At 40.7% G+C, this 115,343-nt stretch carries 97 protein-coding genes and 2 pseudogenes (2 of these 99 only partly in view); 91 read left to right on the top strand and 8 right to left on the bottom strand.

Annotated features, from left to right (window positions below; translation table 11 throughout):
- Positions 1-1,154: the 5' portion of a UDP-N-acetylmuramoyl-L-alanyl-D-glutamate--L-lysine ligase gene (locus BWR56_RS06675; RefSeq protein ID WP_076984696.1), read on the bottom strand. Its footprint begins 292 nt before the window's first position; the window shows 1,154 of its 1,446 coding nt (coding positions 1-1,154); the start codon lies at positions 1,152-1,154; its stop codon lies off the left edge, out of view.
- Positions 1,155-1,259: 105 nt separating this feature from the next.
- Between BWR56_RS06675 and BWR56_RS06670 the strand changes: the two genes are divergently transcribed.
- The 28 genes from BWR56_RS06670 (at position 1,260) to BWR56_RS06535 (ending at position 38,023) form a co-directional block, all read left to right on the top strand.
- A complete protein-coding gene (locus tag BWR56_RS06670; protein ID WP_076984898.1) occupies positions 1,260-2,882 on the top strand; it encodes a putative polysaccharide biosynthesis protein in 1,623 nt (540 codons plus the stop codon).
- A 202-nt stretch (positions 2,883-3,084) separates the two neighbouring features.
- Positions 3,085-5,043 carry a peptide ABC transporter substrate-binding protein gene (locus BWR56_RS06665; RefSeq protein WP_076984695.1) on the top strand — a complete coding sequence of 653 codons (1,959 nt, stop codon included), beginning with the start codon at positions 3,085-3,087 and terminating at the stop codon, positions 5,041-5,043.
- Between the two features lie 145 nt (positions 5,044-5,188).
- Positions 5,189-6,283 carry a cystathionine gamma-synthase gene (locus BWR56_RS06660; protein ID WP_076984694.1) on the top strand — a complete coding sequence of 365 codons (1,095 nt, stop codon included), beginning with the start codon at positions 5,189-5,191 and terminating at the stop codon, positions 6,281-6,283.
- Positions 6,284-6,290: 7 nt separating this feature from the next.
- Complete coding sequence (locus BWR56_RS06655) at positions 6,291-7,457, top strand: MalY/PatB family protein (protein ID WP_076984693.1); 1,167 nt, start codon at positions 6,291-6,293, stop codon at positions 7,455-7,457.
- A gap of 92 nt (positions 7,458-7,549) precedes the next feature.
- Entirely contained in the window at positions 7,550-10,645 is a 3,096-nt protein-coding gene (locus BWR56_RS06650; RefSeq protein WP_076984692.1) for a DEAD/DEAH box helicase, read from the top strand.
- A gap of 47 nt (positions 10,646-10,692) precedes the next feature.
- Positions 10,693-11,304 (top strand): hypothetical protein, encoded by a 612-nt coding sequence (locus BWR56_RS06645; protein WP_007521341.1) that lies wholly within the window; start codon positions 10,693-10,695, stop codon positions 11,302-11,304.
- Between the two features lie 11 nt (positions 11,305-11,315).
- A complete protein-coding gene (gene murC, locus BWR56_RS06640; RefSeq protein WP_007521343.1) occupies positions 11,316-12,650 on the top strand; it encodes a UDP-N-acetylmuramate--L-alanine ligase in 1,335 nt (444 codons plus the stop codon).
- A 9-nt stretch (positions 12,651-12,659) separates the two neighbouring features.
- Complete coding sequence (locus BWR56_RS06635) at positions 12,660-13,127, top strand: GNAT family N-acetyltransferase (RefSeq protein WP_076984691.1); 468 nt, start codon at positions 12,660-12,662, stop codon at positions 13,125-13,127.
- On the top strand, positions 13,124-13,621 hold the full coding sequence (locus BWR56_RS06630; RefSeq protein WP_076984690.1) for a GNAT family N-acetyltransferase: 498 nt from the start codon (positions 13,124-13,126) through the stop codon (positions 13,619-13,621). The genes BWR56_RS06635 and BWR56_RS06630 overlap by 4 nt, the downstream gene beginning before the upstream one ends.
- An 80-nt stretch (positions 13,622-13,701) precedes the next feature.
- Positions 13,702-15,447, top strand: coding sequence for an endolytic transglycosylase MltG (gene mltG, locus BWR56_RS06625; RefSeq protein WP_076984689.1), 1,746 nt, complete (start codon positions 13,702-13,704; stop codon positions 15,445-15,447).
- Between the two features lie 62 nt (positions 15,448-15,509).
- Positions 15,510-15,992, top strand: a complete 483-nt coding sequence (greA, locus tag BWR56_RS06620; protein WP_000818765.1) for a transcription elongation factor GreA — start codon at positions 15,510-15,512, stop codon at positions 15,990-15,992.
- Positions 15,993-16,068: 76 nt separating this feature from the next.
- Entirely contained in the window at positions 16,069-17,433 is a 1,365-nt protein-coding gene (locus tag BWR56_RS06615; protein WP_049489886.1) for an amino acid permease, read from the top strand.
- A gap of 98 nt (positions 17,434-17,531) precedes the next feature.
- Positions 17,532-17,942, top strand: a complete 411-nt coding sequence (locus BWR56_RS06610; RefSeq protein ID WP_076984688.1) for a GNAT family N-acetyltransferase — start codon at positions 17,532-17,534, stop codon at positions 17,940-17,942.
- A 198-nt stretch (positions 17,943-18,140) separates the two neighbouring features.
- Positions 18,141-18,350 carry a helix-turn-helix transcriptional regulator gene (locus tag BWR56_RS06605; RefSeq protein WP_001107495.1) on the top strand — a complete coding sequence of 70 codons (210 nt, stop codon included), beginning with the start codon at positions 18,141-18,143 and terminating at the stop codon, positions 18,348-18,350.
- On the top strand, positions 18,340-18,813 hold the full coding sequence (locus BWR56_RS06600; protein ID WP_076984687.1) for a DUF6773 family protein: 474 nt from the start codon (positions 18,340-18,342) through the stop codon (positions 18,811-18,813). Before BWR56_RS06605 ends, BWR56_RS06600 begins: the two co-directional genes overlap by 11 nt.
- Positions 18,803-19,291, top strand: coding sequence for a DUF6773 family protein (locus tag BWR56_RS06595; RefSeq protein WP_076984686.1), 489 nt, complete (start codon positions 18,803-18,805; stop codon positions 19,289-19,291). Before BWR56_RS06600 ends, BWR56_RS06595 begins: the two co-directional genes overlap by 11 nt.
- A 116-nt stretch (positions 19,292-19,407) precedes the next feature.
- Positions 19,408-20,868 (top strand): nicotinate phosphoribosyltransferase, encoded by a 1,461-nt coding sequence (locus BWR56_RS06590; RefSeq protein ID WP_076984685.1) that lies wholly within the window; start codon positions 19,408-19,410, stop codon positions 20,866-20,868.
- A complete protein-coding gene (gene nadE / locus BWR56_RS06585; RefSeq protein WP_049505336.1) occupies positions 20,865-21,689 on the top strand; it encodes an ammonia-dependent NAD(+) synthetase in 825 nt (274 codons plus the stop codon). Before BWR56_RS06590 ends, nadE begins: the two co-directional genes overlap by 4 nt.
- Before the next feature lie 348 nt (positions 21,690-22,037).
- Positions 22,038-22,589, top strand: coding sequence for a GNAT family N-acetyltransferase (locus BWR56_RS06580; RefSeq protein ID WP_049505337.1), 552 nt, complete (start codon positions 22,038-22,040; stop codon positions 22,587-22,589).
- Between the two features lie 163 nt (positions 22,590-22,752).
- Entirely contained in the window at positions 22,753-23,463 is a 711-nt protein-coding gene (ccdA2, locus tag BWR56_RS06575; protein ID WP_076984684.1) for a thiol-disulfide oxidoreductase-associated membrane protein CcdA2, read from the top strand.
- A gap of 13 nt (positions 23,464-23,476) precedes the next feature.
- Positions 23,477-24,040 (top strand): redoxin family protein, encoded by a 564-nt coding sequence (locus BWR56_RS06570; protein ID WP_049505339.1) that lies wholly within the window; start codon positions 23,477-23,479, stop codon positions 24,038-24,040.
- A 9-nt stretch (positions 24,041-24,049) separates the two neighbouring features.
- Complete coding sequence (msrB, locus tag BWR56_RS06565) at positions 24,050-25,162, top strand: peptide-methionine (R)-S-oxide reductase MsrB (protein ID WP_049505340.1); 1,113 nt, start codon at positions 24,050-24,052, stop codon at positions 25,160-25,162.
- Positions 25,163-25,232: 70 nt separating this feature from the next.
- Positions 25,233-25,970 carry a response regulator transcription factor gene (locus BWR56_RS06560; RefSeq protein WP_049505341.1) on the top strand — a complete coding sequence of 246 codons (738 nt, stop codon included), beginning with the start codon at positions 25,233-25,235 and terminating at the stop codon, positions 25,968-25,970.
- Positions 25,967-27,658: a cache domain-containing sensor histidine kinase gene (locus BWR56_RS06555; RefSeq protein WP_049505342.1), complete on the top strand. Its 1,692-nt coding sequence runs from the start codon at positions 25,967-25,969 to the stop codon at positions 27,656-27,658. The genes BWR56_RS06560 and BWR56_RS06555 overlap by 4 nt, the downstream gene beginning before the upstream one ends.
- Positions 27,659-27,767: 109 nt before the next feature.
- Complete coding sequence (locus BWR56_RS06550; RefSeq protein WP_049505343.1) at positions 27,768-28,331, top strand: TIGR01440 family protein; 564 nt, start codon at positions 27,768-27,770, stop codon at positions 28,329-28,331.
- Between the two features lie 2 nt (positions 28,332-28,333).
- Entirely contained in the window at positions 28,334-34,063 is a 5,730-nt protein-coding gene (locus BWR56_RS06545) for a ZmpA/ZmpB/ZmpC family metallo-endopeptidase (RefSeq protein WP_076984682.1), read from the top strand.
- Positions 34,064-34,137: 74 nt separating this feature from the next.
- Complete coding sequence (pabB, locus tag BWR56_RS06540; protein ID WP_076984681.1) at positions 34,138-35,853, top strand: aminodeoxychorismate synthase component I; 1,716 nt, start codon at positions 34,138-34,140, stop codon at positions 35,851-35,853.
- Positions 35,854-35,971: 118 nt separating this feature from the next.
- Positions 35,972-38,023, top strand: coding sequence for an Ltp family lipoprotein (locus BWR56_RS06535; protein WP_081364917.1), 2,052 nt, complete (start codon positions 35,972-35,974; stop codon positions 38,021-38,023).
- Between the two features lie 163 nt (positions 38,024-38,186).
- On the opposite strand, the pseudogene BWR56_RS06530 reads toward BWR56_RS06535, so the two are convergent.
- A pseudogene (locus BWR56_RS06530) lies at positions 38,187-38,559 on the bottom strand (helix-turn-helix domain-containing protein); the annotation flags it as partial.
- Between the two features lie 168 nt (positions 38,560-38,727).
- Between BWR56_RS06530 and BWR56_RS06525 the strand changes: the two are divergent.
- The 3 genes from BWR56_RS06525 (at position 38,728) to BWR56_RS06515 (ending at position 43,225) form a co-directional block, all read left to right on the top strand.
- Entirely contained in the window at positions 38,728-41,202 is a 2,475-nt protein-coding gene (locus BWR56_RS06525; protein WP_081390679.1) for an Ltp family lipoprotein, read from the top strand.
- Positions 41,203-41,327: 125 nt separating this feature from the next.
- Positions 41,328-42,287, top strand: a complete 960-nt coding sequence (locus tag BWR56_RS06520) for an ROK family glucokinase (RefSeq protein ID WP_000078588.1) — start codon at positions 41,328-41,330, stop codon at positions 42,285-42,287.
- Between the two features lie 98 nt (positions 42,288-42,385).
- On the top strand, positions 42,386-43,225 hold the full coding sequence (locus BWR56_RS06515; protein ID WP_049506146.1) for a thymidylate synthase: 840 nt from the start codon (positions 42,386-42,388) through the stop codon (positions 43,223-43,225).
- 42 nt (positions 43,226-43,267) lie between these two features.
- Here BWR56_RS06515 and BWR56_RS06510 read toward each other — a convergent pair whose 3' ends face one another.
- Positions 43,268-43,438, bottom strand: a complete 171-nt coding sequence (locus BWR56_RS06510) for a DUF3042 family protein (protein WP_001051782.1) — start codon at positions 43,436-43,438, stop codon at positions 43,268-43,270.
- A 120-nt stretch (positions 43,439-43,558) separates the two neighbouring features.
- On the opposite strand from BWR56_RS06510, the gene miaA reads away from it, so the two are divergent.
- From miaA to BWR56_RS06460, 10 genes are all read left to right on the top strand, one after another.
- Positions 43,559-44,443 carry a tRNA (adenosine(37)-N6)-dimethylallyltransferase MiaA gene (miaA, locus tag BWR56_RS06505; RefSeq protein ID WP_049506144.1) on the top strand — a complete coding sequence of 295 codons (885 nt, stop codon included), beginning with the start codon at positions 43,559-43,561 and terminating at the stop codon, positions 44,441-44,443.
- The gene (gene hflX, locus BWR56_RS06500) at positions 44,436-45,674 is read left to right on the top strand and encodes a GTPase HflX (RefSeq protein ID WP_049506142.1); all 1,239 of its coding nucleotides are present in this window, start codon (positions 44,436-44,438) and stop codon (positions 45,672-45,674) included. Before miaA ends, hflX begins: the two co-directional genes overlap by 8 nt.
- Entirely contained in the window at positions 45,667-46,290 is a 624-nt protein-coding gene (locus BWR56_RS06495) for a cystathionine beta-lyase (protein WP_049506140.1), read from the top strand. Before hflX ends, BWR56_RS06495 begins: the two co-directional genes overlap by 8 nt.
- A gap of 14 nt (positions 46,291-46,304) precedes the next feature.
- Positions 46,305-47,234, top strand: a complete 930-nt coding sequence (gene rnz, locus BWR56_RS06490) for a ribonuclease Z (protein ID WP_049506138.1) — start codon at positions 46,305-46,307, stop codon at positions 47,232-47,234.
- A 29-nt stretch (positions 47,235-47,263) separates the two neighbouring features.
- Positions 47,264-47,755 (top strand): DUF7832 domain-containing protein, encoded by a 492-nt coding sequence (locus BWR56_RS06485; protein WP_049506136.1) that lies wholly within the window; start codon positions 47,264-47,266, stop codon positions 47,753-47,755.
- A 27-nt stretch (positions 47,756-47,782) separates the two neighbouring features.
- Positions 47,783-48,538 (top strand): SDR family NAD(P)-dependent oxidoreductase, encoded by a 756-nt coding sequence (locus tag BWR56_RS06480; protein ID WP_049506134.1) that lies wholly within the window; start codon positions 47,783-47,785, stop codon positions 48,536-48,538.
- A 252-nt stretch (positions 48,539-48,790) separates the two neighbouring features.
- A complete protein-coding gene (gene bgaA, locus BWR56_RS06475) occupies positions 48,791-56,029 on the top strand; it encodes an LPXTG-anchored adhesin/beta-galactosidase BgaA (RefSeq protein WP_071851144.1) in 7,239 nt (2,412 codons plus the stop codon).
- Between the two features lie 453 nt (positions 56,030-56,482).
- Positions 56,483-61,276 (top strand): SpaA isopeptide-forming pilin-related protein, encoded by a 4,794-nt coding sequence (locus BWR56_RS06470; RefSeq protein ID WP_076984679.1) that lies wholly within the window; start codon positions 56,483-56,485, stop codon positions 61,274-61,276.
- Between the two features lie 593 nt (positions 61,277-61,869).
- Positions 61,870-65,232 (top strand): Cna B-type domain-containing protein, encoded by a 3,363-nt coding sequence (locus BWR56_RS06465; RefSeq protein ID WP_076984678.1) that lies wholly within the window; start codon positions 61,870-61,872, stop codon positions 65,230-65,232.
- A gap of 206 nt (positions 65,233-65,438) precedes the next feature.
- Positions 65,439-66,179, top strand: a complete 741-nt coding sequence (locus tag BWR56_RS06460; RefSeq protein WP_049505550.1) for a class I SAM-dependent methyltransferase — start codon at positions 65,439-65,441, stop codon at positions 66,177-66,179.
- A gap of 81 nt (positions 66,180-66,260) precedes the next feature.
- Here BWR56_RS06460 and BWR56_RS06455 read toward each other — a convergent pair whose 3' ends face one another.
- Positions 66,261-66,620: a DUF3397 domain-containing protein gene (locus BWR56_RS06455; RefSeq protein ID WP_049505549.1), complete on the bottom strand. Its 360-nt coding sequence runs from the start codon at positions 66,618-66,620 to the stop codon at positions 66,261-66,263.
- Positions 66,621-66,711: 91 nt separating this feature from the next.
- On the opposite strand from BWR56_RS06455, the gene mnmL reads away from it, so the two are divergent.
- Genes mnmL through BWR56_RS06430 form a run of 5 tightly spaced genes read left to right on the top strand, consistent with a single transcriptional unit; the run spans position 66,712 to position 71,412 of the window.
- Complete coding sequence (mnmL, locus tag BWR56_RS06450) at positions 66,712-67,668, top strand: tRNA modification radical SAM protein MnmL/YtqA (protein ID WP_000867026.1); 957 nt, start codon at positions 66,712-66,714, stop codon at positions 67,666-67,668.
- Positions 67,652-68,209, top strand: a complete 558-nt coding sequence (mnmM, locus tag BWR56_RS06445; protein ID WP_076984677.1) for a tRNA 5-(aminomethyl)-2-thiouridylate-methyltransferase MnmM — start codon at positions 67,652-67,654, stop codon at positions 68,207-68,209. Before mnmL ends, mnmM begins: the two co-directional genes overlap by 17 nt.
- Entirely contained in the window at positions 68,202-68,456 is a 255-nt protein-coding gene (locus tag BWR56_RS06440) for a hypothetical protein (RefSeq protein WP_000361094.1), read from the top strand. The genes mnmM and BWR56_RS06440 overlap by 8 nt, the downstream gene beginning before the upstream one ends.
- An 11-nt stretch (positions 68,457-68,467) precedes the next feature.
- Complete coding sequence (locus tag BWR56_RS06435) at positions 68,468-70,522, top strand: cation:proton antiporter (protein WP_049505548.1); 2,055 nt, start codon at positions 68,468-68,470, stop codon at positions 70,520-70,522.
- A gap of 29 nt (positions 70,523-70,551) precedes the next feature.
- Entirely contained in the window at positions 70,552-71,412 is an 861-nt protein-coding gene (locus tag BWR56_RS06430; RefSeq protein ID WP_049505547.1) for a YihY/virulence factor BrkB family protein, read from the top strand.
- Positions 71,413-71,451: 39 nt separating this feature from the next.
- Here the strand turns inward: BWR56_RS06430 and queA are convergent, their stop codons facing one another.
- Positions 71,452-72,480 (bottom strand): tRNA preQ1(34) S-adenosylmethionine ribosyltransferase-isomerase QueA, encoded by a 1,029-nt coding sequence (gene queA / locus BWR56_RS06425; protein WP_049505546.1) that lies wholly within the window; start codon positions 72,478-72,480, stop codon positions 71,452-71,454.
- A gap of 145 nt (positions 72,481-72,625) precedes the next feature.
- Between queA and BWR56_RS06420 the strand changes: the two genes are divergently transcribed.
- The 24 genes and pseudogenes from BWR56_RS06420 to BWR56_RS06300 all read left to right on the top strand — a co-directional run bounded on the left by BWR56_RS06420 (position 72,626) and on the right by BWR56_RS06300 (position 90,797).
- The gene (locus BWR56_RS06420) at positions 72,626-73,333 is read left to right on the top strand and encodes a glucosamine-6-phosphate deaminase (protein WP_076984676.1); all 708 of its coding nucleotides are present in this window, start codon (positions 72,626-72,628) and stop codon (positions 73,331-73,333) included.
- Positions 73,334-73,410: 77 nt separating this feature from the next.
- Positions 73,411-73,938 carry a hypothetical protein gene (locus BWR56_RS06415; RefSeq protein WP_049505545.1) on the top strand — a complete coding sequence of 176 codons (528 nt, stop codon included), beginning with the start codon at positions 73,411-73,413 and terminating at the stop codon, positions 73,936-73,938.
- A 79-nt stretch (positions 73,939-74,017) separates the two neighbouring features.
- The gene (gene rpsU, locus BWR56_RS06410) at positions 74,018-74,194 is read left to right on the top strand and encodes a 30S ribosomal protein S21 (protein WP_000048054.1); all 177 of its coding nucleotides are present in this window, start codon (positions 74,018-74,020) and stop codon (positions 74,192-74,194) included.
- A 64-nt stretch (positions 74,195-74,258) separates the two neighbouring features.
- Entirely contained in the window at positions 74,259-75,221 is a 963-nt protein-coding gene (locus tag BWR56_RS06405; RefSeq protein ID WP_049505544.1) for a hypothetical protein, read from the top strand.
- 136 nt (positions 75,222-75,357) lie between these two features.
- Entirely contained in the window at positions 75,358-76,293 is a 936-nt protein-coding gene (gene hprK, locus BWR56_RS06400) for an HPr(Ser) kinase/phosphatase (protein WP_049505543.1), read from the top strand.
- Positions 76,286-77,073: pseudogene (lgt, locus tag BWR56_RS06395) on the top strand (prolipoprotein diacylglyceryl transferase). The gene hprK and the pseudogene lgt overlap by 8 nt, the downstream one beginning before the upstream one ends.
- Positions 77,074-77,457, top strand: coding sequence for a DUF948 domain-containing protein (locus BWR56_RS06390; protein ID WP_049505541.1), 384 nt, complete (start codon positions 77,074-77,076; stop codon positions 77,455-77,457).
- A 15-nt stretch (positions 77,458-77,472) separates the two neighbouring features.
- Positions 77,473-77,871, top strand: coding sequence for a YtxH domain-containing protein (locus BWR56_RS06385; protein ID WP_049505540.1), 399 nt, complete (start codon positions 77,473-77,475; stop codon positions 77,869-77,871).
- A 73-nt stretch (positions 77,872-77,944) separates the two neighbouring features.
- Positions 77,945-79,075 (top strand): radical SAM family heme chaperone HemW, encoded by a 1,131-nt coding sequence (gene hemW / locus BWR56_RS06380; RefSeq protein WP_049505539.1) that lies wholly within the window; start codon positions 77,945-77,947, stop codon positions 79,073-79,075.
- A 4-nt stretch (positions 79,076-79,079) separates the two neighbouring features.
- A complete protein-coding gene (locus BWR56_RS06375) occupies positions 79,080-79,817 on the top strand; it encodes an acyl-[acyl-carrier-protein] thioesterase (RefSeq protein WP_049505538.1) in 738 nt (245 codons plus the stop codon).
- 10 nt (positions 79,818-79,827) lie between these two features.
- Entirely contained in the window at positions 79,828-80,601 is a 774-nt protein-coding gene (locus BWR56_RS06370) for a TIGR01457 family HAD-type hydrolase (RefSeq protein WP_049479148.1), read from the top strand.
- Positions 80,591-81,208 (top strand): TIGR01906 family membrane protein, encoded by a 618-nt coding sequence (locus BWR56_RS06365; RefSeq protein WP_049505536.1) that lies wholly within the window; start codon positions 80,591-80,593, stop codon positions 81,206-81,208. Before BWR56_RS06370 ends, BWR56_RS06365 begins: the two co-directional genes overlap by 11 nt.
- Before the next feature lie 220 nt (positions 81,209-81,428).
- On the top strand, positions 81,429-81,830 hold the full coding sequence (locus tag BWR56_RS06355) for a Spx/MgsR family RNA polymerase-binding regulatory protein (RefSeq protein WP_000631261.1): 402 nt from the start codon (positions 81,429-81,431) through the stop codon (positions 81,828-81,830).
- Entirely contained in the window at positions 81,831-82,109 is a 279-nt protein-coding gene (locus BWR56_RS06350; protein ID WP_049505535.1) for a UPF0223 family protein, read from the top strand.
- Positions 82,099-82,872: an inositol monophosphatase family protein gene (locus BWR56_RS06345; RefSeq protein WP_049505534.1), complete on the top strand. Its 774-nt coding sequence runs from the start codon at positions 82,099-82,101 to the stop codon at positions 82,870-82,872. Before BWR56_RS06350 ends, BWR56_RS06345 begins: the two co-directional genes overlap by 11 nt.
- On the top strand, positions 82,873-84,177 hold the full coding sequence (locus BWR56_RS06340) for an RsmF rRNA methyltransferase first C-terminal domain-containing protein (protein ID WP_049505533.1): 1,305 nt from the start codon (positions 82,873-82,875) through the stop codon (positions 84,175-84,177).
- A gap of 210 nt (positions 84,178-84,387) precedes the next feature.
- Positions 84,388-85,266, top strand: a complete 879-nt coding sequence (locus BWR56_RS06335; RefSeq protein WP_049505532.1) for a phosphate ABC transporter substrate-binding protein PstS — start codon at positions 84,388-84,390, stop codon at positions 85,264-85,266.
- Positions 85,266-86,183, top strand: a complete 918-nt coding sequence (pstC, locus tag BWR56_RS06330; protein ID WP_001070950.1) for a phosphate ABC transporter permease subunit PstC — start codon at positions 85,266-85,268, stop codon at positions 86,181-86,183. Before BWR56_RS06335 ends, pstC begins: the two co-directional genes overlap by 1 nt.
- On the top strand, positions 86,173-87,057 hold the full coding sequence (gene pstA, locus BWR56_RS06325) for a phosphate ABC transporter permease PstA (protein WP_000543050.1): 885 nt from the start codon (positions 86,173-86,175) through the stop codon (positions 87,055-87,057). The genes pstC and pstA overlap by 11 nt, the downstream gene beginning before the upstream one ends.
- Positions 87,058-87,067: 10 nt before the next feature.
- A complete protein-coding gene (gene pstB, locus BWR56_RS06320) occupies positions 87,068-87,871 on the top strand; it encodes a phosphate ABC transporter ATP-binding protein PstB (RefSeq protein WP_000049851.1) in 804 nt (267 codons plus the stop codon).
- Between the two features lie 12 nt (positions 87,872-87,883).
- The gene (gene pstB / locus BWR56_RS06315) at positions 87,884-88,642 is read left to right on the top strand and encodes a phosphate ABC transporter ATP-binding protein PstB (RefSeq protein ID WP_049505531.1); all 759 of its coding nucleotides are present in this window, start codon (positions 87,884-87,886) and stop codon (positions 88,640-88,642) included.
- An 11-nt stretch (positions 88,643-88,653) separates the two neighbouring features.
- Complete coding sequence (gene phoU / locus BWR56_RS06310) at positions 88,654-89,307, top strand: phosphate signaling complex protein PhoU (protein WP_000946469.1); 654 nt, start codon at positions 88,654-88,656, stop codon at positions 89,305-89,307.
- A gap of 88 nt (positions 89,308-89,395) precedes the next feature.
- Positions 89,396-89,863, top strand: coding sequence for an NUDIX hydrolase (locus tag BWR56_RS06305; RefSeq protein WP_049505530.1), 468 nt, complete (start codon positions 89,396-89,398; stop codon positions 89,861-89,863).
- A gap of 118 nt (positions 89,864-89,981) precedes the next feature.
- The gene (locus BWR56_RS06300; protein WP_049505529.1) at positions 89,982-90,797 is read left to right on the top strand and encodes an ABC transporter substrate-binding protein; all 816 of its coding nucleotides are present in this window, start codon (positions 89,982-89,984) and stop codon (positions 90,795-90,797) included.
- A gap of 19 nt (positions 90,798-90,816) precedes the next feature.
- Here the strand turns inward: BWR56_RS06300 and BWR56_RS06295 are convergent, their stop codons facing one another.
- Positions 90,817-92,088 (bottom strand): aminotransferase-like domain-containing protein, encoded by a 1,272-nt coding sequence (locus BWR56_RS06295; protein WP_049505528.1) that lies wholly within the window; start codon positions 92,086-92,088, stop codon positions 90,817-90,819.
- Positions 92,089-92,232: 144 nt separating this feature from the next.
- Between BWR56_RS06295 and budA the strand changes: the two genes are divergently transcribed.
- The 4 genes from budA (at position 92,233) to BWR56_RS06275 (ending at position 95,885) form a co-directional block, all read left to right on the top strand.
- A complete protein-coding gene (budA, locus tag BWR56_RS06290; protein ID WP_000375405.1) occupies positions 92,233-92,964 on the top strand; it encodes an acetolactate decarboxylase in 732 nt (243 codons plus the stop codon).
- Between the two features lie 9 nt (positions 92,965-92,973).
- Positions 92,974-93,726, top strand: coding sequence for a YhfC family intramembrane metalloprotease (locus BWR56_RS06285; protein WP_049505527.1), 753 nt, complete (start codon positions 92,974-92,976; stop codon positions 93,724-93,726).
- 370 nt (positions 93,727-94,096) lie between these two features.
- Positions 94,097-94,909, top strand: coding sequence for a Cof-type HAD-IIB family hydrolase (locus tag BWR56_RS06280; RefSeq protein WP_049505526.1), 813 nt, complete (start codon positions 94,097-94,099; stop codon positions 94,907-94,909).
- A 43-nt stretch (positions 94,910-94,952) separates the two neighbouring features.
- On the top strand, positions 94,953-95,885 hold the full coding sequence (locus tag BWR56_RS06275; RefSeq protein ID WP_049505525.1) for a LacI family DNA-binding transcriptional regulator: 933 nt from the start codon (positions 94,953-94,955) through the stop codon (positions 95,883-95,885).
- A gap of 24 nt (positions 95,886-95,909) precedes the next feature.
- Here BWR56_RS06275 and BWR56_RS06270 read toward each other — a convergent pair whose 3' ends face one another.
- Positions 95,910-97,118 carry an MFS transporter gene (locus BWR56_RS06270; RefSeq protein ID WP_049505524.1) on the bottom strand — a complete coding sequence of 403 codons (1,209 nt, stop codon included), beginning with the start codon at positions 97,116-97,118 and terminating at the stop codon, positions 95,910-95,912.
- Positions 97,119-97,217: 99 nt separating this feature from the next.
- Between BWR56_RS06270 and BWR56_RS06265 the strand changes: the two genes are divergently transcribed.
- The 8 genes from BWR56_RS06265 (at position 97,218) to cas2 (ending at position 104,008) form a co-directional block, all read left to right on the top strand.
- On the top strand, positions 97,218-98,039 hold the full coding sequence (locus tag BWR56_RS06265; RefSeq protein ID WP_049505523.1) for an AraC family transcriptional regulator: 822 nt from the start codon (positions 97,218-97,220) through the stop codon (positions 98,037-98,039).
- Between the two features lie 267 nt (positions 98,040-98,306).
- Complete coding sequence (murB, locus tag BWR56_RS06260; RefSeq protein WP_000111590.1) at positions 98,307-99,212, top strand: UDP-N-acetylmuramate dehydrogenase; 906 nt, start codon at positions 98,307-98,309, stop codon at positions 99,210-99,212.
- A 159-nt stretch (positions 99,213-99,371) separates the two neighbouring features.
- Positions 99,372-100,529, top strand: a complete 1,158-nt coding sequence (locus BWR56_RS06255; protein WP_049505522.1) for an ABC transporter ATP-binding protein — start codon at positions 99,372-99,374, stop codon at positions 100,527-100,529.
- Positions 100,510-101,316 carry an ABC transporter permease gene (locus tag BWR56_RS06250; RefSeq protein WP_000754114.1) on the top strand — a complete coding sequence of 269 codons (807 nt, stop codon included), beginning with the start codon at positions 100,510-100,512 and terminating at the stop codon, positions 101,314-101,316. The genes BWR56_RS06255 and BWR56_RS06250 overlap by 20 nt, the downstream gene beginning before the upstream one ends.
- A complete protein-coding gene (locus BWR56_RS06245) occupies positions 101,313-102,086 on the top strand; it encodes an ABC transporter permease (protein WP_000712716.1) in 774 nt (257 codons plus the stop codon). Before BWR56_RS06250 ends, BWR56_RS06245 begins: the two co-directional genes overlap by 4 nt.
- Positions 102,083-103,153, top strand: a complete 1,071-nt coding sequence (locus tag BWR56_RS06240) for an ABC transporter substrate-binding protein (protein WP_076984674.1) — start codon at positions 102,083-102,085, stop codon at positions 103,151-103,153. The genes BWR56_RS06245 and BWR56_RS06240 overlap by 4 nt, the downstream gene beginning before the upstream one ends.
- Before the next feature lie 133 nt (positions 103,154-103,286).
- Positions 103,287-103,676 carry a CRISPR-associated endonuclease Cas1 gene (locus tag BWR56_RS06235; protein WP_071851332.1) on the top strand — a complete coding sequence of 130 codons (390 nt, stop codon included), beginning with the start codon at positions 103,287-103,289 and terminating at the stop codon, positions 103,674-103,676.
- A gap of 2 nt (positions 103,677-103,678) precedes the next feature.
- Positions 103,679-104,008, top strand: a complete 330-nt coding sequence (cas2, locus tag BWR56_RS06230; protein ID WP_049505520.1) for a CRISPR-associated endonuclease Cas2 — start codon at positions 103,679-103,681, stop codon at positions 104,006-104,008.
- Positions 104,009-104,532: 524 nt separating this feature from the next.
- On the opposite strand, the gene BWR56_RS10105 is transcribed toward cas2, so the two are convergent.
- Positions 104,533-104,664, bottom strand: coding sequence for a hypothetical protein (locus BWR56_RS10105; RefSeq protein ID WP_418346497.1), 132 nt, complete (start codon positions 104,662-104,664; stop codon positions 104,533-104,535).
- Positions 104,665-106,188: 1,524 nt separating this feature from the next.
- Here BWR56_RS10105 and cas6 point away from each other — a divergent pair.
- From cas6 to BWR56_RS06185, 9 genes are all read left to right on the top strand, one after another.
- Entirely contained in the window at positions 106,189-106,920 is a 732-nt protein-coding gene (gene cas6, locus BWR56_RS06225) for a CRISPR-associated endoribonuclease Cas6 (protein ID WP_000821018.1), read from the top strand.
- Positions 106,901-109,195 carry a type III-A CRISPR-associated protein Cas10/Csm1 gene (cas10, locus tag BWR56_RS06220; RefSeq protein WP_076984673.1) on the top strand — a complete coding sequence of 765 codons (2,295 nt, stop codon included), beginning with the start codon at positions 106,901-106,903 and terminating at the stop codon, positions 109,193-109,195. Before cas6 ends, cas10 begins: the two co-directional genes overlap by 20 nt.
- Positions 109,196-109,576, top strand: coding sequence for a type III-A CRISPR-associated protein Csm2 (gene csm2 / locus BWR56_RS06215; RefSeq protein ID WP_076984672.1), 381 nt, complete (start codon positions 109,196-109,198; stop codon positions 109,574-109,576).
- Positions 109,576-110,238, top strand: a complete 663-nt coding sequence (gene csm3 / locus BWR56_RS06210; RefSeq protein ID WP_049505516.1) for a type III-A CRISPR-associated RAMP protein Csm3 — start codon at positions 109,576-109,578, stop codon at positions 110,236-110,238. The genes csm2 and csm3 overlap by 1 nt, the downstream gene beginning before the upstream one ends.
- 1 nt (position 110,239) lies before the next feature.
- Positions 110,240-111,145, top strand: a complete 906-nt coding sequence (csm4, locus tag BWR56_RS06205; RefSeq protein ID WP_049505515.1) for a type III-A CRISPR-associated RAMP protein Csm4 — start codon at positions 110,240-110,242, stop codon at positions 111,143-111,145.
- Positions 111,142-112,206, top strand: a complete 1,065-nt coding sequence (gene csm5, locus BWR56_RS06200; protein WP_049505514.1) for a type III-A CRISPR-associated RAMP protein Csm5 — start codon at positions 111,142-111,144, stop codon at positions 112,204-112,206. The genes csm4 and csm5 overlap by 4 nt, the downstream gene beginning before the upstream one ends.
- Positions 112,203-113,360 carry a type III-A CRISPR-associated CARF protein Csm6 gene (gene csm6 / locus BWR56_RS06195; RefSeq protein ID WP_049505513.1) on the top strand — a complete coding sequence of 386 codons (1,158 nt, stop codon included), beginning with the start codon at positions 112,203-112,205 and terminating at the stop codon, positions 113,358-113,360. The genes csm5 and csm6 (BWR56_RS06195) overlap by 4 nt, the downstream gene beginning before the upstream one ends.
- A gap of 16 nt (positions 113,361-113,376) precedes the next feature.
- Positions 113,377-114,666, top strand: a complete 1,290-nt coding sequence (gene csm6, locus BWR56_RS06190) for a type III-A CRISPR-associated CARF protein Csm6 (protein WP_049505512.1) — start codon at positions 113,377-113,379, stop codon at positions 114,664-114,666.
- A gap of 298 nt (positions 114,667-114,964) precedes the next feature.
- Positions 114,965-115,343 carry the 5' portion of an LURP-one-related/scramblase family protein gene (locus tag BWR56_RS06185; RefSeq protein ID WP_049505511.1) on the top strand. The gene runs 107 nt beyond the window's last position, so the window shows 379 of its 486 coding nt (coding positions 1-379); the start codon lies at positions 114,965-114,967; its stop codon lies beyond the right edge, outside the window.

Below are 115,343 nucleotides of genomic sequence, written 5' to 3'. Positions count from 1 at the left end.
TTGCGACGACTCTCCCCCTTGTTTCCAGTCGAACCGAGAACCAGAGCGATTTTTCCAGTTTGATGAGTTTCAACTACATTGATGAGTTTTTTCAGACTGTCGCCATTGTGGGCGTAGTCGACGAAGACCTTAGCACCATTTTTCTGAGTGAGAACTTCCATGCGGCCAGGAACGCGTGTTGCAGCAATCCCTTTTTTAATGTCTTCAAGACTAGCACCTAAACGAAGGCAGGCAAGTCCGGCAGCCACGGCATTTTCTTGGTTGAAATATCCAATCAACTGAATATCATAATCGCCAGCTAATTTACCAGTAGCTGAGAAGCTAAAGGCTTTGGAATTTTCTATTTGGTTATCAGATTGGCTACCGTAGAAGTCATGTTCTTGATCTTCTACTTGTTCTTTCAAGACAGAAAAGTGGTCCATGTCGCTATTAATGACAACTGCTCGGCTATTTTCCATCAAGAGACGTTTATGGTAGAAGTAATCTTCAAAAGTCGGATGCTCAATCGGACCGATATGGTCAGGAGTGATGTTAAGAAAGACTCCTACATCAAAGGTCAGACCATAGACTCGGTGAACTAGATAGGCTTGACTAGAAACCTCCATTACGAGATGGGTTCTACCATTTTTAACAGCCTGAGCCATCATGTCGAAAAGATCGATATTTTCAGGTGTTGAGAAGGAAGATTTAAAGAAGGTTCTGCCATCTAGAGTTGTGTTCATAGTTGACAAGAGGGCGGTTGGGTAGCGTTGAGATAGGATGTTGTATGCAAAGTAAGCTGCTGTTGTCTTACCTTTGGTCCCTGTGAAAGCGAGAATTTTGAGTTTCTTTTGTGGATTACCATAGAACTCCATGGCAATCAAACTCATGGCTTTCTTGATATCGCTAACGACAATAACAGGAATGCCTACTTCGTAGTCCTGCTCGGCTACATACCAACCGAGTCCTTGTGAGATTGCCGAAAGAAGAAATTCCTTCTTAAAAGCAGCTCCTTTTACAAAAAAGAGACTATTTTCTTGTGCTTTTCGGCTATCGTAGCAGATGCTACCAAAAGTTACATCATTAAAGTTATAGTGGTAATGTCTTTGGTCGATAATCTCACGGAAGAGATTGTCTTTCTTTAAAATATCTAATACGGTTTCAATCTTTATCATACTTTCTATTGTAAACCGAAAGTCTGAATTTTACAAGTAACAAGGAAAAGTTTATAATGGAAGATAAGGAACATTTCCTAGTTATTAAAAATGAATGAGGAAGTTATGTCTAACGAAAATAATCATCAGCAGGCCCAGATGTTACGTGGGACTGCCTGGCTTACAGCTAGTAACTTTATCAGTCGCTTGCTCGGGGCTATTTACATTATCCCTTGGTATATTTGGATGGGAACATATGCTGCTAAGGCTAATGGTCTCTTTACCATGGGTTACAATATCTATGCTTGGTTCTTGTTGATTTCGACTGCGGGTATTCCTGTTGCAGTCGCTAAGCAGGTCGCTAAATACAATACCATGCATGAGGAAGAGCATAGTTTTGCCCTGATTCGAAGCTTCTTAGGCTTTATGACTGTATTGGGACTTGCCTTTGCCTTGGTCTTGTATCTCTTTTCTCCTTGGTTAGCAGATTTATCAGGTGTTGGGAAAGATTTGATACCTATCATGCAGAGTTTGGCATGGGCGGTCTTGATTTTCCCGTCCATGAGCGTCATCCGAGGATTCTTCCAAGGGATGAATAACCTCAAGCCTTATGCTATGAGCCAAATCGCTGAGCAGGTGATTCGTGTCATCTGGATGTTGCTAGCGACTTTCTTCATTATGAAGATGGGGTCTGGTGACTACTTATCAGCAGTTACCCAGTCGACCTTTGCGGCTTTTGTGGGGATGGTGGCTAGTTTTGTAGTCCTAATCTACTTTCTTGCCCAAGAAGGTTTGCTCAAAAGAGTATTTGATACACGGGATAAAATCAATAGTAAGCGACTCTTAGTCGATACCATCAAGGAAGCCATTCCCTTTATCCTGACAGGATCAGCCATCCAGCTTTTCCAAATCTTGGACCAGATGACTTTTATCAGAAGCATGACTTGGTTTACCAACTACAGCAATGAAGACTTGGTTGTTATGTTTTCTTATTTCTCTGCCAATCCGAATAAAATTACCATGATTTTAATCTCTGTAGGAGTTTCCATTGGTAGTGTTGGCTTGCCACTTTTGACGGAGAACTATGTAAAAGGTGACTTGCAGGCAGCAGCTCGCCTAGTTCAAGATAGTATGACCATGCTCCTCTTATTCTTGCTACCAGCAACGGTTGGAGTTGTCATGGTAGGAGAACCGCTCTACACAGTCTTTTATGGTAAGCCAGATAGTCTGGCTATGGGATTATTTATCTTTGCGGTTTTGCAGTCTACTATCCTAGGCTTATATATGGTCTTGTCTCCTATGCTTCAGGCTATGTTCCACAACCGCAAGGCAGTTCTTTACTTTATCTATGGTTCCATTGCTAAGATCATCTTGCAATTGCCAACCATTGCTATTTTCCACAGCTACGGTCCTTTGATTTCAACGACTATCGGCTTGATCATTCCGAATGTCTTGATGTACCGAGACATCTGCCAGGTAACGGGTGCTCGTCGAAAGATAATCTTGAAACGGACTATTTTGATTACCATCTTGACCCTTGTCATGTTTATCCTAGTTGGCTTTTTGCAGTGGATAATCGGTTTTATCTTCCAACCAAGTGGACGCTTCTGGAGTTTCCTTTATGTGGCTCTCATCGGAGGGTTTGGAGGAGGTCTGTATGGTTTGATGAGCCTACGGACACGACTCTTGGACAAGATAATTGGCAAAGATCAAGCAGACCGACTACGGACACGATTGAAAATATCGTAAATGATTTATAAATAAAAGTTATAATTACAACCTTTCTATTAAAGAAAGGTTGTTTTATTGTTCAAAATATTAAAAAAGTAGAACTTTTTCTAAAATTAGTAGCAAAAAAATATGTTTTTTGACTTTTTCTTCAAAAAAAGCTTGACTAAATAAAACCAAAACTGTATAATAAGACAAATATTTAAAACAGGAGGTTCTGGAAATGAAAAAGTCTAAGGCCAAGTATCTGACACTTGCAAGTGTCGTGTTAAGCGCAGGTATCTTACTGAGCGCATGTGGAAATTCAAGTAGCGCTTCTAAAACATATAACTATGTTTATTCGAGCGATCCATCTAGTTTGAACTATCTTGCAGAAAACCGTGCAACAACTACCGACATCGTGACCAATTTGGTGGATGGGTTGATGGAAAATGACCAATACGGTAACTATGTTCCATCATTGGCAGAGGATTGGACTGTTTCTCAGGACGGTTTGACCTATACTTACAAATTGCGTAAGGATGCAAAATGGTATACTTATGAGGGTGAAGAATATGCCCCTGTAACGGCCCAAGACTTTGTGACAGGTTTGAAATATGCTGCTGATAAAAAATCCGAAGCCTTGTACTTGGTTCAAGACTCTGTAGCAGGTTTGGATGACTATATCAACGGGAAAACAACTGACTTTTCAACTGTCGGTGTTAAGGCGATTGACGACCAAACAGTTCAGTATACTTTGACACGTCCAGAACCTTATTGGAATTCTAAAACAACTTCAACCATTCTCTTCCCTGTCAATGCAGACTTCCTAAAATCAAAAGGGGATGATTTTGGTAAGGTAGATCCTTCTAGTATTTTGTATAGTGGACCTTTCTTGATGAAATCTTTTGTTTCAAAATCTGTTATCGAATACAAGAAAAATCCAAATTACTGGGATGCTAAAAATGTCTTTGTGGACGATGTGAAATTGACTTACTATGATGGTAGTGACCAAGATGCCCTAGCTCGTAACTTCGTAGAAGGAGTATACAGCTACGCGCGTCTCTATCCAAATAGCTCAAGCTTTGAAGGCATTAAAGAGAAGAACAAGGATAACATCATCTATAGTATGCAAAACGCAACTTCTTATTACTTGAACTTCAACTTGGACAGAAAATCTTATAACTTCACGTCTAAATCCTCAGATATTGAAAAGAAATCAACCCAAGAAGCAGTTCTGAATAAAAACTTCCGTCAAGCCTTCAACTATGCTTATAACCGTACAGCCTATGGAGCACAATCTCAAGGGGAGGACGGAGCAACAAAGATTATTCGTAACTTGGTTGTACCTCCAACATTTGTAAGTATCAACGGAAAAGACTTTGGTGATGTTGTTTCAGAAAAGATGGTCAACTATGGCCAAGAATGGCAAGGAATCAACTTTGCAGATGCGCAAGATCCATACTACAATCCTGACAAGGCTAAAGCTAAATTTGCAGAAGCTAAGAAAGAATTGGAAGCTAAGGGTGTGCAATTCCCAATCCACTTGGATGTAACAGTTGACCAATCAGCTAAAAAAGGTGTACTTGAAGCAAGTTCTTTGAAACAATCCATCGAATCTGTTCTAGGAGCTGAGAATGTGGTTATCGATATCCAACAGCTATCAACAGATGATTTTGACAACTCTAGCTACCTAGCTCAAACTGCAGCTCAAAAAGACTTTGATATCTATAATGGCGGTTGGAGTGCTGACTACTTGGATCCATCAAGCTATCTTGATATCTTAAATGTCAATAACGGTGGTATGTTGCAAAACATTGGTCTAGAACCAGGTGAGGTCAATGACAAGGCTAAGGCGGTTGGTCTGGATACTTACACTCAAATGTTAGAAGAAGCGAACAAGGAGCAAGAACCAGCAAAACGTTATGAAAAATATGCTGAAGTTCAAGCTTGGCTCGTTGATAGCGCCCTTGCAATTCCAAACGTTTCTCAGGGTGGAACACCGACCTTGAGAAAGACAGTTCCATTCTCATCACCATTCTCACAAGCTGGAAATAAGGGTGTCGAATCATACAAGTATCTCAAGTTACAAGATAAGACTGTAACGGCTGATGAGTATGAAAAAGCGAAAGAAAAATGGCTAAAAGAAAAAGAAGAATCAAATAAAAAAGCCCAAGAAGAACTGGCAAAACACGTTAAATAACCAGTCTATTCAACAGGAAAAACGATAGTTTCTCAAGGAACTATCGTTTTTATATAGTTTGAAACTATAACTAGCTCTTGAAAACAAGAAAATGAGTTAGTAAAAATAAGTGGTACAATAGTTACTATAGATTTGGAGGTATTGTATGAGCAAAAAACTACACATCAACACAATTTTGGCTCAGGCTGGGATCAAGTCAGATGAGGCCACAGGTGCCTTGGTAACACCGCTTCATTTTTCAACCACTTATCAGCATCCGGAGTTCGGTCAGTCTACGGGATTTGACTATACTCGGACTAAAAACCCAACTCGCAGTAAGGCGGAGGAGGTCTTGGCGGCTATTGAGTCAGCAGACTATGCCCTAGCGACAAGCTCAGGAATGGCTGCGATTGTACTGGCCTTTAGTGTTTTTCCAGTTGGAAGTAAAGTCTTGGCTGTGCGTGATCTGTATGGGGGTTCTTTCCGTTGGTTCAACCAAGTGGAGCAAGAAGGCCGTTTCCATTTTACCTATGCCAATACAGAAGAAGAGCTTATCGCAGAGTTAGAGAAAGATGTGGATGTTCTTTATATTGAAACACCAACCAATCCCTTGATGTTGGAATTTGATATTGCCAAACTAGCCAAACTAGCTCATGCCAAGGGTGCCAAGGTAGTGGTGGACAATACCTTCTACAGTCCGATTTACCAACGTCCGATTGAAGATGGTGCGGATATCGTTCTTCATTCTGCCACCAAGTATTTAGCAGGGCACAATGATGTCTTAGCTGGGGTGGTTGTGACTAATAGTTTAGAACTATATGAACAACTTTTCTATAATCTCAATACGACAGGTGCGGTCTTGTCACCATTTGATAGTTATCAGTTGATTCGTGGTCTCAAAACCCTGCCTCTTCGTATGGAGCGTTCTACAGCCAATGCCCAAGAAGTGGTTGCTTTTTTGAAGGATTCACCTGCTGTCAAGGAAGTGCTCTATACTGGGCGTGGGGGTATGATTTCCTTTAAAGTAGTGGATGAAAAACGTATTCCTCATATTTTAAATAGCCTCAAGGTCTTCTCATTTGCGGAAAGTTTGGGTGGGGTAGAGAGTCTGATCACCTATCCGACAACTCAGACTCATGCGGATATTCCGGCAGAAGTGCGTCATTCCTATGGCTTAACAGATGACCTCCTGCGCTTGTCAATTGGGATTGAAGATGCTAGAGATTTGATTGCGGACTTGCGCCAAGCTTTGGAAGGATAAGATAGATATGGGAAAATATGATTTTACAAGCCTGCCCAATCGTTTTGGGCACCATACCTATAAATGGAAAGAAGCGGAAGCTGATCGCGAAGTTCTACCAGCCTGGATAGCAGATATGGACTTTGTGGTTTTGCCTGAGGTTCGACAAGCTGTACAAGCCTACGCAGATCAGTTGGTCTATGGCTATACTTATGCAAGTGATGCTTTGATTGAGTCGGTTCAGGACTGGGAAGCCAATCAACACGGGTATCACTTTGACAAGGATGCCCTCGTCTTTATCGAGGGAGTGGTACCGGCCATCTCAACAGCTATTCAAGCCTTTACAAAAGAAGGAGAGGCTGTTCTGATTAACACACCGGTCTATCCACCTTTTGCCCGCAGTGTCAAACTGAACAATCGCAGATTGATTACTAATTCTTTGGTGGAAAAGGACGGGCTGTTTGAGATTGACTTTGACCAGTTAGAGAAGGAATTGGTGGAAGAGTATGTGAAGCTTTATATCCTTTGCAATCCCCACAATCCTGGTGGACGTGTTTGGGAAAAGGAAGTGTTAGAAAAGATTGGGCATCTCTGCCAAAAACATGGTGTTTTGTTGGTTTCAGATGAGATTCACCAAGATTTGGCACTCTTTGGTCACAAACACCAGTCTTTTAATACCATTGATCCTGCTTTTAAAGACTTCGCCCTTATCTTGAGCAGTGCCACTAAGACCTTTAATATTGCTGGGACCAAGAATTCCTATGCAGTTATTGAAAATCCAAAGCTTCGTGTTGCTTTCCAAAAATGCCAGTTGGCCAATAACCAACATGAAATCTCAGGCTTGGGGTATTTGGCGACAGAAGCTGCCTACCGTTATGGTAAGGACTGGTTAGGAGAGTTAAAAGAAGTCATCGAGGACCACATTAACTATGTAGTGGATGTTTTGGGCAACGAAACCAAGATTAAGGTCATGAAACCACAAGGTACCTACTTGATCTGGCTTGATTTTTCAGCCTATGACCTAACGGATGACCGCTTGCAAGAGCTTTTGAAGAATGAAGTCAAGGTTATCTTGAACCGAGGTTTGGACTTTGGGGAGGAGGGAACTCTTCATGCCCGCCTCAATGTAGCTATGCCGAAGTCAGTACTAGAAGAAGTTTGCCAACGTATCGTGACCACTTTTGCTACACTTTAAAAATCGAGCCTTCTAGGAGAAAAGTCTTCCTGGAAGGCTATTTTCGTAGGGGAAAATGTGGTATAATGAAAAGATAAGATAAAGGGGTAACTATGGCTAAATTGATTCCGGGAAAGTTGCGCATGGAGGGTGTTACTCTCTATGAAACAGGCAACATTGAGATTATCAAGGAAAAAGGGAATCGCCTCTATACACGTGTCGCGGGAGAAGACTTACGCTACAGTTTAGAGGATGATTTGGTTTTTTGTGCTTGCGATTTTTTCCAAAAAAGAGGTTACTGTGTTCACCTAGCAGCGCTCGAGCATTATCTGAAGAATGATGAAGAAGGCCAGGTGATTTTACAAGCCTTAGAAAAAGGACATGAAGAGCAAGAAGAGGTCGAAACCAAGGTTAGTTTTGGCGGTAGTTTTTTGGAGCGTATCCAACCTCAGAAGAGAGAGAAAATCTACACTTTGTCGGCTCAAGGTCAGGTGGAAGCTGGGACCAATCGCCTCCTTTGGACACTCCGAATCGGTTTAGTTGATAGTCAAAAATATTATGTCATTCGTGACATCCCTCTCTTTTTGAAGGTCTTAGTCCATCGAAAGCCATACATGATTGGGAAATACTATGAAAATGACTTGTCTTGGGAGTCTTTTGATACAGCTAGTCAAGATGTTCTTACTTTTTTATGTGGCTTGATTGAGGAGGGACTGAGTCAAGAGCTCTTTTTCCCCAATCAAGGTCGTCACCTCTTTTTCCCTCTGACCTTTTTTGAGCAGGGAGTGGGGTTATTGATGAACTTGGAAGATTTTCATTTCGAACACCAGATTACTAGTTATGAAAATCTTCTCTTTCATGATTTAGATCCCGATGCAGAACTTTTCTCTTTTTCAGTGCAGGAGTATCCCGATTATTTTGAGATGGAGATTTCTGAAAGTGAGCGAATCAACGTATTCTATGGGGGAGCGGTTCTCTTTCGTAAGGGGAATCTTTATCTCTTAAATCCTAAACAAATCAGCCTCCTAAAGGAAATCAAGGAGCTTCCTCAGGAGGAAAGAGGGAGAAAATGCCTCCAGTTTGACAACAGTGATCGTGACCGTCTGGCTGCCTGTCTGCCTTTGTTTGGACAGCTGGGCACAGTTTCTGCTCCTGAGCGCTTGCAAATCAGACCCTTTTCACCAATCTTTTACTTTGATAGGGAGGATGACGGTCGCATTCGTTTGGATATCGAGTTTGATTATGGAGATCTTAAGGTGACTAGTCAGCAACAGCTGGAACAATTACCATTTTCAAGCGATGCTGTCTTGGAAAATCAGCTATTTCAAGTCTGTTTAGGGGCTGGTTTTGAGGCTGATTTTCAGTCTTGGAGACAGGCTTTGAAGCCAGAGGCAGTTTATTCTTTCTTTCACCATACGATTCCAGCTTTTGAGAAGTTGGGTCAGGTTTTCTTGTCTGATGAGATGAATCAGCTCTACAGCGTCCAAGCTCCTCAGGTTCAGATTGAGTCCAAGGGAGGACTGTTGGAGATTCAGTTTGATTTCCAAGGGATTGCCCAAGAAGAGATTGATCAAGCTCTTAAAGCCCTGACCAGCAATCAGGATTTCTATATCAGTTCTTCTGACCAAGTGTACTTTTTTGATGAGGAAACCAAGCAGATTCGTCAAAATTTGCAGGAACTGGGAGTTGAGCTAAAAGATGGTTCTTTTCAAGCTCGAAAATCTCTAGCTTATAGCCTTTCTCAGCTTTTTGAAGGTCGAGACAGGATTTCCTTCTCAGAGGAATTTCAGCATTTAGCTCATGATTTGACCCATCCAGAGGACTTTCCTTTGGGAGATATACGGGTGCAGGCGAGCTTGAGAGACTATCAGGAAAAGGGAGTCCGTTGGCTCCAGATGCTTCATCACTATGGCTTTGGAGGCATCTTGGCAGATGATATGGGGTTGGGAAAAACGCTGCAAACCATTGCTTTTTTGACAAGTCAGGTAACAGAGGATAGTCGTGTCTTGATTTTGGCGCCGTCAGGTTTGATCTACAACTGGGCAGATGAATTCAGGAAATTCGCACCACAATTGGATTTAGCTGTTGTTCATGGTTTGAAAGCGAATCGAGAAGTGATTCTTTCCGAAAATCATCAAATCTATGTGACTAGCTATGCGAGCTTTCGTCAAGATAGCGAGCTCTATCAAGAGAAGTCCTTTGATTTTCTCTTTTTAGATGAGGCCCAGGTCATGAAAAATGCTCAGACTAAGATTGCTCAGAGTTTGCGCCAGTTTGTGGTGCCGGCAGTCTTTGCTTTGTCAGGTACGCCCATCGAAAATCATTTAGGAGAGTTGTGGTCTATCTTCCAAATTGTGCTTCCAGGGCTCTTACCAAGTAAAAAGGAGTTTATGAAATTACCGGCTGACCGAGTAGCGCAGTTTATCAAGCCCTTCGTCATGAGGCGTAAGAAAGAAGAAGTCCTAACAGAACTACCTGATCTGATCGAAGTTGTCTATAAAAATGAACTGGAAGACCAGCAGAAGGCCATCTATCTCGCCCAGTTGCAACAGATGCGAGACCGTCTAGCCCAAGTGACAGATCAAGAATTCCAGAGAAGTCGGGTGGAAATCTTATCTGGTCTCATGCGATTGCGCCAGATCTGCGATACGCCAGCCCTCTTCATGAACGATTACCAAGGAGCTAGTGGTAAATTGGATAGTCTCCGAGATTTATTGCTACAAGTGGCTGATGGTGGGCATCGGGTCTTGATTTTCTCCCAGTTCAAAGGAATGTTGGAAAAAATCGAGAAAGAACTCCCAGACTTGGGCTTGACTTCCTTTAAAATCACAGGTTCAACTCCTGCTCAAGACAGACAGGAGATGACCAAGGCCTTTAATCAGGGAGAAAGAGACGCCTTTCTCATCTCTCTGAAGGCAGGAGGTGTCGGTCTTAATCTAACGGGAGCTGATACGGTTATTTTGGTTGACCTCTGGTGGAATCCCGCTGTCGAAGCCCAGGCTATCGGACGAGCCCACCGCATGGGGCAGGAGCAGATGGTCGAGGTCTATCGTTTGATTACCAAGGGAACCATTGAAGAAAAAATCCAAGAACTTCAAGAACAAAAGAAACATTTGGTTTCCCAAGTTTTAGATGGTACGGAGTCGCGTGCCAGTCTCAGTCTGGCAGAAATTCGTGAAATTTTGGGAATTTCTGAAGCCAGCACTTGAAAAATCAAGACAATACGCTATAATGAAGTGTTGAAAGGAAATACAAAATGAAACAAGATCGATTTCCATTGGTGTCAGATGATGAGATCATGCTGACCAAAATGCCAGTCATGGACTTGTACGATGAGTCAGACTTTATTAGCAATATCAAAGGTGATTACCGTGATAAGAACTATTTAGAATGGTCTCCTATCAATGAGGAAGAAACCGTAGTTTCTCCAGTGGTTAATAAGGAGTCGAAGCCAAGCCCAGAACCTAAAAAAGTTGAAAAAACGTATGCTGAATTGGCTCGAGAAGAGGCGCGTGCGGACTTGAAGAAGAAACGTTCAGCCAAGTATTTGACTCAGGATGTTAGTCATACTAGACGACACAATGGTTCAACACTTGTTCGTCAAGGAAACCAACCAACAGCACCATTTCAAAAGGAAAATCCAGGTGAGCTTGCCAAATTTAGTAAAAACTTGAGCCAGTCTCACTATATCTTAGCTGAGGAGGTTGGCCAAATGGCGAACCCAACTCCGAAAGTCCAAACGGGAAAAGCTAACAAGAACAACTATGATTTTCTAAAGAAGAGTCAAATCTATAATAAAAAGAATAAGCAAACGGAACAGGAACGTCAGGTTGCCCAAGAGTTGAATCTGACAAGAATTACTGAGTAGGGGAGAAAAGCATGTCAAAAACATATCATTTTATTGGAATCAAGGGATCAGGGATGAGTGCCCTAGCCTTGATGTTGCACCAAATGGGACACAAGGTTCAAGGTTCAGACGTTGAAAAATACTACTTTACTCAACGTGGACTAGAGCAGGCAGGGATTGCCATTCTTCCTTTTGATGAAAAGAACCTACAAGGTGATGTGGAGATTATCGCGGGAAACGCCTTCCGTCCAGATAACAACGTTGAAATCGCCTATGCGAACCAAAATGGCATCAGCTATAAACGTTATCACGAATTCCTCGGTAGCTTTATGCGCGACTTTGTCAGCATGGGAGTGGCAGGAGCACATGGAAAAACTTCAACGACAGGTATGCTGTCACACGTCTTGTCTCACATCACAGACACCAGCTTCTTGATTGGTGATGGGACAGGTCGTGGTTCAGCCAATGCCAAATATTTTGTCTTTGAATCAGACGAATATGAGCGTCACTTCATGCCTTACCACCCAGAATACTCTATCATCACCAACATTGACTTTGACCATCCAGACTACTTTACAAGTCTAGAGGATGTTTTCAATGCCTTTAACGACTATGCCAAACAAATTACCAAAGGTTTGTTTGTATACGGTGAGGATGCTGAGTTGCGTAAGATCACAGCCAATGCGCCAATCTATTACTATGGGTTTGAAGCTGAAGGCAATGACTTTGTAGCTAGTGACCTCCTTCGTTCAACAACTGGTTCGACCTTTACAGTTCATTTCCGTGGTCAAGAATTGGGTCAATTCCACATTCCAACCTTTGGTCGTCACAATATCATGAATGCGACAGCTGTTATTGGTCTTCTTTACACAGCTGGCTTTGATTTGAACTTGGTCCGTGAACACTTGAAAACTTTTGCAGGTGTTAAGCGTCGTTTCACTGAAAAAATTGTCAATGATACAGTGATCATTGATGACTTTGCCCACCATCCAACAGAAATCATTGCAACCTTGGATGCAGCTCGTCAGAAATACCCAAGCAAGGAAATCGTGGCAATCTTCCAACCGCATACCTTTACAAGAACCATTGCCTTGTTGGACGAATTTGCCCATGCATTGAATCAAGCAGACGCCGTCTACCTAGCGCAAATCTATGGATCAGCTCGTGAAGTGGACCATGGTGATGTCAAAGTAGAAGACTTAGCCAATAAGATCAACAAGAAACACCAGGTTATCACTGTTGAAAATGTTTCACCACTCCTAGACCATGACAATGCTGTTTACGTCTTTATGGGTGCAGGAGACATCCAAACCTATGAATATTCATTTGAACGTCTCTTGTCTAACTTGACAAGCAACGTCCAATAAGGAAAATAGATGGAAATTCCAATCACAATAAGGCAAGCTATCCTATCAGATTTAGAAGAAATGTTGGCGATTGAAGAAGCCAATCCTACATCAGAAGAGGCATTTAGCCGCCAATCCTTAGAAGAGAGTATCCGCAAGACTGCGGGTACCTTTCTTGTAGCTGGGGATGAAAATCAGCTCCTAGGCTATGTTTTAGGAGAAGCTCAGTATCTTCATCCCAAGTGGATAGAATTAAAATCATTGACCATTCATCCTGACCATTGGGGACAGGGGTTGGGAACTCTTCTTCTTGCAGCCTTGAAACAGGTGACAGTCGAACTAGATTACCAAGGTATTCTTTTGCAAAGTCCTGATGAGTTGCTATCATATTTTGAAATGAATGGCTTTGTTGAAGAAGAAATGACAGAAAGTCATTATGGCAGTGGTTCTGAATGGTATCTGACTTGGGCTAATCCCTTTTATCAGGAGGAAATATGAAAATCAGACAAGCAAGATTTTCGGATTTGGATCGGATTATAGAGATAGAGCTAGAGAATTTTTCCCTTGAGGAGGCCATTCCTCGTTCGGTCTTTGAGGCGCATTTGCAGGAAATTCAGACCAGTTTTCTGGTAGCTGAAAAAGAGGGGCATATTCTTGGTTATATCGAAGGTCCAGTCGTCCCGCACCGCCATCTCCAAGATCAGTCCTTTACAGAAAAAATAAAAGACTATAGCCATCAACCTGGAGGTTATATTTCTGTGACTTGCCTATCTATTGCCAAGGAAGCACAAGCTTTGGGAGTGGGGAAAAGACTATTAAGGGCTTTGAAAGAAGTCGCTTTAGAACATGAGCGAGAGGGCATTAATCTGACATGTCATGATTACCTTATCTCCTATTACGAAAAGCACGGCTTTGTTAATGAAGGAATATCCCAGTCAAACTTTGCTGGGGAAACATGGTATGATATGGTCTGGCAGCCTGAAAATCAATAAAACTAGCTAGGGAATGCCCTAGTTGGTTGCTTTTCTACGACTTTTAAGATATAATATTATGGATTGTCAACAAGGAGGTAATGCTTTTGACTGAAAAATCAAGAGAAGAAGAAAAATTAAGCTTTAAAGAGCAGATTCTACGTGATTTAGAAAGAGTAAAAGAACAAGATAGAAGAGAGAAAGAAGTAGAGATTCCAAATCTGACGGTTTCATCATCTCCAGCTAGTTCAGCAACTCCTTCAGATCTTGAACCAGAAACATCAACAGAAGAGTTGATGGCTGATTCCCTATCTGTTGTCGATAAAATTCTAAAAAATGCACCAAGTGTTCCTCCACTTTCAAGTGCTAGAACTGATGAAGCGGATGACCAAGAAGAGAAAGAGATTAGACAGCCAATCATTGATAAAATTGAAGTTGTAGAATCTGAAGAACCTCTAGTAGAGCCGATTCATCTGGCTGAAGAACCTGTAGTGGAACCTGTTCAACCTAAGGTAGAACCAGTTGAGCTTAAACCCGAAGAAAAAGAATTTAACGATACTCCGACTAAGGTAGCCGTAACCTATAAAACAGAAGACAAGAAAGAGGAAATCACCCCAGGAATGCCTGAAAGAGTAGAGCCTGTTTCTACAGAATCTAGCAGTGGATTAGCTGATGCTCCACGTCGTAGTCGTCGTCAAGGTGCAACATCAACTAAGAAAAAATCAAAAGCCAAAGGTTGCCTAGTAACAGTTCTAGTTCTCCTAGTACTCGTTGCAGTTGGCGGTTACTTTGGTTATGGTTATGTTCAAGATTCCTTGAAACCTGTTGATGCGAGCTCTAAGGATTACGTAACGGTTCAAATTCCAGACGGTGCAAATGTTCAAGAAATTGGAAGCACCTTGGAAAAATCTGGTTTGGTTAAACATGGACTTATCTTTAGTCTTTATGCTAAATACTATAGCCATGCTAACTTGAAGTCAGGTTATTACAACTTGAAGAAGAGTATGAGTACGGATGAGTTGATTCAAGAATTGCAAAAAGGTGGGACTCCTGAAGCTCAGGCACCTGTTCTTGCAAGCTTGACAATTCCAGAAGGCTATACATTAGAGCAAATCGCTCAAACAGTAGGACAACTTCAAGGTGAATTTAAAGAACCCCTTACTGCGGATGCTTTCTTGGCAAAAGTTCAAGATGAGACCTTTATCTCACAATTAGTAGCTAAGTATCCAAACCTACTTGGAAGTCTTCCAACAAAAGACAGTGGCGTTCGTTATCGTCTTGAAGGTTACCTTTTCCCAGCAACCTATACGATCAAAGACGATACAACTGTTGAAAGTTTGATTGATGAGATGGTGGCTGCTATGGATAAGGCTATGTCACCATATTACGCTACGATCAAAGAAAAGAATCTGACAGTTAATGAATTGCTCAGCATTGCTTCTCTTGTCGAAAAAGAAGGTGCTAAGACCGAAGACCGCAAGAAAATCGCAGGTGTCTTCTATAACCGCTTGAATGTCGGTATGCCACTTCAAAGTAATATCGCTATCCTATATGCTCAAGGAAAACTTGGTCAAAAGATTAGTTTAGCAGATGACGCTGGAATTGATACAACGATTGATTCACCATACAATGTTTACACACACCTTGGCCTCATGCCTGGACCGGTTGATAGCCCAAGTTCGGATGCGATTGAAGCAAGTGTAAACCAGACAAAGAGTGAGTACTTGTACTTTGTAGCAAATGTTGAAGATGGTAAAGTATACTTTGCAACAACAAAAGAAGAACATGATCAAAACGTTGCAGAGCATATCAATAGCAAATTACCTCAAGCAAGTAGTTCAAACTAAAATTATGTGGTTTTCCACATAATTTTGTTTTAAAAAAGTAAATAGAAAAGAAAGTTAAAAAAATGGCAGAAAAAACTTACCCAATGACCCTTGAAGAAAAGGAAAAACTAGAAAAAGAATTAGAGGAGTTGAAACTCGTTCGACGTCCTGAAGTCGTAGAGCGTATCAAGATTGCTCGTTCCTATGGAGACCTTTCAGAAAATAGTGAGTATGAAGCAGCGAAAGATGAACAAGCTTTTGTTGAAGGTCAAATTTCAAGTCTAGAAACAAAGATTCGCTATGCTGAAATTGTTAATAGCGATGCGGTTGCCCAAGATGAGGTAGCAATCGGTAAGACAGTAACAATCCAAGAAGTCGGTGAAGACGAAGAAGAGGTCTACATCATCGTCGGTTCTGCAGGTGCAGATGCTTTTGCTGGTAAAGTCTCAAATGAAAGTCCGATTGGCCGTGCTCTAATTGGCAAGAAGACTGGCGATACTGCAACGATTGAAACACCAGTTGGTAGCTATGATGTCAAAATCTTAAAGGTTGAGAAAACAGCCTAAATAGGATGAAAAAGGAGTAGTGAAGGTTTTGCCTTGCTCAACTCCTTTTTGGTTTTTTGGATAAAAAGGAGACTATATGAGTGAAAATAAGAAGAAAAATAAAATGGAGCGTGGTTTAACCAATCGCCATGTTCAGGTGATGGCCATTGCGGGAACAATCGGAACAGGACTTTTCCTAGGTGCTGGTCGCTCTATCAGCCTTACAGGACCTTCTATCATCCTGATTTATATGATCACAGGAGCCTTTATGTTTTTGATGATGAGGGCTGTTGGAGAGATGCTGTATCAGGATCCGGAACAACATACCTTTATCAACTTTATCACACGTCATTTGGGGAAAGGCTGGGGATATTTCTCAGTTTGGTCTTATTGGTTGTCAGTTGTCTTTATCGGTATGGCAGAAATCACTGCCATCTCAGACTATGTCCGCTTCTGGTTTCCCACCTGGCCTAGCTGGCTGATTCAGCTTGTCTTTTTAACGATTTTGGCTTTGGTCAATCTGATTGCAGTTAAGCTCTTTGGCGAAGTCGAGTTTTGGTTTGCTATGGTCAAGATTGTAGCGATTTTAGCCATGATTGCAACAGGAGTCTTTATGGTTTTGACAGGCTTTAAGACACCCCATGGTGTTGCAAGTTTGGCAAATATCAGTGACCAATTCTCTCTTTTTCCAAACGGAGTTATGAACTTTGTCATGGCCTTTCAAATGGTATTTTTTGCCTATCTGATGATTGAGTTTATCGGGGTGACAACTTCTGAAACAAAGAACCCTCGTCAGGTCTTGCCCAAAGCTGTCAAGGAAATTCCTCTCAGAATTATCTTCTTCTACGGGGGAGCTCTCATTGCGATTATGGCCATTATTCCTTGGTCTTATCTTAATTCTTCAGATTCTCCTTTTGTAACGGTTTTTGAACTGGCAGGGATCAAGTGGGCGGCGGCTCTAATCAACTTTGTTGTCTTGACCTCAGCAGCGTCTGCTCTTAACTCAACTCTCTACTCAACAGGGAGACACTTATATCAGATTGCCCATGATTCGCCCAATCGTTTCTTAAGGGCCATCAAGGTCGATACCCTTTCTCGCCACAATGTTCCACAAAATGCCATCATCGCCTCAGCGATCTTGATTGCTCTGGCTGCCTTTATCAATGTGCTACCTGGTGTTTCAGATGCCTTTGCTTTGATCACAGCATCCTCATCAGGCGTTTACATCGCGATTTATATCTTGATAATGGTGGCCCATCTCAAATACCGCAAGTCACAAGATTTCATGGCTGATGGCTACCTCATGCCTCAGTATCGCTTGCTTAATCCCCTAACCATTCTCTTTTTTGTCTTTGTTTTTGTGACTCTCTTTTTGCAAGAGTCTACTTTCATGGGGGCAGTTGGTTCTGCTATCTGGATCCTTGTTTTTGGGATTTATAGTCAGTGGAAATTTAGAAAATAAATCATGAACTCATCAACTCTGTTTGGTGAGTTTTTCTAGTTTGACAGTCTATTAAAATAGGATTATAATCAAGCTGTAGCAGTTCTAAGGAGGTTTGGATGCACGTTAGATTGGAAAATAAGGAGTCGCATAAAGCGCAAGAAATAGGGAATTTGATTCGTGCTTATAATCGTTCTAAAAGAGAAGAGGCTGAAAGTAAGCCACTGAATCTTTATCTCGAAGATGAAAAGGGCAATCTCTTGGCGGGCTTAGTAGCTGAGACTTTCGGAAATTGGTTGGAAATCGAATATCTGTTTGTGAAAGAGGAATTACGGGGACAAGGAATTGGTTCAAAACTATTGCAGCGAGCAGAAAATGAAGCCAAGAAACGAAACTGTCGTTTTGCTTTTGTCAATACTTACCAGTTTCAAGCGCCAGATTTTTATATAAGCCATGGCTACAAGGAAGTCTTTACCTTGCAAGACTATCCCTACACAGGGCAAAGATTTTATTACCAAAAGGATTTGTGACCTAGACTTCTTTCTTTTGGAGAGGAACTTAGCTAAGTATCAAAAAAGAACGAATACTCTTTATCATGTAAGATGGTAGAGAGTTTTTTTGTTAATAAAATCTTACAAAATGACATTTATATATTGCATTAAGTTAGATATATGGTATAATGTTTTTAAAAGAAGCGCAACTTTTAAAAAATGTGAAGGAGGACTCTAGTGGCTAAAAATTTAAAATTAAAATTAGCTCGTGTGGAGCTTGATTTAACACAAGGGGATTTGGCAGAGGCTGTGGGTGTTACTAGGCAGACTATAGGCTTGATTGAAGCTGGGAAATACAATCCTAGTCTCTCACTCTGTCAGTCCATTTGCAGATGTTTAGGCAAAACTTTAGATCAATTATTTTGGGAGGAAGAAGATGAAAAATAGAAAGAAACTTGTGATCAAAGATGAACGTACGGAAAAATTGGACGGAAACATTTCAGGAGAAATTCTCTTGGGAATGTGCCTATTTTTGGCACTGGAAATTTTTGCAAAACTTTATATCTTCAATTTAACACTTCTGTCCTATTTACCAGAATTACTTTTATTGATTGGAGTCGGTTTGTATGCCATTATTCGCCGCATGTATGTAGGGATTGATATTCGAGATATTGTTGAGAATACTGGAAAAGAAAGAATTTTATCTGCTTTGGGATTTTCTATAGTGATTTTATTGATTGATATCGTAGGCAATCGCGAGGAACTGGTCAATCTATTGACTTGGAAGTACTCCCTAAAAGTGGTTCTAGCAGTTATCATCTATCTCGTTGGGAGTTTTTCTATGGATAGAGTTATCCTATACTTGAATCGCAGAAATCAGCAAGTTTGGGAGGAAGAAGATGAAAAATAGATTTTTTTATTATCAATTACTAGACGAAAGAGAAGAACAACTGATGAATAAAGCTGGGACAGAGTCTTTTAATGTGTTTATCGGGCTCATTCTCCTAAGTTATTTGGTGGCTGTGTTAGCACCTGCTCTTTTTAATCCTAATATTCTTCTGGTTACCCTTCTTTTAGGAATTTTCTTCTTTTTCAATCGTGCACGACAACTTGGAGTGACCTACTATAGTCGTTTTCATTTTACGATTGTAGGGTGTTTGCTGGTAACTCTCGCTATTACGACTCTCTTGATGTTGGAGAATTATCAATTCAATATCGAAATTTATCAGCACAATCCTCTGAACGTTAAATATTTGTCTACTTGGGTCCTTACTTATCTGATTTACCTTCCTTGGGTTTTTATCGGCAATCTCGGCCTTAAAAGTTATGGCGAATGGGCTCAAAAAAAGTTTGAGCAAGATATGGATGAACTGGAGAATGGAGAATAGCTTGTTAGCTTTTTATCAATCTCGGTAAAATGTGTTATAATAGTACTAATTTATCGGACGGTGTGAAAGTGGTAGAATACGTTCATACCTTTGTAAAGTAGGAAGAAGGAAAACAGATGTATCCAGATGATAGTTTGACATTGCACACGGACTTGTACCAGATTAACATGATGCAAGTTTACTTTGACCAAGGAATTCACAATAAGAAGGCGGTCTTTGAAGTTTATTTCCGCCAGCAACCTTTTCAGAACGGTTATGCAGTTTTTGCTGGTTTGGAAAGAATTGTACATTATCTTGAAGACTTACGCTTTTCAGATAGCGATATTGCCTACTTGGAGACGCTTGGGTATCATGGAGAATTCTTGGATTACCTACGAAATCTCAAGTTAGAACTAACGGTTCGTTCTGCTCAGGAAGGGGACTTGGTTTTTGCTAATGAGCCGATTGTACAGGTAGAAGGTCCTCTAGCTCAATGTCAATTGGTCGAAACGGCTCTCTTAAACATCGTTAACTTTCAAACCTTGATAGCGACCAAGGCAGCACGTATTCGTTCGGTCATTGAAGATGAACCCTTGATGGAATTCGGGACACGTCGTGCGCAAGAAATGGATGCAGCTATCTGGGGAACACGCGCAGCTGTGATTGGTGGCGCCAACGGAACCAGCAACGTGCGAGCAGGGAAGCTCTTTGGGATTCCCGTTCTAGGAACTCATGCCCATGCCTTGGTACAGGTTTATGGAAACGACTATGAAGCCTTCAAGGCTTATGCATCAACCCATCGTGACTGTGTCTTTCTAGTAGATACTTATGATACGCTTCGTATCGGTGTGCCAGCTGCCATTCAGGTAGCGCGTGAGTTAGGTGATAAGATCAATTTTAAAGGCGTTCGTATTGACTCAGGGGATATAGCCTATATTTCCAAGAAAGTTCGTCAACAGTTAGATGAGGCTGGATACCCAGATGCCAAAATTTACGCTTCCAATGACCTAGATGAAAATACTATCCTTAACCTCAAAATGCAACACGCTAAGATTGATGTCTGGGGGGTGGGTACCAAGCTGATTACAGCCTATGATCAGCCAGCTCTTGGGGCAGTTTATAAGATTGTGGCTATTGAAGATGAAACTGGTAAGATGCGCAATACCATCAAGCTTTCAAGTAATGCTGAAAAAGTATCGACCCCAGGTAAGAAGCAAGTATGGCGCATTACCAGTCGTGAAAAAGGCAAGTCAGAAGGTGACTACATTACTTATGATGGTGTGGATGTTGCCAGCATGACAGAAATCAAAATGTTCCATCCGACCTATACTTACATCAAGAAGACCGTTCGTAATTTTGATGCTGTTCCTCTCTTGGTGGACATCTTCAAAGAAGGAACATTAGTTTACGATTTGCCTAGTTTGACTGACATTCAAGCCTATGCTCGTAAGGAATTTGACAAGCTTTGGGATGAGTATAAACGGGTACTCAATCCGCAACATTACCCGGTAGACTTGGCGCGCGATATTTGGCAGGACAAAATGGACTTGATTGACAAGATGCGCAAAGAAGCCCTTGGTGAAGGAGAAGAAGAATGAGTTTGCAAGAGACCATTATCCAGCAACTGGGCGTCAAACCAGTGATTGATGCTCAGGAAGAAATTCGTCGTTCGATTGACTTCTTAAAGAGATACTTGAAAAAACACCCCTTCCTTAAAACCTTTGTACTAGGGATTTCTGGGGGTCAAGACTCAACCTTGGCGGGGCGCTTGGCACAATTAGCGATGGAAGAAATGCGAGCAGAGACAGGAGATGACAGCTACCAATTTATCGCTGTCCGCCTGCCATACGGAGTGCAAGCTGATGAAGCAGATGCTCAAAAAGCTCTTGCTTTCATCCAGCCAGATGTCAGTCTAGTTGTAAATATCAAGGAATCAGCTGATGCTATGACAGCTGCAGTCGAAGCGACAGGAAGTCCTGTTTCAGACTTTAACAAGGGCAATATTAAAGCTCGTAGTCGTATGATTGCTCAATATGCCCTTGCGGGTGCCCATAGCGGAGCCGTCATTGGAACAGACCATGCTGCGGAAAATATCACAGGTTTCTTTACTAAGTTTGGTGATGGTGGTGCAGACATTCTCCCTCTTTACCGCCTCAATAAACGCCAAGGAAAACAACTCTTGAAGGAACTTGGTGCAGACCCAGCCCTTTATGAAAAAATCCCAACAGCAGATTTGGAAGAAGAAAAACCAGGTATTGCAGACGAAGTAGCCTTGGGAGTCACTTATGCAGAAATTGATGACTACCTTGAAGGCAAAACCATCAGTCCAGAAGCCCAAGCAACTATCGAAAACTGGTGGCACAAAGGCCAACACAAACGCCACCTACCAATCACCGTATTTGATGACTTTTGGGAGTAAAAAGGTCCGGGGGACCTTTTTAGCTTCTTGCCTAGAAACTGGGAAGCAAGAAAAACCTCCAGTGGAGGTTTTTACCCTGAGTCTAGAAATGAGAAAGCGAGGCAGATTTGGTAACTCGTAGAGTTCGATTTTCCTTGTCTCACCCCCGCAACGATGACTAGGTTTGAAAAAGCTTGGTAAAGCGCATTTCAAACCAGACAGCGACTGCGTCAAGGGACTAGATAAAACACTTGTTTTCTAGCTATTACTGAGTTTAGTCTTTTTACCCTGAACCTAGAAATAAGAAAGCGAAGAAGGTCCGGGGACTTTTTTATCTTGAGCCTTAAGCTTAGAAAGCGAGGTAACATTATGAAAGCAATCGGTACGCAAATGTTAGAGACGGAACGTTTAATCTTGAGAAGATTTGTGGAGAGTGATGCGGAAGCCATGTTTCAAAATTGGGCTTCGTCTGCTGAGAATCTAATCTATGTCTCTTGGGATCCTCATCCTGATGTTGAGGTGACTCGGAACTCGATTCGAAATTGGGTTGCATCCTATACCAATCCCAACTATTACAAATGGGCCATTTGTCTCAAAGAAAACCCTGAGCATGTGATAGGAGATATCAGCATCATTGAAATGCACGAGGAAGATTTAAGTTGTGAAATTGGGTATGTTTTAGGAAAAGATTATTGGGGTCGTGGTATGATGACGGAGGCCTTGAAAGCTGTGTTAGACTTTTGTTTTACTCAAGCAGGCTTTCAAAAAGTCAGAGCTCGTTACGCCAGTCTCAACCCAGCTTCAGGCCGTGTGATGGAAAAAGCGGAAATGTCTTATCTAAAAACCATTGCCAATGGTGTGGAGAGAAAAGACTACGTTGCGGACCTTATTTATTACCAGATAAGTAGGGAGGACAGGTGATTCTCTTTTCTGTTTCTACCAAAGTCAGACCTTGTCTGGCTTTTTTTGTGCCAGATTTCTAAATAAACTGATTAAATTCCTATTTTTCCCTATCATTGTCCCTGTTTTTTCTGGAGTTTTGGGGATATAATAGACCTATCAAATCAAAGAATGGAGGAAGGCAATGGACAATGTAATCTTTTTTATTAGTGTTTTTCTTGCTGGAATTCTTTCCTTCTTTTCTCCTTGTATTTTACCCTTGTTGCCAGTCTATGCAGGAGTCTTATTGGATGATAAGAATGATGCTCAGGCTTCTAGTGGAAAATTTTCAATCTCACTTGTTAGTTTATTGCGAACTCTGGCCTTTATAGCGGGGATTTCCTTTGTTTTTATCTTACTGGGTTATGGAGCTGGTTTTTTAGGCAATTTGCTGTATGCTTCTTGGTTTCAGTATGTGACGGGTGCGATTATCATTCTCTTGGGCTTGCACCAGATGGAAGTCTTACATTTGCAGGGACTCTACAAGGAAAGAAGGCTACAATTAAAGAGACAAGGGCAAAAGGGTAACGGCTATAGTCAGGCATTTTTACTGGGGTTAACCTTTAGTTTTGCTTGGACGCCATGTGTGGGGCCGGTTCTGGGCTCTGTTTTGGCTTTGGCGGCTTCAGGTGGTTCAGGTGCTTGGCAGGGAGCTGGTCTCATGTTGGTTTACACGCTGGGTTTGGCACTACCATTTTTAGTTCTAGCTCTTGCCTCCAGCTATGTTTTGAAACATTTCCGAAAACTCCATCCTTATCTCGGAATCCTCAAAAAAGTGGGTGGTTTCCTCATTATCGTGATGGGAATCTTGGTGCTTTTGGGAAATGCTTCCATTTTGACTACATTATTTGAATAGAGAGGAAAAAGAAATGAAAAAATGGCAAACATGTCTCCTTGGAGTAGGCTCAATTTGTTGCTTGGTAGCCTGTTCGGCTAAAAACATGTCAGACGAGTCTACTATGAAGGAGCAATCCAAAACAGAACAAGTTAGTTCACAAACTGCGACTAAAGGTCAGGTGGTTGCTGATTTTGAACTGATGGGAGTAGATGGTAAGACCTACCGTTTATCTGATTACAAGGGCAAGAAAGTCTATCTTAAATTCTGGGCTTCTTGGTGTTCCATCTGTCTAGCCAGTCTTCCAGATACCGATGAAATCGCTAAGGATGCTGGTGATGACTATGTAGTTTTGACAGTGGTCTCTCCTGGTCACAAGGGGGAGCAATCTGAAGCGGACTTTAAGAATTGGTACAAGGGCTTGGATTATAAAAATTTTCCAGTTTTAATTGATTCATCAGGTAAACTCTTGGAAAGTTATGGTGTCCGTTCTTACCCCACTCAAGCCTTTATAGACAAGGAAGGCAAGCTGGTCAAAACGCAACCAGGTTTTATGGATAAGGATATGATTTTAAAAGAATTGAAAGAAATGGGGTAGAGAAAGATCATGAATGATAAAGTTAAACTTTTTGTCTTGGCAGGGGTCATTCTCCTAGCCTTAACCGGTTTCTATTTTCTATTGATGCGAAATGCAGGGCAGACAGATAGCTCGCAAATTGAGAAAGCATCCGTTAGCCAAGGAGGAAAAACAGTGAAAAAAACAGAAGTGAGTAAAGACGCAGACTTGCACGAAATTTATCTAGCTGGGGGATGTTTCTGGGGAGTGGAGGAATACTTCTCACGCGTGTCTGGAGTAACCGATGCCGTTTCAGGCTATGCGAACGGTAGAGGGGAAACAACCAAATACGAATTGATTAACCAAACAGGACATGCAGAGACTGTCCATGTCACCTATGATGCTAAGCAAATTTCCCTCAAGGAAATTCTTCTTCATTACTTCCGCATTATCAATCCAACCAGCAAAAATAAACAAGGAAATGATGTGGGGACTCAGTATCGTACCGGCGTATATTACACAGATGATAAGGATTTGGAAGTAATCAACCAAGTCTTTGATGAGGTGGCTAAGAAATACGACCAACCTCTGGCAGTTGAAAAGGAAAACTTGAAGAATTTTGTGGTGGCGGAGGATTACCATCAAGACTACCTCAAGAAAAATCCAAATGGCTACTGTCATATCAATGTTAATCAGGCTGCCTATCCCGTCATCGATGCCAGCAAATATCCTAAACCAAGTGATGAGGAATTGAAGAAGACCTTGTCAACTGAGGAGTATGCAGTTACCCAGAAAAATCAAACAGAACGAGCTTTTTCAAACCGTTACTGGGATAAATTTGAATCCGGTATCTATGTGGATGTGGCAACTGGTGAACCCCTCTTTTCATCAAAAGACAAGTTTGAGTCTGGTTGTGGCTGGCCTAGTTTCACCCAACCCATCAGCCCAGATGTTGCTACCTACAAAGAAGATAAGTCCTACAATATGACACGCATGGAAGTGCGGAGCCGAGTTGGAGATTCTCACCTTGGCCATGTCTTTACAGATGGACCACAGGACAAGGGTGGCTTGCGCTACTGTATCAATAGTCTTTCTATCCGATTTATTCCCAAAGACCAAATGGCAGAAAAAGGCTATGCCTATTTACTAGATTATGTTGATTAAGAAGTCTTTCCTAAGCAGTTAGAGGAGAATTTTGCTATACTGATACTAGTAAGTGGTAAAGGAGCGGAGCATGACCTACACAATCTTAATCGTAGAAGATGAGTATCTGGTAAGACAAGGTTTGAGCAAGCTGGTCAATGTAGCAGCCTACGATATGGAAATCACCGGTCAGGCTGAAAATGGAAGACAGGCTTGGGATTTGATTCAAAAGCAGGTGCCAGACATCATTTTAACCGATATCAATATGCCTCAGCTAAATGGCATCCAGTTGGCCAGTCTGGTACGAGAAACCTATCCTCAGGCGCATCTGGTATTTTTGACAGGATACGATGATTTTGATTATGCCTTATCTGCCGTCAAACTCGGTGTAGATGACTACCTGCTCAAGCCCTTTTCTCGTCAGGATATTGAGGAAATGTTGAGGAAAATCAAGCAAAAACTAGACAAGGAAGAAAAAGAAGAGCAGTTACAAGATTTATTAACCGATAAGTTTGAAGGAAATCTGGCTCAGAAGATCCAGTCTCATCTGGCTGACAGTCAGTTTAGTTTGAAGTCTTTGGCCAGTGACCTAGGTTTTAGTCCGACTTATTTGAGTTCCTTGATTAAGAAAGAGTTGGGCTTACCTTTTCAGGATTACCTGGTGAGAGAGCGTGTCAAACAAGCCAAGCTCTTACTTCTGACCACGGATTTAAAGATTTATGAGATAGCCGAAAAGGTTGGCTTTGAAGATATGAACTACTTTACCCAACGTTTTAAACAGATTGCAGGTGTGACACCTCGTCAGTTTAAGAAAGGGGAAGGCCGATGAAGCGTTCTTCTCTCTTAGTCAGAATGGTTATTTCCATCTTTCTGGTCTTTCTCATTCTCCTAGCTGTGGTTGGGACTTTCTACTATCAATCGAGTTCATCAGCTATTGAGGCCACTATTGAGGGCAATAGTCAAACGACCATTAGCCAAACTAGCCACTTTATTCAGTCTTATATCAAAAAATTAGAAACCACCTCTACCAGTTTGACCCAGCAGAAGGATGTGTTGGCCTATGCTGAGAATCCTAACCAAGACCAAGCCAAGGGAATCCGAGATCTGTTTTTGACCATCTTAAAGGCAGACCAGGACTTGAAAACGGTGGTACTGGTAACCAAATCTGGTCAGGTTATTTCTACAGATGATAGTGTGCAGATGAAAACTTCATCAGATATGATGGCTGAGGATTGGTACCAAAAGGCTATCCATCAGGGAGCTAAGCCAGTTTTGACCCCAGCTCGTAAATCAGATAGTCAGTGGGTCATTTCTGTCACTCAGGAACTTGTCGATACAAAGGGATCCAATCTTGGCGTACTTCGTTTGGATATTTCCTACGAAACTCTGGAAGCCTATCTCAACCAACTCCAGTTGGGCCAGCAGGGCTTTGCCTTTATCATCAATGAAAACCATGAATTTGTCTACCATCCTAAACGTACTGTCTATAGCTCAGCGAGTGAAATGGAGGCCATGAAACCCTACATTGAGAAGGGGCAGGGCTATACTCCTGACCACAAATCCTACGTCAGTCAGGAACAGATTGCAGGGACTGATTGGACGGTTATAGGCGTGTCTTCGCTGGAGAAGTTAGACCAGGTTCGGAGTCAACTCATGTGGACCTTGCTTGCTGCTAGTGCCTTATCTCTTCTTGCCTGTCTCTGCTTGGTGTGGTTCAGTCTCAAACGCTGGATCGCCCCTTTGAAGGATCTGAGAGAAACCATGCTGGAAATTGCTTCTGGTACACAAAATCTTCGTGCCAAAGAAGCTGGCGCCTATGAACTGAGAGAAGTGACTCGTCAGTTTAATGCCATGTTGGATCAGATTGACCAGTTGATGGCAGATGTGCGCAGGCAGGAAGAAGCGACCCGGCAGTATGAACTTCAAGCATTGTCGAGCCAGATTAACCCCCATTTCCTCTATAACACCTTGGACACCATCATCTGGATGGCTGAGTTTCAGGATAGTCAGCGAGTGGTTCAGGTGACCAAGTCCTTGGCAACCTATTTCCGCTTGGCGCTCAATCAAGGAAAGGATTTGATTTCTCTTTCTGATGAAATCAATCATGTCCGCCAGTACCTCTTTATCCAGAAACAACGCTATGGTGATAAGCTGGAGTATGAGATTGCTGAAGAACCTGACTTTGATAGCCTAGTCTTACCCAAGTTGGTGTTGCAACCTCTTGTAGAAAATGCTCTTTACCATGGTATTAAGGAGAAGGAAGGTCGGGGCAATATTAAAGTCTCTGTTCAGAAACAGGATACAGGGCTTGTCATCCGCATTGAGGATGATGGTGTTGGTTTCCAAGCTGCTGGCGATAGTAGTCAAAGTCAACTCAAACGTGGGGGAGTTGGCCTTCAAAATGTCGACCAACGACTCAAACTTCATTTTGGAGACAATTACCAGATGAAGATCAATTCTGTACCTTCAAAAGGGACGATAGTTGAAATATACATTAATAAAATAGTAATTAGCTAACTCCCAGTCTATTCTGGGAGTTTTGCTTTTAAAATTCAGAATGATTAGTTGGCCTTGATAAAATCAGTAAAAAAAGATATGATAGATAGTGACAAAAGAGGTATCAAGTATGAAGGAAAAAGACATTCAAAGAGCAACAAGCCAGATTGTAGAAGATGTATTAGAAAAGGCTAATTTGAAGCAAGGAACTATCTTTGTTTTGGGCCTTTCTTCTAGTGAGGTGATAGGTGGTCAGATTGGTAAGGAATCCAGTCAAGAAATTGGGGAAGTCATTGTGAAGACCATTCTAGATATCCTAGAGGAAAAAGGAATTCATCTAGCTGTTCAAGGTTGTGAACATGTCAATCGAGCCCTCGTTGTTGAACGTCAGGTGGCAGAACAGTTTGGTCTTGAAATCGTCAGTGTCCTTCCTACACTTCATGCAGGAGGTTCGGGTCAGTTGGCAGCCTTCAAGTTTATGCGGGATCCAGTTGAGGTTGAATTTATCAAGGCCCATGCTGGATTGGATATCGGAGATACTGCGATTGGCATGCATGTCAAGCATGTTCAGGTTCCAATTCGCCCTCTTTTGAGAGAAATTGGGCATGCCCATGTAACGGCTCTAGCTAGTCGTCCAAAATTAATTGGAGGTGCGCGTGCGCAGTATCCACAAGATTCTATCAGAAAGTCATGAGAATGAAAAAGACAAAACAACAACTAGAAAAAATTACCAAATATTCGATTCGTAAGCTCACTGTTGGGGTAGGTCCTGTAGCTATCGGGGCCTTCCTTTTTGGTGCCAGTACCCTTTCAGTAGATAAGGTGCATGCCAATGAAGTTGGCGGTGCTCATAGTGTTCATTACCGTTATTTGGCGGAGCAGGAATTGACCGAGTCTGAAAAAGCCCTGATTCACCATGAGGTTCCTACAGAATTTCAAGATGAAGATATTATTTATGTAGTTTATCGCAAGAAGGAGACTAACAGTCAACAACTTCCATACACAGGAAGTAAGGAGCTTGCTTTGGCAGGTCTTGGGTTGGCAACAGCCTCACTAGCGGTTTTATTAGTTTCCAAGAAACACCGTAGTAAAGTACTTGGTATTCTGTTAATTAGCTCTATCGGCGTCAGCAATTTTGTACCTTTTACTGCCTTTGCATTTGAAAATAAAGAGTTACTTTCGTATAACCAAACTATTTCTGCATCTACCCATGAAGGTTTGGCTAAAGGTGTTATTCATATTGAAGGATATGAGTATGTTGGTTACTTTAAAGAATCAAAATCTAGTACCAATACAAGCAGTAAAAAAGGTGAGTCGGTAGTTGAAGAACCACAGACGGAATATACAGGCAAGATTGAAGCTAAAGGCACTCAGGAACCAGGCAAAGAGGGAGAGTCCTTAGTTCAAGAGCCACAGTCAGAATATACAGGCAAGATTGAAGCTAAAGGCACTCAGGAACCAGGCAAAGAGGGAGAGTCCTTAGTTCAAGAGCCACAGTCAGAATATACAGGCAAGATTGAAGCTAAAGGTACTCAGGAGCCAGGCAAAGAGGGAGAGTCCTTAGTTCAAGAGCCACAGTCAGAATATACAGGCAAGATTGAAGCTAAAGGCACTCAGGAGCCAGGCAAAGAGGGAGAATCCTTAGTTCAAGAACCACAGGCGGAATATACAGGCAAGATTGAAGCTAAAGGTACTCAGGAGCCAGGTAAAGAGGGAGAATCCTTAGTTCAAGAACCACAGGCGGAATATACAGGCAAGATTGAAGCTAAAGGTACTCAGGAGCCAGGTAAAGAAGGTGAGTCGGTAGTTCAAGAAAAGTTACCTGAATATAAAGCAACTGAGGGCGCGGTTACGAAAGAAACTACTACGGAGATTGACTATAAGACAGAAATTATCGAAGATCCAACCAAATATACGGATGAAGAAACTGTCATCCAAGATGGAGAAAAGGGTAGTCAAATTACCAAAACGACTTATAAGACTCTCGACGGTATTGAGACTGATCAAGTTTTAAATACAACAACCATTGTCATCAAAGAACCAGTCATTAAAAAAATAAGCCGTGGTACAAAACCAATTGAAGGAACTCTGGTAGAAGAAAGTCTTGAAAAGATTCCGTTTAAGGAAAAGGTTGAAGAAGATGATCAACTGAAAAAAGGTGAAAGAGTTACTGTCAAAGAAGGAAAAGACGGACAGAAAAAGGTTATAAAGACTTATAAGACAATTAAAGGACTGAAGACTGAAGAAGCACCGAAAGTTGTCGAACAGGTTTTGGAGTTAGATCAAGATCGTATCGTTAAATTAGGAACTAAAAACTTTGAAAAACCAATTTTAAGTTTGTCGCTTATCGATGTTAAAGATTTAAAACGAACATCTCAAATTCGTTACAATTTGGAAAACCCAAGTAAGGCAGCCATTAAATCTATCACCTTAACTCTGAAAAAAGGTGATGAGATTGTCAAAACTTTGACTATTTCACCAGACAACTTAACAGCTAGCCTGACAGATTTGCAGTACTATAAGGATTATAAACTCGAAACCAAAATGGTTTATGACCGTGGTGAAGGTGATGAAGAAGAAGTTCTAAGGGAAGAACCACTAAGAATTGACCTCAAAAAAGTTGAAGTCAAAAACATCAAAGAAACAAGCTTGATGAGTGTGGATGATGCTGGTGTTGAAACGGATAGTAGCTTCTTAACTTCTGTTCCAACTAATGTAAAACCATACTATCTAAAAATCGCTACGCATGATAATAAGGTGACCCGTCTTGCTGTGGATAAAATCGAAGAAGTTACTGTCGATGGAAAAGCACTATACAAGGTCACTGCTAAAGCTCCTGACCTCGTTCAGCATACGGATGGTAACCAGCTCAGTGAGGAATACGTCCATTATTTTGCCAAGCCAAAATCTCACGAAGAGAATGTCTACTACGATTTCAATGAATTGGTAAAAGCAATGCAAGCTAATCGTAAGGGGACGTTTAAGCTTGGTGCAGATTTGAACGCAGCAAATGTTCCAACTCCAAATAAACAATATGTACCAGGTGTATTTAATGGTCATTTAACAAGTGTTGATGGAAAACAGTATACCATTCATAATATCGCTCGACCATTGTTTGAGCGCATTGAGAATGCTTCTGTGAAGAATATCAATCTTGGCAATGTGAATATTAATATGCCTTGGGCAGAAAATATTGCACCTGTTGCAAGAATTGTTAAAAATGCTGTAATCGAAAATGTCAAAGTTACAGGCCATATTATTGCGAAAAATGATATTGCTGGTGTGGTTAATAAATTAGATGGTGAGGGCGCTAAAGTTAATAATGTTGCTTTCATTGGTAAAATTGATGGTGTTGGGGATAAAGGATGGAATCTTGCTGGTATTGTGGGTGAGATTTGGAAAGGCCATGCGAATAAAACATATGTAGAAGCTGATATTACAGCAACTAAGGCCCGGGCTGCTGGTCTTGCGTCTACTGTTGACAATAGTTCGGACCCTAATGGCATCGGTAAATATGGGACTGTACGAAATTCAGTCGCTAAAGGAACAATTAAAGTTAAATCACCTGTAGATGTTGGAGGTTTCATCAGTAAGAACTGGGTATGGGGCAAACTTGAAAATAATGTTTCAATGATGAAAGTTGAGAACGGTGAAGAATTCTATGGTTCCGGTGATATTGATTACGATGGGGGATACTTCACGAATAATGCTCTTGAAAGAAACTTTGTTGTAAAAGATGTTAGTGCAGGTAAACATTCGTTCAAATATTCTCGTTCACATAGAATTAGAGAAATTAGTCTCGAAGAAGCTAATACCAAGATTGATGCAATGGGAATCACTGCTGATAAGTTTGAAATTAAACCTCTAATTGAGGACACTCTCAACAATACAAAATCATTAGATGAGACCTATAAAGATACTCAAGATTACAGAATTGACCGTGAACTTGCTTATCGCAATATCGAAAAATTACAACCGTTCTACAATAAAGAGTGGATTGTCAATCAGGCCAATAAATTGGAAGCCAGTTCAAACTTGGTTACGAAAGAAGTTCTTTCTGTTACAGGTTTGAAAAATGGACAGTTTGTAACTGACTTGTCAGATGTTGATCATATTATGATTCATTATGCTGATGGTACTAAGGAAGAAAAAGTTGTCACACGTAAAGCTGATTCTCAAGTCCAACAAGTTCGTGAATATAGTATCGAAGGTCTTGGTGACGTCGTTTATACACCGAATATGGTTGTTAAAGATAGAACACAATTAATCAACGATATTAAAGCAAAATTAGCAGGTGTTGAATTGATTTCACCTGAAGTACGTGCGTTAATGGACAAACGTGGTAAAGCCGAAGAAAATACTGATGGTCGTAAAGATGGTTATATTAAAAATCTATTCCTTGAAGAAAGCTTTGAAGAAACGAAAGCTAATTTGGATAAATTAGTCAAAGCTTTAGCCGAAAACGAAGACCATCAATTGAATAGTGATGAAGCTGCCATGAAAGCTCTTCTTAAAAAAGTAGAAGACAACAAAGCTAAAATTATGATGGCTCTTACTTATTTAAATCGTTATTATGGATTTAAATACAATGATATGAGCATTAAAGATCTTATGATGTTCAAGCCTGATTTTTATGGTAAGAACGTTAGCGTTATTGATAGATTGATTCAAATTGGTTCACGTGAACATTTCTTGAAAGGAGACCGAACTCAAGATGCTTATCGTGATGTGATTGCGGGAGCAACAGGTAAAGGTAATTTAAATGACTTCTTAACATATAACATGAAACTCTTTACAGAAGATACTGATATGAATGTATGGTATAAGAAATCTATTTCTCATACTAACTATGTAGTTGAGAAACAATCATCTAACCCTGATTTTGCTAATAAGAAATATCACTTATATGAAAACTTAAATAACGGTGAACATGGTCGATACATTTTACCACTTCTTAATACGAAGAAGGCTCACATGTTCTTAATTTCAACGTACAATACGCTAGCGTTTAGTGCATTTGAGAAATATGGTAAGAATACAGAATCTGAACGTGAAGCGTTTAAGAAAGAAATCGATTTACGTGCACAAGAGCAAATTAATTACTTAGACTTCTGGTCAAGACTTGCTGCTGATAATGTACGTAATCAATTGTTGAAATCTGAAAATATGGTTCCATCAGCAATTTGGGATAACCAAGATGTTCCAGGTAATGGATGGTCTGACCGAATGGGTCATAATAAGAATGGTGACTATGCTCCAGTTCGTGAGTTCTATGGACCTACAGGTAAATGGCACGGATATAACGGTATGGGTGCGTATGCTTATATCTTTTCTAACCCACAAAATTCAGAGGCTGTATACTACATCATCTCTAGTATGATTAGTGATTATGGTACATCTGCATTCACTCACGAAACAACTCATATCAATGACCGTATGGCCTACTTAGGAACATGGCGTCACCGTGAAGGGACAGATATTGAATCATTTGCTCAAGGTATGCTACAATCGCCATCTCTTACAAACTATAATGGTGAATATGGTTCACTTGGATTAAATATGGCGTACGAACGTAAAAATGATGGTACACAAATTTATAACTATGATCCTAATATGTTAAGTAGTCGTGAGAAGATTGATCACTACATGAAGAACTATAACGAATCAATGATGATGCTTGATTACTTAGAAGCAGAATCTGTCATCAAGAAAAATACTGGAACTAACGATAAGTGGTTCAAGAAAATCGATAAGAAATATCGCGAAAAAGCGAGCTATAATAAGTTAGAAGGTGCACCACACCAATGGGATTTAGTTCGTGATTTAAATGATGATGAGAAGAGTATGAAACTGACAGCTATTGATCAACTTGTAGATAACAACTTCGCTACTAAACACGGGCTACCAGGTAATGGTCATTACCGTACTGAAGGATTCGATTCTGCTTATACTGTTGTGAATATGATGACTGGTATTTACGGTGGTAACACAAGTAAGAGTACGGCTGGCTCAATCTCATTCAAACACAATACATTCCGTATGTGGGGCTACTACGGTTACCTTGATGGATTCTTAGGGTATGCATCTAACAAGTATAAACAAGAATCTAAAGCAGCCGGTAACGTAGGTCTAGGTGATGACTTTATCATCCAAAAAGTTTCTAAAGGTAGATTTAATACATTAGAAGAGTGGAAGAAAGAATGGTATAAAGAAGTCAGAGCTAAAGCTGAGAAAGGTTTTGTAGAAATTGAAATTGATGGTCAAAAGATTTCAACATATGAAAAACTTCAAGAGCTATTCGATGCTACAGTTGAAAAAGACCTTCAAGGTAATAAATTTGATAATACAGTGAATCTTAAATGGAAAGTTTACAAACAACTCTTGCAGAAATCAGACGGATTTACTGGAGATTTATTCACTAAATAGTAGATAGGACTAGTAAAATGAAAAAAGGTAGATCAGCTTTGTCTGTATCTGCCTTTTTGTGCTATACTTAAGGTATGCATAGAAAAACAGTGATTGATTTTAGGGCTTTGGGGGAGAGATACACCTTTACCCAGCCTATCAAAGAGTTAAAAACGAGAGATTTATCAGAAGTGGCGGACTTGCTGGCACAGGTGGAGAGCTACCAAGAACAAGGCTATTATGTGGTGGGCTACGTCAGTTACGAGGCTGCACCTGCTTTTGAGGAGAAACTAGCAGTTCATAAAGCTCCTTTACTGGGCGAGTATTTGCTTTACTTTACCGTTCATGATAGGGTGGAAACATCCCCTATTCCACTGACTTATGAGGAAGTAGATTTGCCTTCAAAGTGGCGGGAACAAACATCTGCAGAGAACTATGAAAAAGCTATTTCCCAGATTCACCATCATTTGCGTCAGGGGGACACCTATCAGGTAAATTACACCGTCCAACTCAAGCAAGACTTAAGTGCCAATCCTTTTGCCATCTACAATCGCATGGTGGTAGAGCAGGAGGCGGGCTACAATGCCTATGTTGAACATGACGAGATGGCGGTGATTTCCATGAGCCCAGAGCTCTTTTTTGAGCAAAATGACCGGGAATTAACGACTCGCCCAATGAAAGGAACAACCCAGCGGGGAGTGACTAACCAAGAAGATTTAGAACAGGCTAGTTGGCTAGAACAGGATCCTAAAAATCGTTCTGAAAATATGATGATTGTGGATCTTTTGCGCAACGATATGAACCGTATTTCTGAGGTGGGGAGTGAGCACGTGGAGCGTCTGTGTCAGGTGGAGCAGTATTCAACTGTTTGGCAGATGACTTCGACCATCAAGAGTCAGTTACGACCGGATGTTGAGCTAGTTGAAATCTTCCGTTCGCTCTTTCCATGTGGTTCCATCACAGGAGCACCGAAAATTGCGACCATGGAAATCATCAAGAACTTGGAGCCTCAACCCAGAGGAGTTTACTGCGGAACGATTGGTCTCTTGCTTCCAAATGGACGACGGATTTTCAATGTCGCCATTCGGACCATTCAACTCTATATGGGCCAAGCTATCTATGGAGTTGGAGGCGGGATTACTTGGGATAGTACTTGGGAGTCTGAATACCGTGAAGTTCATCAAAAGGCGGCTGTACTCTATCGTAAACAACCACGTTTCCAATTGATTACAACTGGGAAAATCAGCAAAAAACAACTGCTGTTTGAAGATCAACATCTGGAAAGACTGACAAAGGCGAGCCGTTATTTTGCCTATCTTTTTGATCCGGAAGACCTGAGACAAAAGATAGAGGAAGAGTGTCAGGCTTGTGATGCTAATCAAGACTACCGTTTGCGAATTACCCTCAGCAAGTCTGGAGAGATAGAACTCAGTCGTCAAGTATTAACACCCCTTAGTCCTAGTTTCTGTCAGGCTCAACTTTGTCTGCAAGAAGCTGATTTGCAGCAAGCATTTACCTACTTCAAAACCACTCACAGACCGCACTTGAGCATAGGGGAACAGGAAATCATTTACCATAATGTGGCAGGAGAGCTATTGGAAACGTCTATCGGGAATCTAGTTCTGAAAATTGCTGGAGAACTCTACACACCGCCTACCAGTCTAGGAATTTTGCCAGGAATTTATCGTCAGCATTTGCTGGAAACAGGACAGGTAAAAGAGAAAATTATGACTTTGGAAGACCTGAACCAAGCAGAAGCTATCTATGGCTGTAACGCAGTCAGAGGTTTGTATGAGTTGGAAGTGATATAACTATAGGTTTTCAATTAAGTTTTAGATTTATTTGTTAATATTTAATATTTGATTTGAAAGCAAAATTAAATATATGGTATACTATAAGTATAAATCAATAAAAATAATGGAGATTTTTATGAAAAAATCAAAAAAAATTTTAGTAACCAGCTTAGCAACTGCAACACTGGGACTTATTGCATTATCAGATACAACTGGAGACTTTCCTTTTTCGGCTCAGCATGTTTCTGCTCAAGAAAAGGATGCATCTAAAAATGGTAAGGTTGTAAAAGAGAATACAACTTCGGCGTCAAATCAAGCTGAGAAATCAAAAACACCAGCGCAAAAACCTGCTGAGAAACCAAAAACACCAGCGCAAAAACCTGCTGAGAAACCGAAAACACCAGCACAAAAACCTGCTGAGAAACCAAAAACACCAGCACAAAAACCTGCTGAGAAACCAAAAACACCAGCACAAAAACCTGCTGAGAAACCGAAAACACCAGCGCAAAACCCTGCTGAGAAACCTAAAAATACAAGTCCTAAAGAGGATAAGTCCAAATCTACAGCTCAGTCTGGTTGGGTAGGCTCATCGTACTATGAAAATGGTACTAAAGTTACTAATAAGTGGATTTTTGATAAAAAAGCTAATTCTTATTTCTATCTAAATGCTTCGGGAAACTATGTCCAAAATGCTTGGGTAGGCAATTACTATCTCAAATCAGATGGAAAGATGGCCAAGAATGAATGGATTTATGATAAAAAGTACTCTGCACATTATTATTTAACAGCAGAAGGTAGCTATGCTCGTAATACATGGGTAGGTAATTACTATCTAAAATCAGACGGGAAAAGAGCTAAAAATGAATGGATTTATGATACGAAATCGAGTTCATATTTTTATCTAACATCAGAAGGAAGTTCTGCTCGTAACACTTGGGTAGGCAATTACTATCTCAAATCAGATGGAAAGATGGCCAAGAGTGAATGGATTTATGACAAAAACTACGGGTCATACTATTATCTAACAGGAGAAGGAAGCTACGTACGTAACAAATGGGTAGGTAATTACTATCTCAAATCAAACGGAAAGATGGCCAAAAATGAGTGGGTAGATGGTGGTCGTTATTATGTTGATTCTGATGGAAAGATGGTTAAAAGTGACTGGATTTATGATAAAAACTATGGTTCCTATTATTATCTAACAGCAGAAGGCAGCTACGCTCGCAACAAATGGATAGGAAATTACTATCTTAAATCAGACGGTAAGATGGCCAAGAATGAATGGGTAGATGGTGGCCGTTATTATGTTGAATCAGATGGTAAAATGGCTAGTAAAAAATGGGTAGATGGTGGTCGTTACTATGTAGGATACGATGGTGTGTGGCAACCAAAACCAGCAGCCGGGAATCCATACTCAGCAGCTTTAAAGGAAGCACAAGGTTATAACAGCCTTCATTTGTCAAAAAAAGGAATTTATGAGATGTTAATTTATGAAGGTTTTAATAGTGACACTGCACAATATGCTATCAATCATTTGAATGCAGATTATAAGGCAAATGCCTTGGCTCAAGCAAGAATGCATTTAAAATATGGTACTTCATCTAAATCAGAAATATATAGAAAGCTGACCTCTCCGAAAGTTGATAAATTTACGGAAGAAGAAGCTAACTATGCCATTCAAAAACTAGATTTAACACCTGAAGGAAGCTCTGCCCGCAATAAATGGGTAGGATACTATTATTATAAATCAGATGGAAAGCTGGCCAAGAATGAATGGGTAGATGGCGGTCGTTACTATGTTGATTCTGAAGGCAAAATGGTAATAGGTAAATGGGTTGATGGTGGCCGTTACTATGTAGGATATGATGGTGTGTGGCAACCAAAACCAACAGACGGGAATCCATACTCAGCAGTTTTAAAGGAAGCACAAGGTTATAATAATATCCATTTGTCAAAAAAAGGAATTTATGAGATGTTAATTTTTAAAGGTTTTAATAGTGACACTGCACAATATGCTATCAATCATTTGCAAGCCGACTATAAGGCGAATGCCTTAGCTAAAGCAAGGATTCTTAGTAAATATAATAAAAAATCGAAATCGGAAATACATAAATGGCTAGTTTCGCCTTATGGTGGAGAATTTACAGAAGAAGAAGCCAACTATGCAATTCAACATTTGGGTGACTAATTATTTAGAATAACTATTTTAACACTGATTGACAAGTCAAGTGCAACAAAGTTGTTCCTCTAATTAAGAGAGTATCTTTAAAGCTGTTTGAGTGAGCTCAAACAGCTTTTTTGCGGACTATAGCCAAGTTCAAAATAGAAGGTTCTCCTATTTCAAAAAGGGGTTGGAGTTTATAGGTGTGAACAAAGGCATCTATGCTATATCCCGTTGGTTTCTCTCCCATTACTTCTGTAAATTGTTTCAGAAAGTCGTCCGATAAACGATCTAGTTTCAAATAATAGCTGGCTTCTCTAGCATACTGATAATGGTTATGGGTAGCATCTGCATAATGGTGTAGGTAATAGATCTTCTGCCCATTGACTTATTTCACTTGTGTTATGGAACCACGATTCATTTTACGCGTAATAGTAGAGCAGTTTCCCCCAGTCTACGAGCAAACTCAGCAGGTTTGAGTCCTACGTTTAAATAAGCTTCAATTTCTACTCGCTCAGCTTCAGATAAGTGCTTGTATGAGAATAATTAGTGGACATGTTCATCTTCCTTTATACTGTTTTTCGCAACTCCAGTATATCAGATGAACATGTCTTTTGTGTTGCACTTCATTTTAAAATAGGGCTTTCATAAATAGTTATTATTTGAGTGTAAAAAAAATTAAGTATATGGTATACTATAGGTATAAATCAATAAAAATAATGGAGATTTTTATGAAAAAATCAAAAAAAATTTTAGTAACCAGCTTAGCAACTGCAACACTGGGACTGATTGCATTATCAGATACAACTGGAGACTTTCCTTTTTCGGCTCAGCATGTTTCTGCTCAAGAAAAGGATGCATCTAAAAATGGTAAGGTTGTAAAAGAGAATACAACTTCGGCATCAAATCAAGCTGAAAAATCAAAAACACCAGCGCAAAATCCTGCTGAGAAACCAAAAACACCAGCACCGAAACCAGAACCAAAACCAGCGCCAAAGCCAGCGCCGAAACCAGCTGAGAAACCGAAAACACCAGCGCAAAACCCTGCTGAGAAACCTAAAAATACAAGTCCTAAAGAGGATAAGTCCAAATCTACAGCTCAGTCTGGTTGGGTAGGCTCATCGTACTATGAAAATGGTACTAAAGTTACTAATAAGTGGATTTTTGATAAAAAAGCTAATTCTTATTTCTATCTAAATGCTTCGGGAAACTATGTCCAAAATGCTTGGGTAGGCAATTACTATCTTAAATCAGATGGTAAAATGGCTAAGAGTGAATGGATTTATGATAAAAACTATGGATCCTATTATTATCTGACCGCAGAAGGTAGCTACGCTCGAAACGCATGGGTAGGTAATTACTATCTAAAATCAGACGGGAAAAGAGCTAAAAATGAATGGATTTATGACAATAACTATGGGTCATACTATTATTTAACAGGAGAAGGCAGCTACGCTCGCAACACATGGGTAGGCAATTACTATCTTAAATCAGATGGTAAGATGGCTAAAGCTGAGTGGATTTATGACAAAAACTATGGATCCTATTATTATCTAACAGCAGAAGGCAGCTACGCTCGCAACAAATGGGTAGGCAATTACTATCTAAAATCAGATGGTAAGATGGCCAAAAATGAATGGGTAGATGGTGGTCGTTATTATGTAGGAGACGATGGTGTGTGGCAACCAAAACCAGCGCCAAAGCCAGCACCAAAACCAGCTGAGAAACCGAAAACGCCAGCACAAAAACCTGCTGAGAAACCGAAAACACCAGCGCAAAAACCTGCTGAGAAACCGAAAACACCAGCACAAAAACCTGCTGAGAAACCGAAAACGCCAGCACAAAAACCTGCTGAGAAACCAAAAACACCAGCACAAAAACCTGCTGAGAAACCGAAAACGCCAGCACAAAAACCTGCTGAGAAACCAAAAACACCAGCACAAAAACCTGCTGAGAAACCAAAAACACCAGCACAAAAACCTGCTGAGAAACCGAAAACACCAGCACAAAAACCTGCTGAAAAAGCTAAAGAAACAACTCCTAAACAGGATAAATCACAATCTAAAGTTCAGTCTGGCTGGGTAGGAAATTACTACCTCAAATCAGATGGAAAGAGAGCTAAAAATGAATGGGTAGATGGTGGTCGTTATTATGTTGATTCTGATGGAAAAAAGGTTAAAAGTGACTGGATTTATGATAAAAACTATGGTTCATATTATTATCTAACAGCAGAAGGCAGCTACGCTCGCAACAAATGGGTAGGAAATTATTACCTCAAATCAGATGGAAAGATGGCCAAGAATGAATGGGTAGATGGTGGCCGTTATTATGTTGAATCAGATGGTAAAATGGCTAGGGATAAATGGGTAGATGGTGGCCGTCACTATGTAGGATACGATGGTGTGCGGCAACCAAAACTAGATGGGAAGCAGTACAATGCTGCTTTAAAGACAGCACAAGATTATAATAGGATTCATTTGTCAAAAAAAAGAATTTATGAGATGTTAATTTATGAAGGTTTTAATAGTGACACTGCACAATATGCTATCAATCATTTGCAAGCAGACTATAAGGCGAATGCCTTAGCTAAAGCAATAGGATACCGAAAAAATAGCAATCTCTCAGAAACGCAAATTTATCACTGGCTAACTTCTCCTAGTATTGACAAATTTACCAAAGAAGAAGCCAACTATGCTATTCAAAAACTTAATCTACCATCAGAAGGCAGCTATCCTCGCAATAAATGGGTAGGAGATTATTATTATAAATCAGATGGAAAGTTGGCCAAGAATGAATGGGTAGATGGCGGTCGTTACTATGTTGATTCTAAAGGCAAAATGGTAAGGGATAAATGGGTAGATGGTGGCCGTCACTATGTAGGATACGATGGTGTGCGGCAACCAAAACTAGATGGGAAGCAGTACAATGCTGCTTTAAAGACAGCACAAGATTATAATAGGATTCATTTGTCAAAAAAAAGAATTTATGAGATGTTAATTTATGAAGGTTTTAATAGTGACACTGCACAATATGCTATCAATCATTTGCAAGCAGACTATAAGGCGAATGCCTTAGCTAAAGCAAGAGGATACCGAAAACATAACAATCTCTCAAAAACGCAAATTTATCACTGGCTAACTTCTCCTAGTATTGACAAATTTACCAAAGAAGAAGCAAACTATGCCATTCAACATTTAGGTGACTAATTTTTACAAATAGTGAAGCAAATGAGATGTTTTAATTTTGGCTTGTAGCCTGCAAACCTTTGCACAAAAGAGACGATTTTGTTATACTATATCTGTAAGCATTTTCAATTAAAAAGGAGAAGACGATGAGTCAAAAGATTATTGGGATTGACCTTGGTGGAACATCTGTCAAGTTCGCAATTTTAACTCAAGAGGGAGAAATCCAAGAAAAATGGTCTATTAAGACCAATATTTTGGACGAAGGAAGCCATATTGTAGATGATATGATTGAGTCTATTCAGCATCGTTTGGACTTGCTTGGATTGTCAGCTACGGATTTCCGAGGTATTGGAATGGGATCACCTGGTGTGGTTGACCGTGAAAAAGGGACTGTTATCGGTGCCTACAACCTCAACTGGAAAACCCTTCAACCGATTAAAGAAAAGATTGAAAAAGCCTTGGGGATTCCATTCTTCATTGATAATGATGCCAACGTAGCTGCTCTTGGTGAGCGCTGGATGGGGGCAGGCGACAACCAACCGGACGTTGTCTTTATGACACTTGGTACTGGTGTTGGTGGTGGTATCGTGGCAGAAGGCAAATTGCTTCACGGTGTTGCTGGTGCGGCAGGTGAGCTTGGCCATATCACTGTTGACTTTGACCAACCAATCGCATGTACCTGTGGTAAAAAAGGCTGTCTTGAGACAGTTGCTTCTGCAACAGGGATTGTCAACTTGACTCGTCGATATGCAGATGAATACGAAGGCGATGCGGCCTTGAAACGCTTGATAGACGACGGTGAAGAAGTAACAGCCAAAACTGTTTTTGACCTTGCAAAAGAAGGGGACGACCTTGCCTTGATCGTTTACCGTAACTTCTCACGTTACTTGGGAATCGCATGTGCTAACATCGGTTCCATCCTCAACCCATCAACAATCGTTATCGGTGGTGGGGTGTCAGCAGCGGGAGAATTCCTTCTACAAGGTGTTCAAAAGGTTTACGACGAAAATACCTTCCCACAAGTACGCACATCCACAAAATTGGCTCTTGCAACTCTAGGAAATGACGCTGGAGTTATCGGTGCGGCATCACTTGTATTGCAATAAGATCATAAAAGGAGAAAAACACTACTTTAAAGCCAGTGATTTTCCTCCTTTCTTTTTTTATGCTATACTAGTTAGGACAATAAATGAGGTGAGAGTAAATGACAAAAGCTGATACGATTTTTAAAGAAAATATTGAACGAATCCTCAAAGACGGTGTCTTTTCTGAACAAGCACGTCCCAAGTACAAGGATGGGACTGTTGCCAACTCCAAGTACGTAACTGGTGCCTTTGCCGAGTATGACTTGGCTAAGGGGGAATTTCCCATTACAACCTTGCGTCCGATTGCAATCAAATCCGCCATCAAGGAAGTGCTCTGGATCTACCAAGATCAGTCTAATTGCCTAGAAGTGCTAAATAGCAAGTACAATGTTCACTACTGGAATGACTGGGAAGTGGGAGATACAGGAACCATTGGTGAGCGCTACGGTGCAGTTGTTAAGAAACACGACATCATCAATAAGATTCTCAAACAATTGGAAGAAAATCCTTGGAACCGCCGCAATATTATCTCTCTCTGGGATTACCAAGCTTTTGAAGAGACAGACGGCCTCCTTCCATGCGCCTTTCAGACCATGTTTGATGTCCGTCGAGTAGATGGAGAAATCTATCTGGATGCGACCTTGACCCAGCGTTCGAATGATATGTTGGTGGCCCACCACATTAACGCTATGCAGTATGTGGCTCTTCAAATGATGATTGCCAAGCATTTCGGCTGGAAGGTTGGGAAGTTTTTCTATTTTATCAACAACCTTCATATCTATGATAATCAGTTTGAACAAGCTCAGGAATTGCTCCGTCGTGAGCCGTCAAACTGCCAACCACGCTTGGTTTTAAATGTTCCTGATGGGACTAATTTCTTTGATATCAAAGCGGAAGACTTTGAGTTAGTTGACTATGATCCAGTCAAGCCACAACTGAAGTTTGATTTGGCCATTTAAGAAAATAAAAAGAAGTTGAGATTTCTCAACTTCTTTTGTTGCTTAATGTGATACGCGGCGGCGAGCTGCTTTTTTGCGGTTTTCTTCGATGAAAGCTGCTTTTTGCTCTTCTGGCTCAATCACTTTCTTTTTAATTGCGTATACTGCACCTGCAACAGCAGCGACAGTTCCTGCGACACCTGTTACAAGACCTTTAGCGAATCCTTTAGCCATGAGTCTTCCTCCTTTATCTTCCCGATCAGCCAGGCTCCCCAAGTGGTAGCATTTTTCTGACTGACCTTTTTGTGATATAATAATAGTAACGAAAAAATGGAAATTTTTCAAGGAAAAAAGATGAAAACAAAAATAATTGTGATTGTTGGACCGACCGCTGTTGGGAAGACAGCCCTTGCTATTGAAGTAGCCAAGCGCTTTGGTGGAGAGGTGGTCAGTGGTGACAGTCAGCAAGTATACAGAGGGTTGAATATTGGGACGGCCAAGGCTAGCCCAGAGGAGCAAGCAGCTGTTCCTCATCATTTGATTGATGTCAGAGAGGTGACCGAGTCTTACTCGGCTTTTGATTTTGTTTCAGAAGCTAAGAAGGCTATTGAGGATATTCAAAGCCGTGGCAAGCTAGCCATTATCGCTGGTGGAACTGGACTTTATATCCAGAGCTTGCTTGAAGGCTATCATCTAGGTGGGGAAACACCTCATGAGGAGATTGTAGCTTATCGGGCTAGTTTGGAGCCTTATTCAGATGAGGAATTAGCCCATCTTGTGGAGCAAGCAGGTCTTGAAATTCCCCAGTTTAATCGTCGTCGTGCCATGCGTGCCTTGGAAATTGCCCATTTTGGTCAGGATTTGGAAAATCAGGAAAGTCCTTATGAAGCTTTGATTATTTGCTTGGATGATGAACGCAGTCAGCTTTATGAACGTATCAACCGTCGAGTAGATCTGATGTTTGAGGCTGGACTTTTGGATGAGGCTAAGTGGCTTTTTGACTATTATCCAGATGTGCAGGCTGCTAAAGGCATTGGCTACAAGGAACTCTTCCCTTATTTTCGAGGAGAGCAAACTCTTGAGGAAGCAAGCGAGAGTCTCAAACAGGCGACCCGCCGTTTTGCTAAGCGTCAGTTGACCTGGTTCCGTAATCGCATGCAGGTGACCTTTTATCAGATAGGAGAGTCTGGTGTGAAGGAGCGCATTCTAAGCCAGATTGAGGAGTTTTTACATGATTGAAACGGAGAAAAAAGAGGAGCGAGTTCTGCTGATTGGTGTGGAATTACAGGGCATGGACAATTTTGACCTCTCTATGGAAGAATTGGCCAGTCTAGCCAAGACAGCTGGGGCAGTCGTAGTCGATAGCTACAGGCAAAAACGGGAAAAGTATGACTCCAAGACCTTTGTCGGTTCTGGTAAGTTGGAAGAGATTGCGCGGATGGTTGATGCAGAAGAAATTACCACAGTCATTGTCAATAACCGCTTAACTCCACGGCAAAATGTCAATCTAGAAGAAGTTCTGGGTGTCAAGGTGATTGACCGTATGCAGTTGATTTTGGATATCTTTGCCATGCGGGCTCGTAGCCACGAAGGGAAACTTCAAGTGCATTTGGCCCAGCTTAAGTACCTCTTACCTCGCTTGGTTGGTCAGGGAATTATGCTCAGCCGTCAGGCAGGGGGAATTGGTTCTCGTGGTCCAGGTGAGAGTCAGTTGGAACTGAACCGACGTAGTGTTCGCAATCAAATCACAGATATCGAGCGTCAGCTCAAGGTGGTTGAGAAAAATCGGGCCACAGTCAGAGAAAAACGCTTGGAGTCAAGTACCTTTAAGATTGGTTTGATTGGTTACACCAATGCTGGGAAATCAACCATCATGAACACCTTGACCAGTAAGACCCAGTATGAAGCAGACGAGCTCTTTGCGACCCTGGATGCGACGACCAAGAGCATCCATCTAGGGGGTAATCTTCAGGTTACCTTGACTGATACGGTTGGGTTTATCCAAGATTTGCCAACAGAATTGGTGTCCAGTTTTAAGTCAACCTTGGAAGAAAGCAAGCATGTGGATCTACTAGTTCATGTCATCGATGCCAGCAATCCTTACCACGAGGAGCATGAGAAAACAGTCCTCTCCATCATGAAAGACTTGAATATGGAGGATATTCCTCGTTTGACCCTTTATAATAAAGCGGATTTGGTTGAGGATTTCACGCCGACTCAAACGCCTTATGCCCTCATTTCTGCCAAGTCTGAGGATAGTCGTGAGCAGTTGCAAGCATTGTTTTTGGAGAAGATCAAGAATATTTTTGAAGTCTTTACCCTGCGCGTGCCTTTTTCAAAATCCTACAAGATTCATGATTTGGAAAGTGTGGCGATTCTTGAAGATTTTGACTACCAAGATGATGGAGAAGTGATTACAGGCTACATTTCCGAGAAAAATAAATGGAGGTTAGAGGAATTTTATGACTGATATTAAAACCTTGGCTCTAAAATATGGGGGCTATACAAGTCTGGATAAGGTCTATCTGGATCAGCTTCTAGCTGGCAAAACAGAGCAGGAGCAGTTAGCTCTCATCACACCTCCTCCGAGTGTAGTCAATGCCTACTTTGCAGAACTTTATCAGAAAAAGAGTCCTGAAGCTGCGACGGATTACTTTGCAGAACTCAGTCAGGAACTGAACCTCTACAATGCTGAGCCAAGTTTCACCTTTGAAAATAAGCCTTTTATTCGTCTTAATTTATCTGGCAAATCTTTTGGATTTTGCTATGAGAGTAAGGGTCTGGGGCGGATCTTCTCTGAAAATGAAGAGGTAATCTCGGATGACTTGCTCTTTGAAATTGCGCAAATTTTCCCTCATCAACTCGTCTTTGAAGAATCTGGAAAGATTTACATGAAGGCTGTCGGAGATGAGAAAGTTGTTAGTGTGGAGAGTCTCACAGCTTTGACTGATTTGGAAAGTTTGGCAGATGGTCGCAAACGACTCAAAGGCTACAGTCAAGAGGATTTACTGCAAGAAGCTGTTGCTTTTTCTGGCAGTCGCTATTTCCGATCGGAAAATCGCACAGCCATGTTATATATTGATTAATTAGAAAGTATCGAATGGATATTCAATTTTTAGGAACAGGGGCTGGTCAGCCCTCTAAAGCCCGCAACGTTTCAAGTCTCGCATTGAAACTCTTGGACGAGATTAACGAAGTCTGGCTCTTTGACTGTGGAGAAGGAACGCAAAATCGCATTCTGGAAACCACGATTCGACCACGGAAGGTCAGCAAAATCTTTATCACCCACCTGCATGGAGATCATATCTTTGGCTTGCCAGGATTCCTTTCTAGCCGTGCTTTTCAAGCTAATGAAGAGCAGACAGATTTGGACATTTATGGACCACAAGGGATCAAGTCATTTGTCTTAACCAGCCTTCGTGTGTCGGGTTCTCGTCTGCCTTATCGCATTCATTTTCATGAGTTTGACCAAGATTCTCTAGGGAAAATCCTTGAGACCGATAAATTCACAGTGTATGCAGAGGAGCTGGACCACACTATTTTCTGTGTCGGTTACCGTGTCATGCAAAAGGATTTAGAAGGAACCTTGGATGCTGAAAGACTTAGGGCTGCTGGTGTTCCATTTGGTCCGCTTTTTGGAAAAATCAAAAACGGTCAGGACGTTGTTCTAGAAGACGGAACTGAAATCAAAGCTGCTGACTATATCTCAGCGCCACGTCCAGGTAAGATTATCACCATTCTGGGCGACACCCGAAAAACCAATGCCAGTGTGCGTCTAGCTGTCAATGCAGATGTTCTTGTCCATGAGTCGACTTATGGCAAGGGAGATGAAAAAATTGCTCGCAATCACGGTCACTCAACCAATATGCAGGCAGCACAAGTAGCGGCTGAAGCAGGTGCCAAACGCCTCCTACTAAATCATATCAGTGCTCGTTTCCTCTCAAAAGATATCAGCCAGCTCAAGAAAGATGCAGCAACTGTTTTTGAGAATGTCCATGTGGTCAAAGATCTGGAAGAGGTTGAGTTATAATGTTTCAGGTTCATTAAGAGGGAAATAAGATGACTGTTGAAAATCGTTTATTGGATAAAGCAGATTGGTATTTTGAAAATGCATTAACCAACTACTTGCACAGCTATCAATTACAAAAAGAAGAGCTAACTCAAAAAGATTATCGGGAGATTTATCGTTGGGCTGCGAATCATATCGGTTTTTTCGTTACTTGGCTCATCCAGCATGATGCCAAAGAAATGATGTCTCCTGATGAAGAAACGGTATTCCAAAGTATAAAAAAAGAGCAAACTTTGGGTGTTGATTATCTTTTAGACTGGTACGATGGTAAACTGGGAACGATGGATATTACAAAGGATTTTCAGGCTTTTGTAAATGACTATTATGAACATCAGTATATGGATGATTATTCCGAATTTGTAGTCAATGACTTGTATGACTTGCCTTTAGAATTTTTAGGTAGCTGGGAGGATTATCATCTGTTTGCTCCTGTCATTGATCAAGCCTATGCTCATTATTTAGCTGGAAAAAGATTTCATTAATTGACCAAAACTTTGAAAGGAATAGAGATGCGCACCATCATCATCACTGGGGCTAGCGGTGGCTTAGCCCAAGAAATGGTCAAACTCTTGCCAAATGACCAACTCATCTTACTAGGTAGAAACAAGGAAAAATTAGCTCAACTCTACGGAAATCAACCTAATGTGGAATGGATTGAAATCGACATTACTGATGACTCAGCCATAGAAGCTCTGGTAGCTGACCTCTATCTCCGTTATGGCAAGATTGATGTCTTGATTAACAACGCTGGTTACGGGATTTTTGAGGAATTTGACCAGATTTCTGATCAAGACATTCATCAGATGTTTGAGGTCAATACCTTTGCTCTGATGAATCTGTCTCGTCGTCTTGGAGCTCGCATGAAAGAAAATCGAAAAGGCCATATCATCAATATCGTCAGCATGGCAGGTTTGATAGCGACTAGCAAGTCCAGTCTCTATTCGGCGACCAAGTTTGCGTCTATTGGATTTTCAAACGCTTTGCGCCTCGAACTGATGCCCTATGGTGTCTATCTAACGACGGTTAATCCAGGACCGATTCGTACTGCCTTTTTTGACCAGGCAGACCCAGATGGGACCTACCTCAAGTCGGTTGACCGCTTTCTCTTAGAACCAGATGCAGTCGCTAGAAAGATTGTCAGAATCATAGGAAAAAACAAACGGGAACTCAATCTCCCAGTTTTGTTGAACCTAGCCCATAAGTTTTATACCCTCTTTCCCAAGTTAGCTGATAAGTTGGCAGGGGAGACTTTTAATTATAAGTAAAAAAGTTCCTTACAAAAGGAACTTTTTTTATACTATTTAACTGAGTGTCAAAAATTTGTTTGTTTTTTTGTTCTAAATCTACATTCACTTTTTTCGAATCTTCTACAAATTTTAGAAAAAACAATCAAAAATATGATTTTTTGTGTTTAGGATATTGAAAATTCCTATATTATTTTATAAAATAAGGGTAAAAGGCTATGAAAAAGTAATACGCTTACAAGAAAATGGAAGCGGTTACTAAAGGAGGACTTTATGGAAAAAGGCCATTGGAATCGTAAAAGAGTCTACAGCATTCGTAAGTTTGCCGTAGGCGCTTGCTCTGTCATGATTGGAACCTGTGCGGTTCTATTTGGAGGAAGTGTCATTGGAGAATCACCAGTTTTCGCGGATGAAACTCCTATCACCCACACTGTGGAACAAGCAAAAGAGGAAAGTCCGGCAGTGGTGGAAAAAGAAAATCAAGCTGTAGCAGAGCACAAGGATGCTGCAAGTGTCGATCAAAGTCAAGCCACTCCAATTGAAGCAAGCAAACCCGAGAAGAAAGAAGAGGAACCTGTAGCTCCAAAAGAGGAGAAGGCGTCTCTAAAACCTGAAGAAACAGATCCAAAGGTAGAATCTCAAGCTTCAAGTCAGGAAAAGCCTGTCAAGGAAGAGTTGAAAGCTGCGACAAATGAAGAAGTGAATCAAATGATTGAAGATAGAAAAGTGGATTTTAATCAAAATTGGCACTTTAAACTCAATGCGAATCCTAAAGAAGCTGTGAAATCAGATGCCGATGTATCAACATGGCAAAAATTGGATCTCCCACACGATTGGAGTATCTTTAACGATTTTGACCATCAGTCACCTGCCCAAAACGAGGGTGGACAGCTCAATGGTGGTGAAGCTTGGTATCGCAAGACCTTTAAACTTGATGAAAAAGATCTCAAGAAAAATGTTCGTGTCACCTTTGATGGTGTCTACATGGATTCTCAAGTCTATGTCAATGGCCAGTTAGTGGGGCATTATCCAAATGGTTATAACCAGTTCTCATACGATATCACCAAATACCTTCACAAAGATGGTCGTGAGAATGTGATTGCTGTCCATGCGGTTAACAAACAGCCAAGTAGCCGTTGGTACTCAGGTAGTGGTATCTACCGTGATGTAACCTTGCAAGTGACTGATAAGGTTCATGTTGAAAAAAATGGAACAACTATCTTAACACCAAAACTAGAACAACAGCAACATGGTAAGGTTGAAACTCATGTAGCCAGCAGAATTGTCAATACAGACGATAAAGACCATGAACTAGTGGCAGAGTATCAAATCGTTGAACGTGGTGGTCAGGCTGTAACAGGCTTGGTTCGTACAGCGAGCCGTACCTTGAAAGCACATGAGTCAACAAGTCTTTATGCGATTTTAGAAGTTGAACAACCAAAACTCTGGACAGTTTTAAATGATAAACCTGCCTTGTACGAATTGATTACGCGTGTTTACCGTGACGGTCAATTGGTTGATGCTAAGAAAGATTTGTTTGGTTACCGTTACTATCATTGGACTCCAAATGAAGGATTCTCTTTGAATGGTGAACGCATTAAATTCCATGGTGTTTCCTTGCACCATGACCACGGAGCGCTTGGAGCAGAAGAAAATTATAAAGCAGAATACCGTCGTCTCAAACAAATGAAGGAGATGGGCGTTAACTCCATCCGTACAACTCATAACCCTGCAAGTCCACAGACATTGCAAATCGCAGCAGAACTTGGTTTGCTGGTTCAGGAAGAGGCTTTTGATACGTGGTATGGTGGCAAGAAACCATATGACTACGGACGTTTCTTTGAAAAAGATGCCACTCACCCAGAAGCTAGAAAAGGTGAAAAATGGTCTGACTACGATCTTCGTACCATGGTCGAAAGAGATAAAAATAACCCAGCTGTCTTCATGTGGTCTATCGGAAACGAAATCGGTGAAGCCAATGGTAATGCTCATTCTCTTGCAACGGTTAAACGCTTAGTAAAAGTGATTAAAGATGTTGATACTACACGTTATGTTACCATGGGAGCAGATAAGTTCCGCTTTGGTGATGGTAGCGGTGATCATGAGAAAATTGCTAATGAACTGGATGCAGTTGGTTTCAACTATTCAGAAGATAACTACAAGAAACTTCGTGCGAAACATCCAAACTGGTTGATTTACGGTTCTGAAACATCTTCAGCTACCCGTACACGTGGAAGTTACTATCGCCCTGAACAGGAATTGAAACATAGTAACGGACCTGAGCGTCATTACGAACAGTCTGACTATGGTAATGACCGAGTTGGCTGGGGTAAAACGGCAACAGATTCATGGACGTTTGACCGTGACAACGCTGGCTATGCTGGACAGTTTATCTGGACAGGTACGGACTATATCGGTGAACCTACACCATGGCACAACCAAAACCAAACTCCCGTTAAGAGCTCTTACTTTGGTATCGTAGATACAGCCGGTATTCCAAAACATGACTTCTACCTCTACCAAAGTCAATGGGTTTCTGTCAAGAAGAAACCAATGGTGCACCTCCTTCCTCACTGGAACTGGGAGAATAGAGACTTGGCCTCTAAAGTAGAAGATGCACAAGGAAAGATTCCAGTTCGCGCTTACTCTAATGCTGCAAGTGTTGAATTGTTCTTGAACGGTCAATCTCTCGGTGTTAAAAAGTTCAACAAAAAACAAACTAGTGATGGTCGTACCTACCAAGAAGGTGCCAATGCTAAGGAACTCTATCTTGAGTGGAAGGTTGCTTACCAACCAGGTACCTTAGAAGCAGTAGCTCGTGATGAAGCTGGTAAAGAAATTGCACGTGACAAGATTACCACTGCAGGTCAACCTGCAGGTGTTCGTCTCATCAAGGAAGAACACGCAATCGCTGCAGATGGAAAAGACTTGACTTACATCTACTATGAAATCGTAGACAGTGAAGGAAATGTGGTACCAACTGCTAATAATCTGGTTCGCTTCCAATTACATGGCCAAGGTCAACTTGTCGGTGTAGATAATGGGGAACAAGCCAGCCGTGAACGCTACAAGGCACAACCAGATGGTTCTTGGATTCGCAGAGCCTTTAACGGTAAAGGGGTTGCCATTGTTAAATCAACTGAGCAAGCAGGTAAATTCACACTGACAGCTCATTCAGATCTCTTGAAATCGGACCAAGTCACTGTCTTTACAGGTAAGAAAGAAGGACAAGAAAAGACTGTTTTAGGTACAGAAGTACCAAAAGTACGTACTGTTATTGAGAAAGAGCCAAAAATGCCGAAGACAGTCGGTTTTATCTACAGTGATGGCAGTCGTGAAAAACGTCCAGTCACTTGGTCTTCAGTTGATGTGAGCCAAGCAGGAGTTGTGACTGTTAAAGGTATGGCAGACGGACGCGAAGTTGAGGCCCGTGTCGAAATTCTAGCAATCGCAAATGAGCTTCCAACTGTTAAGCGTGTTGCTCCAGGAACAGACTTGAGCGCTGTTGACAAATACGTTTCTATTGCTGTTACGGATGGAAGCGTACAAGAATACGAAGTTGATAAGTGGGAGATTGCGGAAGCAGATAAAGCTAAACTGTCAGTTGCAGGATCACGTATTCAAATGACTGGTCAACTGGGTGGTGAGACTATTCACGCTACCCTTGTGGTAGAAGAAGGTAATCCTGCGGCTCCTGCAGTACCAAATGTAACTGTTGGTGGCGAATCTGTCACTGGTCTTACTACTCAAAATCCAATGCAATATCGAACTCTTGCTTACGGTGCATCCTTGCCAGAAGTTGTAGCAAGTGCTGAAAATGCAGCTGTTACTGTAGTCCAAGCAAGTGCAGCAAACGGCATGCGTGCAAGCATCTATGTTCAACCAAAAGATGGTGGACCTCTTCAAACCTATGCAATTCAATTCCTTGAAGAAGCACCGAAAATTGACCACTTGAGCTTACAAGTAGAGCAAGTTGACGGTCTTAAAGAAGACCAAACAGTGAAATTGTCTGTACTCGCTCACTATCAAGACGGAACACAAGCAGTTTTACCAGCTGATAAAGTAACCTTCTCTACAAGTGGTGAAGGGGAAGTCGCGGTTCGTAAAGGAATGCTTGAGTTACATAAGCCAGGAGCAGTCACTCTGAAAGCGGAATATGAGGGAGCTAAAGGCCAAGTTGAACTCACTATCCAAGCCAATACTGAGACGAAGGTTGCGCAATCGATCCGTCCAGTAAATGTAGTGACAGACTTGCATCAAGAACCTACTCTTCCAACAACAGTAACGGTTGAGTATGACAAAGGTTTCCCTAAAACTCATAAAGTCACTTGGCAAGCTATTCCAAAAGAAAAACTCGATCACTATCAAACCTTTGAAGTTCTAGGTAAAGTTGAAGGACTTGACCTTGAGGCGCGTGCAAAAGTCTCTGTAGAAGGCATCGTTTCAGTTGAAGAAGTCAGTGTGACGACCCCAATCGCAGAAGCGCCTCAATTACCAGAAAGCGTTCGTACCTACGATTCAAATGGTCACGTTTCATCAGCTAAGGTTACTTGGGATGCGATTCAATCTGACCAATACGCCAAGGAAGGTGTCTTTACAGTTAATGGTCGTCTAGAAGGTACGCAATTAACAACTAAACTTCATGTTCGCGTATCTGCTCAAACTGAGCAGGGTGCAAATATTTCTGACCAATGGACCGGTTCAGAATTGCCACTGGCCTTTGCTTCAGACTCAAATCCAACTGATCCTGTTTCAAATGTCAACGATAAATTGATTTCCTTTAATGATCGCCCAGCTAACCGTTGGACAAACTGGAACCGTAGTAATCCAGAAGCTTCAGTTGGTGTCCTATTCGGAGATTCAGGTATTTTGAGCAAACGTTCAGTTGATAATCTAAGTGTCGGATTCCACGAAGACCACGGAGTTGGTGTACCGAAGTCTTATGTGATTGAATATTATGTCGGTAAGACCGTTCCAACAGCCCCTAAAAACCCTAGCTTTGTAGGTGAGGAAAACCATGCCTTTAATGATCCTGCAAACTGGAAAGAGGTAAGCAATCTCAAAGCACCAGCTCAATTAAAAGCTGGAGAAATGAATCATTTCAGCTTTGACAAGGTTGAAACCTATGCGGTTCGCATTCGTATGGTTCGACTTGATAGCAAGAAAGGAACGTCTATCACAGAAGTACAAATTTTTGCGAAACAAGTCGCAGCAGCTAAACAAGGACAAACGAGAATCCAAGTTTACGGTAAAGACTTAGCGAACTTCAACCCTGATTTGACAGACTACTACCTTGAGTCTGTAGATGGAAAAGTTCCTGCAGTAACAGCAAGTGTTAGCAACAATGGTCTCGCTACCGTCGTTCCAAGTGTTCGTGAAGGAGAGCCAGTCCGTGTCATCGCGAAAGCTGAAAATGGCGACATCCTAGGAGAATACCGTCTACACTTTACAAGCAATAAAGATTTGCTCTCTCGTAAACCAGTTGCTGCGGTCAAACAAGCTCGCTTGCTACAAGTAGGACAACCACTTGAATTGCCAACTAAGGTTCCGGTTTACTTCACAGGTAAAGACGGTTACGAAACAAAAGACTTGGCAGTTGAATGGGAAGAAGTTCCAGCAGAAAATCTGACAAAAGCAGGTCAATTTACCGTTCGAGGTCGTGTCCTTGGTAGTGATCTTGTTGCTGAGTTCACTGTACGAGTGACAGACAAACTTGGTGAAGCTCTTTCAAATAACCCAGAGTATGATGAAAATAGTAACCGCGCCTTTGCTTCAGCCACTAACGACATTGATAGAAACTCCCATGACCGTGTGGACTATCTCAATGACGGAAATCATTCAGAAAATCGTCGTTGGACAAACTGGTCTCCAACACCATCTTCTAATCCAGAAGTATCAGCAGGTGTGATCTTCCGTGAAAATGGTAAGATTGTAGAACGGACTGTAGCGCAAGCCAAACTTCATTTCTTTGCAGATAGTGGTACAGATGCACCATCTAAACTCGTTTTGGAACGTTATATTGGCCCAGAGTTTGAAGTGCCAACCTACTATTCAAACTACCAAGCCTACGATGCAGCCCATCCATTCAACAATCCAGAAAATTGGGAAGCTGTTCCTTATCGTGCGGATAAAGACATCGCAGCTGGTGATGAAATCAACGTAACATTTAAAGCTGTCAAAGCCAAAGCCATGAGATGGCGTATGGAGCGTAAAGCAGACAAGAGCGGTGTTGCGATGATTGAGATGACCTTCCTTGCACCAAGTGAATTGCCTCAAGAAAGTACCCAATCAAAGATTCTTGTCGATGGAAAAGAGCTTCCTGACCTCGCTGAAGATCGTCAAGACTACCAAATCACCTATAAAGGTCAACGTCCAAAAGTCTCAGTCGAAGAAAGTAATCAAGTAGCTTCAACAGTTGTAGATAGCGGAGACGATAGCCTTCCAGTACTTGTTCGCCTTGTTTCAGAAAGTGGAAAACAAGTCAAGGAATACCGTATTCAGTTGACTAAGGAAAAACCAGTTTCTGAGAAGACTGTTGCTGCTGTACAAGAAGATCTTCCAAAACTCGAATTTGTTGAAAAAGATTTGGCCTATAAGACAGTTGAGAAAAAGGATTCAACACTGTATCTAGGTGAAACTCGTGTAGAACAAGAAGGAAAAGTTGGTAAGGAACGGATCTTCACAGCGGTTAATCCTAGTGGAAGTAAGGAAGAAAAACTTCGCGAAGTGGTAGAGGCTCCGACAGACCGCATCGTCTTGGTCGGAACAAAACCAGGAACCTCTCTTCCAGAAGACGAAGTGAAGAACCTTGTCCTCGACAGACCCGAACTTATAGTCGAAGAAGAAATCATTGACTTCAAGGTTCAGGAGCGTAAGTCTGATAAGTTGTACCTAGGAGAAACTCGTGTCCTACAAGAAGGTCAAAAAGGTATTCGTCTTCACTTGATTGAAGTGGAAAATGGAAAACGTCAGCTTAAAGAAACTTACGATAAAGTCGCTGCTCAAGATCGTATAGTAGAAGTTGGCACTAAACCAGGAACTTCTCTTCCAGAAGATGAAGTGAAGAACCTAGTCCTTAACAGACCAGAACTTGTAATCGAAGAAGAAACAATTGATTTCAAGGTTCAGGAACAAAAGAATGATCAGCTTCCAGCGGGTCAAACTCGTGTTCTCCAAGAAGGTCAAAAAGGTATCCGTGTTCACTTGATCGAAGTTGAAAATGGCAAGCGAACTGAAAAAGAAAGCTATGATAAAGTCATGGCTCAAGATCGCATTGTAGAAGTTGGTACGGCTAGTGAAACAACTAAACCAGTACCTCAAGAATCTACAAAACCACAAGTATCAGAAAAAGCAGATACAAAAGAAATTGCTTCAAGTGAAGCTAGTCAAGCTCAAGAAGAACAGTTACCAAATACAGGAAGTGCAGAAAGTCAAGCAGCCCTAGCAGCAGGCCTAGCTCTTCTTGGTTTGAGTGCAGGTCTAGTGGCCACTAAAGGCAAAAAAGAAGACTAGAATGAATCAGTATTTCTTCTAATTGTATCTCAGAAAGACCAGGGAAACCTGGTCTTTTTAATAGGTAGAAGCATTCTCTCTAGAACAATTTAACGTTTATGAAATCAGATAACCAAAATGATAAAAACACTATCTGGTATCGAAAACAAGGTGAACTTATTTTTTAAAAAATAGCGGTAAAATATACCAGTTTCTGTTTCGATGATAGGAGAAAACGATACAATAAATTGATGGGGAATTCGATAAGAAAATATGAATTTTAAATAGTAAAATAAATTTTAAAAAATGTTTGATGTTTCTAGCCTTTTTTTAAATAGTATGATAAAATATGAAAGTAATGTAGCTATCAATTTTTACTTGAAAAAGGGAAATGGTGATTAGTTGGGGACAATCAATTAGTTTACAATTACATTGTACATTTACAATTGAATATTATTAAGAAAGGAAGATTCAATGAACAAGAAAATAAGATCTTGGATTCAGATTCTTATTCTTTGTTTGGGAGTTATTCTCCAATCGTTTGCCCCTCTGACGCAAGTACATGCGACAGAGTATAATGATGTTATCACTAGTGTTGGTGTTGAAAACAGATCTGGTGAAGCTTTAACGCAAGGGTTGGATATTTGGCAAGAATTCCGTCTTACTGCAGATTTTGTTTTGCCAGATAATACGGTGCATGAAGGTGATACAACAACACTTCAATTGCCATCAGAGATTACATTTTCAAACTCTTCAGACATTGAATTACGAGATGCTTCTAACAATCTTGTAGCTACTGGTCGTTTAGATGCAGCTAGCAAAACAATTACTCTCACTTATACAAAATTTGTTGAGAATAATTCTGGCGTTAGGGGGAAATTCTTTGTCTATGTCCGAGTTGACCATGACGTTGTTTCAGAAGAAAAAGACGTTGATGTTAACGTTACAGTAGGCCATAGAGTTCTATTTGCAGGGAAAATCCGTTATAACGGCCCTCCAGGGAAATACGACTCTAAAATTGAAAAGAGTTCCTTCCAATACAAGGATGACGAGAAAAATGTAATCCGTTATAACATTACTGTAAACCGCAATATGGCGAACTACAGTGATGTCACTATCAAAGATGCTTTCTCTTCTCCAAATATGATATTCCTACCAGATACTTTTCGTATTTATAAAGTAAACTGGAGCTGGAATAACGGAGACTGGAAATGGTCCGATGCTCAGGATATGACTGAAACCTTTAAAAACCAACTAGTGGTAAATGCGAATAGTGATGGTTTCACCCTTCCTTTAGGAGATACTAATGGTTTTGGTTATATGATCGAGTATCGAGCTAAAGCGAATTACGATCTTGTTGATGGAGAGGAAATTACGAACGTAGCTAACATGAGTTACAATGGTAGTGAGAATGAACAATCAACTAGCACGCGTATTTACCAGATTGCAGGTGGTGTTGCGGAAGGATATGTTTTCACCATTAAAATTCATAAGGTAGACGAAGCAGGCCAACCTTTACAAGGTGCAGTTTTTGAAGTGATTCGTGATCGTAACCAAGCCGTTGTTGGACGATTGACAACAGATTCTGATGGTAACGCTAGTGTAGGCAAATTGTTGCGAGACAACTATACAATTCGTGAAGTAACTGCTCCTCTTGGCTATGACAAATTAACTGAAGATATTAAAATTTCTCCAGATGAGTTTGGTTCAGACAAATCAGTAGAACGTCGAATTGAAAATAAGAAGACACCTCCGAAGACACCAACTGAGAAAGAGATTACTTTCAAAAAGGTGGATCCAAATGGAAAAGAAATTCCAGGAGCGGAACTGAAAATCTATAGTGGAGATCGTGTAAGACCAGAAGCTCCACCTGTAGCAGACTGGACAACAGAAGCTAATACTTCTAAAGTGATTAAATTAGCTCCTGGTACCTATACTCTAACAGAGTCCGTTGCTCCAGATGGGTATCAGTATGTTGATGATGTTACCTTCACGGTCAATGCTGATGGTTCTATTACAATTGTCAAAAAAGGTACAACAGATACTGTCGTAACAACTGGTTCTGTTTTGTCAATCACTGACAAAGAAGATACAACTCCAAAGGCGATTACCTTCAGTAAGGTAAACCTTGGAGGAAATGAAATCGCTGGTGCACAGATTAAGATCTACAAGGGCGAAAAAGCTGAAGGTACAGCCGTAGAAAGCTGGACTTCAACTGACCAACCTAAGCAATTGAATCTTGAACCTGGTATCTACACTTTCCATGAGGAAGCAGCCCCAACTGGCTACCTCAAAGTAACGGATATCACTTTCCAAGTTAAACCTAACGGTACTGTTGAAGTGACAAAAGTAGGTGAAAAAGATTCTAAAGGTGAAGACAATCGTGTTGTAGCCCAAAATTCAACTCTGACAGTTACTGATAAAGATGACGATGTAGCTCGTAAAATCACGTTCAGTAAAATTAGTCTTGGTGGGGTTGAAATCGCAGGAGCACAAATCAAGATCTTCAAAGGCGATAAGGCAGAAGGTACAGCTGTAGAAAGCTGGACTTCAGAAGCTGGTAAGTCTAAAGAATTGAACTTGGCCCCAGGTACTTACACCTTCCATGAGGAAGCAGCCCCAACTGGATACCTCAAAGTAACGGATATCACTTTCCAAGTTAACTATGATGGAACAGTTAAAGTGACGAATGTTGGTACTAAGGATGCTAAAGGCGAGGACAATACAGTCGTAACCGATGGTTCAACAATCAAAGTCACTGATAAAGATGATGATAGTCCACGTAAGATTACCTTCAGTAAGGTTAGCCTTGGTGGTACAGAAATCGCAGGAGCACAAATCAAGATCTACAAGGGCGATAAGGCAGAAGGTACAGCTGTAGAAAGCTGGACTTCAGAAGCTGGTAAGTCTAAAGACTTGAATTTGTCTCCAGGCACTTACACCTTCCATGAGGAGGCCGCTCCAACAGGCTACCTCAAAATAACCGACATCACTTTCCAAGTCAAACATGATGGCACAGTGGAAGTGACCAACGTTGGTGAGAAAGACTCTAAAGGTGAAGAAAACAAAGTCGTTACCAACGGCTCAACTGTAACTATAACCGATAAAGACGATGACCTTCCACGTAAGATTACCTTCAGCAAGGTTAGCCTTGGTGGAACAGAAATCGCAGGCGCTCAAATCAAGATCTTCAAAGGCGATAAGGCAGAAGGTACAGCTGTAGAAAGCTGGACTTCAGAAGCTGGTAAGTCTAAAGATCTCAACTTGGCCCCAGGTACTTACACCTTCCATGAGGAAGCAGCTCCAACCGGTTACCTCAAAGTAACGGACATCACTTTCCAAGTCAAACATGATGGCACAGTGGAAGTGACCAACGTTGGTGAGAAAGACTCTAAGGGTGAAGAAAACAAAGTCGTAACCAATGGCTCAACTGTTACAGTAACGGATAAAGACGATGATAGTCCAAAAGCTATTACTTTCAGTAAAGTTAACCTTGGTGGTACAGAAATCGCAGGCGCTCAAATCAAGATCTACAAGGGCGACAAGGCAGAAGGCACAGCCGTAGAAAGCTGGACTTCAGAAGCTGGTAAGTCTAAAGATCTTAACTTGGCTCCAGGTACTTACACCTTCCATGAGGAAGCAGCTCCAACCGGTTACCTCAAAGTAACGGACATCACTTTCCAAGTCAAACATGATGGCACAGTGGAAGTGACAAACGTTGGTGAGAAAGACTCTAAGGGTGAAGAAAACAAAGTTGCCACAAACGGTTCAACTGTAACTGTAACTGATAAAGATGATGACCTACCACGTAAGATTACCTTCAGCAAGGTTAGCCTTGGTGGAACAGAAATCGCAGGCGCTCAAATCAAGATCTACAAGGGCGACAAGGCAGAAGGCACAGCCGTAGAAAGCTGGACTTCAGAAGCTGGTAAGTCTAAAGATCTTAACTTGGCTCCAGGTACTTACACCTTCCATGAGGAAGCAGCTCCAACCGGTTACCTCAAAGTAACGGACATCACTTTCCAAGTCAAACATGATGGCACAGTGGAAGTGACAAACGTTGGTGAGAAAGACTCTAAGGGTGAAGAAAACAAAGTTGCCACAAACGGTTCAACTGTAACTGTAACTGATAAAGATGATGACCTACCACGTAAGATTACCTTCAGCAAGGTAAATCTAGCGGGTGAAGAAATCGCGGGTGCTCAAATCAAGATCTACAAGGGCGATAAGGCAGAAGGCACAGCCGTAGAAAGCTGGACATCTGAAGCTGGTAAGTCTAAAGATCTCAACTTGGCCCCAGGTACTTACACCTTCCATGAGGAAGCAGCTCCAACCGGTTACCTCAAAGTAACGGACATCACTTTCCAAGTCAAACATGATGGCACAGTGGAAGTGACAAACGTTGGTGAGAAAGACTCTAAGGGTGAAGAAAACAAAGTTGCCACAAACGGTTCAACTGTAACTGTAACTGATAAAGATGATGACCTTCCACGTAAGATTACCTTTAGCAAGGTTAGCCTTGGTGGAACAGAAATCGCAGGCGCTCAAATCAAGATCTACAAGGGCGACAAGGCAGAAGGCACAGCCGTAGAAAGCTGGACTTCAGAAGCTGGTAAGTCTAAAGATCTTAACTTGGCTCCAGGTACTTACACCTTCCATGAGGAAGCAGCCCCAACTGGATACCTCAAAGTAACGGACATCACTTTCCAAGTCAAACATGATGGCACAGTGGAAGTGACAAATGTTGGTGAAAAAGACTCTAAAGGTGAAGAAAACAAAGTTGCCACAAACGGTTCAACTGTAACTGTAACTGATAAAGATGATGACCTTCCACGTAAGATCACCTTCAGCAAGGTAAATCTAGCGGGTGAAGAAATCGCGGGTGCAAAAATCCAAATTTTCCGTGGAGAAAAAGTTGCAGGTAGTCCTGTGGCTGAATGGACTTCAAAAGCCAATCAATCACATGTACTTGATTTGACTCCAGGAGTATATACTTTCCATGAAGAAGCCGCTCCAACTGGATACTTAGCAGTAACAGATATTACATTCCAAGTTAACTACGACGGAACTGTAACAGTGGTAAATGCTAGTGGAAATCAGGTTGAGTTTAAGGATGGTAAGTTAGTAGTAACGGACCAAACTGAACCAGAAAATCCTAACCTACCAAACACTGGAAGTGAATCTGGACAAGCTGCATTAGCAGCAGGTTTAGCTCTTCTAGCTTTAGGTGCAGGTCTTGTAGCAACTAAACGAAGAAAAGAAGACTAATCTCATTTAGTAGCCAATAAGTACAGTAAAGAAAGATCAGGGATAACCCCCTGGTCTTTTTTCTATGATTCAGAATAATGAAATATGATAAATTAAACTATTTACCAGTATGGTATATGACTATTGCTAAATCTCTTCCGATTTTTACTTATATAAAATAGTTTGGATAATTATTAAGGTGTATCAAACTTATAAATAAATGGAATGTTTTGTGCAATGTTTCTTTCTGTTTGTGTAAAAGAGAAGTTGTTCGTATGTGTACACTAAACTTAAAGAAACTTCAGTGTGATGAAAGAATTAATTTTTATGACAGTAATTTTACACTGTGTCAACATTTTCAAAAGGCAATAACCTCATAATATTACAAAAAAAGTTAATTTTGTTTTATAATGAAATTAAAGGAAATTTCTATATTAAGTACAGAACAAATACGATAAGTATTGTACTCACATATAGTTATGAAATATGTTAATATGATGTAGTTTAATTAATAACTCTCATGTATTTCAATAAGTCTGAAAGGAGATGAGTATTGGGAATCTATTATCAGAGTTGGTCGTTTTAATGTTTTCGGTAATTTAGAAAGGAAGATTATGAAGAACAAGAAATTTTGGTTACCCATCCTAACCTCTCTGGCCTGTTTGCTAGGGATGATCTTTGCTCCAAATTCAGTTCAAGCAAAGGAACTGAAGAACGTTATCAGTAATATTGGAATTTGGGAGGTTGATAATGGTAGATTTATAAAACCGGATGCGAATGGTGTTTATACTCTGTCTCCTGAGCATAATGATTACCCGAACTACAAGTTTATCGTAGATTATGATTTAAGTGCTTACGATGGTAAGTTGGAGGATGGTGACACCTTTACATTCACCGTTCCAGGTCCTTTGTCAGTTAGAGAGGAAACTTTTGATCTAAAGGACAAGGAAACAGACCTTGTTATAGGAGAAGCAAAAATTGTGTCAAATGGTGATAATAATGGTGGAAAGGCTACAATTACCCTAAAAAATTTAAAAACTTACCTAGAGAAGAAGAAGGGAATCTACGTTCAGAATGTTAGAGGAAGCTTCTATCTTGGATTTAGTTCTAAGAATGAACTAAGTGAGCAAACACTACGCTTTGAAAAGACAGAAACAATAAATGAAATTACTTATCAAATCAGGGTTGGTCGAAGAGGTGAGGTTGATTATTCTGAAGGGATTGGCAAAGCCAACTTTAGTAAATATCATGGATTAATTAGTAAGGAAGCCTGGACCTCAAAAGCTTTAAATAAGAGTGGTCAATATCTTCATACGTGGTATGTTAGGGTCAATCCAAAGCAAGCTTCATATGATAAAATTGAGATTCATGATTGGGTCGATCCAAATTCGTCACCAATGCAAATGATTCCAGAATCTCTCAGTGTTATAGCAGGTTGGTATAACAAAGTATACTACATGAAAGACGAGGTAGTTTTAGAAGCTGGTAAAGATTACGAAATTAAGTGGAATAATTCTTATACAGAATTCACCATTATCATTAACAACGCTTCTTCTATCGTAGCTAAAAATGGAAAACCAGCAGCTTTTCGAATTGGTTATAAAACGAGCGCTCCAGGAGATGGTACAAAAGTACTGAATAATGTCGAAGTAAAAGCCAATGATAAAAAACTGGAGTATCAAGATTATAGTAATAAGACGGTACTTCAGCAGATTGGTAATTCTGTTGTGGCCTCAGGAGGAACTATACAATTAGAGACAGCTTACCGTATCATTCTTTATAAGGTGGACGAGCTGACTCATGACCGTCTAAAAGGAGCAAAATTCAAGATTACTCCTCCGGCAGGAGCTACGGCTAAAGAAGAAATTGTAACGACAAATGATGACGGAATTGCTGAATCATCTATTTACTCAGAAAGTGATATCAAGAAAGGGAACTTTACGGTAACCGAAATTGAGGCTCCTGAGGGATATGAGTTGAATCCTACTCCATTTGAGATGACTGTTGGACAAGATGGAGCTATCAAAACAGTTACAAATAAACGTAGCAAAGTTAAAGTTAAGATTAAAGCTAATAAAAAACTTACAGGACGTGAGTTGAAGGCTGAAGAGTTTGAATTCACTTTAACAGACCAAGATGGTAAGGTGAAAGAAACTGTGAAGAATGACAAAGACGGAAACATTGCTTTCTCAGAATTGGAATTTGACAAAGCAGGGACTTATACCTTTAAAATTGCTGAAAAAGCTGGCAGTGATACAAGCATCAAGTACGACACTAAAACTGTCACGGCTACAGTTACTGTAGTAGATAAGGGCAAAGGTGCACTTGAAGCAACTGTTTCTTACGATGACGAAAAAGCTTTCGAGAATACTTACACTCCAGCAAAAACGGAAGTTTCTGTTAAGAAAGTATGGAAGGACGTGAACAACCAAGATGGTAAACGCCCATCTTCTGTCACAGTTAAATTGCTTGCAGATGGTCAAGATACTGGTAAAACACTTGAATTGACTGAAGCAAATGGTTGGGCTGGAAGCTTCAAAGACCTTGATGCTGATAAAGGCGGAACACCTATTAAGTACACAGTAGTAGAAGTAACTGTTGCTGGTTATACTTCTGAAATTACTGGTGATGCTGCATCAGGATTCACCATCACAAATAGCTATTCACCAGAAACAGTTGATGTAAAAGCAACTAAGAACTGGGATGACGCGAATAACCAAGACAGCAAACGTCCGACTAAGATTACAATCAATCTTTTAGCAGACGGTGAGAAAGTAGCATCGAAAGAGGTTCAAGCAGCCGCAGACGGAACTTGGACTGCTACATTCGAAAAATTAGCAAAATATAAAGCTGGTAAAGAAATCAAATACACTGTAACAGAAGAAGCCGTAGCAGAATACGAAGCGACTATTACAGACTTTACCATCACAAACAAATATGCTCCTAAAGAAATTGACTACAAGGTAACAAAAGTATGGAAGGACGCGAACAACCAAGACGGCAAGCGTCCTGAGTCCGTAACGGTTCAACTTTATAAAAAAGTAGGAAATGCAGATCCAGTAGCCGTTGAAGGTAAGAAATTGACCTTAACAGCTAAGGATAAGACTGACGATAACACTTGGGTAGCATCCTTCACCAATCTTCCACAATACGAAGCTGGAAAAGAAATCACCTATTCTATCAAGGAAGTGGATGTACCAGCTGGTTACGAAGCCTCTGTGACTGGTCAGGTCGTGACAAACACTCACACACCAGAAACAGTTGTTCTTTCAGGAACTAAGGTGTGGAAAGATAACAACAACCAAGACGGCAAACGTACAACATCTGTGAAAGTTCAAATTCTTAACGGCGACAAGGTTGTTCAAGAAATTGAAGTTTCAGAAAAAACTGGCTGGAAGTTCGAATCTAAAAAACTTCCTAAGTATGAGAATGGTAAGGAAATCAAGTACACTGTCAAAGAAACTGCTATGACAGAATACAAAGCAACCATCACTACAGATAAGGATGGCAAGTACACCATTACCAACGAACATACTCCAGAGAAAACATCTGTAAAAGGTAAGAAGATCTGGAAAGATGAAGATAACAAAGATGGCATCCGTCCAGCATCTATCACCGTAAAACTTCTTGCAGATGGTAAGGAAACTGGTCAGACAGCTACAGTGTCAGAAACAAGTGGCTGGACTTATGAGTTTACAGGTCTTGATCGTTATCAAGAAGGTAAGGAGATTGCCTACACTGTTGAAGAAGTGAATGTTCCAGATGGTTATACAGCTTCAGTAGAAGGTTACAACATTACAAATACGCACACTCCTGAAAAACCAACACCTGGCAAACCAAATGAACCAGGTAAGCCTAAAAAAGGTGGGGAATTGCCTAATACAGGAAGCGAGTCTAACCAAGTGGCTCTAGTAGCTGGAATCGCCCTTCTTGGATTGGGAACAGGATTCTTGGCAAGACGCAAAAAAGAAGATTAAGTTTTTTAAACGGTATCTTTCACGAAATTTTGCAAGACAGTTTAAAAGTGGAAACAAGTGTCAATGGAAATTGGCACTTGTTTTTTTGTAACTGACCCTGGTTCTACTACCGGATACAAGTGGATAGTTGCCACTTACTGAAAAGCTATTATTTTTGCTACGAAATCCTCTATAATAGGTGACAAATAAAAAAGGAGATGTTGCATATGATTGAAACAAGATTACAAGATAAATTGAAGTCAGGTTTAAAGGTAGAAAATTTTCAAAAAGATGGCGATATCTATCTGTCTCTTAATCCAGATTATCTATCTGGAGATAATGCTAAATACATGACCATGTATAACCGTATGGCTCGCTGGTACGATATGAGTGAGAAATGGATAGGACCACTTCTCCACGGCAAAGCAATTGATAAGTTGAGAAGGGATCTGATGGAGGAAATAGAATGGAAAGATAATTTATCTGTTCTCTATGTCTCTATAGGGACTGGTCAAGACCTACGTTATATTCCTGAGACAATTGACCTGAAAAGTTTAGATTTTGTAGGGGTAGATATTTCTATCAGTATGCTAAAAAAATGCCAGAAATCTTGCGCTAAAAAGACCAATCTGCAACTTTTCCATGCTTGCGCGGAGGATCTCCCCTTTGCGGATAATAGTTTTGACATTGTCTACCATATTGGCGGAATCAATTTTTTCAATGATAAGGCCAAGGCTATGCAGGAAATGCTACGAGTGGCGAAGCCAGGGACTAAGATTTTAATTGCAGATGAGACGGCTGACTATGTGGATCAGCAATATAAGAAAAATCATTTTAGTAAGGATTATTTTAAAGATGCTACTGTTGATTTGAGTGAAATTGAGAATGCTGTTCCAAGCGAAGTTAAGGAAAAGGAAATGAAGCTTCTTTGGGATGGCAAATTCTACGCCTTGACATTTAGGAAATAAGAAAAAGTATTTTGGTAGAGCTTAGAAAGTAAGTATGAAGATAAAAATATTCCCTTAGACAGCTGTCTGAGGGAATGTTTTTTATGGGAGCATCATCAATTCGACAACCATAGAAATGTAGATGATTAAGGTAAGGAGAAAACCGGCTCTCCAGAAGAATTTGATGAATTTAGGGTAATAAAAACTTCGTTTTTTGACAAGGAAAAAGACTACAAGGAGGATTGCTAGGAGAGAAAGTGCGACTCCAAGTCGCGGTAGAAAGTTGTGGGTAAAAGCTTTAGCAGTAATCAGATAGTACTCGAATACCAAAAGTGGAAAAGCGAGATCCGCGAAATTAAATCCTATTTTCCTAAGTCCGAAAAGCTTGGTGACAATAAAGCAAACCACCAAGGTTAATATCAATAATAAAATAGATGCTATTTTCATTAAAATCATACCCATATTGTATCATAAAAAAACGCTAAAGGAAATGAGAAACAAGGGAATTTGTAGGAAAGTCAGGCTTTTGAGATTGTAGGTGTTTTTTGTTATAATGAAAGTTATGAAATCTTATAATACCTTGAATGATTATTATCGAAAACTTTTTGGAGAAAAGACTTTCAAAGTTCCTATTGATGCGGGATTTGACTGTCCAAATCGTGATGGAACTGTAGCTCATGGTGGTTGTACTTTTTGTACGGTTTCAGGTTCTGGAGATGCCATTGTGGCACCGGATGCCCCTATCCGTGAGCAATTTTATAAGGAAATTGACTTTATGCACCGCAAGTGGCCAGATGTTCAGAAGTACTTGGTTTATTTTCAAAATTTTACCAACACCCATGAAAAGGTGGAAGTCATCCGAGAACGTTATGAGCAGGCCATCAACGAGCCAGGTGTAGTTGGAATCAATATTGGAACACGGCCAGATTGTTTACCAGACGAAACTATCGAATATTTGGCTGAGTTGTCGGAGCGTATGCATGTGACGGTTGAATTGGGCTTGCAGACCACTTTTGAAGCAACCTCTGACTTGATTAACCGTGCCCATTCTTATGAATTGTATGTTGAAACAGTAAAACGCTTGAGAAAGTATCCCAAGATTGAGATTGTTTCCCATTTGATCAATGGTTTGCCCGGTGAGACTCATGAGATGATGATTGAAAATGTCCGTCGCTGTGTCACGGACAATGATATTCAAGGAATTAAGCTGCACTTGCTTCACCTCATGACCAATACACGGATGCAGCGAGATTACCACGAAGGACGTTTGCAACTGATGAGTCAGGACGAGTATGTCAAGGTCATTTGTGACCAGTTGGAAATCATTCCCAAGCATATCGTCATCCATCGAATTACAGGAGATGCACCGAGAGATATGTTGATTGGTCCTATGTGGAGCCTCAATAAATGGGAAGTGCTAAATGCTATTGAAACTGAGATGCGCCGTCGTGGAAGTGTGCAAGGATGCAAGGCTGTAAAACAGGAGTTTAAAAATGAAAAGACCACTTGAGATGGCACATGATTTTTTGGCGGGAGTTGTGACAAAAGAGGATATCGTAGTGGATGCGACTATGGGTAATGGCCACGATACGCTATTTTTAGCCAAGCTAGCCAAGCAAGTCTATGCCTTTGATATCCAGGAGCAGGCTTTGGAGAAAACCCAAGAGCGTTTGGAGCGGGCTGGAATGACAAATGCCCAGTTAATCTTGCAGGGTCATGAGACACTTGATCAATTTGTGACAGAAGCTAAGGCAGGGATTTTTAATCTGGGTTATCTGCCTTCTGCTGACAAATCCGTCATCACTCAACCTCAGACCACTATCGAAGCCTTAGAAAAGCTGTGTCATTTGCTTGTCAAAGGGGGACGGATTGCTATCATGATCTACTATGGTCATGAGGGAGGAGATACTGAGAGGGATGCTGTATTGGAGTTTGTTAGCCAGTTGAACCAACAAGAGTATACAGCTACCATTTATCGGACTCTCAACCAAGTTAATAATCCACCGTTTTTAGTTATGATTGAAAAATTAGAAAGGTATAGACATGGATAAACAATACCTTCGTGAGAAGCTTGAGGCAATGCGCCAAAATTTTGTCGAGTCAACGCATCACGAGCGAGCAGTTGGGGTGCTCGACGAAGCACATATGAGCAAGAAAATGCTTAAAATTAAGAAAAAATTAGTGGCTCTTGAAATGGAACGATGCCAGAAAAAAATTGAGCACAAAGACTGTTCTAAGATTGATCAGAAAATTCAAGAGCAAAAGGAGATTTTTGAATCTTGTTGTAAAAAAGATTAAGGAGGAATTGTGTGGAATTACTCATTTACTTGATTCTATTTTTATTTGTCTTAATCATTTCAACTACGACCAATAAACTTCTGCCTTTTGTGCCCCTTCCTCTTGTACAAATCCTTTTGGGGATTGGGATTGGTTTATTTGTTCCCGATGCGGACTTTCATCTCAATACAGAGCTGTTTCTAGCCATGGTTATTGGTCCCTTACTTTTCCGGGAGGCAGAAGAAGCGGATATTACGTCCATTTTGAAGCATTGGCGGATTGTCGTCTTTCTGATCTTTCCTGTGATTTTTATCTCGACCTTAAGCTTGGGGGGCATGGCTCACTTCCTTTGGATGACTCTTCCTTTGGCGGCCTGTTTAGCAGTTGGAGCGGCACTTGGGCCAACAGATTTGGTTGCCTTCGCGTCTCTTTCTGAACGTTTTCGTTTTCCCAAACGGGTTTCCAATATCCTAAAAGGGGAAGGACTCTTAAATGACGCTTCTGGTTTGGTTGCCTTTCAGATGGCTCTGGCTGCTTGGACAACAGGAACCTTTTCTCTCAGCCAAGCTGGAACTTCCCTAGCACTTTCTATACTTGGTGGTTTTGTAGTCGGTTTTGTGACGGCTATGGTCAATCGTTTCTTGCATACCTTTTTACTGAGTGTGCGAGCGATAGATATAGCCAGTGAACTATTGCTAGAGCTAAGTTTGCCGCTCATGACCTTTTTCATCGCAGAAGAGTTTCATGTTTCAGGGATTATCGCAGTAGTGGTTGCAGGTATTTTGAAGGCCAGTCGCTTTAAGAAAATTACGCTCCTTGAGGCTCAGGTAGACACTGTGACGGAGACCGTTTGGCACACCGTGACCTTTATGCTAAATGGATCAGTCTTTGTTATCCTGGGAATGGAATTAGAGTTGATAGCAGAGCCAATTTTGTCTAATTCTCTCTACAATCCCCTTCTTTTACTGCTTTCAGTTGTCGTTCTGACCTTCTTGCTTTTTGCGATCCGCTTTGTCATGATTGCTGGTTTTTACTTTGTGAGAACGCGTCGACTTAAGAAAAAAATTCATAAGTACATGAAAGATATGCTTCTTTTGACCTTCTCTGGTGTCAAAGGGACAGTATCTATCGCGACCATTCTCCTCATACCAAGCCATTTGGAGCAGGAATATCCTTTGTTGCTCTTCCTAGTAGCAGGCGTTACACTATTGAGCTTTCTAACAGGTTTATTGCTCCTCCCTCACTTATCTGAGGAACAAGAGGAAAGCAAGGATCATTTGATGCATATTGCGATTTTGAATGATGTAGCTGCAGAATTAGAAAAAGAACTAGACCATCACAAAAACAAACTTCCTCTTTATGCAGCTATTGATAACTATCATGGTCGGATTGAAAACCTCATCCTTAGTCTGGAAAATAAGAGAGTCCAAGAGGACTGGGAGTCCCTCAAGCTTCTTATCTTGAGTATTGAGAGTGATGGTTTGGAGCAAGCCTACGAAGAAAATAGAATCAGCGAGCGTGGCTATCGAGTTTACCAACGTTACCTAAAAAACATGGAGCAGAGTATCAATCGGAATTTCGCTTCTAGAGTGACGTATTACTTCCTAGTTTCCTTACGGATACTGCGCTTTCTACTCCATGAAATGTTTACCTTTGGCAAAACTTTCCGTAGTTGGATGAATGAAGAATCTCGTAAACTACTAGCAGTTGACTATGATCAGATTTCAGAGTTGTATTTGGAAAATACAGAGTTGATTATCGAGAGTTTGGAAAACCTAAAAGGGGTTTATAAGAGTTCTCTGATTAGCTTTATGCAAGAGTCTCGTCTACGCGAGACGGCCATTATTGGAAGTGGTGCCTTTGTTGAGCGGGTTATCAATCGCATCAAGCCAAACAATATTGATGAAATGCTACGAGGCTACTATCTCGAACGTAAGGCAATCTTTGAATACGAAGAAGCTAAACTGATAACAGCCAAGTATGCCAAAAAACTACGACAAAATGTGAATAATTTAGAGAATTATTCTCTGAAAGAAGCCGCAAATACTTTACCTTATGATATGCTAGATTTAATCAGAAGAACTTAGACGATGAAGAAAATGACGGAGGATGAAACATGAAAAAGTGGTGGAAGGAGCTAATGGATAAGCCCTTATTGAAAGCTTTTTTGCATTATTATCAAGCATCTGATAGCGAGTTGACCAGTGTTGCGGTTGCCTACTATTGGTTGATTTCAATCTTTCCTTTACTAATGATAATGGTCAATATTTTGCCTTATTTTCAGATTCCAGTCTCAAATTTCTTACTGACGATCAAGGAATTTTTGCCCGATACGGTGTATGATGTGGTTGCCAAGATTGTCCGAGAAGTTCTGACTCAACCATCGACTGGTTTGCTGAGTTTTGCCGTTTTATCTGCCCTCTGGACCTTTTCGAAATCAATGGATTTTCTCCAAAAAGCTTTTAACAAAGCCTATGGAGTGACCAAGAGTCGAGGCATTATCTCCCATCAGTTGATGAGTCTACTTGTTAGTTTTGGCCTGCAGATTCTTTTTGCCTTGGCCTTGTTTTTGAGTATGTTTGGTCGTATGTTGCTCAACCTCCTCAAAACTTACTGGCAATCAGACAATCCGCTATTTTCCTACCTGCAAGACTTTACAGGCCCTCTGGTCTATGCCTTGATCTTTGCCATTCTAGTTATGATCTATTACTTCCTTCCAAAAGTAAAAGCACCACGAATCCGCTATGTTTTACCAGGAAGTGTCTTTGTCTTGCTAACTCTTATCTTTTTATTGAACATCTTTTCTGTCTACGTCAATAGTTATGTCAATCATCTGGTTGATGTTCGATTTTTCAGTTCCATTATCGTGGTGGTCATGATGTTCTGGTTTATTCTCATTGCAAAGATTTTGATTATCGGAGCAGTTATCAATGCCAGTGTTCAGAGCTTGAAAGATCCAAAGTTTAGTATGGAATAATTAGAAAAATCCCTATTAGGTTTCCTAATAGGGATTTTCTTAATAGATAAACATGGCATCTCCAAAACTGAAGAAGCGGTAGTGTTCTTGGATGGCATGGTGATAGGCATCTAGGACTAAGTCACGACCGGCAAAGGCAGAAACTAGCATAACAAGAGTTGATTTGGGCAGGTGGAAGTTGGTTGAGAAGGCGTCTACAACCTTCCAGTCGTAGCCTGGTTTGATAAAGATATTGGTCCAGCCAGAATCTGCTTGAATTTGCCCATTAAACTTGGAACCGATGGTTTCCAGTGTGCGGATCGAAGTGGTTCCAACAGCGATGACGCGACCTCCATTTTCCTTGACTGAGCGAAGGGTGGCAGCTGCTTCCTCAGAAAGTTGGTAGAACTCCGAGTGCATTTCATGTTCGTCAAGATTGTCAACAGAAACGGGTCTAAAGGTTCCGAGTCCGACGTGAAGAGTGAGATAGACCAGATGAACACCTTTGGCTTGGATTTCTGCTAGCAGTTCTTTGGTGAAGTGCAGTCCAGCAGTTGGTGCAGCAGCAGAGCCACTTTCTTTAGCGTAGACCGTTTGATAACGTTCACGGTCATCTAGTTTTTCGTGGATGTAGGGCGGTAGTGGCATTTCACCCAGACTTTCCAAGACTTCTAGGAAAATTCCTCGGTATTCAAAGCGGACAATGCGACCCCCGTGGGTCAATTCTTCCGTAACGACAGCGCTGAGGCGACCATCGCCAAAGTTAACACGAGTCCCAATCTTGAGGCGTTTAGCAGGTTTAGCCAGAACTTCCCACTCATCACCACTAGTATTTTTGAGTAGGAGAAGCTCCACATGACCTCCTGTTTCTTCCTTTTGACCATAGAGGCGGGCAGGGAGAACGCGAGTGTCATTCATGACAAGGGCGTCACCAGGTTCCAACATATCAATAATAGAGTGGAAGTGTTTATCCTGCATTTCTCCCGTTTCACGATTAACGATAAGGAGTTTGGAGGCATCTCGTTTTTCAAGGGGCGTTTGTGCAATCAATTCCTCTGGTAAGTGGAAATCAAAATCAGCTGTATTCATTTTTCATCATTCTTTCTAAGTTCTAATCCTATCCATTATAACATGTTTCAAGTTTGGACGCTCTTTTTTTAGAAATTAAATCGTTTTCACTTGACAAAAATTGGTCTATACCATATAATAAATATAGAAATATGGAGGATATAAAATGAAAGTTATAAAAGTTGAGAATCAAGTCGAAGGTGGAAAAGTAGCTTTTGAGATTTTGAAGGAAAAATTGTCCAATGGTGCTCAAACATTAGGACTTGCAACAGGAAGCAGCCCACTTGAATTTTACAAGGAAATTGTTGAGAGTGACCTTGATTTTTCAAATCTAACCAGTGTGAATCTTGATGAGTATGTAGGGCTTGATGGGGACAATCCACAATCTTACCGTTACTTCATGCAGGAAAACTTGTTTAACCAAAAACCATTTAAAGAAAGCTTCTTGCCACGTGGTGTTAAGGACAATGCTGAAGAAGAAGTAGAACGATATAATCAAATTTTGGCTGACCATCCAGTTGATTTGCAAATCTTGGGAATTGGTCGCAATGGACATATCGGCTTTAACGAGCCAGGAACTCCATTTGATAGCCAAACGCATCTAGTAGAACTTGATCAATCTACCATCGAAGCCAATGCACGTTTCTTTGACAAGATTGAAGACGTCCCAACTCAAGCCATTTCAATGGGAATTAAAAACATCTTGGATGCCAAGTCAATTATTCTCTTTGCTTACGGTGAGTCGAAAGCAGAAGCCATTGCTGGAACAGTATCAGGCCCAGTGACTGAGAATCTCCCAGCAAGCAGTCTACAAAACCACCCTGATGTGACTATTATCGCTGATGCAGAAGCGCTCAGCCTGCTTGAAAAATAAAAATTACAAGAACCACTTGCTCTTTGGAGTGAGTGGTTTTAGACATATAAAACTTCAACATTACGTTAGGGGACCACATGAATAAAGAAGAATTTCTAAAAGTAAAAGAAGCGTATAAGAACGTTAGGCTAGAAGAGAAAAAGAAGATAATAGACTTCCTCTTAAATAAGAAAAATAATCATGGAAACTTAATATTTTTTAAAAAAACAGATATAAATAAAAATGAGTTGAATAAAGGTGAGGATATATCATTTGTACAGACAAGTGGAGGAAGTGGAAAACCAAATTACTCATCAGGAGGTACTTTATCTAAACCGTATGATTTATCAAATCACATGTATATTGATTTGTCATATAAAGGGAATGATGTACTAATCTCTTTACAGTCTTTTGATATTGATCCAAATAAGAAAAAGAGTCTTCATGTCTTATACGATCGAATAGGTATTATGTTTGGAAAAGATGACATAATTTTGTTACCAGATAATAAATCAAAAGTCAGTGATGCTTTTCTTAAAATGGAAACAACAAACTGGGAATTGCCTTTATCTGAAGCAGAGATGGAGGAGATGGTGAACTATATTATTAATCATTATGAAGAATAAAAAACTTAGTTTCCTCTTGACATTTATTCATTTTGCATGTAAAATGGAATAGATCTTGAACTTGAAGGGAGTGAAAAAAATGTCTAAAACAGTAGTACGTAAGAATGAATCTCTTGACGATGCACTTCGTCGTTTCAAACGTGCGGTTACTAAAGCTGGTACTCTTCAAGAAACACGCAAACGTGAATTCTATGAAAAACCTTCTGTAAAACGTAAACGTAAATCAGAAGCAGCTCGTAAACGTAAAAAATTCTAATTTGAAATGAAAGGCTAGACTTGTCTAGTCTTTTTTTACATAGTATTTAGAGGAACAAATTCTTATGAAAGAGTATATAAAAGAATATCAAAAGATGCGTGATAATCACTTGGAAGATTGGGGTTATTATGCTGATCCGATAGATTGGAAGGAATTTGAAGAGTCAAACCAAAGAATTTTTGAAAAGTATTTGACCGATTCAAAAGTATTGTCTGACAAGGTTTTAAGAGTAAAATTGTACAGTAGCTTATTGCTAGATGATATTCAATATTTTGCTTATTATGCTGCGTTTTTAGATGGGGATTATAAGCAGTTAAACAACGCTCTATGGCAAACAGGAAGAACCGAGTTGCTGAGAGGCGGTTTGTTGGCAAGTGGAACCATTTACACAGATGGGATTTTGAAAGGCTTGTTTACCTCTTTTGCTTGTAACGATTTTTCAGTCATTCCATCATTCATCCCCAAAGATTTACCCTTGTTGAAAGGAACCTATTATCCAGAAAATGTGATGAATCTTTTATACGCTCTTTATTATCAAGATGAAGAAAGATTATCCGAGTCGCTCTTGCGTGCACAACAGTTTTTAGGGAAGAAAAAACGAACTGGTATGGAAGAATTTTCTGTTCGGTATTTTATAAACTTGGCAAAAAAAGATGCAGTTTCATTAAGTGAGTCCTTACAAAGTTTATGCCAAGCTTATCAGAGACGAGGCTTCCCCTATGAAAAAATTGATAAGTGCTTTGCGGATGAGATTCATGGTCTATATCGATTGGTACGATTGTTTGACCATTCCTTGTTTGAAGAAGTCAGCATGCCATCTCATAAGACTTTTTTGAAGGAGTTTGAAGAATGGCAAGTCCAAAATCAGTTTCCACAAGGTCAACAGTGCTATACCTATCCTCAAGATATGGCTGATGCAAACAGAATGTTAACAAAAGGTCTTCCAAGGATTTACTTAGAAAAATCTGGAAGGGACTTGGTGATAGATGTTGACCAATTTGCAGTAGATTTGTCTCGATTAATTTGAAGGAGTACGAAAAGACTTCCTAGTCAAATCTTTTCCCAAGCTACATCAAATAAATACTGTAAATCCTGCAAAAAAAGGAAACTTCCACCTACAATCTGATATAATAGTAGGGAGAACTCGATTGAAGGAGGAAATTATGTCGGTTTTAGTAAGAGATGTCATTGAAAAACTCAGACTAGATATTGTCTATGGTGAAGGCGAATTACTTGAAAAAGAAATCAATACTGCAGACATTATGAGACCTGGTCTTGAAATGACGGGCTATTTTGATTACTATACACCAGAACGGATTCAGCTGTTAGGGATGAAGGAGTGGTCCTATTTAGTTGCCATGCCTGCCCAGAACCGTTATCAAGTTTTGAAGAAAATGTTTCTACCTGAAACACCTGCGGTTATCGTTGCTCGTGGTTTGGTAGTGCCAGAGGAAATGTTGAGGGCTGCTAGAGAATGTAAGATTGCGATTTTAACCAGTCGAACAGCAACCAGTCGTTTATCTGGAGAACTTTCTAGCTACCTTGATTCCCGTTTGGCTAAACGTACCAGTGTGCATGGTGTCTTGATGGATATCTATGGCATGGGTGTCTTGATCCAAGGGGATAGTGGTATAGGTAAGAGCGAGACAGGTCTTGAGCTTGTGAAACGTGGACACCGTCTGGTAGCAGACGATCGTGTAGATATTTATTCTAAAGATGAAATGACTCTTTGGGGTGAACCTGCTGAAATCTTGAAACATTTACTTGAGATTCGTGGAGTTGGGATTATCGATATCATGAGTCTTTATGGTGCAAGTGCTGTAAAAGATTCTTCACAAGTTCAACTAGCAGTTTATTTGGAAAACTACGATACGCATAAGACCTTTGATCGCTTAGGAAATAATGCTGAAGAAATCGAAATTTCTGGTGTAGCCATTCCGCGTATCCGCATTCCGGTAAAAACAGGACGCAATATTTCTGTTGTTATTGAAGCGGCTGCCATGAACTACCGTGCTAAGGAAATGGGCTTTGATGCGACACGTTTATTTGAAGAACGCTTGACAAATCTAATCGCTCAAAATGAGGTGAAACATGATTAATCCAGTCGCATTTGAAATTGGTCCCTTTGCTATTCGTTGGTATGCTTTGTGTATTGTAGCTGGTTTGGTTCTGGCAGTTTATCTTGCCATGAAAGAAGCTCCTAAAAAGAAAATTCTATCAGATGATATTTTGGATTTTATTCTGATTGCTTTTCCGGTAGCTATTTTAGGTGCTAGACTATACTACGTACTCTTTCGCTTAGATTATTATCTGCAAAATCCAGGTGAAATCATTGCTATTTGGAATGGTGGTTTGGCCATTTACGGAGGATTGATAGCGGGCGCTATTGTCCTTTATATCTTTGCAGATAGAAAGCTGATTAATACTTGGGATTTCTTAGATATTGCAGCACCGAGCGTCATGGTTGCCCAGAGTTTAGGGCGCTGGGGAACTTCTTTAATCAAGAAGCCTACGGTGCAGCAGTAGATAATCTGGATTATTTGCCAGGCTTCATTCGTGACCAGATGTACATTGATGGTAGCTACCGTCAGCCGACCTTCTTATATGAGTCGGTTTGGAATCTGATTGGATTTGCTTTGATTCTGATTTTTAGACGAAAATTAAAAGGAATCAGACGTGGTCAGATCACGGCATTCTACTTGATTTGGTATGGCTTTGGTCGTATGATCATCGAAGGCATGCGGACGGATAGTCTCATGTTCTTTGGTCTGCGAGTTTCCCAATGGTTATCAGTTGTCCTTATCGGACTCGGTATTTTTATCATACTTTATCAAAATCGAAAGAAAGCCCCTTTCTATCATACAGAGGAGGAAAAATAAATGTTAGAAGTTGCATATATACTTGTTGCGATTGCTTTGATTGTCTGTTTAGTCTATTTGACAATCACGATTCAAAAAGCAGGTCGTATGATTGATGAGACAGAGAAAACCATCAAAACCTTGAGCTCAGATGTGAACGTTACCTTACATCATACTAATGAATTGTTGGTCAAGGTCAATGTGTTAGCAGACGATATCAATATCAAAGTTGCGACGATTGATCCACTTTTTACAGCTGTGGCTGACTTGTCAGAGTCGGTATCTGATCTCAACCAACATGCACGTGTTTTAGGTAAAAAGGCTTCATCTGCTGGTTCGAAGACCATCAAAACAGGTGCAGGCTTGTCCGCACTTCGTGTTGCAAGTAAATTTTTCAAAAAATAAAAAAGGAGAAATCTTATGGGAAAACTATCCTCTATCCTTTTAGGAACAGTTTCAGGTGCTGCTCTTGCTTTGTTTTTGACGAGTGACAAGGGCAAGCAAGTTTGTAGTCAAGCTCAGGATTTTCTAGATGATTTGAGAGAAGATCCAGAATATGCTAGAGAGCAGGTTTGTGAGAAACTAACAGAAGTGAAGGAACAGGCAACGGACTTTGTGCTGAAAACAAAGGAACAAGTAGAATCTGGTGAAATCACTTTTGATAGTGTCCTTGGCCAAGCTAAAAACTGTGCTCGACAAGCGACAGAAGCGTCAAAGGAAACCTTTAACAACCTCAAGGAGCAGTGGCAGGAGCAGTCAGAAACTCCAGACGTCGCTGAAGACCAAGAAGAAATCATCATCGATATTACTGAAGTATAAGGTATCACCATCTCTGGTTTTTGGAGATGGTGATTTTTATCTGCAAGCCTGTCTTTATGGTATAATAAGTACTATGCAGAAAAAACCAACGTCCGCCTACGTGCATATTCCCTTTTGCACACAGATTTGTTATTATTGTGACTTTTCAAAAGTTTTTATCAAGAATCAACCAGTAGATAGTTACCTGGAGCATCTGCTAGAGGAGTTTCGTTTTTATGATATCCAAAAGTTACGAACTCTCTACATTGGAGGTGGGACGCCAACGGCTTTGTCCGCTTCGCAATTAGAAGTGCTCTTGGATGGCCTGACTAAAAATCTAGACTTGTCTGTCTTGGAAGAGTTGACCATTGAGGCCAATCCAGGAGACTTGGATACAGATAAGATTGCGGTTTTGAAACGGTCGCCAGTCAATCGTGTTTCTTTAGGTGTGCAGACTTTTGATGACAAAATGCTGAAAAAGATTGGGCGCAGTCATTTGGAGAAGGATATTTATGAAAATATCGACCGTCTTAAATTGGCTGGTTTTGACAATATCTCCATCGACTTGATTTATGCTCTACCCGGTCAAACTATGGATCAGGTCAAGGACAATGTGGCTAAGGCTATCTCGCTTGATATTCCTCATATGAGCCTTTATAGCTTGATTTTGGAAAATCATACGGTCTTTATGAACCGCATGCGACGAGGGAAGTTGCCCCTACCCAAGGAAGAGTTAGAAGCGGAGATGTTTGAGTACATTATCGCAGAACTGGAGCGAGCTGGTTTTGAGCATTATGAGATTTCCAATTTCTCTAAACCCGGATTTGAAAGTCGCCACAATCTCATGTACTGGGACAATGCCGAGTATTATGGTATCGGTGCAGGTGCTTCGGGTTATGTGGACGGGGTGCGTTATAAAAACCACGGTCCTATCCGCCACTATCTCACTGCGGTAGAGGCAGGAAATGCTCGGATTACAGAAGAACACCTGAGTCAAAGGGAGCAGATGGAAGAAGAAATGTTCCTAGGCCTCCGCAAGAAATCAGGTGTTTCTATGGCGCGATTTGAGGAAAAATTTGGACGGTCCTTTGATGGACTTTATGGCGAGATCATCAGAGACTTGGTTCAACAAGGACTCATGCAGATCGACGGTGATCGTATCCGAATGACAAAGAGGGGTCTCTTCTTGGGAGACACTGTAGCAGAACGATTTATTTTGGAGTAGAACAATGGGCTTAACTTATCAAATGAAAATGAAAATTCCTTTTGATATGGCGGACATGAACGGTCATATCAAACTTCCAGATGTGATTTTGCTGTCCTTGCAAGTATCCGGTATGCAGTCGATTGAACTGGGAGTTAGCGACAAGGATGTGTTAGATCGTTACAATCTGGTCTGGATTATTACAGACTATGCGATTGACGTGGTTCGCTTGCCTCGCTTTGCTGAAGAGATTACGATTGAAACAGAAGCATTGACTTACAATCGTCTTTTTTGCTACCGCCGTTTCACTATCTATGATGAAGCAGGTAAAGAAATCATTCGCATGGTAGCAACCTTTGTTCTTATGGACAGGGACAGTCGGAAAGTTCATGCTGTCGAACCTGAGATTGTTGCGCCTTACCAGTCTGAATTTGATAAAAAACTCATCCGCGGGCCAAAGTATGCAAATCTAGAAGATCCAATCAGTAAAGACTACCATGTTCGTTTTTACGATTTGGATATGAATGGTCATGTTAATAACAGCAAATACCTGGATTGGATTTTTGAGGTCATGGGAGCAGACTTTTTGACCAAGTATATTCCAAAGAAAATCAATCTCAAATATGTCAAAGAAGTGCGACCAGGTGGCATGATTGCTTCAGCTTATGAACTCAAGGGACTAGAAAGCAAGCATGAGATTATCAGTGATGGGGAGATCAATGCCCAAGCTATGATTACTTGGCAAGAAATTGAAGGCAATTAGAAAGGACGATATGGCTTATAAAGGTTATTTAATTGATTTAGACGGAACCATTTACAAGGGGAAAGACAGAATCCCGGCAGGAGAGGCTTTTGTGCATGAACTGCAAAAGCGTGAAATTCCTTATCTCTTTGTAACCAACAATACAACCCGAACTCCAGAGAGTGTTCAAGAGATGTTGGCTCAGAATTTTAACATTAATACGCCTCTATCAACTGTCTATACAGCGACTTTGGCAACCATCGACTATATGAACGACTTGGGACTGGAAAAGACAGTCTATGTCATCGGAGAAGCTGGGCTCAAGGATGCTATTGAGGCGGCTGGTTATGTCGAAGACAAGGAAAATCCAGCCTATGTGGTCGTTGGACTGGACTGGCAAGTTGACTATGAAAAATTTGCCACAGCAACTCTAGCCATTCAAAAGGGGGCTCACTTTATCGGAACCAACCCTGACCTCAATATCCCGACGGAACGTGGTCTCTTGCCTGGTGCTGGTTCACTAATTACACTTCTTGAAGTAGCAACACGCGTAAAACCAGTTTATATCGGAAAACCAAATGCTATCATTATGGATAAGGCAGTTGAGCACTTGGATTTGAAAAGAGAAGAATTGCTCATGGTCGGGGATAACTACTTGACAGATATCCGAGCAGGGATTGACAATGGTATTCCAACGCTCTTGGTGACGACAGGTTTTACCAAGGCAGAAGAAGTAGCGGACCTGCCAATCGCACCAACTCATGTGGTGTCTAGCCTTGCGGAGTGGAATTTTGATGAGAACTAAACTGACTTTTTGGGGAAGTATGCTCTTTCTCCTTTCCATTTCTATCCTACTGACTATTTATCTGGCATGGATTTTCTATCCTTTGGAAATTGAGTGGCTGAACTTAGCGGATCGAGTCTATCTAAAGCCAGAAACCATTCAGTACAATTTTCATATCTTGATGAATTACCTGACTAATCCCTTTAGTCAGGTCTTAGAGATGTCAGATTTTCGTTCATCAGCTGCAGGTCTACACCACTTTGCGGTGGTGAAGAATCTCTTTCATCTAGTTCAGCTAGTTGCCCTAGTGACACTTCCAAGTTTCTATTTCTTTGTTAAAAAGATTGTAAAAAAGGGTTTTCTCCCCTTATATCGTAAAAGTATTTTAACTCTAGTACTATTGCCCCTTATCATTGGGGTTCTGGGAGTGTTGATTGGGTTTGAGCAATTCTTTACTCTTTTCCATCAGATTCTCTTTGTGGGAGATGATACCTGGCTTTTTGATCCAGCAAAGGATCCCGTTATTTGGATTTTGCCAGAGACTTTCTTTCTCCATGCCTTTTTACTTTTCTTTGCTTTGTATGAAGGAATGTTTGGTTTCCTTCTTGCTAAAGCTTCAAGGAAATAGTGGAAAAAATTCTGTATTTTTAATAAAAAACGAGAGAAGTTGCTCTACTCCCTATTTATTGTTAGGTTATCCTAAAGATAAACTTGCAAAGCAGGAGATTTTTGCAGAAAACAGTCTATTTTCTATGAAAAAATAGGCTTTTTTTCTAAAAATACCTAGTCAAGCGCTTTATTTTTTTGTATAATAGAAATAGCAAGTATAGATAAAAGAAGAGAAAAGCATGATTACACTATTTTTATCACCGAGTTGTACATCATGTCGTAAGGCAAAGGCTTGGTTAGAGACGCATAAAGTGCCCTTTCAAGAGCATAATATTATGACTAGTCCTTTAACAAGAAAAGAATTACAACATATTCTTTCCTTGACCGAAAATGGTACTGATGACATCATTTCAACTCGTTCAAAAATTTTTCAAAAATTGGATATTGATGTAGAGAGTATCTCGGTATCGGAGTTGCTTCAGTTGATTGAGCAATATCCTAGTCTTTTGCGTCGCCCAATTATTATAGATACCAAACGCATGCAGATCGGTTTTAATGAAGATGAGATTCGTGCTTTTCTCCCTCGTAGTTACCGTAAACAAGAATTGAAAGAAGCAACATTGAGAGCTGGTATTGGATAGATGAACAAACAGTATAGTTACCCACTAGATTTGTCGTGGAGCACTGAAGAACTTGCTTCAGTGCTTTCTTTTTTTAATGATGTTGAAGCTGCTTATGAAGATAAGGTTGAAGCAAAAAAACTGCTAGAATCTTACAAGAAATTTAAGTCTGTGGTTCCAAGCAAAAGCGAAGAAAAGCGCTTAGGTCGCGAATTTGAGACGGCTAGCGGTTATTCCTGCTATCATGCAGTTCAATTAGCAAAAGAAAAAAGAGAAGGGAAGATTTCTCTTGGAAACTAAATTTGAATTTGCCAAACAGATTGTGCAGGAAGCTGCTGCCTATATTTTGGCTCACATGAAAGAAGATTTGCAGGTTGAGCGAAAATCTTCACCTACCGACTTGGTGACGCGTTTGGATAAGGAAGTTCAGGATCTCTTGGTTGGTAGAATTTTAGCATCTTATCCAGAAGACTTGATTTGCGCGGAAGAGGGTTGTTTACGTGCTGCAGTCGGTCAAGGTTCCGTTTGGGTGATTGATCCCATTGACGGTACCAATAACTTTATCGCCCAGCAGGAAGATTTTGCCGTGATGTTGGCTTATTTTGAGAATGGTGTTGGCAAATTTGGTGTCATCTATGATGTCATGAAAGGTGATTGTTACCATGGTGGTGGCGCCTTTCCTCCTTGTCGCAATAATGATCCCTTACCGCCTTTTAAAAAGAAACCTCTTCAAGAATTTTTAGTTGCCGGTAACTCAGGTATGTTTGAAAGCAATGAGTGTGGCTTGGCTGATTTGGGTCGAGCAGCGTTGGGAGTCCGTGTTTACGGCAGTGCGGCCATTAGTTTTGCCAAGGTTTTATCGGGTCGACTTCTGACTTACATTACCTACCTGCAGCCATGGGATTACGCTGCGGCCAGTATCTTAGGGGAAAGTCTGGGTTATCGTCTGATTACGGTTTCTGGTGAGCCTGTTGATTTTCAAACACGCCAGCCGGTCATGATGGTGCCAATCGAGATGCAAGAAGAGATTCAGTCTTATATCTACGAAAGGAAAGAGAACTAAATGCAATTTCCAGAAGGATTTGTTGAAAAATATGAAGCGATACTAGAAGAAGAGGCAAGAGACTTTCTTGCCTCTTTTAAACAAGAAGCAGTTTCGGCTTTTCGGGTCAATCCCTTAAAAGAAAGTCAGTTATCGTTTGCAGATGCTATTCCAAATACACTTTGGGGACATTATGGTAAGGTTTCTGGAAAGTCACCAGAGCACGCGACCGGTCTCGTGTATTCGCAAGAGCCTGCAGCCCAAATGGTAGCCCAGGTGGCTCAACCAATTCCTGGCATGAAGGTCTTGGACTTGGCGGCGGCTCCAGGTGGAAAATCCACTCAACTAGCAGCTTATCTGGCTAATCAAGGAGTCCTTGTCTCCAACGAAATTTCAAGCAAGCGTGCTAAAATTTTAGTGGAAAATATGGAGCGATTTGGAGCGACAAACGTTGTCGTGACCAATGAATCTGCTGACCGCTTGGCCAAGGTTTTTAAAGGTTACTTTGATGTGATTATCCTTGATGCACCTTGCTCGGGTGAAGGGATGTTTCGTAAGCAGCCAGAGGCCATGGATTATTGGAGTACCGATTATCCTAGCCAATGTGCTAGTCTCCAAAGAGAAATTTTAGAAGATGCAGTGACCATGCTTGCAGAAGGCGGCCGTTTAGTCTATTCGACCTGTACTTGGGCACCTGAGGAAAATGAAGAAATCGTCCACTGGTTGCTGGATACTTATGAATTTGAATTGCTTCCAGTTGAGCATGTGAACGGTATGGTAGCAGGAATTGACCTTCCTGAAACGGCTCGGATGTATCCTCATCATTTTAAGGGAGAAGGCCAGTTTGTTGCCCACCTGCAGTTTAAGGGACAAAATCCAGCACCTAAATTCAAGGCTAGCAAGAGCAATCTCAGTCGGGAGCAACTGGCTTTGTGGCAAGAATTTGCCCAAAAACACTTACGGGTCAATCTAGCTGGTATCTTGCAAACTTTTGGAGACCAGCTCTATCTCTTGCCAGAGATGCTACCTAATCTAGGGAAACTCAAAATTGCCCGAAATGGGCTCCATCTGGGTACTTTTAAGAAGAAACGCTTCGAACCAAGCTTTGCTCTGGGATTAGCCTTGAAACCAAGCCAAGTAAAACAAAGTGTCGAAATCAATGATAAGGACTTTGTAAAATATGTGGCTGGTGAGACTGTTCAATTGTCTGAAGCTCGACCAAATGGTTGGTACCAAGTTCTGGTTCAAGGAAACGGATTAGGCTTTGCCAAGGTAACGGGAAATGTTTTGAAAAATTATTATCCAAAAGGACTCAGATTCAGGTGAAAAAGCTAGTCAAAGAGCCTATTCTATGTTATAGTGGAAGTATGAGTTTTTTCTGATAGTCTTTCATTATTACTTATATTATACGATGGAATTGTCCGCTCCTAAGAATGACTAGATAAAATAAAGCGGGACAATCATTGATGATAATTGGATGATCAGGACAAACGGAAGAAATCAGAACATTTATCATTATGTTCAAGGAGAATAACAGTGAAAAAAAGAAAAAAGCTCGTCATGTCTCTTGCAGCTCTTTTAATGGCAGGTTCTCTAGCAGGATGTGCTAGCTGGATTGATCGTGGAGAATCCATGACAGCCGTTGGTTCGACTGCTCTTCAGCCTCTTGTCGAAGCGGCAGCAGATGAATTTGGTTCTAGAAACATCGGAAAAACAGTTAATGTTCAAGGTGGTGGATCGGGTACAGGATTATCACAAGTCCAGTCTGGAGCAGTTGACATCGGGAACTCTGACGTCTTTGCAGAGGAAAAAGAAGGAATCGATGCTTCAGCTCTAGTAGACCACAAGGTTGCAGTGGCTGGTCTTGCAGTGATTGTAAACAAGGAAGTGGATGTTGAAAATCTCACAACCGAGCAACTTCGCAAAATCTTTACAGGTGAAGTGACCAACTGGAAAGAATTTGGGGGCAAAGATCTGGCCATTTCAATCATCAACCGAGCAGCAAGTTCTGGTTCACGAGCGACGTTTGATACGGTGGTTATGAATGGCCAAGCGGCAATGCAGAGTCAAGAACAGGATTCTAACGGGATGGTCAAGTCCATTGTATCCCAAACCCCTGGAGCCATTTCTTACCTGGCTTTTGCCTATGTAGATGACTCCGTGAAAAGCATGAAACTGAATGGGTATGAACCTACATCTGAGAATGTAACGACCAACAACTGGCCTTTGTGGTCTTATGAACATATGTACACACTTGGTCAGCCAAATGAGTTAGCTGCTGAATTCCTGAATTTCGTCCTCTCAGATGAAGCCCAAAATGGAATTGTTAAGGGCATGGGCTATATCTCTATCAATGAAATGAAAGTCCAAAAGGATGCTTCAGGTACCGTTACAGCAGTAGAAGGAGGTCAATAATGAATCAAGAAGAATTATCAAAAAAATTACTATCTCCTTCAAAGAACTCTCGCCTTGAGAAGTTTGGTAAAGGTTTGACCTTCACTTGCCTTTCTTTGATTGTTATCATTGTGGCCATGATTTTGATTTTTGTAGCTCAAAAAGGCTTATCGACCTTCTTTGTCAATGGGGTCAACATCTTTGATTTCCTCTTTGGACAAACTTGGAATCCTTCAGGGAAACAATTTGGTGCCCTTCCAATGATTTTGGGTTCCTTTATTGTGACGATTTTATCAGCCCTCATCGCAACACCCTTCGCTATCGGAGCTGCAGTCTTTATGACAGAAGTCTCACCAAAGGGTGCAAAGATTTTGCAACCAGCCATTGAACTTCTCGTCGGTATTCCTTCAGTCGTCTATGGATTTATCGGTTTGCAAGTTGTGGTGCCTTTTGTTCGTAGCATCTTTGGTGGAACTGGTTTTGGGATCTTGTCAGGGATTTTCGTTCTCTTTGTCATGATCCTACCAACTGTAACCTTTATGACAACAGACAGCTTGCGTGCTGTTCCTCGTCATTACCGTGAAGCCAGTTTAGCTATGGGAGCCACTCGTTGGCAAACCATCTGGCGTGTGACCTTGAAAGCAGCACGTTCAGGTATTTTCACTGCAGTGGTCTTTGGGATGGCGCGTGCTTTTGGTGAAGCTCTTGCTATTCAGATGGTTGTCGGAAACTCAGCAGTTATCCCAACCTCGCTAACAACACCAGCTGCGACCTTGACATCTGTATTGACTATGGGTATCGGAAATACCGTCATGGGAACGGTTGATAATAACGTTCTCTGGTCACTGGCCCTAGTCTTGCTCTTGATGAGTTTAGCCTTCAACAGTGTGATTAAATTGATTACGAAAGAAAGAGGAAAGAAAAACTATGCACGCTAAGAAATTAGATAAACTTGCAACAGCTGTCCTCTATACCATCGCGGGTATCATCGTTGCCATCTTGGCATCCTTGATTCTCTATATCTTGGTGAGAGGGTTACCGCATATCTCTTGGTCCTTCTTGACAGGGAAATCTTCCTCTTATCAAGCAGGTGGGGGTATCGGGATTCAGCTCTACAATTCCTTCTTCCTTTTGGTCATTACCTTGATCATTTCTGTTCCGCTGTCTATGGGAGCTGGCGTTTTCCTCGCTGAGTATGCCAAAAAAGGACCTGTGACCAATTTTATTCGTACCTGTATTGAGATTTTGTCTTCTCTACCATCAGTCGTTGTGGGTCTCTTTGGTTACTTGATCTTTGTAGTCCAGTTTGAGTATGGATTTTCAATCATTTCAGGTGCCTTGGCCTTGACGGTCTTTAACCTCCCTCAGATGACTCGAAATGTTGAAGACAGTTTAAAACACGTTCACCATACACAACGTGAGGCTGGTCTGGCCCTTGGAATTTCTCGTTGGGAGACTGTGGTCCATGTCGTCATTCCAGAAGCCCTTCCAGGTATCGTAACGGGTGTTGTCTTGGCATCTGGCCGTATCTTTGGTGAGGCCGCCGCTCTTATCTATACGGCAGGACAATCCGCTCCAGCCCTTGACTGGTCTAACTGGAATATCCTCAGTGTTACCAGCCCTATCTCAATCTTCCGACAAGCAGAAACCTTGGCTGTCCACATCTGGAAGGTCAACAGTGAAGGAACCATTCCTGATGCTACCATTGTATCTGCTGGTTCTGCCGCCGTGCTCCTCATCTTTATCTTGATTTTTAACTTTGGAGCTCGCAAACTCGGAAGCTATTTACACAAGAAATTAACCGCTGCCTAAAGGAGAAGCCATGTCAAAATATAACTGGGATGAAAAGCATATCATCACCTTCCCTGAAGAAAAAGTGGCCCTCTCTACTAAGGATTTACATGTTTACTATGGTAAAAATGAATCCATCAAGGGCATCGATATGCAATTTGAAAAAAATAAAATTACAGCCTTGATTGGCCCTTCTGGATCAGGGAAATCTACTTATCTTCGCAGTCTCAATCGGATGAATGATACCATTGATATTGCCAAGGTCACAGGTCAAATCCTCTACCGAGGGATTGACGTCAACCGTCCAGAAATCAATGTCTATGAGATGCGCAAGCATATCGGAATGGTCTTCCAACGTCCAAATCCATTTGCCAAGTCTATCTATCGCAACATCACTTTTGCTCATGAACGTGCAGGTGTTAAGGACAAGAAAGTACTTGATGAAATTGTAGAAACCTCTTTAAGACAGGCTGCCCTTTGGGACCAGGTCAAAGACGACCTCCACAAATCAGCCTTGATGCTTTCTGGTGGTCAGCAACAACGTCTCTGTATCGCTCGCGCCATTTCTGTCAAGCCAGATATCCTCTTGATGGATGAACCGGCGTCAGCCTTGGATCCGATTGCGACAGCCCAACTGGAAGAAACCATGTTGGAATTGAAGAAGGACTTTACCATCATCATCGTTACCCACAGTATGCAACAGGCTGCGCGTGCAAGTGACTACACTGGATTTTTCTACTTGGGTGATTTGATTGAGTATGATAAGACATCCAATATTTTCCAAAATGCCAAGTTACAGTCAACCAATGACTATGTAACGGGACACTTTGGTTAGAAAGGAAACGGTATGTCAGAAGCGATTTTACAGGTGTCAGACCTGTCCGTTTATTACAATAAAAAGAAGGCCTTGAATAGTGTTTCCCTTTCTTTCCAACCTAAGGAAATAACAGCCTTGATTGGTCCTTCTGGATCAGGAAAGTCTACCCTGCTCAAAGCTATCAACCGCATGGGCGATCTAAATCCTGAAGTGACAACAACGGGATCAGTAGTCTATAATGGTCACAATATCTACAGTCCTCGCACCGATACGGTTGAATTGCGTAAGGAAATCGGTATGGTCTTTCAACAGCCTAATCCTTTCCCTATGTCTATCTACGAAAATGTTGTCTATGGGCTGCGTATCAATGGGGTTAAGGATAAACATGTTTTGGATGAAGCAGTAGAAACGGCCTTGCAACGTGCTTCTATCTGGGATGAAGTAAAGGATCGTTTGCATGATTCAGCCATTGGTCTCTCTGGTGGACAACAACAACGTGTTTGTGTTGCCCGTGTCTTAGCAACCAGTCCGAAAATTATCCTCTTAGATGAACCAACTTCAGCTTTGGATCCTATTTCTGCAGGTAAGATTGAGGAAACCTTGTATGGTCTGAAGGATAAATACACCATGCTCTTGGTAACGCGTTCGATGCAACAAGCCTCACGTATCTCTGATAAAACAGGATTCTTCCTAGATGGGGATTTGATCGAGTTTAACGACACTAAGAAGATGTTCCTAGACCCACAAAACAAGGAAACAGAAGATTATATTACAGGAAAATTTGGATAAGGAGTTGAATGATGTTACGATCTCAATTTGAAGAAGATTTAGAGAAATTGCACAACCAGTTCTATGCTATGGGACAAGAAGTGCTCTCGCAGATCAATCGTACAGTGCGTGCCTTTGTTACGCATGACCGTGATTTGGCAAAAGAAGTCATCGAAGACGATGCAGAAGTAAATGAATATGAAGTGAAGTTGGAAAAGAAATCATTTGAAATGATCGCCCTCCAACAACCTGTTTCTCAAGACCTTCGTACCGTCTTGACCGTTCTCAAGGCAGTGTCAGACGTGGAACGCATGGGAGATCATGCAGTGTCTATCGCTGAGGCGACCATTCGTATGAAGGGGGAGCAACGTATCCCTTCTGTTGAAGAAGAAATCAAAAAGATGGGACGCGACGTGAAAAACTTCGTTGAAGCAGCTCTAGATCTCTATCTCAACGGTTCTGTGGATCAAGCCTACGAAGTAGCGGCGATGGATGAAAAAATCAACCATTACTTTGATAGCATCCGTGATTTGGCTACAGAAGAAATTAGGAAAAATCCTGAAGCTATCGTTACAGGCCGTGATTACTTCCAGGTCATTTCTTTCTTGGAACGTATCGGAGACTACGCAAAAAATATCTGTGAATGGGTTGTTTACTTTGAAACAGGTAAGATTGTTGAATTATAAAGTATTCAAATGATAAAATGATTGTGAAAGCTTACTTTTTAATAGTAAGCTTTCGTTGTATTGATGATTTTTTTATCAGAGGTGAGTAATGGACTACATACAGAATATAAGAAAAAAAGTTGGGAAAGATAAAATTATTTTAAATTTCACCTGTGGGATATTAAATCAATCAGGAAAAATTTTATTACAAAAACGAGCAGATAAAGGAACGTGGGGATTACCAGGTGGTGCTATTGAATTAGGTGAATCGGCTTTAGAAGCTTTAGTGCGAGAGTTTTATGAAGAAACGGGAATCGAAGTGAGAGCGGAAAAACTCTTAAATGTTTATACTAAATATTCAGATAGTTATCCGAATGGTGATGAGGCTCAAGTGCTTACAATTTTGTATTTAGTTTCATCTGAAAATTCTATTTCTACAAATTTTTTTTCAAGTGATGAAACTTTAGAATTAGGATTTTTTGACCATATAGACATACAAAATATTGCGATTGTAAACCAGCAACATCAAGATATGATAAATGATTTTTTTGAAAATAAGTTCCCAATAGATAGATAAACTAATCTCTGAATTTCTATTTTTTGTAACGATATTTTATGAAAATGCAAGAAAAACGTTGACAAGTATTTTCAAATGAGTTATAATTATTCAGAAATAACAGAAAGGTCGTTTATTTATGAAATTTAAGAAATGGATATTAGTTGTTTGTAGCATGCTTGCCAGCATGGTTTTGGTAGCTTGCCAGTCAGGAACAGATAGTTCCCAGTCTGCTGTGGACGCTATTAAACAAAAAGGGAAGCTAGTCGTTGCGACCAGTCCAGACTATGCACCGTTTGAATTCCAAGCCTTGGTAGATGGTAAAAACCAAGTGGTTGGGGCAGATATTGATATGGCTCAAGCGATTGCGGATGAGCTTGGGGTTAAACTTGAAATCTCTAGCATGAGTTTTGACAATGTCTTGACCAGTCTTCAAACTGGAAAGGCTGACTTGGCCATTGCAGGAATTAGTGCTACAGATGAGAGAAAGGAAGTCTTTGACTTTTCAATCCCTTACTATGAAAACAAAATGAGTTTCTTGGTTAGAAAAGCCGATTTAGACAAATACAAGGATCTTACAAGCCTCGCAAGTGCCAATATCGCAGCTCAAAAGGGAACTGTGCCAGAAACCATGGTCAAGGAACAATTGCCAAATGCCCAGTTGACATCCTTGGCCAATATGGGTGAAGCCGTCAATGAATTGCAGGCTGGAAAAGTGGATGCTGTTCATATGGATGAACCAGTTGCTCTTAGCTACGCAGGTAAAAACTCAGATCTTGTCGTTGCATCTGTTAACTTGACAATGAAAGATGGCGAAGCCAATGCCGTTGCTATTAAGAAGAATCAATCAGACTTGAAAGCAGTAGTCGATAAGGTTATCCAAAAACTGAAAGACGACGGAACCTATCAAAACTATCTTGAAAAGGCAGCGAAACTAACAGAAGTTGAGCAATAAGAAAAAGCAGAGTTGGACTTTAATCCAATTCTGCTTTTATGTATTCTAATAGCTCTTCTAGATTTTCAAGAGTGACTTTGGCGAACTGATAAGGACAGGCATCCAAATAAGCCTTCTCAAAAAAGTCTAATTTGAGTGAGCTGTGTTTCAAACTGGCAATCTTAGGATAGTGTCTCAAATCAAGCAAAAGACCATCGTGTAGAGGATAGTGGGGTAAGGGACAGGTGTTTTTTTCAAGTAGCTCCTTAATCTGAGCCTGATAGTTCTCTTGAAGGCTCAATCGAGCCAGTCGATTTTTTTCAAATAACTGGCTATCGATGTAAAGAGAAAGAGCCTTTTGCATGATGAGATTGCTGTCATAGTCCAAGATATTTTTGTAGGAAACAAAGGCCTCTTTTAGGGCATTTGGAAGAATGAGAGCGGTAATACGAAGGGCTGGAAAGAGACTGGTTGAGAAGGACTTGATATAAATGACCCGATCCTCAGTATCCAGATAGTGGAAGGTTTGTCCCTTTTTAGAGTCTAAGTCACCTAGATAATCATCCTCTACGATGTAAACACCATACTGGTTTGCTAGATCCAGAATAGCCCTTTTTTCCTGATCAGAATAGGAATGACCTAGGGGATAGTGGAAGCGAGGAATAGTGTAGAAAAACTTGATCTTCCTAGATTTGAACTGTTCTTCTAGTTCGTCAAGGTTGATGCCATCAATTCGGCGTTCAATGGTCTGGTATGCTAGCCCCTGAGCGACCAAGAGGCGATTCATCCGGTGGTAGGTCGGTTGTTCGACCAAAATCTCCGCTCCCTTGCTCGGAAAGTCAATCTGAGAAAGGATAAAGAGAGCTTGCTGGGTACCAGATGTTAGAACCAGTTGATCGGGTTTACAGTAGAGAGCTTGGTTGAAAAGAAGTTGATGGACAGATTGTCTTAGTTCCTCAAGGCCTTCTTGGTTGTCATAGTAGTTGAAGAGGTAGTTTTCTCGGCCTATCAGGGTTTCGTTGACGCAGAGTCGGAAGTCGTCATAGGCACTGGCATGTTCGTCAGTGACTTCGATTTCCAAGTCTTGGTGCTGTCCTTGTTCTAGAACATAGTAGCCACTTTGGGGTTTGGCATATAGGTATTGTTCATGGCGTAATTCCAGCAGGGCTCGTTGGATAGTGTCCTTGCTACAGTGGAAGTCTTGGCTCAATTGACGGATGGAGGGAAGCCGGCTACCTGTTGGAAATTTTCCTGATTCGATCCCCTTTTTTAGAAAGGAAACGACTACTTGGTATTTACTTTCTTTCTTCATTCCAGACCTCCGTTGATTTTGTTACATTGTACCTTTTTTTTGCCTCCTTTGCAATGGGAAAAGCATTCCCCCTTTCACAACTAGGAGCAAATGTGGTATACTTAGAAAGTATAATGATTCATTGAAAAGAAGATAAGAAAGAGAATGGATAGAAAAGTGCAGGAACCGGTTAAATTATTTCAATACAATACTTTAGGTGCCCTAATGGCAGGTCTCTATGGTGGAACCATGACAGTGGGAGAATTGCTGGAACATGGTGACCTTGGTTTGGGAACCCTTGATTCGATTGATGGGGAGTTGATTGTCCTTGATGGCAAGGCTTATCAAGCCAAGGGGTCTGGTCAAACGCCTGAAATCGTTGAAGTGGCAGCGGATGCTCTTATTCCCTATGCAGCAGTGGTCCCTCATCAGGCAGAAGTGATTTTTCGTCAGCGCTTTGAGATGACGGACAAGGAATTGGAAAAGCGAATTGAGTCCTACTATGATGGGGAAAATCTTTTTCGTTCCATCAAGATTCATGGCGAATTTTCACAAATGCACGTGCGGATGATTCCTAAATCCACACCTGATACCAAGTTTGCTGATGTCGCGACTCACCAACCTGAATATAGCCGTGAAAATGTATCGGGAACCATTGTTGGATTTTGGACACCGGAGATTTTCCATGGAGTGAGTGTTGCAGGCTACCATTTGCATTTTATCTCAGATGACTTGACCTTTGGTGGGCATGTGATGGACTTTGTTATCAAAGAAGGAATGATCGAGGTTGGGGCAGTCGACCAGTTGGACCAACGTTTTCCAGTCCAAGATCGCCAGTATTTATTTGCCAAATTTAACGTTGACGAGATGAAGAAAGATATTGATAAGTCAGAATAGGAGAAAAAGATGACAGTACATATTATCCTTACCATGATCGCTTTGGTTCTCATTCTAGTAAGTGGGACTTGGTATGCCAAAAAACGGTTTAAAATCTCTCTTGCAGTGATGGGCTTGGGGGCAATCGCATTTTTTGTTTCTTCTCAAGTGTTAGAGAAGATGGTTCACCTTCTGATACTCCATCCGCAAAAAGATGGAACCATTCCGCTTATGCAGGAGCAGCCTTTCTTATACGTCCTTTATGGGATCGCTATGGCAGCCCTTTTTGAAGAGACGGCTCGTCTTATCTTTTTTAAATGGTTGGAGAAAAAGAGAAAGCTAGAAGATCGAGATGCTTTGGCTTATGGCTTGGGACATGGAGGTTTGGAGTTGCTCTATCTTGGGATGGGAAGCTTGATCGGTTTGTTGATCCTCTTTTCATTCATCCAGTCTTCAAATACTGATGTAGCCAATCTCCTTCCAAAGACGACACTCGAAATGGTTCAGTCTCTTTCTGTATGGCAGGTTTATTTACTAGGAGTTGAGCGTGTATTGGCTCTAGTTCTCCAAATCGGTCTTTCCATCTGGGTTTACCAAAGTGTTAGCCAAAAGAAATGGCTCTATCTCTTTGTTGCCTATGGATTACATGCCTTGTTTGACTTAGCTCCAGCCTTATCTCAAGTGGGATGGATTGCAAATCCGCTTCTAGTTGAGTTTATTCTTCTCGTAGAGCTTCTAGTCTTTATCTGGCTGACCAAATCTACATTTTGGAAAAAATCATAAAAAGAGGGGTGACCTCTTTTTATTGTTCTCTCTTAACTCTGTTTTTGTCTATTTCTTACTATTTACCACCCGTTGTATTATCTGGAAGACAAGCCTATCTTTCTGTTTAACACCTATTTACCAAGGGACAGCCAGCTTTTCAAGAAATGAAAAACTTGTTTGATAAAATCTTCAATTAAGCCTAGGAGATGCTGTTATCAAGCAAGTCCACATCAACTTTATATATGCTCGAAAAAAATTTAAAAAATTTTTCATTTTCCTCTTGACATGGAACGCGTTCCAGAATGTACAATGGTATCAAAGGTTGGGAATGCGCATTTAAACCGACCTATCACACGCTAGCGGACAAAGAAGAAAAGAGGACAACATTATGACCATCAAACGTATTTTTTCAGATATGGACGGCACCCTTCTCAATTCTGAGGGCCGCGTTTCTAGCGAGAATAGCAAGGCTATCCGCGATGCTCAGATTCCGCTGACTCTGGTTTCTGCTCGAGCTCCAATGGAAATGAGAGAGGCTATCGAAGCACTTCAGCTGACTGGACCTCAAGTAGGTTTTAACGGTGGTTTGATTTATCAGATTGTGGATGGAAAGGTCAAGCCCCTTCATATAGATATTCTCCCTAGAAAGACAGCACAAACTATCTTACAGGCAGTGCGCCAGCATTTTCCACAAATTAGCGTCAGCTATTATGATATGACGAACTGGTATTGTGATAGAATAGATGAAGGGATTCGTCTAGAGTTCAACATCACGCGCCAGGCACCAACACTTACGAACGAGGCTGATTTTCTAGCAGCTAAGGACAATACCTTCAAGATAATGATGATTGCCCTAGATAATGACGAACTATTAGCACTGGAAAAATACTTGCAAGCCCTAGACTTGGGTGAGGTCAGCATTCTCCGATCTGGCCAATATCATCTAGAAATTACCAGCAAAACTGCTAAAAAATCAAAAGGTATTGCTTATATTCTCAAAAAAGAAGGTTTAGATAAGAGCCAGATCGCTGCCTTTGGTGATGGGCACAACGATATCCCAATGTTTGAGATGGTGGGCTATCCAATTGTAATGGGCAATGCCTTTCCTGACATCAAAGAGCTGGATTATAAGGTAACACGCAGCAATGATGAACATGGTGTCGGCTACGGCATCCGTAAATATCTCAAAAAAATCCACTAATCACGTGTTCGGAGGATGTCAATCCTCTTATAGAAAGCAAACAATGACAAATATTCGAAAAATTGCCAAACTGAGTGGCTACTCAGTTTCTAGCGTGTCACGCGTCATCAACAACCATCCTCATGTATCCGAGGAGGCTCGTCAGAAAATCCTGCAAGTCATGGAGGAACTGGACTACCGCCCCAACATTCTAGCTCAGGAGTTAAGTTCAGGTTCGACTCGTCGGGTCGGTGTAGTTATTCCCAACATGACCCTGCCCCCTTATTTTAGTCAGTTACTGAACGGGCTTTTGGACGCTGCTATGGATCATAACTATACCTTGCTCATTCTACCTTCTCGTTATGATATAGACTTGGAAAAATATTATCTGGAGCAGCTTCGAGGAAGGGCCTTTGACAGTCTTATTTTCACCTCTCGCAGTGTAGACTTAGAAACCATTGCTTCCTACGCTAAGTATGGCAATATTGTCTGCTGTGAAGAAGTGCAGGACCCCAATCTGAGTAGCGTTTATGTGAGCCGCACCCATGCTTGCAAGACAGCCTTTAATTGGATTAAAGACCAGGGAAAAAGTAGAATTGCTCTGCTATTTACCCGAAAAGACCTAAAAAGTTCCACCTACCGTCTTACTATGGAAGCCTACAAGGAAGTTTTTGGTGAAAAAAAGGAACCTCTGATTTTGGATGGCATTTCCACGGGAGAGGATGCTTATGAGCAAGGGGATAGCCTACTAGAGCAAGATTTAGACTGTATTTTCAGCAACGGAGATGATGTAGCAACTGGTGTGGTTCGCTATTATCAGGAGAAAAATCTTGCATTACCTTTGCTGATTGGCCAAGAAAAGCAACTGACAGGAGAGGTACTGGGGATTCCTACCATTGATAATAAATCCTACCAACTCGGTCAGGAAAGCTTCAAGCAAGCTCTCTCTGACGAAAAACGGACCATTATCCTTCAATCGGAGTTTATCATACGATGATAAAATAGTCTCAAGCGACAATAGTCACTTGAGACCTATTTTTCTTCTATACAGCATCCGTAAACAAACTATGATGCAGATGCTTAGGCAGACAATCAAGACCAGACGATACGGATCCAGCCCTGAGCTGGAACTAGCTAGGTGCACCAAGTTACCAGAGAGATAAAAGACAAGTACACTAACAAGATAGGCAATCCCCTGATAAATATTCCAAATTGTAAAGGGGCTAGGACTTGCTGCCTGGTGTTTGACTAGAGAAATGTAGAGTCCCCATAGAGCTCCCACAGCCCCATTTAATAACCCCCAACCTATGCTCCAAAAGATTGTATAGGATGCAGCATCGTGGGGAAGAAAGAAGATCAAAAGAATCTCGCATCCCGTTACCAACAGTAAGATTGTGAAAAACAGAGAACGTCTTTTTTCAAAACAAGGACCTGCAAGAGCAAAGGCTAGGACGTTCCCCAGCAAACTCATACTCGAATATAGAGACACGAGGTTGGCGGATAGGTGCAATACCTGTACCATATAGAGGACATTCATCGTTAAGGTTACATATAAAATCAAACTATCCAAAAGTAGGATACGGACATGGTGCCAGAGCTGTTTTTTCAAAACCTGCCAGTCCATCTGCCTTGTTACTTGATGATTTTGAAACAAGCTATAGTCTGTTTGTAACTGTTTCAAAAGGATAAACTGCATGAACAGACTAGCAAGGGCAATCACCAGTAACCAACGATAATGAAGTGCAGTCAGTTCTTTTCCGATGAAAAAGGAAATAAGAAGGGTATAAAAGCTCGTGACTAGCTGAAACAAACCTAGGTAACTGAGAAATTTTGCGCGAACTTTCTCTTCTGTTAATAATAATATTAAGGGGTTCCAAGCCAGACCAAAGCCCAACTCCACGGCTATCTGATATAGAACCAGAAAAAGAGCATAGATAGAAAAAGTCACACTTTCGTAGGGAATCACTACTAATATCCCTAGCAAACACAGCTTAGACAGTATACTCCACCGCATCAGGTCAAGGAGATTTTTCCTCCGCATCAGATGAGACAAGGGAATGCGGACAAGGGCTATAATTGGTAGCATTGTGATAAGCCAGCTATTTTGCAAATCACTAAAACTTAAAATCTGACTCATAAAAAGAATCATGAAGTCACCTGTGATGGTGATGGAAACAATTTGATTACTGAGGTTGAGCCCTACTATACTAGATTGATACGACTTTTTCATTTGTTTTCCTTTCTTGGCCCATTATAAACCAATGCTTATCGCTTTTCTAGGAGTTCATGATGAAGAAATATGCACTTATGTTGCAAGGAGAAAGCATTTATGAAACTATGGCACTATTTTAAAGAAACATCTAAGGAATTTTACCTTGAAGAATGTGGGATTGATGATTATTCTAGCTTTCCGTTTTATGACTATACTGTTTTTCAGGATTTTGTCATCCACTGGATTTGTGAAGGCAAAGGCTACCTGCAAGTTGATGGGCAGACCTATTCTTTGGAGAAAAATGATGGTTTTATCCTAAGAAAAGGCCAAAAAGTACGCTATTGGGCAAATCCAGAAGATCCTTGGACCACCTACTGGCTGGGATTCTCTGGAGACAAATTAAGCGACTATCTCCAAAACACACAAGTTTTTTATGAGTCTGTTTGCCATTTCGATAGTTATTTTAAAAGCAGGGAAATCATTCAGGACATCTGTCACAAAACTGCAGAAAATAGGCAAAAAGAAAGCTGGTACCAGATGCAAATTTATACCTTCCTTTACTACTTGCAGGAAGAATTTCCAGCAGAAATACCGCTGAATGTCGCTCAACTCCCTGTTGAAAAAGCTGCACAGATTTTACTACAACACTACCAACAAGATATCTCTATTCAAAACTTGGCATCCCAGGTCGGACTCAGTCGTAGTACTTTGTTTCGTCAGTTTAAGAAACTTTACCATAAATCTCCTCAGCAATTTCTCCTTGAAACACGCCTGCTAAAGGCAAGAACACTCTTAACTGACACCAATCTATCTATAAAAGAAATTACCTTGGAAGTCGGCTATCAGGACCAACTAGTCTTTTCAAAAGCCTTTAAGAACTTTTTCTCTGTGAGTCCTAAATTTTACCGCCAAAGCTGGAAAAAGTCCCCGCTTGATTAGCATCCATCTCAGCATTTGCTTTAGAAGGGTCTTATTGATTGCTTCAAGTGTAGATAGATTCAATATAAAAAAATTTTGAAAACAGCATCCTGAAAGTTAGATATCATTCATCTAACTCTTGGGCTGTTTTTCTATAGTCCCCATTCACGTCAACATCTGTATCCATCATTTGAAAAACAAGAGTTGAATTATCAATAGTCATTTTGAGGTCGTCAAATGTCTCTAAAAATGGTATAATGGAATGAATTTTGAAAAAGGAAGAGTGACATGTCAGTAAAAGAAAAAATGCTTGAAATCCTAGAAGGAATCGATATTCGTTTTAAGGAACCTTTGAAGACCTATACCTATACCAAGGTTGGAGGTCGAGCAGATTATCTAGTTTTGCCACGCAATCGCTATGAGATGGCCCGTGTCGTCCAATTTGCCAATCAAGAGAATATTCCTTGGATGGTGCTAGGAAATGCCAGCAATATCATCGTGCGTGAAGGTGGAATCCGTGGTTTTGTCATCTTATGCGATAAGCTTAATAACGTTTCAGTTGATGGTTACACTATTGAAGCAGAAGCTGGAGCGAACTTGATCGAAACGACACGTATTGCTCTCCGTCATAGTTTGACTGGTTTTGAGTTTGCTTGTGGGATTCCTGGAAGCATCGGTGGAGCTGTCTTTATGAATGCGGGTGCCTATGGAGGAGAGATTGCTCATATCTTGCAGTCTTGTCAAATTTTGACCAAGGAAGGGGAAATCGAGACCTTATCTGCCAAGGATTTGGCTTTTGGTTACCGCCATTCAGCTATTCAGGATTCTGGAGCTGTTGTTTTGTCAGCTAAATTTGCCCTAGCTCCAGGGAATCATCAGGTTATCAAGCAAGAAATGGACCGCTTGACGCACCTACGTGAACTCAAACAACCTCTAGAATACCCATCATGTGGGTCAGTCTTTAAGCGTCCAGTTGGGCATTTTGCAGGACAGTTGATTTCAGAGGCTGGCTTGAAAGGCTATCGTATCGGTGGTGTGGAAGTATCTGAAAAGCACGCTGGTTTCATGATCAATGTTGCTGACGGAACGGCCAAAGACTATGAAGACTTGATCCAATCTGTTATCGAAAAAGTCAAGGAACACTCAGGTGTCACTCTTGAAAGAGAAGTCCGAATCTTGGGTGAGAAGGAATAAGGTTGGGGTAGAAAAGTTGCTACTATAACCATTGTAAAGGGGGTGAAAGCCTATCGTGAGTGAAGATGTATGTAGGCAGTTTAATCTCCTACACGAGGTGGTAGCGGCCTGACAGAGCCCTGATCTGTTAATTTATGAAAAAGAAGGAATTTATGACAATTGAAAAAACCAATTATTGAATTCAAAAACGTCTCTAAAGTTTTTGAAGACAGCAACACCAAGGTTCTCAAAGACATCAACTTTGAGTTGGAAGAAGGGAAATTTTACACTCTTTTGGGCGCATCTGGTTCAGGAAAATCAACCATTCTAAATATCATTGCAGGTTTACTGGATGCGACGACAGGGGATATTTTACTGGATGGGGTGCGGATCAACGATATCCCAACCAACAAACGAGATGTTCATACAGTCTTCCAATCCTATGCCTTGTTTCCACATATGAATGTGTTTGAAAATGTTGCCTTTCCACTCCGCTTGCGTAAGGTCGATAAGAAAGAAATCGAAAAACGTGTGCTAGAAGTTCTCAAAATGGTACAGTTGGAAGGTTTCGAGAAACGTTCCATTCGTAAGCTTTCGGGAGGACAACGTCAACGTGTGGCGATTGCGCGTGCGATTATCAACCAACCACGTGTGGTCCTCTTGGATGAACCTCTGTCAGCCCTTGACCTGAAGTTGCGAACCGACATGCAGTACGAATTGCGTGAATTGCAACAACGATTGGGTATTACCTTTGTTTTCGTTACCCACGATCAGGAAGAAGCCCTTGCTATGAGTGACTGGATTTTCGTTATGAATGATGGCGAGATTGTCCAGTCTGGAACACCAGTGGACATCTATGATGAGCCAATCAACCACTTTGTTGCCACCTTTATCGGTGAGTCCAACATCTTGCCAGGAACCATGATTGAGGACTACTTGGTCGAGTTTAACGGCAAACGCTTTGAAGCGGTCGATGGTGGGATGAAGCCAAATGAGCCTGTCGAGATTGTCATTCGTCCAGAGGACTTGCGCATTACCCTTCCTGAAGAAGGCAAGCTCCAAGTTAAAGTTGATACCCAGCTTTTCCGTGGGGTTCACTATGAGATCATCGCCTATGACGAACTCGGAAACGAATGGATGATTCACTCGACTCGTAAGGCCATCGTTGGCGAGGAAATCGGTCTGGACTTTGAACCAGAAGATATCCACATCATGCGTCTCAACGAAACCGAAGAAGAGTTCGATGCTCGTATCGAAGAATACGTAGAAATCGAAGAGCAAGAAGCAGGTTTGATTAACGCGATCGAGGAGGAAAGAGATGAAGAAAACAACCTCTAAACTCTTTGTAGTGCCCTACATGCTTTGGATTGCCCTCTTTGTCCTCGCACCCTTAGTCTTGATTTTCGGTCAATCCTTTTTCAACATTGAAGGGCAGTTTAGTTTAGAAAACTATAAATCCTACTTTGCGTCACAAAACTTGACCTATCTTAAAATGAGCTTCAACTCTGTGCTTTATGCAGGGATTGTCACCTTGGTAACACTGCTCATCAGCTATCCAACAGCCCTCTTTTTGACTCGTCTCAAGCACCGTCAACTCTGGCTTATGCTGATTATCTTGCCAACCTGGATCAATCTGCTCCTTAAGGCCTATGCCTTTATCGGGATTTTTGGTCAAAATGGCTCTATTAATCAATTTTTGGAATTTATCGGAATCGGTTCGCAACAGTTGCTCTTTACCGATTTCTCCTTTATCTTTGTCGCAAGCTACATCGAGCTTCCCTTTATGATTTTACCGATTTTCAATGTCTTGGATGACATGGATAACAATCTCATCAATGCCAGCTACGACCTCGGTGCGACCAAGTGGGAAACGTTCCGTCATGTTATCTTTCCTCTATCAATGAATGGAGTGAGAAGTGGGGTTCAGTCTGTCTTTATCCCCAGCTTGAGTCTCTTCATGCTGACACGTTTGATTGGTGGGAACCGCGTTATCACGCTGGGAACGGCTATTGAGCAGAACTTCCTGACCAATGACAACTACGGTATGGGTTCTACCATCGGTGTGATCCTCATCCTGACCATGTTCATCACCATGTGGGTGACCAAGGAAAGGAGAGAACGATGAAAAAATTTGCCAATCTCTACCTAGCCTTTGTCTTTATCATCCTTTATTTGCCGATTTTTTACCTGATTGGTTACGCCTTTAACGCAGGGGATGATATGAACAGCTTTACAGGATTTAGTCTGAGCCATTTTAAAACCATGTTTGGTGATGGTCGCCTCATGTTGATCCTCACCCAGACATTTTTCTTGGCCTTTCTATCAGCCTTGATTGCGACCATTATCGGGACTTTCGGTGCTATCTATATCTACCAGTCTCGTAAGAAATACCAAGAAGCCTTTTTATCACTCAATAATATCCTCATGGTTGCGCCTGACGTTATGATTGGTGCCAGCTTCTTGATTCTCTTTACCCAGCTTAAGTTTTCACTTGGCTTTTTGACTGTTCTATCTAGTCACGTGGCCTTTTCCATCCCTATCGTGGTCTTGATGGTCTTGCCTCGTCTTAAGGAGATGAATGATGACATGATTCATGCGGCCTATGACTTGGGTGCCAGCCAGTTTCAGATGTTTAAGGAAATCATGCTACCGTACCTGACACCGTCTATCATTGCAGGTTATTTCATGGCCTTCACCTATTCGCTGGATGACTTTGCCGTGACCTTCTTTGTAACAGGAAATGGCTTTTCTACCCTATCCGTTGAGATCTACTCTCGTGCTCGTAAGGGAATTTCGCTAGAAATCAATGCCCTGTCTGCCCTTGTCTTTCTCTTTAGTATTATCCTAGTGGTTGGATATTACTTTATTTCACGTGAGAAGGAGGAGCAAGCATGAAAAAACTCTATTCATTTTTAGCAGGAATTGCAGCAATTATCCTTGTCTTGTGGGGAATTGCGACTCATCTAGACAGTAAAATCAATAGCCGAGACAGTCAAAAACTGGTTATTTACAACTGGGGGGACTATATCGATCCAGACCTCTTGGAGAAATTTACAGAAGAAACAGGAATCCAAGTACAGTATGAGACCTTTGATTCTAACGAAGCCATGTATACCAAAATCAAGCAGGGTGGAACGACCTATGATATTGCCATCCCAAGTGAATACATGATCAACAAGATGAAGGACGAAGACCTCTTAGTTCCGCTTGATTATTCAAAAATTGAAGGAATCGAAAATATCGGACCTGAGTTCCTCAACCAGTCATTTGACCCGGGCAACAAATTCTCCATCCCGTACTTCTGGGGAACCTTGGGAATTGTTTACAATGAAACCATGGTAGAGGAGGCACCTGAGCATTGGGATGACCTCTGGAAACCAGAATACAAGGATTCCATCATGCTCTTTGATGGGGCGCGTGAGGTGCTGGGACTCGGGCTTAACTCACTCGGTTACAGTCTCAACTCCAAGGATCCTCAGCAGCTGGAAGAGACAGTGGATAAGCTCTACAAACTGACTCCAAATATCAAGGCCATTGTGGCGGACGAGATGAAGGGTTACATGATTCAGAACAACGCTGCTATCGGTGTGACTTTCTCTGGGGAAGCTAGGCAGATGTTGGAGAAAAATCCTAACCTCAAGTATGTCGTTCCGACTGAGGCCAGCAATCTCTGGTTTGATAACATGGTCATTCCAAAAACTGTGAAAAACCAAGATGCAGCCTATGCCTTTATCAATTTTATGTTGAAACCCGAAAATGCTCTGAAAAATGCGGAGTATGTGGGCTACTCAACACCAAACCTACCAGCCAAGGAAATGCTCCCAGAGGAGACTCGTGAGGACAAATCCTTCTATCCAGACGCTGATACCATGAAACACCTAGAAGTTTATGAGAAATTTGACCATAAATGGACAGGAAAATACAGCGACCTCTTCCTCCAGTTTAAAATGTATCGGAAGTAGGAGTTAGCAGTTATGAAACGAATCAGTTAAGCTGGTTCGTTTTTTGTATTAAAAAAAATTTATATTTGGGCTTGACAAAAGGAATTTTAATGATAAAATGGTATCCTTTATACATTTAGGAGGTATCTATGAGATGAGTGATTTATTTGTTCAAAAGTCTAACCATTTCCTGTGTCTTAACAATCATAAGATTATCGTAAAAAATGGTCAAGGTCAGATTGTTAAAGAAATTTCTATTCACTTAGTAGAGAACCTTTTGATTTTTGGTCAAGCACAGGTAACTACACAGTTACTTAGGGTTCTAGCTAAGAAAAATGTCAATGTCTATTATTTTACTGGGGAGGGGAGAAGGATTTTTATCCAGGCCATGAGAGAGCGCATGTTGGAAATCCATCAGTATGTCGAAGTCGACAAAAAACGCTATACTTTTTTCTATATGGCAGATATGCAAATTAAGGGATTGATTCGAGCTTTTGAGAGTCTAAAACCCGAACTTTATGTTACAGGCTATACAGGAGAATAATCATGGGACTTTATTTTAATCTTTCAGCAGAAGAGAAGGAGTTTGCTAAGAAAAAGTCTTTCTTTTGTATTATCATATATGACATTGTTAGTAATAAGAGGCGTCTGAAACTCGCAAAGTTACTAGAGGGATTTGGTATCCGAGTCCAACGATCCTGCTTTGAGATTGACCTAGAAAAGTCCAACTATCGTAGCTTGCTGAGTGAGTTACAAGCATTCTATGATGCTGACCAGTTAGACAATATCATTGTTTACGTTGGAAATCGAGAAGAAACCTTGCGCTTAAACACAGATGAAGTCGAGATAGAAAAGGAGGATTGTTTGTTCTTTTGAGATGAAAACTCTTACAAAATATGGTATACTAATAGTAGTTTCCAATAGGTTATATCTAGTGCTTGTTATAGGTTTACATACAAGATATGGGGTATAGATACCTATCTACCTCGAGAGGGGCCGGAAACGTTAACGTATAAGTTTTGAAGTGTTAACAACCCATTTTGTATAGATACCTATCTACCTCGAGAGGGGCCGGAAACTGGATAAAGTTCATGATTGTACGTTGGTCATCGTATAGATACCTATCTACCTCGAGAGGGGCCGGAAACAAGTTGCCAGCAACAATTGCGTTATTTGTAAATTGTGTATATCAACCTCGAGAGTGGCCGGAAACTAAGCAGAACCTTTAGCAATCTTATCTCCAGCCTTAACCAGTATAGATACCTATCTACCTCGGGAGGGGCCGGAAACTCGACCACACGAGTTTCTGTTACAAAATCAGAAACTGTTTAAATATACCTATCTACCTCGCGAGGGGCCGGAAACGCCATGTACCCTTTCTCATCGAACCAGTACCATTTTTATAGCTCCCTATCTACCTCGAGAGGGGGCGAAAACGCAACTACGTTGTTTTCAACAACTTCTACTGCTGCTACTGCGTATAAGAACCTATCTACCTCGAGAGAGGCCGGAAACTCTTTAGCCTTGTTCACTCTCTATCTCCTTTGTGTATAGCTACCTATCTACCTCGCGAGGGGCCGGAAACAATTCTATATCGACATCAGAGCTTTCCGCTCCACAGTGTATATCTCCCTATCTACCCCGAGAGGGGCCGGAAACGGAACAGGAACATAAGGTTTGATTACAACGTATGGTTTTGTATAGCTCCCTATCAACCTCGAGAGGGGCCGGAAACTCGTAGTATTTAACCCAACCAGTTTGCATAGAGCCGGTATATCTCCCTATCTTTCTCGCGAGGGGCCGGAAACAGGTAGCGCTCAAAGTTCTTGTTCAATCGGTCATTCGTATAGCCCCCTATCTCCCTCGAGAGGGGCTGGAAACAGAAAAATCAATGCTTTGAACAAATTTAAGCATAAGTATATCCACCTATCTCCCTCGCGAGGGGCCGGAAACTTGTTCGTTCATGCTGCTTTCTCCATTTTTTCTGTTTTTGTATAGATACCGATCTACCTTGAGAGGGGCCGGAAACAAGAAATCGTATCCGATTTTCATTTGTGGGTATGGCAGTATAGACTCCTATTTACCCTGCGAGGGGCCGGAAACAATCAATTCCTGCTTATTCATCTTCCAACTCCTTTTATAACTACCTATCTACCTCGAGAGGGGCCGGAAACGTTGATGTTGAAGTAGTTCCAATTTGAGACTTCCCGTATAAGAACCTATCCACCTCGCGAGGGGCCGGAAACGTAGAATATCTGACGGTGATGCAAGTGAGCGATTCTGTATAAGAACCTATCCACCTCGAGAGGGGCCGGAAACTGTTCAACCCAATTCCTTTCGTTAAATTTCTTTTTGTATAAGAACCTATCTACCTCGAGAGGGGACGGAAACACGTCTTTCAAATCAAATACTTCGTATAGTTCCGTATAAGAACCTATCTACCTCAAGAGGGGCCGGAAACGCACCAAGTACATGTGTATCTGTAAATGCCATATTTCGTGTAGAACAATCTATTCGCCCCGCGAGGGGCCGGAAACTAAAGATTATGTGGATTATCATGATTTTCGAATTTTTATAAGAACCTATCCACCTCGAGAGGGGCCGGAAACTATTTTTTCTATCGAATCTATAGGGTAGCTAAAATAAAGTATAAGAACCTATCTACCTCGAGAGTGGCCGGAAATGGATAAGAGCCATCAGACTCCTCCCACCACCATCCGTATAGATACCTTATCTACCTCGAGAGGGGACGGAAGCTAATACCATTTACCGTCGGTATGTTTAAGCCAACGTGTATGGCCACCTATCAACCTCGCGAGGGGCCGGAAACATAAACCGCACTTATTTTTTCGTTAATTTCCATTTTGTATAGCTACCTATCTACCTCGAGAGGGGCCGGAAACGATTGAAAATCGCCAGAAATATTAAAGAAAATTTCGTATAGCTACCTATCTACCTCGCGAGGGGACAGTTTCATAAGGGAAAAGAATTCCAAAAGTAAAAGAAAAAGCGCTCATGAGAAACCAAAAGCGCAATTGTATCAATAAAGGAGGCATATGAAACGCATCGAACTATTATTTAAGCGGATTGACCAATCACCGAGCGACCTATCTACAAAATTCCAAGGTTTTCTTATGGAAAACTTGGAACCAGACTATGTGACTTGGCTACATGAGCAGGAGACCAACCCCTACTCACTAAAAATCATCCATCAAAAGGACAAGACCCTATGGTCCCTTCATCTCCTGACGGATGAGGCTGTCAAGCAGATTTTGCCAGTTCTATTGGAGCTCAAGAAAGTAGAACTTCATGATTTACCAACTCTCATGGTAGAGTCTCTGTCCATGCAAGATCTCAGTTCGGAGCAACTCTTTGAGTTTTTTAATGAAAACCAAGATCGGTCACTCTACACTATACATTTTCAAACTCCAACAGGATTTCGCTCTCAGGGAGAGTACGTGCTCTTTCCGACCATGCGTCTCATCTTTCAGAGTTTGATGATGAAGTATGCACGTCTGGTCGAGAATCGTCAGGACATTGAAGAGGAAACCCTGGACTACTTGGTCAAGCATAGTAGGGTTACCAGCTATCGATTGGAATCCAGCTATTTTAAAGTCCATGGCAAAAAAATACCTGGTTTCAGGGGGAAATTGACCTTTAAGATTACAGGTCCAAATACCTTGAAAGCTTATGCTAATATGCTTCTAAAATTTGGGGAGTACTCAGGTCTCGGTATGAAAACTAGCTTAGGGATGGGAGGTTTAGAACTTGAAGAAAGAAAAGATTGATTTAGTTTATGGATCGCTTTTGCACGCTATCGGCAAGGTGATTCAAGGTTCCAGGTGTGATGAGAAAGACCTGGGTACCATTGGGTCCGAATGGTTTAGACGCTTTTCGGATAATGAAAAGATAGCCCAGCAGATAGCCAAGGCGACTTCTAGTGATTTGCCGAAGGACTTAGCTCCTGATAGTTTGGTCTATATCACGTCAGCTGCTGCAAAGATTGCTTCAGGTCTAAAAGGAGCAGCAGACACTCATGGAGGTAAAGAAGATTTCCTAAGCAAACAATCGGATATCTTCAATGTATTTTCAGATAGCCCTAGTAAGCGTTATCTTGATGTGCGTCCATTAGAGCTTGACGGGGAACCAAACTATGCTAAGGAATCGAGTGAGCCTTCTGACCAGTCAGATTATGACTTGATAGTAGAGACCTTAGAAAAAGAGTTTGAGAGATTGGACTTTAGCCAATCTGAGATATATACCCTTTTGAATCTCCTTGAGTCTACTCTTTCCTATGTGCCTGTTTCGACAAGAACCAAGGAATTATCGGATATTTCTCTAGCAACCTACAGTCGTCTGACAGCTGGCTTTGCCCTAGCTATAGAGGACTATTTAGCAGACAAGAATTGCCGTGACTATGAGAAGGTACTGGGGCAAGATTTAGAAGCTTTTTATAGCGAGAAGGCCTTTTTATTAGCAAGTTTTGACTTGTCAGGGATTCAAGACTTTATCTACAATATCGCAACGGCTGGAGCAGCCAAGCAACTAAAAGCACGTTCCTTGTATCTAGATTTTATGGGGGAACATATCGCTGACAACTTACTGGAGAAGTTAGAGCTTACGAGGGCTAATCTTCTCTACGTTGGTGGAGGGCACGCCTACTTTATCCTTCCAAACACCGAAAAAACTAGAGAGAGCTTGGCTCACTTTGAAGCAGAATTCAATGAGTTTTTGGTCAAGCATTTCCAGACAGGTTTGTACGTAGCATTTGGTTGGAGTCCGTTTTCTTCCAATGATATGACAACGACACTGGCCGACTATCGAAAAGTCTATCAAACAACTAGTCGGATGATTTCCCAAAAGAAAATTTCTCGTTACGATGCCAAAACTCTGCTTGAACTCAACCAAGGAGGAAAAAGCTCCCAGAAAGAATGTGCAATTTGTCACTCAGTCGAAAAGCTTACCAAGTATAAAGATCAAGAGGTCTGCCATATCTGTGCAGGGATGTATCGCTTTGCCAAGGAAATACAAGAAAACTACTATATTGTGACAAAAGAAAAAGGCCTGCCGATAGGTCCGGGAGCCTATATTAGTGGTATTTCAAAAGCCGACCTTGCCAATGAAGAGTGGGACCGTATTTATGTAAAGAATAGCTATAGTACAGATATCCTAAAAGCAACCCATGTCTTTGTCGGAGATTACAAGTATGATGAGATTTACGAGTACGCCAAATTATCTCAGGATAGTGAAACTGGACAAGGGATTAAGCGATTAGCAGTTGTTCGACTAGATGTGGATGATCTTGGAGCAGCCTTTATGGCTGGATTCTCCTATCAAGATGGTGGCAAATATAATACTCTGGCACGCTCGGCAACCTTCTCTAGAAGTATGAGTCTCTTCTTTAAGGTCTATATCAACCAGTTTGCGAAGGAGAAAAAACTATCGATCATTTATGCCGGTGGAGATGATGTATTTGCTATCGGTTCTTGGCAGGATATTATTGAGTTTACTATTTGTCTCCGACAAAACTTTATCAAGTGGACAAATGGCAAATTAACCCTATCAGCAGGAATCGGCCTCTTTCCAGATAAAACTCCAGTTAGCCTCATGGCTGAAGAAACTGGTAAGCTAGAAGGAGCAGCAAAGGATAACGACAAGGATAGTATTTCCCTTTTTAAAGCAGGTAATACCTTGAAGTTGGACCAATCTTTTGGCAATGTTGATTCTGAAAGAAATTATACATTGAAGTTCGACCAATTTATTGACAATGTCTATAATGGGAAACTGAAGAGCATTCGTTACTACTTTAATATTCAAGATGAGCGAGGAAAGAGTTTTGTATATAGACTTATTGAGCTCCTTCGCAACTACGATCGTATGAATATTGCTCGATTAGCCTATTATTTGACGCGCTTAGAAGATCAAACTTCTAAGGATAAAAAAGAAGAGTTTAAAGAGTTTAAAGATTTATTCTTTTCTTGGTATACAGGTAGCGATAATGAACGTAAGGAAGCAGAGATAGCTTTACTTCTATATATTTATGAGATTAGAAAGGATTCATAGATGGCAATTTTAACAGATGATAATTACGTAGATAAGGCAGAAAAAACCATTAAAAATTTAGTAACTGATAAGCGTAATTTTAAAAATAAAAATTCAGATGTTCTATCCATGAGTAAACTACGAAACTTATTGAGTTTAACGAGTACCCTCTTTGATGAAAGTAAGGTCCGTGAGTACGAAGAATTAAAGGATAAGATTGCCTATTTGAGGGTCCAATTCGTCTATCAATCAGGCCGTGAAGAGGCGGTACTGGACTTAGTTCAAAAAGGTGAGATTTTACCAATTTTAAAAGAAATTAATAGTAGGGAAAGTCTCCAACGTTTTTGTCGCTATATGGAAGCGCTAGTAGCTTATTTTAAATTTTATGGAGGAAACGATTAATGGCATTTGCAAAAATTCAAGTAACAGCACAAATCCGTCTAGAGACAGGACTTCATATTGGGACCAGCAATGCTTTTGCAGCGATTGGTGCTACGGACTCACCTGTGATTAAAGATCCAATAACAAACTTACCTATTATTCCAGGATCTAGTATCAAAGGGAAAATGCGTACCCTTCTGGCAAAAGTATATAATACTACATTAGCAGAAAAACCAGGAGACGATGGGGAAATTATTAGTCGTCTCTTTGGGAATAGTTCAAACAAAGACTATAAAGTAGGAAGACTCATTTTTAGAGATGCCTTTTTAACTAACAAAAAAGATTTAGATTCACGAGCTGTCAAAGGTTATACTGAAGTTAAGTTTGAAAATACTATTGACCGTATCACTGCTGAAGCAAATCCAAGACAAATTGAACGTGCCATCCGAGACAGTGTCTTTGGATTTGAGTTGATCTATGAGGTGACAGACAAGAGTCAAGCTCAAGTAGAAGAAGACTTCAAAGTGATTCTTGATGGATTAAAACTGTTGGAACTTGATTATTTAGGTGGTTCAGGCTCTCGTGGATATGGTAAGGTTGCTTTTGAGAATCTTAAAGCAAATACAGTTTTCGGAAACTATAATGTTAGTAGATTGAATGAACTTTTAACTACGGAGGTCTAGTATGACCTATAAGATGTATATTATGAACTTCCATACTGCTCACTTTGGAGCAGGTAGTCTGGATAGTTCTAAAATGACTTTTGCAGCTGACCGCTTGTTTTCAGCTCTGGTCTTAGAAGCAAAAAAAATGGGGAAAATGGAGGAATTCGTGTCAACAGCGGGTCAAGATGATTTTGTTTTGACTGATGCCTTTCCTTATCAGTCAGGTCCATTTTTACCGAAACCGATAGGATTTCCAAAGTTTGAACAGCCAGACTTAACAACAGATGTTAAAGAAGTAAGACGTCAAGCGAAAATGGCAAAGAAACTTCAGTTTATCCCTTTGGATAAATTTGATTCTTATGTAAATGGAACGCTTTTTAAAGACGCAGATCATGCAGTAACAAATATCGTCACTAAAAACCAACCTCATGTAGATGGAAATCTTTTCCAAGTGTCTACCGTTAGATTTAGAGATGAGTCTTGTCTTTACGTGATTGCTAAAGAGTCTGAGCTATTAAATGAACTTATGACAAGCTTACAGTATACAGGAATTGGTGGCAAACGTTCCAGTGGTTATGGACAATTTGATTTGACTATATTAGATTTACCAGATAGCTTCAAAAATCGTCTCACCAAGGCCCATCAAGGACCTGTGATGACCTTGACAACTTCTCTACCAGTTGAAAAGGAACTTGAATATGCTATGGAAACTGGTTCCTATTTACTAAGTAAATCAAGTGGTTTTGCTTTTAGTACAGAAACTAAGGAAAATTACCGTAAGCAGGATTTATATAAGTTTGCTTCTGGATCTACTTTCTCTGAAACCTATACAGGACAGATTGTGGATGTAAGACCTCTTGATTTCCCGCATGAAGTATTAAACTATGCTAAACCACTATTTTTCAAGATGGAGGGAGAAAGATGAAAACAGAATATAGAACCTTTCAATTCAGCCTCCTAGCTATGGCTCCTATCCATATTGGGAATGGTGAAAAATATACTTCTCGAGAATTTATCTATGAAAATGGGTACTTTTATTTCCCTGATATGGGTAAGTTTTATAATCGAATGGTGGAGAAAGGTTACGATCAAAAGTTTGAGCGTTTTTTACAAGAGACAAAGCCAAGCGCTAGAAATAATCGCTTGATTTCCTTTTTAGAAGATAACCGTATTTCTGACCGTAATTTTGGTGGCTATAGAATTATAGAAACTAAGTTAGAAACAAATAATAACTATTTAAGAGGAGGCGCATTAAATCAAGTATCAAAGTTTATAAGAGATCCTTTTGGTAATCCCTATATTCCTGGAAGTTCATTAAAGGGAGCTATTCGGACTATTTTGATGAATACCAATCCCGACTGGAATAATAAAAATGTTTTGCAAGATAAAAAGGAAAACAAATCTTTGATTCCTTGGGGAGCAAAAAAAGGGCAGAACTATGATGACTTGTTTAACGCTATTCGTGTTAGTGATAGCAAACCATTTAGCAATGCCAGTCTTATTTTAGTTCAAAAATGGGATCATAAAGTCAAGCCCCCTATTCCTAAGCCTCTACCTTTATATAGGGAAGCGATCGCACCCTTAACTAAAATCAATTTCACCATTACTACAACTACTAAGGAAGCTGGAGTCCTAATTGAGGAATTAGGAAAGAGAGCGCAAGCCTTTTACAAAGAATATAAAAACTTTTTCTTATCAGATTTTCCTGAAAATAAAATTCAGCCAAATCTTCAATATCCTATATACTTGGGTGCTGGTAGTGGAGCTTGGACAAAAACAATTTTTAAACAAGCAAATGGTATTTTGCAAGAACGTTATCAGAATAGCAGAACCACTAAGATGGTTGGAAAAGGTGTGTTGAAACTAACAAAAGCACCAATGAAAAGTGTTAAAACAACACAAGCAACCCGAAAATTGATAATGAATGACGAGTCTTTCTATGAGATGGGCAAGGCAAACTTTATGATTAAGGAGATTACTAAATGAAGGTTTTGATTTCAGCAGTGGGGAATACGGATCCAATCCGTAATTTTCACGATGGAGCTTTAGTACATATTGCGAGAAAATACCGTCCAGATAAGATTATTATTGTTTTTTCTGAGGAACTGATTCGTAAGAAAGATGATATTGAGAAAGTAATTCGTTCTATTGATTCTGAATACCTCCCAGAGATTGTATACCATGAACCAATCATTTTAAACAATGAAGTACATATTTTTGATACCATGTTTGATCAATTTGATGCTATTATACAAGAGTATTATACAAAAGACGACGAATTTATTCTTAATCTTTCAAGTGGAACTCCTCAAATAAAATCAGCTTTATTTGTTCTTAATAGACTAAGTGAAATCAATGTCAAGGCAGTACAAGTTCCAAGTCCTGAAAAAAAATCGAATGCTGGCGTTAGGCATGATGATTCGGAAGATATTGATGTACTAATTGATACAAATATGGATAATAAGCAGGACTATGTCGATCGAACTATTGAAGATACTTCAGATAAGTTTAAACAAGGCTTAATGAAAAAAACTTTACGTGATTTTATTAAGAAATATGATTATAAAGCTAGTTTAGAGATAGCAAATCAGTTGCCTGACTTCCCTGGATTGAAAGATTGTCGCAAAAAGTTACAAGATATTGTGGATTCATTAGATAGGCAAGATATACCTCAAGTCCTCCAAAAGAAAAAATGGAGTGAAGAACAGAAAAAAGTACTAAATGCTTATTTGACTATTGATTTACAAAAAGAACGTGGTAATTTTAGTGAAGGTCTGATTAGAATTAAAAACCTTACAGAGTTTATCTTAGAAGACTATATCGAAAATCGTTATCCAGAATTTCTGGATAATTACGTGAATGAATCAGAGAAATATTACCTCGGAATTCAGGATTATAATAAGATTCTTCAAATAAAAAATCGGACATTGTATTACAAAATCAAACCGATTTTGAAAATAAACAAAACACGAAATACTGTAGCTCATAAATTGGATCCATTAGATTCTGAGGAATTAAAACAGTTAGGTCCTGTCCTAAAAACCTTAAAAGGACTAGTCAAGGAACAATATCAACTCACTGAGAAAGATTTTAATTTTTACAAGGACTTAAATAAGGAATTATTAGAATTACTGAAATAATGAGAGGTAGAATATCTTGGAAATTTTGATTTCAGCAGTTGGAACGACAGATCCGATAAGCAATAATCGAGATGCAGCTTTATTACATATTGCTCGAACATACAGACCTGAACAAATTGTTTTGGTTTATAGTGAAGAAATGTTAGTAAAAAAAGATCTTGTTGAGAAAGCATTATGTTCAATAGAGGGTTATCATCCTAAAGTGGTTATTGAATCAATCATATTGAAAAATGATGAAGTCTATCTGTTTGATAAAATGTATGAAGTGATGGGACAGATTATTGAAAAATATTCTGGAACAGATCATCAATTAATCTTAAATCTATCCTCAGGGACACCTCAGATTATTTCTGCTTTATTTGCCTTAAATCGAATTAATGATTATAATACGCAGGCCATACAGGTTACAACTCCTAACAAATCTGCAAACAGAAAGTATGTACCACTGTCAAGTGAAGATGAACAGAAGCTTTTTGACGAGAACGAGGATAACCAAAAGGATTACGAAGATCGTACAATCAAAGATGAAGCTGAAAAATTTAACCAGTCTCTTATCAAGCGCCACTTAAGAAATTTAATCTCTTCTTATGATTATCTTGCTGCGGAAGAATTAATTACTAGAAAAGAATACAATAAATTACTTTCTAAAAAGAAATTAGCTCGTTTAAGAGAACTATTAAATGATTTTGTAAAAGTATTTAAAACCCAAGCGATTTTAAAAGATATTCAGGGATATTCACTTACAGAGGTTGAGAAAAAAGCTCTTAATTACTTTTTAATGATTGAAGTTTTGAAAGAGAGAGGGCAGGTTGCTGATGTCTTAATCAAATCAAAGTCTTATGTTGAATTTATCATCGAGGAAAAGATAAAGAAAGATTATCCAGAATTGATCAAATATGACGGAACTTTTCCAAAGTTAAATGAAGAATACAAGGATTTTGAAGCTATTTTAGATTTCATTGACCTAGAATTTAAGAAAGCTAAGGGTATAAAAGATGAGAAGGAAAGAATCTATTCACCTCAGTCAACCTTAAATCTCTTGTCTTATGAAAATATTCTATCTTATTATCAAGTTTCTCCTGAATTACTTAAGTCCATAAAGCTAATAAATAGCTTAAATGGCGAGAGAAATAAGGTGGCACATGGCTTATCAGAGATTGATAGTAAACTAGTCAATTCAAAGAAATTGCAACAGACAATAGATACCTTACGCTTTATTTTACAAGATACATTTGAGATTGATGATAGCTATTTCTCTTGTTATCAAACACTTAATAATGAAATGCTTGACTTACTTCGTCAATAATATTCTTTAACAATAAATCGATTTGATAATGATACATATAATGAAATTGCAAGTGCTTGCTTTCCCAGTTGACTCAAACTCAAAAAAACAGTATAATAGGAATGTTGAGAATTGATTTTCTCCCCATCTTAGTTCAGAGAATTGGCGGTGCTGCGAGCCATCTAAGATAGAAAATCATGCTACTCGATTGTAACAATTGCATAAGAATAAGAGAATGACAAGTTCATTGAATGAAGGTGGTACCGCGGTTTTTCGCCCTTCGTGATGTGAGCTTGTCTTTTGATTTTTGGAGGTGTTTATGAAGACATTTCTCGTGAAACAAAAGTTTCGTCTTGGAGGCGAACGCTTCGATATCAAGGATGATAGAGGAGTAGTGAACTATCAGGTGGAGGGATCTTTCTTCCAAATTCCTAAGACCTTTACCATCTATGACGCCTATGGTGAGCAAGTCAGTGAAATCAGTAAAGAATTTTTCACCTTGCTTCCTCGCTTTACTATTCAGCTACGAAACGGTTCAAATTTCGTTATTCGTAAGAAGTTGACCTTCTGGCGAGATAAGTATGAGTTTGATAATCTGGGACTTCGCATCGAAGGCAATATTTGGGATTTAAATTTCAAATTGCTGGATGACCGCGACCAAGTGATTGCCGAGATTCGGAAAGAAATTTTCCATCTGA

It is taken from the genome of Streptococcus oralis (assembly GCF_001983955.1).
In the GTDB taxonomy this organism is placed as follows: domain Bacteria; phylum Bacillota; class Bacilli; order Lactobacillales; family Streptococcaceae; genus Streptococcus; species Streptococcus jiangnanensis.
This window is presented reverse-complemented; position numbering and strand designations above follow the sequence as displayed.

Bases quoted from the DNA above. Each gene is read 5' to 3' on its own strand.
- BWR56_RS06670 (WP_076984898.1), top strand. From the start codon at position 1,260: ATGTCTAACGAAAATAATCATCAGCAGGCCCAGATGTTACGTGGGACT.
- BWR56_RS06665 (WP_076984695.1), top strand. From the start codon at position 3,085: ATGAAAAAGTCTAAGGCCAAGTATCTGACACTTGCAAGTGTCGTGTTA.
- BWR56_RS06660 (WP_076984694.1), top strand. From the start codon at position 5,189: ATGAGCAAAAAACTACACATCAACACAATTTTGGCTCAGGCTGGGATC.
- BWR56_RS06655 (WP_076984693.1), top strand. From the start codon at position 6,291: ATGGGAAAATATGATTTTACAAGCCTGCCCAATCGTTTTGGGCACCAT.
- BWR56_RS06650 (WP_076984692.1), top strand. From the start codon at position 7,550: ATGGCTAAATTGATTCCGGGAAAGTTGCGCATGGAGGGTGTTACTCTC.
- BWR56_RS06645 (WP_007521341.1), top strand. From the start codon at position 10,693: ATGAAACAAGATCGATTTCCATTGGTGTCAGATGATGAGATCATGCTG.
- murC (WP_007521343.1), top strand. From the start codon at position 11,316: ATGTCAAAAACATATCATTTTATTGGAATCAAGGGATCAGGGATGAGT.
- BWR56_RS06635 (WP_076984691.1), top strand. From the start codon at position 12,660: ATGGAAATTCCAATCACAATAAGGCAAGCTATCCTATCAGATTTAGAA.
- BWR56_RS06630 (WP_076984690.1), top strand. From the start codon at position 13,124: ATGAAAATCAGACAAGCAAGATTTTCGGATTTGGATCGGATTATAGAG.
- mltG (WP_076984689.1), top strand. From the start codon at position 13,702: ATGCTTTTGACTGAAAAATCAAGAGAAGAAGAAAAATTAAGCTTTAAA.
- greA (WP_000818765.1), top strand. From the start codon at position 15,510: ATGGCAGAAAAAACTTACCCAATGACCCTTGAAGAAAAGGAAAAACTA.
- BWR56_RS06615 (WP_049489886.1), top strand. From the start codon at position 16,069: ATGAGTGAAAATAAGAAGAAAAATAAAATGGAGCGTGGTTTAACCAAT.
- BWR56_RS06610 (WP_076984688.1), top strand. From the start codon at position 17,532: ATGCACGTTAGATTGGAAAATAAGGAGTCGCATAAAGCGCAAGAAATA.
- BWR56_RS06600 (WP_076984687.1), top strand. From the start codon at position 18,340: ATGAAAAATAGAAAGAAACTTGTGATCAAAGATGAACGTACGGAAAAA.
- BWR56_RS06595 (WP_076984686.1), top strand. From the start codon at position 18,803: ATGAAAAATAGATTTTTTTATTATCAATTACTAGACGAAAGAGAAGAA.
- BWR56_RS06590 (WP_076984685.1), top strand. From the start codon at position 19,408: ATGTATCCAGATGATAGTTTGACATTGCACACGGACTTGTACCAGATT.
- nadE (WP_049505336.1), top strand. From the start codon at position 20,865: ATGAGTTTGCAAGAGACCATTATCCAGCAACTGGGCGTCAAACCAGTG.
- BWR56_RS06580 (WP_049505337.1), top strand. From the start codon at position 22,038: ATGAAAGCAATCGGTACGCAAATGTTAGAGACGGAACGTTTAATCTTG.
- ccdA2 (WP_076984684.1), top strand. From the start codon at position 22,753: ATGGACAATGTAATCTTTTTTATTAGTGTTTTTCTTGCTGGAATTCTT.
- BWR56_RS06570 (WP_049505339.1), top strand. From the start codon at position 23,477: ATGAAAAAATGGCAAACATGTCTCCTTGGAGTAGGCTCAATTTGTTGC.
- msrB (WP_049505340.1), top strand. From the start codon at position 24,050: ATGAATGATAAAGTTAAACTTTTTGTCTTGGCAGGGGTCATTCTCCTA.
- BWR56_RS06560 (WP_049505341.1), top strand. From the start codon at position 25,233: ATGACCTACACAATCTTAATCGTAGAAGATGAGTATCTGGTAAGACAA.
- BWR56_RS06555 (WP_049505342.1), top strand. From the start codon at position 25,967: ATGAAGCGTTCTTCTCTCTTAGTCAGAATGGTTATTTCCATCTTTCTG.
- BWR56_RS06550 (WP_049505343.1), top strand. From the start codon at position 27,768: ATGAAGGAAAAAGACATTCAAAGAGCAACAAGCCAGATTGTAGAAGAT.
- BWR56_RS06545 (WP_076984682.1), top strand. From the start codon at position 28,334: ATGAAAAAGACAAAACAACAACTAGAAAAAATTACCAAATATTCGATT.
- pabB (WP_076984681.1), top strand. From the start codon at position 34,138: ATGCATAGAAAAACAGTGATTGATTTTAGGGCTTTGGGGGAGAGATAC.
- BWR56_RS06535 (WP_081364917.1), top strand. From the start codon at position 35,972: ATGAAAAAATCAAAAAAAATTTTAGTAACCAGCTTAGCAACTGCAACA.
- BWR56_RS06525 (WP_081390679.1), top strand. From the start codon at position 38,728: ATGAAAAAATCAAAAAAAATTTTAGTAACCAGCTTAGCAACTGCAACA.
- BWR56_RS06520 (WP_000078588.1), top strand. From the start codon at position 41,328: ATGAGTCAAAAGATTATTGGGATTGACCTTGGTGGAACATCTGTCAAG.
- BWR56_RS06515 (WP_049506146.1), top strand. From the start codon at position 42,386: ATGACAAAAGCTGATACGATTTTTAAAGAAAATATTGAACGAATCCTC.
- BWR56_RS06510 (WP_001051782.1), bottom strand. From the start codon at position 43,438: ATGGCTAAAGGATTCGCTAAAGGTCTTGTAACAGGTGTCGCAGGAACT.
- miaA (WP_049506144.1), top strand. From the start codon at position 43,559: ATGAAAACAAAAATAATTGTGATTGTTGGACCGACCGCTGTTGGGAAG.
- hflX (WP_049506142.1), top strand. From the start codon at position 44,436: ATGATTGAAACGGAGAAAAAAGAGGAGCGAGTTCTGCTGATTGGTGTG.
- BWR56_RS06495 (WP_049506140.1), top strand. From the start codon at position 45,667: ATGACTGATATTAAAACCTTGGCTCTAAAATATGGGGGCTATACAAGT.
- rnz (WP_049506138.1), top strand. From the start codon at position 46,305: ATGGATATTCAATTTTTAGGAACAGGGGCTGGTCAGCCCTCTAAAGCC.
- BWR56_RS06485 (WP_049506136.1), top strand. From the start codon at position 47,264: ATGACTGTTGAAAATCGTTTATTGGATAAAGCAGATTGGTATTTTGAA.
- BWR56_RS06480 (WP_049506134.1), top strand. From the start codon at position 47,783: ATGCGCACCATCATCATCACTGGGGCTAGCGGTGGCTTAGCCCAAGAA.
- bgaA (WP_071851144.1), top strand. From the start codon at position 48,791: ATGGAAAAAGGCCATTGGAATCGTAAAAGAGTCTACAGCATTCGTAAG.
- BWR56_RS06470 (WP_076984679.1), top strand. From the start codon at position 56,483: ATGAACAAGAAAATAAGATCTTGGATTCAGATTCTTATTCTTTGTTTG.
- BWR56_RS06465 (WP_076984678.1), top strand. From the start codon at position 61,870: ATGAAGAACAAGAAATTTTGGTTACCCATCCTAACCTCTCTGGCCTGT.
- BWR56_RS06460 (WP_049505550.1), top strand. From the start codon at position 65,439: ATGATTGAAACAAGATTACAAGATAAATTGAAGTCAGGTTTAAAGGTA.
- BWR56_RS06455 (WP_049505549.1), bottom strand. From the start codon at position 66,620: ATGGGTATGATTTTAATGAAAATAGCATCTATTTTATTATTGATATTA.
- mnmL (WP_000867026.1), top strand. From the start codon at position 66,712: ATGAAAGTTATGAAATCTTATAATACCTTGAATGATTATTATCGAAAA.
- mnmM (WP_076984677.1), top strand. From the start codon at position 67,652: ATGAAAAGACCACTTGAGATGGCACATGATTTTTTGGCGGGAGTTGTG.
- BWR56_RS06440 (WP_000361094.1), top strand. From the start codon at position 68,202: ATGGATAAACAATACCTTCGTGAGAAGCTTGAGGCAATGCGCCAAAAT.
- BWR56_RS06430 (WP_049505547.1), top strand. From the start codon at position 70,552: ATGAAAAAGTGGTGGAAGGAGCTAATGGATAAGCCCTTATTGAAAGCT.
- queA (WP_049505546.1), bottom strand. From the start codon at position 72,480: ATGAATACAGCTGATTTTGATTTCCACTTACCAGAGGAATTGATTGCA.
- BWR56_RS06420 (WP_076984676.1), top strand. From the start codon at position 72,626: ATGAAAGTTATAAAAGTTGAGAATCAAGTCGAAGGTGGAAAAGTAGCT.
- BWR56_RS06415 (WP_049505545.1), top strand. From the start codon at position 73,411: ATGAATAAAGAAGAATTTCTAAAAGTAAAAGAAGCGTATAAGAACGTT.
- rpsU (WP_000048054.1), top strand. From the start codon at position 74,018: ATGTCTAAAACAGTAGTACGTAAGAATGAATCTCTTGACGATGCACTT.
- BWR56_RS06405 (WP_049505544.1), top strand. From the start codon at position 74,259: ATGAAAGAGTATATAAAAGAATATCAAAAGATGCGTGATAATCACTTG.
- hprK (WP_049505543.1), top strand. From the start codon at position 75,358: ATGTCGGTTTTAGTAAGAGATGTCATTGAAAAACTCAGACTAGATATT.
- BWR56_RS06390 (WP_049505541.1), top strand. From the start codon at position 77,074: ATGTTAGAAGTTGCATATATACTTGTTGCGATTGCTTTGATTGTCTGT.
- BWR56_RS06385 (WP_049505540.1), top strand. From the start codon at position 77,473: ATGGGAAAACTATCCTCTATCCTTTTAGGAACAGTTTCAGGTGCTGCT.
- hemW (WP_049505539.1), top strand. From the start codon at position 77,945: ATGCAGAAAAAACCAACGTCCGCCTACGTGCATATTCCCTTTTGCACA.
- BWR56_RS06375 (WP_049505538.1), top strand. From the start codon at position 79,080: ATGGGCTTAACTTATCAAATGAAAATGAAAATTCCTTTTGATATGGCG.
- BWR56_RS06370 (WP_049479148.1), top strand. From the start codon at position 79,828: ATGGCTTATAAAGGTTATTTAATTGATTTAGACGGAACCATTTACAAG.
- BWR56_RS06365 (WP_049505536.1), top strand. From the start codon at position 80,591: ATGAGAACTAAACTGACTTTTTGGGGAAGTATGCTCTTTCTCCTTTCC.
- BWR56_RS06355 (WP_000631261.1), top strand. From the start codon at position 81,429: ATGATTACACTATTTTTATCACCGAGTTGTACATCATGTCGTAAGGCA.
- BWR56_RS06350 (WP_049505535.1), top strand. From the start codon at position 81,831: ATGAACAAACAGTATAGTTACCCACTAGATTTGTCGTGGAGCACTGAA.
- BWR56_RS06340 (WP_049505533.1), top strand. From the start codon at position 82,873: ATGCAATTTCCAGAAGGATTTGTTGAAAAATATGAAGCGATACTAGAA.
- pstC (WP_001070950.1), top strand. From the start codon at position 85,266: ATGAATCAAGAAGAATTATCAAAAAAATTACTATCTCCTTCAAAGAAC.
- pstA (WP_000543050.1), top strand. From the start codon at position 86,173: ATGCACGCTAAGAAATTAGATAAACTTGCAACAGCTGTCCTCTATACC.
- pstB (WP_000049851.1), top strand. From the start codon at position 87,068: ATGTCAAAATATAACTGGGATGAAAAGCATATCATCACCTTCCCTGAA.
- pstB (WP_049505531.1), top strand. From the start codon at position 87,884: ATGTCAGAAGCGATTTTACAGGTGTCAGACCTGTCCGTTTATTACAAT.
- phoU (WP_000946469.1), top strand. From the start codon at position 88,654: ATGTTACGATCTCAATTTGAAGAAGATTTAGAGAAATTGCACAACCAG.
- BWR56_RS06305 (WP_049505530.1), top strand. From the start codon at position 89,396: ATGGACTACATACAGAATATAAGAAAAAAAGTTGGGAAAGATAAAATT.
- BWR56_RS06300 (WP_049505529.1), top strand. From the start codon at position 89,982: ATGAAATTTAAGAAATGGATATTAGTTGTTTGTAGCATGCTTGCCAGC.
- BWR56_RS06295 (WP_049505528.1), bottom strand. From the start codon at position 92,088: ATGAAGAAAGAAAGTAAATACCAAGTAGTCGTTTCCTTTCTAAAAAAG.
- budA (WP_000375405.1), top strand. From the start codon at position 92,233: ATGGATAGAAAAGTGCAGGAACCGGTTAAATTATTTCAATACAATACT.
- BWR56_RS06285 (WP_049505527.1), top strand. From the start codon at position 92,974: ATGACAGTACATATTATCCTTACCATGATCGCTTTGGTTCTCATTCTA.
- BWR56_RS06280 (WP_049505526.1), top strand. From the start codon at position 94,097: ATGACCATCAAACGTATTTTTTCAGATATGGACGGCACCCTTCTCAAT.
- BWR56_RS06275 (WP_049505525.1), top strand. From the start codon at position 94,953: ATGACAAATATTCGAAAAATTGCCAAACTGAGTGGCTACTCAGTTTCT.
- BWR56_RS06270 (WP_049505524.1), bottom strand. From the start codon at position 97,118: ATGAAAAAGTCGTATCAATCTAGTATAGTAGGGCTCAACCTCAGTAAT.
- BWR56_RS06265 (WP_049505523.1), top strand. From the start codon at position 97,218: ATGAAACTATGGCACTATTTTAAAGAAACATCTAAGGAATTTTACCTT.
- murB (WP_000111590.1), top strand. From the start codon at position 98,307: ATGTCAGTAAAAGAAAAAATGCTTGAAATCCTAGAAGGAATCGATATT.
- BWR56_RS06250 (WP_000754114.1), top strand. From the start codon at position 100,510: ATGAAGAAAACAACCTCTAAACTCTTTGTAGTGCCCTACATGCTTTGG.
- BWR56_RS06245 (WP_000712716.1), top strand. From the start codon at position 101,313: ATGAAAAAATTTGCCAATCTCTACCTAGCCTTTGTCTTTATCATCCTT.
- BWR56_RS06240 (WP_076984674.1), top strand. From the start codon at position 102,083: ATGAAAAAACTCTATTCATTTTTAGCAGGAATTGCAGCAATTATCCTT.
- BWR56_RS06235 (WP_071851332.1), top strand. From the start codon at position 103,287: ATGAGTGATTTATTTGTTCAAAAGTCTAACCATTTCCTGTGTCTTAAC.
- cas2 (WP_049505520.1), top strand. From the start codon at position 103,679: ATGGGACTTTATTTTAATCTTTCAGCAGAAGAGAAGGAGTTTGCTAAG.
- cas6 (WP_000821018.1), top strand. From the start codon at position 106,189: ATGAAACGCATCGAACTATTATTTAAGCGGATTGACCAATCACCGAGC.
- csm2 (WP_076984672.1), top strand. From the start codon at position 109,196: ATGGCAATTTTAACAGATGATAATTACGTAGATAAGGCAGAAAAAACC.
- csm3 (WP_049505516.1), top strand. From the start codon at position 109,576: ATGGCATTTGCAAAAATTCAAGTAACAGCACAAATCCGTCTAGAGACA.
- csm4 (WP_049505515.1), top strand. From the start codon at position 110,240: ATGACCTATAAGATGTATATTATGAACTTCCATACTGCTCACTTTGGA.
- csm5 (WP_049505514.1), top strand. From the start codon at position 111,142: ATGAAAACAGAATATAGAACCTTTCAATTCAGCCTCCTAGCTATGGCT.
- csm6 (WP_049505513.1), top strand. From the start codon at position 112,203: ATGAAGGTTTTGATTTCAGCAGTGGGGAATACGGATCCAATCCGTAAT.